The sequence below is a fragment of the Pseudomonas sp. FSL R10-2189 genome, from assembly GCF_009600325.1.
GTDB lineage: Bacteria > Pseudomonadota > Gammaproteobacteria > Pseudomonadales > Pseudomonadaceae > Aquipseudomonas > Aquipseudomonas helleri.
This window is the reverse complement of the sequence record NZ_WIVZ01000023.1, coordinates 1-97,615: the sequence shown is the minus strand read 5'-3', so window position 1 is coordinate 97,615 and position 97,615 is coordinate 1. Positions and strand designations below refer to the sequence as shown.

At 60.9% G+C, this 97,615-nt stretch carries 73 protein-coding genes and 1 riboswitch; of the genes, 22 read left to right on the top strand and 51 right to left on the bottom strand.

Translation table 11 applies throughout. From position 1 onward, the window contains the following. Positions 1 to 303: 303 nt before the first annotated feature. Positions 304 to 762, top strand: coding sequence for a GNAT family N-acetyltransferase (locus GHO32_RS17175; protein WP_218576891.1), 459 nt, complete (start codon positions 304 to 306; stop codon positions 760 to 762). A 77-nt stretch (positions 763 to 839) separates the two neighbouring features. On the opposite strand, the gene GHO32_RS17170 is transcribed toward GHO32_RS17175, so the two are convergent. The 11 genes from GHO32_RS17170 to GHO32_RS17120 all read right to left on the bottom strand — a co-directional run bounded on the left by GHO32_RS17170 (position 840) and on the right by GHO32_RS17120 (position 15,630). After that, the gene (locus GHO32_RS17170) at positions 840 to 1,673 is read right to left on the bottom strand and encodes an SDR family NAD(P)-dependent oxidoreductase (RefSeq protein ID WP_153332470.1); all 834 of its coding nucleotides are present in this window, start codon (positions 1,671 to 1,673) and stop codon (positions 840 to 842) included. Positions 1,674 to 1,684: 11 nt separating this feature from the next. Continuing rightward, positions 1,685 to 2,452: an SDR family oxidoreductase gene (locus tag GHO32_RS17165; RefSeq protein ID WP_153332472.1), complete on the bottom strand. Its 768-nt coding sequence runs from the start codon at positions 2,450 to 2,452 to the stop codon at positions 1,685 to 1,687. Between the two features lie 86 nt (positions 2,453 to 2,538). Further along, positions 2,539 to 3,774, bottom strand: a complete 1,236-nt coding sequence (locus GHO32_RS17160; protein ID WP_153332474.1) for a helix-turn-helix transcriptional regulator — start codon at positions 3,772 to 3,774, stop codon at positions 2,539 to 2,541. 181 nt (positions 3,775 to 3,955) lie between these two features. After that, positions 3,956 to 6,379 (bottom strand): RND family transporter, encoded by a 2,424-nt coding sequence (locus tag GHO32_RS17155; protein WP_153332476.1) that lies wholly within the window; start codon positions 6,377 to 6,379, stop codon positions 3,956 to 3,958. Then, entirely contained in the window at positions 6,376 to 7,380 is a 1,005-nt protein-coding gene (locus tag GHO32_RS17150; protein ID WP_153332478.1) for a YCF48-related protein, read from the bottom strand. Before GHO32_RS17150 ends, GHO32_RS17155 begins: the two co-directional genes overlap by 4 nt. Positions 7,381 to 7,622: 242 nt before the next feature. Beyond that, positions 7,623 to 8,573 carry an OB-fold domain-containing protein gene (locus tag GHO32_RS17145; protein WP_153332480.1) on the bottom strand — a complete coding sequence of 317 codons (951 nt, stop codon included), beginning with the start codon at positions 8,571 to 8,573 and terminating at the stop codon, positions 7,623 to 7,625. Between the two features lie 4 nt (positions 8,574 to 8,577). Next, a complete protein-coding gene (locus tag GHO32_RS17140) occupies positions 8,578 to 9,789 on the bottom strand; it encodes a thiolase family protein (RefSeq protein WP_123749202.1) in 1,212 nt (403 codons plus the stop codon). 92 nt (positions 9,790 to 9,881) lie between these two features. Beyond that, positions 9,882 to 11,549, bottom strand: a complete 1,668-nt coding sequence (locus tag GHO32_RS17135) for a DUF1302 domain-containing protein (RefSeq protein ID WP_368668351.1) — start codon at positions 11,547 to 11,549, stop codon at positions 9,882 to 9,884. 67 nt (positions 11,550 to 11,616) lie between these two features. Then, positions 11,617 to 12,702: an MBL fold metallo-hydrolase gene (locus tag GHO32_RS17130; protein WP_153332482.1), complete on the bottom strand. Its 1,086-nt coding sequence runs from the start codon at positions 12,700 to 12,702 to the stop codon at positions 11,617 to 11,619. Beyond that, positions 12,695 to 14,548, bottom strand: a complete 1,854-nt coding sequence (locus GHO32_RS17125) for a long-chain-acyl-CoA synthetase (RefSeq protein WP_153332484.1) — start codon at positions 14,546 to 14,548, stop codon at positions 12,695 to 12,697. Before GHO32_RS17125 ends, GHO32_RS17130 begins: the two co-directional genes overlap by 8 nt. Beyond that, on the bottom strand, positions 14,545 to 15,630 hold the full coding sequence (locus GHO32_RS17120; protein WP_153332486.1) for an alkene reductase: 1,086 nt from the start codon (positions 15,628 to 15,630) through the stop codon (positions 14,545 to 14,547). The genes GHO32_RS17125 and GHO32_RS17120 overlap by 4 nt, the downstream gene beginning before the upstream one ends. A gap of 277 nt (positions 15,631 to 15,907) precedes the next feature. Between GHO32_RS17120 and GHO32_RS17115 the strand changes: the two genes are divergently transcribed. Continuing rightward, positions 15,908 to 17,236 carry a spinster family MFS transporter gene (locus tag GHO32_RS17115; RefSeq protein ID WP_368668350.1) on the top strand — a complete coding sequence of 443 codons (1,329 nt, stop codon included), beginning with the start codon at positions 15,908 to 15,910 and terminating at the stop codon, positions 17,234 to 17,236. A 192-nt stretch (positions 17,237 to 17,428) separates the two neighbouring features. On the opposite strand, the gene GHO32_RS17110 is transcribed toward GHO32_RS17115, so the two are convergent. The 10 genes from GHO32_RS17110 to GHO32_RS17065 form a co-directional block, all read right to left on the bottom strand. Next, the gene (locus GHO32_RS17110; RefSeq protein WP_256665452.1) at positions 17,429 to 18,787 is read right to left on the bottom strand and encodes a DUF1329 domain-containing protein; all 1,359 of its coding nucleotides are present in this window, start codon (positions 18,785 to 18,787) and stop codon (positions 17,429 to 17,431) included. 116 nt (positions 18,788 to 18,903) lie between these two features. Continuing rightward, positions 18,904 to 20,586, bottom strand: coding sequence for a class I adenylate-forming enzyme family protein (locus tag GHO32_RS17105; protein ID WP_153332492.1), 1,683 nt, complete (start codon positions 20,584 to 20,586; stop codon positions 18,904 to 18,906). Between the two features lie 49 nt (positions 20,587 to 20,635). After that, positions 20,636 to 21,778 carry an acyl-CoA dehydrogenase family protein gene (locus tag GHO32_RS17100; RefSeq protein WP_153332495.1) on the bottom strand — a complete coding sequence of 381 codons (1,143 nt, stop codon included), beginning with the start codon at positions 21,776 to 21,778 and terminating at the stop codon, positions 20,636 to 20,638. Further along, a complete protein-coding gene (locus tag GHO32_RS17095; protein ID WP_153332497.1) occupies positions 21,775 to 22,995 on the bottom strand; it encodes an acyl-CoA dehydrogenase family protein in 1,221 nt (406 codons plus the stop codon). Before GHO32_RS17095 ends, GHO32_RS17100 begins: the two co-directional genes overlap by 4 nt. 66 nt (positions 22,996 to 23,061) lie before the next feature. Further along, the gene (locus GHO32_RS17090; RefSeq protein WP_153338001.1) at positions 23,062 to 24,231 is read right to left on the bottom strand and encodes an acyl-CoA dehydrogenase family protein; all 1,170 of its coding nucleotides are present in this window, start codon (positions 24,229 to 24,231) and stop codon (positions 23,062 to 23,064) included. Between the two features lie 10 nt (positions 24,232 to 24,241). After that, the gene (locus GHO32_RS17085) at positions 24,242 to 25,420 is read right to left on the bottom strand and encodes a lipid-transfer protein (protein WP_153332500.1); all 1,179 of its coding nucleotides are present in this window, start codon (positions 25,418 to 25,420) and stop codon (positions 24,242 to 24,244) included. A 17-nt stretch (positions 25,421 to 25,437) separates the two neighbouring features. Further along, on the bottom strand, positions 25,438 to 25,857 hold the full coding sequence (locus GHO32_RS17080; RefSeq protein WP_153332502.1) for a MaoC family dehydratase: 420 nt from the start codon (positions 25,855 to 25,857) through the stop codon (positions 25,438 to 25,440). After that, a complete protein-coding gene (locus GHO32_RS17075) occupies positions 25,829 to 26,962 on the bottom strand; it encodes an acyl-CoA dehydrogenase family protein (RefSeq protein ID WP_153332504.1) in 1,134 nt (377 codons plus the stop codon). Before GHO32_RS17075 ends, GHO32_RS17080 begins: the two co-directional genes overlap by 29 nt. Positions 26,963 to 26,970: 8 nt before the next feature. Then, positions 26,971 to 27,954 carry an OB-fold domain-containing protein gene (locus GHO32_RS17070; RefSeq protein WP_153442929.1) on the bottom strand — a complete coding sequence of 328 codons (984 nt, stop codon included), beginning with the start codon at positions 27,952 to 27,954 and terminating at the stop codon, positions 26,971 to 26,973. Between the two features lie 56 nt (positions 27,955 to 28,010). Next, a complete protein-coding gene (locus GHO32_RS17065; protein WP_153332508.1) occupies positions 28,011 to 28,796 on the bottom strand; it encodes an SDR family oxidoreductase in 786 nt (261 codons plus the stop codon). A 139-nt stretch (positions 28,797 to 28,935) separates the two neighbouring features. Between GHO32_RS17065 and GHO32_RS17060 the strand changes: the two genes are divergently transcribed. After that, positions 28,936 to 29,721: an enoyl-CoA hydratase gene (locus GHO32_RS17060; protein ID WP_153332510.1), complete on the top strand. Its 786-nt coding sequence runs from the start codon at positions 28,936 to 28,938 to the stop codon at positions 29,719 to 29,721. A 222-nt stretch (positions 29,722 to 29,943) separates the two neighbouring features. Here GHO32_RS17060 and GHO32_RS17055 read toward each other — a convergent pair whose 3' ends face one another. From GHO32_RS17055 to GHO32_RS17040, 4 genes are all read right to left on the bottom strand, one after another. Then, the gene (locus GHO32_RS17055; RefSeq protein WP_153332512.1) at positions 29,944 to 31,620 is read right to left on the bottom strand and encodes an FAD-binding protein; all 1,677 of its coding nucleotides are present in this window, start codon (positions 31,618 to 31,620) and stop codon (positions 29,944 to 29,946) included. A gap of 8 nt (positions 31,621 to 31,628) precedes the next feature. After that, the gene (locus GHO32_RS17050; protein WP_153332514.1) at positions 31,629 to 33,338 is read right to left on the bottom strand and encodes an FAD-binding protein; all 1,710 of its coding nucleotides are present in this window, start codon (positions 33,336 to 33,338) and stop codon (positions 31,629 to 31,631) included. A 155-nt stretch (positions 33,339 to 33,493) separates the two neighbouring features. Next, complete coding sequence (locus GHO32_RS17045) at positions 33,494 to 35,062, bottom strand: amidase (RefSeq protein WP_153332516.1); 1,569 nt, start codon at positions 35,060 to 35,062, stop codon at positions 33,494 to 33,496. A gap of 63 nt (positions 35,063 to 35,125) precedes the next feature. After that, complete coding sequence (locus GHO32_RS17040; RefSeq protein WP_368668362.1) at positions 35,126 to 36,589, bottom strand: coniferyl aldehyde dehydrogenase; 1,464 nt, start codon at positions 36,587 to 36,589, stop codon at positions 35,126 to 35,128. 170 nt (positions 36,590 to 36,759) lie between these two features. On the opposite strand from GHO32_RS17040, the gene GHO32_RS17035 reads away from it, so the two are divergent. Genes GHO32_RS17035 through GHO32_RS17025 form a run of 3 tightly spaced genes read left to right on the top strand, consistent with a single transcriptional unit; the run spans position 36,760 to position 39,911 of the window. Continuing rightward, positions 36,760 to 37,743 (top strand): flavin reductase family protein, encoded by a 984-nt coding sequence (locus GHO32_RS17035; protein WP_153332520.1) that lies wholly within the window; start codon positions 36,760 to 36,762, stop codon positions 37,741 to 37,743. Further along, complete coding sequence (locus tag GHO32_RS17030; protein ID WP_153332522.1) at positions 37,740 to 39,089, top strand: MFS transporter; 1,350 nt, start codon at positions 37,740 to 37,742, stop codon at positions 39,087 to 39,089. Before GHO32_RS17035 ends, GHO32_RS17030 begins: the two co-directional genes overlap by 4 nt. Before the next feature lie 60 nt (positions 39,090 to 39,149). Continuing rightward, positions 39,150 to 39,911: an enoyl-CoA hydratase-related protein gene (locus GHO32_RS17025; protein WP_153332524.1), complete on the top strand. Its 762-nt coding sequence runs from the start codon at positions 39,150 to 39,152 to the stop codon at positions 39,909 to 39,911. A gap of 26 nt (positions 39,912 to 39,937) precedes the next feature. Here GHO32_RS17025 and GHO32_RS17020 read toward each other — a convergent pair whose 3' ends face one another. Continuing rightward, positions 39,938 to 40,873 (bottom strand): LysR substrate-binding domain-containing protein, encoded by a 936-nt coding sequence (locus tag GHO32_RS17020; protein WP_153332526.1) that lies wholly within the window; start codon positions 40,871 to 40,873, stop codon positions 39,938 to 39,940. A 95-nt stretch (positions 40,874 to 40,968) separates the two neighbouring features. On the opposite strand from GHO32_RS17020, the gene GHO32_RS17015 reads away from it, so the two are divergent. Next, on the top strand, positions 40,969 to 41,925 hold the full coding sequence (locus GHO32_RS17015) for a DMT family transporter (RefSeq protein WP_323370470.1): 957 nt from the start codon (positions 40,969 to 40,971) through the stop codon (positions 41,923 to 41,925). 7 nt (positions 41,926 to 41,932) lie between these two features. Here GHO32_RS17015 and GHO32_RS17010 read toward each other — a convergent pair whose 3' ends face one another. Continuing rightward, positions 41,933 to 42,706, bottom strand: coding sequence for an ABC transporter ATP-binding protein (locus GHO32_RS17010; protein ID WP_153332530.1), 774 nt, complete (start codon positions 42,704 to 42,706; stop codon positions 41,933 to 41,935). Between the two features lie 208 nt (positions 42,707 to 42,914). On the opposite strand from GHO32_RS17010, the gene GHO32_RS17005 reads away from it, so the two are divergent. From GHO32_RS17005 to GHO32_RS16990, 4 genes are all read left to right on the top strand, one after another. Further along, positions 42,915 to 43,439, top strand: coding sequence for an RNA polymerase sigma factor (locus tag GHO32_RS17005; protein ID WP_153332531.1), 525 nt, complete (start codon positions 42,915 to 42,917; stop codon positions 43,437 to 43,439). Continuing rightward, positions 43,436 to 44,275, top strand: coding sequence for a FecR family protein (locus GHO32_RS17000; protein WP_153332533.1), 840 nt, complete (start codon positions 43,436 to 43,438; stop codon positions 44,273 to 44,275). Before GHO32_RS17005 ends, GHO32_RS17000 begins: the two co-directional genes overlap by 4 nt. 76 nt (positions 44,276 to 44,351) lie before the next feature. After that, positions 44,352 to 46,709 (top strand): TonB-dependent receptor, encoded by a 2,358-nt coding sequence (locus tag GHO32_RS16995; RefSeq protein ID WP_153332535.1) that lies wholly within the window; start codon positions 44,352 to 44,354, stop codon positions 46,707 to 46,709. A 313-nt stretch (positions 46,710 to 47,022) separates the two neighbouring features. Next, positions 47,023 to 47,892: an oxaloacetate decarboxylase gene (locus GHO32_RS16990; RefSeq protein WP_048372137.1), complete on the top strand. Its 870-nt coding sequence runs from the start codon at positions 47,023 to 47,025 to the stop codon at positions 47,890 to 47,892. An 85-nt stretch (positions 47,893 to 47,977) separates the two neighbouring features. On the opposite strand, the gene GHO32_RS16985 is transcribed toward GHO32_RS16990, so the two are convergent. From GHO32_RS16985 to GHO32_RS16920, 14 genes are all read right to left on the bottom strand, one after another. Continuing rightward, positions 47,978 to 48,772, bottom strand: a complete 795-nt coding sequence (locus GHO32_RS16985; protein ID WP_153332537.1) for an SDR family NAD(P)-dependent oxidoreductase — start codon at positions 48,770 to 48,772, stop codon at positions 47,978 to 47,980. 115 nt (positions 48,773 to 48,887) lie between these two features. Beyond that, positions 48,888 to 49,871, bottom strand: coding sequence for a LysR family transcriptional regulator (locus tag GHO32_RS16980; RefSeq protein ID WP_153332539.1), 984 nt, complete (start codon positions 49,869 to 49,871; stop codon positions 48,888 to 48,890). A gap of 102 nt (positions 49,872 to 49,973) precedes the next feature. Next, entirely contained in the window at positions 49,974 to 50,915 is a 942-nt protein-coding gene (locus GHO32_RS16975; RefSeq protein ID WP_262125950.1) for a peptidylprolyl isomerase, read from the bottom strand. Further along, positions 50,912 to 51,403: a YbjN domain-containing protein gene (locus GHO32_RS16970; protein WP_048372128.1), complete on the bottom strand. Its 492-nt coding sequence runs from the start codon at positions 51,401 to 51,403 to the stop codon at positions 50,912 to 50,914. The genes GHO32_RS16975 and GHO32_RS16970 overlap by 4 nt, the downstream gene beginning before the upstream one ends. Positions 51,404 to 51,421: 18 nt before the next feature. Continuing rightward, positions 51,422 to 52,057, bottom strand: a complete 636-nt coding sequence (locus tag GHO32_RS16965; RefSeq protein WP_153332541.1) for a DNA repair protein — start codon at positions 52,055 to 52,057, stop codon at positions 51,422 to 51,424. A gap of 18 nt (positions 52,058 to 52,075) precedes the next feature. Then, positions 52,076 to 53,776 (bottom strand): putative porin, encoded by a 1,701-nt coding sequence (locus tag GHO32_RS16960; RefSeq protein ID WP_153332543.1) that lies wholly within the window; start codon positions 53,774 to 53,776, stop codon positions 52,076 to 52,078. A gap of 39 nt (positions 53,777 to 53,815) precedes the next feature. Next, positions 53,816 to 54,496 carry an energy transducer TonB gene (locus tag GHO32_RS16955; protein WP_153442926.1) on the bottom strand — a complete coding sequence of 227 codons (681 nt, stop codon included), beginning with the start codon at positions 54,494 to 54,496 and terminating at the stop codon, positions 53,816 to 53,818. A gap of 6 nt (positions 54,497 to 54,502) precedes the next feature. Next, on the bottom strand, positions 54,503 to 54,928 hold the full coding sequence (locus GHO32_RS16950) for a biopolymer transporter ExbD (RefSeq protein ID WP_153332545.1): 426 nt from the start codon (positions 54,926 to 54,928) through the stop codon (positions 54,503 to 54,505). A gap of 11 nt (positions 54,929 to 54,939) precedes the next feature. Continuing rightward, positions 54,940 to 56,757 carry a DUF2341 domain-containing protein gene (locus GHO32_RS16945; protein ID WP_153332547.1) on the bottom strand — a complete coding sequence of 606 codons (1,818 nt, stop codon included), beginning with the start codon at positions 56,755 to 56,757 and terminating at the stop codon, positions 54,940 to 54,942. A gap of 25 nt (positions 56,758 to 56,782) precedes the next feature. Continuing rightward, on the bottom strand, positions 56,783 to 58,387 hold the full coding sequence (locus tag GHO32_RS16940; RefSeq protein ID WP_178109959.1) for a ShlB/FhaC/HecB family hemolysin secretion/activation protein: 1,605 nt from the start codon (positions 58,385 to 58,387) through the stop codon (positions 56,783 to 56,785). 270 nt (positions 58,388 to 58,657) lie between these two features. Then, positions 58,658 to 71,167: a filamentous hemagglutinin family protein gene (locus GHO32_RS16935; protein ID WP_153442924.1), complete on the bottom strand. Its 12,510-nt coding sequence runs from the start codon at positions 71,165 to 71,167 to the stop codon at positions 58,658 to 58,660. A gap of 237 nt (positions 71,168 to 71,404) precedes the next feature. Continuing rightward, on the bottom strand, positions 71,405 to 72,334 hold the full coding sequence (locus tag GHO32_RS16930; RefSeq protein ID WP_153332551.1) for a FecR domain-containing protein: 930 nt from the start codon (positions 72,332 to 72,334) through the stop codon (positions 71,405 to 71,407). A gap of 37 nt (positions 72,335 to 72,371) precedes the next feature. Beyond that, positions 72,372 to 72,917 carry an RNA polymerase sigma factor gene (locus GHO32_RS16925; protein WP_153332553.1) on the bottom strand — a complete coding sequence of 182 codons (546 nt, stop codon included), beginning with the start codon at positions 72,915 to 72,917 and terminating at the stop codon, positions 72,372 to 72,374. Continuing rightward, the gene (locus GHO32_RS16920) at positions 72,914 to 73,534 is read right to left on the bottom strand and encodes an STN domain-containing protein (RefSeq protein ID WP_153332555.1); all 621 of its coding nucleotides are present in this window, start codon (positions 73,532 to 73,534) and stop codon (positions 72,914 to 72,916) included. The genes GHO32_RS16925 and GHO32_RS16920 overlap by 4 nt, the downstream gene beginning before the upstream one ends. A gap of 250 nt (positions 73,535 to 73,784) precedes the next feature. Here GHO32_RS16920 and GHO32_RS16915 point away from each other — a divergent pair, with 250 nt between their 5' ends. Further along, positions 73,785 to 74,096 (top strand): hypothetical protein, encoded by a 312-nt coding sequence (locus GHO32_RS16915; protein ID WP_153332557.1) that lies wholly within the window; start codon positions 73,785 to 73,787, stop codon positions 74,094 to 74,096. A 12-nt stretch (positions 74,097 to 74,108) separates the two neighbouring features. On the opposite strand, the gene GHO32_RS16910 is transcribed toward GHO32_RS16915, so the two are convergent. Both GHO32_RS16910 and GHO32_RS16905 read right to left on the bottom strand, forming a co-directional pair. Beyond that, the gene (locus GHO32_RS16910) at positions 74,109 to 74,861 is read right to left on the bottom strand and encodes an alpha/beta fold hydrolase (RefSeq protein WP_153332829.1); all 753 of its coding nucleotides are present in this window, start codon (positions 74,859 to 74,861) and stop codon (positions 74,109 to 74,111) included. A 176-nt stretch (positions 74,862 to 75,037) separates the two neighbouring features. Next, the gene (locus GHO32_RS16905) at positions 75,038 to 75,931 is read right to left on the bottom strand and encodes a LysR family transcriptional regulator (RefSeq protein WP_153332559.1); all 894 of its coding nucleotides are present in this window, start codon (positions 75,929 to 75,931) and stop codon (positions 75,038 to 75,040) included. A 106-nt stretch (positions 75,932 to 76,037) separates the two neighbouring features. Here GHO32_RS16905 and GHO32_RS16900 point away from each other — a divergent pair, with 106 nt between their 5' ends. From GHO32_RS16900 to GHO32_RS16890, 3 genes are read left to right on the top strand one after another with little or no spacing between them, the layout of a single operon-like run. Then, positions 76,038 to 76,706: an RraA family protein gene (locus GHO32_RS16900; protein WP_153332561.1), complete on the top strand. Its 669-nt coding sequence runs from the start codon at positions 76,038 to 76,040 to the stop codon at positions 76,704 to 76,706. Then, positions 76,703 to 77,362, top strand: coding sequence for an RraA family protein (locus tag GHO32_RS16895; protein WP_153332563.1), 660 nt, complete (start codon positions 76,703 to 76,705; stop codon positions 77,360 to 77,362). Before GHO32_RS16900 ends, GHO32_RS16895 begins: the two co-directional genes overlap by 4 nt. A 2-nt stretch (positions 77,363 to 77,364) precedes the next feature. Then, complete coding sequence (locus tag GHO32_RS16890) at positions 77,365 to 78,576, top strand: pyridoxal phosphate-dependent aminotransferase (protein WP_368668468.1); 1,212 nt, start codon at positions 77,365 to 77,367, stop codon at positions 78,574 to 78,576. Positions 78,577 to 78,694: 118 nt separating this feature from the next. Here GHO32_RS16890 and peaD read toward each other — a convergent pair whose 3' ends face one another. The 4 genes from peaD to peaA all read right to left on the bottom strand — a co-directional run bounded on the left by peaD (position 78,695) and on the right by peaA (position 83,267). Further along, the gene (gene peaD, locus GHO32_RS16885; RefSeq protein ID WP_153332567.1) at positions 78,695 to 79,813 is read right to left on the bottom strand and encodes a quinohemoprotein amine dehydrogenase subunit beta; all 1,119 of its coding nucleotides are present in this window, start codon (positions 79,811 to 79,813) and stop codon (positions 78,695 to 78,697) included. Positions 79,814 to 79,846: 33 nt separating this feature from the next. Then, a complete protein-coding gene (gene qhpC, locus GHO32_RS16880; RefSeq protein ID WP_048372098.1) occupies positions 79,847 to 80,170 on the bottom strand; it encodes a quinohemoprotein amine dehydrogenase subunit gamma in 324 nt (107 codons plus the stop codon). 1 nt (position 80,171) lies between these two features. After that, positions 80,172 to 81,602: a quinohemoprotein amine dehydrogenase maturation protein gene (peaB, locus tag GHO32_RS16875; protein ID WP_048372096.1), complete on the bottom strand. Its 1,431-nt coding sequence runs from the start codon at positions 81,600 to 81,602 to the stop codon at positions 80,172 to 80,174. Between the two features lie 84 nt (positions 81,603 to 81,686). Next, positions 81,687 to 83,267: a quinohemoprotein amine dehydrogenase subunit alpha gene (peaA, locus tag GHO32_RS16870; protein ID WP_153332569.1), complete on the bottom strand. Its 1,581-nt coding sequence runs from the start codon at positions 83,265 to 83,267 to the stop codon at positions 81,687 to 81,689. Between the two features lie 371 nt (positions 83,268 to 83,638). Between peaA and GHO32_RS16865 the strand changes: the two genes are divergently transcribed. Further along, the gene (locus tag GHO32_RS16865) at positions 83,639 to 85,129 is read left to right on the top strand and encodes an aldehyde dehydrogenase (protein WP_153332573.1); all 1,491 of its coding nucleotides are present in this window, start codon (positions 83,639 to 83,641) and stop codon (positions 85,127 to 85,129) included. 14 nt (positions 85,130 to 85,143) lie between these two features. Here the strand turns inward: GHO32_RS16865 and GHO32_RS16860 are convergent, their stop codons facing one another. Genes GHO32_RS16860 through GHO32_RS16845 form a run of 4 tightly spaced genes read right to left on the bottom strand, consistent with a single transcriptional unit; the run spans position 85,144 to position 90,803 of the window. Continuing rightward, positions 85,144 to 86,517: an FAD-dependent monooxygenase gene (locus GHO32_RS16860; RefSeq protein ID WP_153332575.1), complete on the bottom strand. Its 1,374-nt coding sequence runs from the start codon at positions 86,515 to 86,517 to the stop codon at positions 85,144 to 85,146. Next, a complete protein-coding gene (locus GHO32_RS16855; protein WP_153332577.1) occupies positions 86,514 to 87,191 on the bottom strand; it encodes a S8 family serine peptidase in 678 nt (225 codons plus the stop codon). The genes GHO32_RS16860 and GHO32_RS16855 overlap by 4 nt, the downstream gene beginning before the upstream one ends. Next, positions 87,181 to 88,899 carry an ABC transporter ATP-binding protein gene (locus GHO32_RS16850; RefSeq protein WP_153332579.1) on the bottom strand — a complete coding sequence of 573 codons (1,719 nt, stop codon included), beginning with the start codon at positions 88,897 to 88,899 and terminating at the stop codon, positions 87,181 to 87,183. The genes GHO32_RS16855 and GHO32_RS16850 overlap by 11 nt, the downstream gene beginning before the upstream one ends. Beyond that, a complete protein-coding gene (locus GHO32_RS16845) occupies positions 88,899 to 90,803 on the bottom strand; it encodes a sigma-54-dependent Fis family transcriptional regulator (protein ID WP_153332581.1) in 1,905 nt (634 codons plus the stop codon). The genes GHO32_RS16850 and GHO32_RS16845 overlap by 1 nt, the downstream gene beginning before the upstream one ends. Before the next feature lie 120 nt (positions 90,804 to 90,923). Between GHO32_RS16845 and GHO32_RS16840 the strand changes: the two genes are divergently transcribed. The 6 genes from GHO32_RS16840 to GHO32_RS16815 all read left to right on the top strand — a co-directional run bounded on the left by GHO32_RS16840 (position 90,924) and on the right by GHO32_RS16815 (position 97,514). Beyond that, a complete protein-coding gene (locus GHO32_RS16840; RefSeq protein ID WP_153332583.1) occupies positions 90,924 to 91,421 on the top strand; it encodes a PaaI family thioesterase in 498 nt (165 codons plus the stop codon). 177 nt (positions 91,422 to 91,598) lie between these two features. Next, positions 91,599 to 91,802: riboswitch (cobalamin riboswitch) on the top strand. Positions 91,803 to 91,913: 111 nt separating this feature from the next. Next, positions 91,914 to 92,690, top strand: a complete 777-nt coding sequence (locus GHO32_RS16835; protein ID WP_153332585.1) for a class I SAM-dependent methyltransferase — start codon at positions 91,914 to 91,916, stop codon at positions 92,688 to 92,690. A 33-nt stretch (positions 92,691 to 92,723) separates the two neighbouring features. Next, positions 92,724 to 94,865, top strand: a complete 2,142-nt coding sequence (locus tag GHO32_RS16830) for a TonB-dependent receptor (RefSeq protein ID WP_153332587.1) — start codon at positions 92,724 to 92,726, stop codon at positions 94,863 to 94,865. A gap of 5 nt (positions 94,866 to 94,870) precedes the next feature. After that, positions 94,871 to 95,770 (top strand): ABC transporter substrate-binding protein, encoded by a 900-nt coding sequence (locus GHO32_RS16825; protein ID WP_178113902.1) that lies wholly within the window; start codon positions 94,871 to 94,873, stop codon positions 95,768 to 95,770. Next, on the top strand, positions 95,767 to 96,762 hold the full coding sequence (locus GHO32_RS16820; protein WP_153332588.1) for an iron ABC transporter permease: 996 nt from the start codon (positions 95,767 to 95,769) through the stop codon (positions 96,760 to 96,762). Before GHO32_RS16825 ends, GHO32_RS16820 begins: the two co-directional genes overlap by 4 nt. Next, on the top strand, positions 96,759 to 97,514 hold the full coding sequence (locus tag GHO32_RS16815; protein WP_153332590.1) for an ABC transporter ATP-binding protein: 756 nt from the start codon (positions 96,759 to 96,761) through the stop codon (positions 97,512 to 97,514). Before GHO32_RS16820 ends, GHO32_RS16815 begins: the two co-directional genes overlap by 4 nt. The last annotated feature ends 101 nt before the right edge of the window (positions 97,515 to 97,615 follow it).

The following is a 97,615-nucleotide window of genomic DNA, read 5'->3' as shown; positions in this document are numbered from 1 at the left end:
TGCGCAAAACCTGCGTTCGGCCAGCGTGGTTTAATGGGGCCTTTTAGATCAAGATCAAAAGATCGCGAGCAAGCTCGTTCCTACAAAGCCTTTAAAATCAATAGCTTATTTTATGTTTGATAAGAGCGAGCTTGTCTCGCGATCTGTTGATCTTGATCTGGCTCTTCATCCAGAACACTCCTTAAACCACGCTAACCCTAAGTGAGGTCAGCGTGGTTTAAGATGCCGCTGGAAAAGAAAGTCGCCAAATCCGAGGCAGCAATTCCAAGAAAGTGAAGGCCAGTAATCAGGAGAGGTATCACCTTGTCAGACGTATCTATGCGCCGCGCCACAGTTAACGACCTTCAAGCCATCATCTCGTTGCTCGCCAACGATCCCCTGGGTGCGGCCAGAGAAGATCCCGGCGTCCCCCTGCGAGTTACCTACCTCCAGGCTTTCGAGGCGATAGACGCAGACCCCAATCAATTTCTCGCTGTTGCCACACTCGATGACACCGTCGTAGGAACACTGCAACTGACGTTTATTCCCAACCTGTCGCGAATGGGGGCCTGGCGAGCTCAGATCGAAGCTGTTCGTGTGCACGAATGCATGCGAGATCAGGGATTGGGCCGTCGACTTTTTGAATGGGCCTTTGAACAGAGCCGGTTGCGTAGCTGTGTGTTGGTACAGTTGACCTGCGACCGCCAGCGGCCTGGTGCTCACAAGTTCTATGAAAGCTTGGGGCTCACCGCCACTCACACCGGGTTCAAAATGGAGCTCTGACGATTCATGGTGAGCCACCCATCCTCTCTGATCTAAAGCCTCCCTCACCACGCCTTTCCTGCAGCCCGGTGTTAGTTTTATCGCCAGTCAGCGACGATGTTGTGTTCCAGGGCGAAGGGTTGCGCCGCGATGGTTCGGCGCTGGAACGCCGGGGCTTGTTCGGCGGTGGCCAGCCATAACATGACCGCCGCCGGAACCTGCGGCGGTGCGCTGCCGGCGCGCAGGGCTATCAGGCCCTTGTCGCCGATGGTGACCTTGAGCGCTTCGGTGGTGACGACTCCCGGGTTGAGCGTGTAGGCACACACGCCGGCCGCGCCCAGTTCGGTGCTCAACACCCCGGACAACCGCGACACCGCCGCCTTGCCTGCACCGTAGGCGTACCCCCAGCCACCCTTGGCTGCCGCCACGGGCGGGTCGCTCTCTCCGGCACCGGAGGTGACATTGATCACCACCCCGCCCCCACGGGCCACCATGTGTTCGGTCACGGCTCGGGTCAACAGGAACGGCGTCAGAATATAACCCTGGAACATCCGCTCCAGGGTCTGCGCTTGCAGGTCCATGAAGCCGGCATTGAGGTCGCTGCCCTGGTAGATCGCGTTATTGATCAACACGTCGATACGCCCGTACTCCGCCATCACCGCGTCGCAGGCAGCGAGGGCCGAGTCACTGTCGAGCAGGTCCATCGGCACCACGAGGACCCGGCAGCCCATTTCACGCAGCGTGTGCGCAGTGCCGTTGAGGCTGCCTGTCAGCGGTGCCCCGTCGGCGTCGCGCAAAGCGTGTTCATGCCGTTCACCCTCGTTGAGCGTGCGGGCGCTGATTGCCACGTAAAACCCGGCGCGGGCAAATGCCAGCGCCGCCTCGCGGCCAATACCCCGGCTGGCGCCAGTGATGAATGCCACCTTATTCATGCTCAATCCTTTTAGAAGTGCGCAGGGCGAACCATGGCGTCCATGCCGCCATCAACAAACACCACGCTGCCATGAACAAACGATGCCTGGGGCGATTGCAGGAACGCCACCACGGCGGCGATTTCATCCGGGCGACCGGAACGGCCCAACGGCGCAACAAAATCACGGGTTGCCTGACCAAACCGGGCATCGTCCAGGGATGCCTGGTGTAACGGTGTTTCTACCGCGCCCGGTGCAACCACGTTAAGTCGCAACCCCTGCTTGCCCCAGCTCACCGCCAGGCTGCGGGCATGATGGCTGATGGCGTATTTGGAGGCGGCATAGGCTACGTGAGATTGCCCGCTGTCGTTGGCCAGCGCCAAGGCCCCGGCTTCATCGCCGCCGAGCATGGCATCAATCATCGGTTGGCCCGCCGGGCCTGAGTGAGTCGCCGCCACTGAGCCGATCACCAGCGCCGCACCCTGTTGCCCGCGGCTCAGTGCCCCTTGCAGGCCTTCGAGCAACTGGCTGACACCAAAATAGTTGACCGCGAGGATAAGGCCGCAGGTGGGCGCCGTAACCCCCACCCCGGCACAGCAGATCAGCCCGTCGAGGGTACCGCCGCTGAGTTCGAGCACCTGTGTGATGGCGGCGTCACGCCCCTGTGGCGTCGACAGATCGGCGTTCACATCCGCGTTGCTGCGATCGATACCAATTACCTGGTGCCCTGCAGCGCGCATGGCCGCGCTGACGGCGGCACCGATTCCCGAGGCGCTTCCTGTAATAGCAGTTATAGGCATGTGTATTCTCCGTAATGGTCCGGGCAGTATCGGCACGCGTATCCCGCCCCGGCATCGTCTGAGCAGACTAAAGAGCTGCGCCTGACTCAGGCGTGGTTGTAGAGCGGTGCAGACAGCCGGGGCGGTGGGACTTTGATTTTTTCCGCGACTTTCATGGTCGGCTTGGGTTTGCCCAGCGCGACCACACTGTTGAGCATGATGCGCACCAGTTCGGTCTGGCGCCGCACACCTGTCTTGGAGAAGATCGAGCGCAAATGCGCGCGTGCCGTGTTACGGCGAATATTCAAGGCTTCGGCAGCCTCCTCCAGTGACAACCCGTTGGCCAGTTCCATCGCCAGGGCGGTTTCTGCACGGGTGAGGTTGAACAACTGCTTAGTGACCACTTCGCTGGCCAGGGACTTGCTCGACGCATCGCGAATGTACACCAGCGCCGCCGGCTGGCCTTTTTCCTCGGCCCAATCCAGGGATGGAATCGATTCGACCACCACCCCAAGGTTGACCAGACCCGAAGGCCGGGTCACAGACATGGCTTCGGCGCTTTTTGGGGCATCCGGGTCAAACGCACTGCGAATCAGCTGTTGCAGCACCCGGTTGTCGCTTGGATAAGTGGCTTCGAGGCGGCCGCCCACCAGCTTCAGGCCATCAGAACGGGCGAGGATCTCGTCGGCCACCGGGTTGCTCTGCAACACGCTGCCACTCTCGTCCAGAACCAGCGTCGCGACCGACAAGCGGCTGATGGCCTGGGAGTACAGGTCGCTCAACGATTCGCTGCGATCAATAAGGTTGTGCAACTGCGACGCACGGCGCAGATGCGGCAGAAAACTGGCGCACAACGCCCGTTCATTGGCCGAGAAATTGGGTTTGTGCTTGGGCCGTGTCACCCGAAAACGCAGTTTGCCGCCATCCGGGGTGGAAATGTCGGCGCCCATCAGGTGGTACACGTCATGGGGCCCGCAGAACATCTTGAAGTAGACGTTTTGCTCCCACTCGGTGGACGACATGATGTCGTCCACGGTGAACACATGATCCAGCGGCTGGTTGGCGAACGGTGTGCTGGTTTGCGGGTAGGTCATGTAGCAGACATCACCGGCGCCCTCAATGTCACCCGCGAGAATCATCACCCCGGTATCGGTTTGTTCGGGCACACGCAGGATCAGGGTGGCGAAGTTGGCATCGTAGAGCTTGAGAAAGCTTTTAAGGGCGCGGGCCATCAGTTTTGGATCAAGTGCGCCTTCATAGATTTCACCCACGAGTTCGTTGTAACGCGCCAGTTCCAGACCAAGACTCACCAGACCTTCATGGGTCAAGACGCTACTTTGCATAGTCTTCTCCTCGCTCGGGTAAGGACACATTCCTTCCCTTATTATTTTTATAATTTCGGCTTGGGAGAGCTCTGGGCTCCCCCTTTGAACGCTGCTTGCAGCGTGGCCTCATGCGGCGCGACCGGGATCAGTGTCACGATCGCTTATTGACTCCACAATAGGTCTCGCATTTTTATTTTTGTTACTGAATATCACGCGAAGCCGGGCTGTTTTTCAGGCGAAACTGGCCCTGTGCCACGGCCGGTTGCCGGACTCGCTGACGCACCAGCGGGCGCCCGAGATTGAACCAGGCCGCCAGTGCTGGCAGGAGGAAAATCGCCCCCAACACGTTGACCAGGAACATGAACGACAACAGCACGCCCATGTCCGCCTGAAACTTCAGCGGGGCAAAGGCCCAGGTACAGACGCCAATCGACATGGTCAGGGCGGTAAACACTGCCGCCGTACCGCGTTGACACATGGCCTCGTAGAAAGCCTCGCGCAAATTCGCCCCCCGAAGCATTTCGTGCTGGATACGCTCGTACAGGTAAATCCCGTAGTCGACACCGACGCCCACACCCAGCGCCATTACGGGCAAGGTCGCGACTTTGAGGCCGATGCCGAGCATCGTCATCAGGGCATTGCAGAGGATCGCGACAATCGCCAGCGGCACCAGAATGCACAGCACTGCACGAATCGACAGGAAGGTCAGCCAGCAAAACAGCGCCACCGAGCCAAACAGTGCCCCGAGCATGATCACTTCAGCATGCTTGACCGCCTCGTTGGAGGCCGCCATGACACCGACGTTGCCACCGGCAAGGAGAAATTCGACCTGCGGCGAGCTGACCTCAGCAATGATGCGCTTGGCTTGATCGATGGCATGGCTGACGGTGCTGCCTTCATGGTTAGCCAAAAACACCAGGATCTGCATCTGCTGGCAGCCGTCTGTGACCAGCCCGTCATCCGGCATGTAGGCCCGTGCGCCCTGGCTCAAACCCCGTGCAGATCCCGGTATGGCCGCCCAGCGCGGGTTGCCTTCGTTGTTACCGGCAATCACCCGCTTGCCCATGTCCACTACGCTCTGGATCGACTGCACCCCTGGAACGGTACGCATGCGGAAATCAAATGCCTCCACCGCGCGCATCACGGTGGGTGACAGGCAACCTTCTTCGACCCCTTTGACCTGGACAAACACCGACATCACATCCAGCCCGATCGAATAGCTGCTGATGATCTTGCCGTTGTCCTGGTTGTAGCGAGAATCAGCGCGCAACTCCGGTGCACCGGCGCCAATGTCGCCCACGGCCAGATCGCGGGCTTTATAGGCACCGGCCAGCAACAGCAGCAGGCTGATGGCAAATACCCCGAGCGCCGGGCCAGGCTCGGCCAGCGCCGACAGTCGCCACCACAGGCGGTGTTTGCCCGCGGGCTGCGCTTGGGCCCGGCGCAACAAGGCGGGCTCAAGGCGCAGGTAAGAAATGATGATCGGCAACATCAATTTGTTGGTGATGATCATCAGCATCACACCGATACAGGCCGTCACCCCCAGCTCGTGAACGATGGGTATATCAATCAGCATGATCACTGCAAACCCCAAAGCGTTCATCAACAAGGCCAAAGAACCGGGGATGAATATCTTGCAGAACGCGGAGCGCGCTGCGTCTTTGGCAGAGTGGCCTGCCAGCACTTCCTGTTTCCAGGCGTTGGTCATCTGCACCGCATGGGACACGCCAATGGAGAAAATCAAAAACGGCACCAGAATCGACATCGGGTCGATGCCCAGGCCCAGCAACGGTAACAGGCCCAGCAACCAGACCACCGGGAGCAATGCCACCAGCAGCGCCACCACGGTCAGGCGCAGCGAGCGGGAATACACCCAGAGCAACAACCCGGTGATGACAAAGGCCACGATAAAGAAGCCGATCACTGTGTTCAGCCCCTCCACCACATCACCCACCAGCTTGGCGAATCCGACAATGTTGATTTCGATATCGGGGCTGTTGTACTTGTTGCGAATGTCCTCCAGGCGCTTGGCGATCTCCACATAAGACACCGGTTTGCCTGTCTTGGGGTCGATATCTTGCAAGTCTGCACGGACCATAGCTGATTTCAGGTCGTTGGCCACCAGCCGCCCGACCTGGCCTGAGGCCGCCGTGTTGCTGCGCACTTGCGCCAGGTCTTCGGGGGTGCCGCTGAAACGCGGTGGCACCACTACGTCACCGAAAAACCCTTCCTCAGTAATTTCGATATAGCGCACATTGGCGGTGAACAGCGATGTCACGCTGGGGCGGCTGACCCCAGAGATGAAAAACACGTCGTCAGTGACTTTACTCAGCGTCTCCAGGTACTCGGGGTTATAAATGTCGCCCTCGCCTTTCCAGCGCACACTGACCAGAAAGCGGTTGGCCCCCGTGAAGTAATTGCTGAACTTGAGGAAGTTGATCATGTACGGGTGGCTCACCGGGATCTGTTTGTTGAACCCCGGGTCCAGCTGCGTGTGGGTGGCGCTGTAGCCCAGGCCCAGTGTCACCAGCACAAACAGCGCCAACAGCTGTTTGCGCCAGGCCATCAGGTAGTCTGCGCACGTTTCGACGCAGCGCGTCACCCAGTGTTTACCTTGATTCATTGCATGACTCCCTTGGACTCACTGGCCTGCGGGGTCAACAGTGTTGCGACGCTGCCAGCAGAACCCTGCAATACCCCCCGCTCGCCACCCACCAGCAGGCGCGAGCCAATCAACGTTGCCGAAGTTAACGTGCCCAGCCCGGCCAGACGACCGACGCCGACCAGCTCACCCTGCTCATTCAGGCGCACCACGGAACTGCCCGCGCCGACAATCACCAGCCCGCTGTGATCGGGCAGCACGGTATGCCCGTACAGCGGTAGCGTGTTGCCGATGTTTATCTGCTTCCAGTTGTTGCCAAAGTCGTGAGTGACGAAGACATGCCCGCGCATGCCATAAGCCACCCAGTTATCGGCACTCAGGCGCACGATGCCGAACAATGAACCGTTGTAAAAAGGTGACAAGCTGCGCCAGTGCCGTCCCGCGTCATCGGTGCGCAAGACCAGCCCTTGCTCGCCCACCAACATGCGTCGGCCATCGCTGCCACCGGCCATGCTGTTCAAATGGGCCTTGTCGATGTCCAGCGCCTGTGGCGTCCATGTCTTGCCGGCATCAAGGGATTGATAGAACTTGCCGAAACTGCCAAACGTCATGACGCTGTCACCGCCAGCAGTCCAGACGCCCAGCAGCGGTTCACCCAGCTCGCTGTCGTAGCGCACTTCCTGCCAGGTGTTGCCCGCGTCGTCGGAGCGCAAGATCCAGCTGTCATGCCCGACCGCCAGCAACCGTTTAGCGTCCAGCGCGACGACAGCGGTCAAGGTGGCGTTGCGTTGAGTGCCGACACTGGCCGGCTGCCAACTGACGCCCTGATCATCGCTGAGCAGAATGCTGCCGCGCTCGCCCACTGCGACCACTCGCGAGCCCAGATTAAGCAAACCGTTGATCTGCACCCGATCCGGCCGCGTGGCCAAAGGTTCTGCTTGCGCAGGGGATTTGGGCGAGAAGGTGTAGCCAATGGTCAACGCGACCATCAGGCAAACCGCGTAACCAATCAGAGAACGCATACACAACGCTCCTGTTCCAGGCACACGTGCATAGGGCAAGTCATAGGGCCAATCCTCTTGTTCTTGTCAGGTGCGAGGGCAGCAGAAGCACGCCAGACCTGCGCGGCTTCTTAAGTGATACTCCGTGCAAGCCCTGGGCGTGACATCGTCCAAATGGCTTATGTCGCCGGGCTGCTGAGCCAGGCTGGCGGCGAAAAGTGTGTGAATTAATTTCGCCGCCAGGCCTGGGGCCTGCAGAGGGGTCAAGCGATGTAGAGAATGACCAGGTCATTGATGACGGATGGGCGGTCCTGGCCTACCACGTGGGTATTGAGCTCCAGGGTCAATTGTGTGCCACGGGGCAGCCGCTCGACTTTTTTCACCCGGGCCCGGGAGTGGATGCGTGAGCCTGCAGGTACGGGCGCCGGGAAGCGCAGACGGTCGGAGCCGTAGTTGATTTGGGTGCTGAAACCGCTGATCTCAAAACCCAGCGCCAGTTTCATTCGCGATTGTAAAACCTGCACCAGCGCACCATGGGCGATGGTGCCGCCGAACGGACTTTGCAGTCGCGCACGCTCAGGGTCGGTGTGGATCCAGTAATCGTCACCCGACAACTGGGCAAAGGCATCGATCAGTGCCTGGTCGACGACTACCATGTTGCTCCAGTCGCTGTAGTGCTCGCTGACCAACGCCTGCAAGGCCGGTTCGTCGTTCAGGTCGATCTGCCGGGCCAGTGGCTGTTCAGACGCCACAGGCTGCGGTTCGCGAGCCTGTTCTGGCAGCGATTCCAGTGGCGCGACGTCCTTGCCAACGCCGGTGAAGCGCAGCAGGCGATTACCTTTGCCATCCACTTCGGCAAAGACAGGCTGTAACGCCATGCCGATTTTTATTTCATTTTCATCAAGGCCGACCAGGTTGGTGTTGATGCGCACCCCTTGCGCCAATTCAACCACCGCCAGTTTTTGCGGCATTTCATCGATAAAGTCGGGCAAGGTGGCGATACGCGTCACGGTATAGCTGTACAGCGTTGCAGCGCCATCGACTTCATGCCAGGTCAGGTCATGCTCCAGACAGACCGGGCAATGCCGACGCGGGTAAAAGTTCCAGTGTGTGCACGCGTTGCATTGCTGGATCAGCAGGCGACGCGCCTTGAGCCCTTCCCAAAATGGCATGGATATCTGCGTGGGGACCGGCATGGGTTTGTTATTGGACATGTGCTTATGCTCCCTGAAGTATCAATGCGCCCTGCTCGCTCATCACGCCGCCGGTACCGGACACGTAAACGTTGTCGCAGCGCCCCAGTTGGCGTTCTCCGGCCGTGCCGGCGATTTGCGTAACCGCCTCGATCACCTGGCTCATGCCGCCGGCCGAAGCCGACTGGCCAAAGCTCAGTTGCCCGCCGTGGGTGTTCATCGGGAAGTCACCCCGCCAGGTCAGGTCATGTTCGCGGACAAACGCCATGCCCTCGCCCTTGCCGCAAAAACCGGCATCTTCCAGAGTCAGCAAGGTGGTGATGGTGTAGCAGTCATAGATTTGCGCGGCGTCGATGTCCGCAGGTTTGAGCCCGGCCATGCCAAAGGCGCGCCGAGAAGCCGGACCAATCGGCGTGTTGAGCATGTCTTCGGCATACGACGGCGACTTGAACGCCAGGTGCTCACCAAACCCGGTAATAAAGGCCGGGCGCTTGCGCGAGCGTGCTGCGACCTCCTTATTGGTGATGATCATGGCTGCGCCTCCGGCCACCGGCATCACAATCTCCAGGACGTGCAGCGGGTCAGCGACCATCTTGCTCGCCAGCACTTGTTCAATGGTCAAGGGTTGGCCATAAAACATTGCCTGCGGGTTGGCCAGGGCGTTGGTGCGCTGGTCGACGGCAATCTTGGCCATCGCGCGCTGGTCGTAGTCGTACTGCGCGGCATAACGCTGGGCGATCATCGCGTAACCGGTGTTCTGGCCCATGTGCCCGTAAGGCAGGTCGAACTCGGCTTCAGGTGCGCCAAATGCCGTGCTGTGCCCACCAAAGCGCATGGAGCGCGCCATCCAGGACGGGTCCTCATCAGGGCCAAATGGCGCCATGCGTGCAGGGATGACGCACAGCACCGCCTGGCAGAGGCCCAACTCGATTGCGGCGGCAGCGCGCCAGACCATACCCACCGACGTGCAACCGCCCAGGTCTACCACTTCAGCGAAGTTCAAGCGCAGGCCCAGGTATTCAGCGGCCATTGCCGGAACAAATACTGAGGCTTCGTGAAAGTGCGGGCCGTTGATCACCAGCCCGTCGAGGTCCGAGGCCTTGAGCCCGGCATCGCGTAACGCCTGGGCTGCGAGATCGGCAACCTGCTCAAGGTGAAACATCTTGGGCGCCGTCGCGTATTTTTCCGGTTTGTATTGTGCAGTGCCAACAATGGCTGCATGCCCTTTGAGCCCCATGACGCCTCCCTGCCGAAGCACAGGCTTCGGCCGTTTTAAAGTGATGGTGATTGCCCGGCGCCGTGGTTAAAGGCCCGGGCATTAGGTAGTGATCAGAAGGTGTATTTCATTGAGAACGTGGCGTAGTCGCGGTCGGCAAACGGGCGCTTGATCGGGTCCGGCTCGCCCAGGTAAGCGATGTATTTCAAACCGACTTCCAGGTTGCCCAGGTACTTGAACGTAGAGCCCGCACTCAAGCGCCGGTCGCCAGCGACACCGGAGATGCTCCCGGCCATGGGCGTAGAGCCACTGAACACGTTGGAAAAGCTCAAGGGAACGTCCAGGTCCCAGCCCTGGAAAACCCCCGGATAACTGAACGACGCGCCCACGGTGTAGGCACTGGAGGCTTTGGTACGCCAGCCAGCGCTGGTGTTGTAGGTGTAGTCATTGGACGGGCCGACCAGCGCACCCACTGAGGGCAAAAGATTCACCCCCAGCAGGTTCGGCGCTGCCGAGGCGGATTCGACGCTATCAACCTGCACACGAATGACCTCGGCGGTCAGCGTGGTCTGGCTGGCCCAGGGGCGATCGCCAAGAATGCGCATGGCCGACAACTGCATTTGCTGGCCTTTGCCTTTGGCCGGTACTGCGCCCAGGGCGGTATTGACCATGACTGGCGCACCATCACGGTACGACCATTCAGCCCCGACCTGGGTTTCGCCGATCTTGGTCGAGGCGCTGATACCGGTCAGCTTGATGTCTTCGAAATACTTGACCCGGTAGCCGTTGATTGTGAACGCGTTGAGGCCTCCACCCACAGGCAGGGCGTCATAGCCGAGCAAAGCAGTGGCCGGGTTCTTGTCGTGGTAGTTGACGTGAAACAGCGACAGTTCGACTGCCTGCACTGGCCGGTAACGCACTTGCACACCCCATTGGCCGCCATCACGCGGCTCGTCGGTGCCCCGGTAAGCGACTTTTTGGCCGTTGGCGTAAATGAACTCGCGGCCTGGCCCGATCACATCGCTGCTCGACAGGTAGCTCCCCACAGGCGGCAGTTCGGTGCCCTTCCACTCGTACTGCACATAGGCGCCAAAGGTCACTTGCGGGTTGAGGCGAAATGAACCGGAGACCTGGCCCACCGGCAGCAGTACTTCCTTGACTTCAACCCCCGGCTGGGCGGCCTTAACTGCGTCGGAGGGGTTTTGCACGCCGTTGACGCCGGGGTAGTACAAACTTTCGCCCCAGGACTCGATGTGTCGCCCGGCCTTGACGTCGAGCATGGTGTCATTGTCAAAACGCCACCCGCCAAACACATAGGCATCCAGCAGGCGTGTGCGACCGCCGCTGTAATAACGGGTGTCACTGGTGAACTCATCGTTGCTGCCGTACTTGTTTACAGTATCGGGTGAGTTGTTATCGTTGCCACGGTGGTAAACGTCGTCATAAAACGTGCTGCCGCGCACCACCGCACCGTAGTTGTCCTTGCGCAGTATCAGTTCGCCCAGCGCGCCCACGCGGTTTGTGGTCAGGCTGCCCCGATCAAAGTTACGGTTGGCATCGTCGGCGTTGATGGTCATCAGGCGGCTGCTTTGCTTGCCGGTCCTCACCCCGATGCCATAGCTGGTGGTCACCGACCAGTCCATGGTCATGCCGTTATCGAACTCGATCGTGTCACCGGCCCAGGCGGGCGTTGACGCCAGGGCCAGCGCCGCTGTCAAACCGCTGACCTGCAACGCGCCTGAAGCCATGACCGTAGAGTTATTTTTATTTTTCTTGATCACACTGACTCTCCTGAAGGGCAACCGGTTGGTCGCCTGGAATGTTCAACACTGCTGGCGTGCCGTTCGCTCAAAACACCTTGAGTGAAGTTGCCGGGCACGCGCTCTTTACCGCGCACCGGTAGCGATAGCGCCCCCGGTCCTCATCCCGTTCCAGCGATCCATTGGCCACCAGGTAATTGGCATGGGCCAAGGTCTCGCCAAGCGCCATCAGTTCGTCGAAACGCCCCGACAGCCTGGGAAACAACGCAGACATCAATTCGAGCGCGGTGCGCGGCTCGTCACAGTTGGCCAGCATCAAAGCCAGTTGCCCTTGGTGATGGGCGTCGAGTTGATCCAGGCGGTGATGCAAATTGAAAAACGGCCGCTCGTGGGCAGGCAGTACCAGCACCGTGTCCGGCAGACTGCGCAGATGGGTGATCGAGTCGAGCCAGTCAAGCAGCGGGTTGGCCAGCGGTTCGGTGGCATGCACGCCGACCGTCGAGGTGATGCGCGGCAGCACCTGGTCACCGGAAATCAGCAAGCCGTCATCAGCGGCATACAGGCAGGCGTGCTCTGGCGAGTGGCCTTTGCCTGTTACGACCTGCCAGGTGCGACCGCCTATCTCCAGGCGGCTGCCTTCGCGCAGGCGCCGAAAATGGTTCAACGGCACGGGCAGAAAGTGCGCGTTGCTCATCACCGTAAACAACTCGGCGCTGTGCTCGTCGCTCACACCGGCCTTGCGGTAGAAATCGAGAAAGTCCCACCCTGGCGGTTGATCCGCCGGGAATCTGACGTGCAACGCCTGGAACTCGCTGGCCGTCATGTACACCGGGCACTGGAAACGCTCGCTGAGCCATGCGCCAACCCCGGCATGGTCGGAGTGAAAGTGAGTGCAAACCACTGCAAGCACCGGCAGGCCCGCGCACACCTCCTCCAGCACCCGGTCCCAGACCTCGCGGGTTTGTTCGGTGTTCATGCCGGTGTCGACCACGACCCAACCGTGGGTATGGCGCAGCAGATACAGGTTGATGTGATCGAGGCGAAACGGCAGAGGCATGCGCAGCCACAAGACCCCCGTCGCTACTTCGCGAACCTGCCCGGACTCGGGTGCCTGCGGCCAGGGATAACGCAGCCCGGCGCGCAGTTCATGACCGTTGTGATCCAGATCAGCCATGGTCGGCCACCGTGAATGCCGCAAGCCCTGCCCGTTCCAGGGCGTGCAGCGAATACGGCACATACGTGCCAGCCGATTCGTCGCGGATATACAGCGGGTCGTTGCAACGTGCCGGGCAATACCCCTGACGTTGCAGGTCAACCTTGCGCAGCTTGAAACTCGCAGTCAAATCGGCTGACCGGGTGACACGGACAAACACCGGGGCCGCATAACGGGGTAAACGGGCCTCGGTCAGGTGATACAGCGCTTGCGGGTCAAAGTCGCAACCTGGCTGCATCAGCACCGCCACCATCCCTGCCCGGCCCTCGTGGCCCGGCACCTGCACGCCGTAAACATTAATCAGCTCAAGGCCGGCAAGGTCGCCCAGGGCGTCGGACACTTCGGCGGTTGACACGTTCTCGCTTTTCCAGCGATAGGTGTCGCCAATGCGGTCGACGAAGTAGCAGTAGCCGTCAGCGTCCTGGCGCAACAAATCACCGGAACTCCAGTAAGCGTCCCCTTCGCGGAACACATTGCGGCGGATTTTGCTCTCGGTCGCCTCAGCCGAAGTATAGCCCTCGAAGCGCCCGCCACCGATCTCGGGGTGATCGACGATAAAGCCCATGGCTTCACCGGCTTCACCTACCTCACAGACCTGGTAAAAGCCGTTTTCGTCGCGCGGGTGGCAGTCGTTTTCAATGTCGTAACGCACCAGCCGCACATTGGTTTTGTTCCAGTCCGGCACACGGCCGCAGGACCCAAAATAGTTATCAACGTTGATGATCGCGGCGTTGGCTTCAGTGGCTCCCCAGCCTTCGAACACCTGGATCGGGCCAAATCGCTCCAGCCAGCGCTGCCAGGAATCGGGCGACAGCCCGGCGCCGAGCATGCAGCGCAAACTGTGCTGGCGTTCGCCTTCGCGCACAGGCTGGTTAAGCAGGTAACGGCAGATTTCCCCGATGTATTGAAAGATGCTGATGTGATGGTTCGCTACATCGCTCCAGAACTCACGCACGCTGAACTTGCGCCGGATCACAATGGCAGCACCGGCGCGCAGCGCGGTTGACGTCACCGAAGTGGCGGCAGCACCGTGGTACAGCGGCAAACAGCAATAAAACACGTCGTCACGGGTTGCCTGCAGGGTGACTTCCATCACGTCACCCGATGACAACCAGCGCATATGGCTGTAGCGCGCCGCCTTGGGCAAACCGGTGGTGCCCGAGGTGAAAATCAACAGGGTCGGCGTCTGCGCATCGATGTGCGCGCGAATATCGCGCGGGAACAGTGTGCGCGGGGCGTTCTCGATGCGCGCATCAAAATGCCCGTCTATTCCTTTGAGCAGCGGTCCGGACCAAGGGGTTTCAGGGTCGTGGATCAACCAGCAGGGCATGTCCGGCAAACCCTCGGTGGCCTGCACATTGGCCAGGCATTCTTCGCCAACCACCAGAGCCTTGGCCTCGGTGGTCTGCAGCGCATGCAGCAGCGGTTTGCCGCTGACCTGGGTGTTGACAAAGGCCACCACCACACCGAGTTTGACCAGGCCAAACCAGGTGCAGAAAAACGCCGGGCGATTCTCCATGATCAACGCGCACACGTCGCCAGCGCGCAGACCATTGGCGTAGAACGTATGGGCCATCTGATTGGCCCGTGCGTCGACTTCGCGATAACTCAGGCGCTGCTCGCGGTAGATCAGGAACGGTCGCTCGCCCTGCGCTTGCGCCTGCTCTTCAAGGCGGTCGGCCAGAGTGTAAAGGTCACAGGGCTTGATCAACCCGGCAGCGGCAGAACGCATATCCAGCAGCGCCTGAGTCTGCTCCCGTGGTACCGGGCGAGCGGGCAACACACCGGACAGGGTATTCAGGCTCATTGCGCCACCTCCTGCGCAACCGCATGCCAGGTGGGGTAATCCGAATAGCCCGCCTTGCCTGGTGTATACAGCGTCTTGCGATCAAAACGACTCAGCGCCCGGCCGTGCCGGAGGCGTTCAACAAGGTCCGGGTTGGCAATAAAGTGACGGCCAAACGACACGGCAGCCCCCTCGCCCGACGCGAGAGCGGCATTGGCCGAGGGGCCGTCGAAACTGTCATTGAGAATCAGTGCATGAGGGCTGTGCTGACGCGCCAGTTCAAAGGCATCCAGCCCTTGCAGCGGCGAACGCATGATATGCAGGTAAGCCAGCGGCAGCGGCGCGACCGCAGCACACAAGGCCGCAGCGGTGTGTGCAGGCTCCAGATCGTCAATGTCGTTGTACGGGTTGCCGGGGCACAGGCGAAAACCGACACGGCCCGCTCCAATGGCCCCGGCCATGGCCTCGATCACTTCCTTTGCAAATCGCACACGGCCCGCAGCGTCCCCGCCGTAGGCATCGTTGCGCAGGTTACTGCCGGAGGCCATGAACTGCATCGGCAGATAACCGCTGGTGCAGTGCAGCTCAACACCGTCAAAGCCAGCCTGACGCGCATTCAAGGCGGCCTGGCGGTAGTGCTCGATGACCTCTTGAATGCCCTGAGCGGTCAGCGCTTGAGGCATGTCGGTGTCTACCAACCCGTGGCTGTCGCTGAACACCTGAGTGTTTGCGCGCAGTGCCGAAGGCGCCACCGTAGGTGCGCCTGCCGGTTTATTGTGCTGGCTGGCCGCGCGGCCTACGTGCATCAGTTGCAGCACAATGCGTCCGCCTTCGGCATGCACGGCCTCGGTGACCCGCTGCCAACCGGCCATCTGTTCGGCACTGTAGATCGCGGGCGTCCGGCAATAGCCCAGGCCGCTGGCAGAAGGTGCAGTGCCTTCGGCGATGATCAACCCGGCACCGGCGCGCTGACGGTAATACTCGACCATCTCGCTGCCAGGGATCGCATCTGCCAGGGCTCGACTGCGTGTCATCGGCGCCATGACAATTCGGTTGGCCAGCTTCAGCTCGCCCAGGGTGACCGGCTCGAACAAGACGCTCATTTCAATTCCTCAGCTTCTTATTGTTTTCAGGCTGCCCGCAGGCTTGCCACCGCGTGGGCAAGCGCTGACCTGCCAGCGACTATGAGCTGAATGATTAATCGTCAACGCCAGACAAACATCGTCCGACAAGACTAGGTGGGAGATCTGTGCGGTCTGACCGACCAAACGGGACTGCACTCGACCAAAGATGGCAAGAACATGGTCTGAACAGACGATGAGAAAATCCCGTGACAGACTGAGCATCACGCACACCCTAATAAAACCGGGAGCACCCGCAGTGAACCATTCCCCCCCCGTGACCTGGCGAACGCACTACGCACTGTTTGTGCTCGCCACAATTTATGTCTTCAACTACATCGACCGCCAACTGATGGCGATTCTGATTGAGCCGGTGAAGCTCGAATTCGGCATTTCGGATACCCAGATCGGCCTGTTGTCAGGGGTGACCTTCGCGGTGTTTTACACCGTGTTCGGTTTCCCCTTGGGGCGCCTCTCCGACCGTGTCGGGCGCAAGCCGGTGATCGCCTTCAGCTGCATGGCCTGGAGCTTGATGACCATGCTTTGCGGCATGGCCGGCAACTTCCTGACGTTGGTGCTCGCACGCATTGGCGTGGCGGTGGGTGAAGCCGGCGGTACAGCGCCCTCAGTGGCCATGGTGTCGGATTTATACCCGCCCGAGCGTCGCTCCACGGCGCTGGCCTGCCTGATGCTGGGTTCAAGCCTGGGCGCCATTGTCGGTCTGGGCCTGGGCGGCTGGGTCGCCCAGCACCACGGCTGGCGGTACGCCTTTATCTTGATTGGCGCGCCCGGAATCTTGCTCGGCCTGGTGCTGCTGTTGACGGTGCGTACCCCCAAGCGAGTTGTGCCGTCAAGCAGTACGGCGCTGCAAACGGAAGGCTGGATGCAGACCCTCGTCGAGCTGTTTCGCATGCCGTCGTTCCTCTGGCTGGTCCTTACCGGCGGCGCAGCGGCCATTGCCGGTTATGCCGTCGGTACCTGGAGCCCGAGTTTTCTGATCCGCTCCCACGGCCTCAACATGCAACAGGCCGGGTTTCTGGTGGGCGTAGTCGGCGGTGGCGGCGCAACCATTGGCACACTGGTCTGCGGCGTGCTCACCGATCGCCTGGCGCGGCGTGATGCGGGCTGGCAAATAGGCGTACCGCTGCTGGGTACGCTGATCAGCATTCCCTTCGTCCTCGCCTACTTTCTGTGGCCGCAAGGCACAGCGTTTTACGTTGGTAGTACGGCAGTGCCACAGGCCTTTTTGTTCTACAGTGTCTTCGCGTTTTTTGGCGTGTGGTGGGCGACTCCCTGCCTGAGCGCCATCACCCATTTGTTCCCGGCAACCCGACTGGCGCAGGCGACTGCGATTTTTGTGATGGCCATGACCCTGCTTGGCGTCGGCGTCGGGCCCTTGTTTGTCGGCATGCTCAGTGACTTTTTTGTGCCGAGCCTGGGCAATGAATCCTTGCGTTATGCGCTGGCCTGCTCAGTGTCGATGCTGGTGTTGGCCAGCGTCTTCCTGGTCCTGGCATTGCCGCGCTACCGTCAACACATGCAACACTCTGCCCGCCTGGCCAAACCCCTGCGGGCTGTCACTGCCTGATCCGCTTCGCGCCCCACCAAGCCGCTGCAACCTCACAGGTTGCAGCGGCTTTTTCATGCCAGCACCTCAGGTGACGTTGCCCCCTTCCCTTGTGAGCTCTGACTTACCTGCACCATGAAGGCAGCGCGAACCCATTGGCCGGACCAAAAAAAGCCCCGGCGGTTGCCGGGGCTTTTGCTTCAGGACCTGGTTTTAGCGACCGGAAGCGCGTGCCGCATCGGCGGTGTACTGGTCAGGGGTGTATTTACCTTCATTGAGAATCGGACCTTTTTTCGATTCGTTGGTCATGCCGTAGCCGGTGTACTGACCGGAGTTAAGGTCCATGAAAAACTGCGAACCGGCCTGCCAGCCACTCATGTCAGGGTGGTAGTAGTAATTGACCATGGCGTGTTTCCACAGCTGCCCACGGGCATCGTAGTTGTCGGCCAGAACCGAGTTCCAGGTGTCTTCGTCAATAAACAGCACGCGCTTGCCATACACGTGACGAAAACCTTCTTTCAAGTCAGCTTGCAGGACCCAGACGCGCCGCAGTTCATAACGCATGACGTCAGGATTTGGGTGGTTGGGCGTGAGGATGTCGGCATATTTAAGGGTGCCGGCGTTGGCTTTGAAGGCGTTGGCCGGGGTGTAGATTTCACGTTTGCCGATGAGTTTCCACGTGTAGCGTTCCGGGGAACCGTTGTACAAGCGATCTTCGTCGACGGTCATGGTGCCGTTGGTGCCAATCATCGGCTGGTCGTAGCCGTAACCCGGCAATTGCCTCACGCGTCGGGTCGAGGGGCTGTAGGTCCAGGCCTGACGCGCGTCGGTGGCAAAGTTGTAGGGCTCGTGGGCAATGTTCAGGGTGCCGTTGTCACGCGCAGGTTTGAGGGTCATGTTGTTACTGAGCGACTGGATTTTGCCGTCTGTGCTGGGGTCGACCACTGGCGAGTTTGCAGGTGCCAGGTTACGCGCCAGAGCACGGCCCCAGCCGATGCTGCCGTTGGGCAGGACTGAGGCCAGATCGCTGGTTTTTTCTTCAGTCCAGGCCCGTGCTGGCAGTTGGTGGTTCCACAGCAGTTCCATGCCGTTCTTGGGAATCGGGAACGGCACCTGGCCCAACCCGGTGAAGCCTGCGCCGTCATTGACCAGCTTGGCGTGCAAGGCGTTGTCCATCGCGCGTCGGCACACGTAATCGGGGTAACGGAAATCCCGATGGCCGGGGTAAATGTTCATTTTGTAAGTGGTGGGGTACTTCTTCAGCAGCGCCTTTTGACCTTCGGTCAAATGCGCTTCGTACTGGCTCATGTTCTGCGCGGTGATGACCGCAATCGGTTTTTCGGCGGCATAAGGGTCAACCGGATGGTCGCCCGAGAATTTCACATGCTGCCAGCCCGGCACCTCTCCCAGGTACTTGCCGGTGTACGGCGGGATGGTGCCTTCGGCGTTACCGGCCTGTTCGGCGCCGACGCAGGTCAGTTCCTTGCCCAGTTTGGCGGCTTCCTGGGCTGAGACCTCGGCGCTGGCATACGTCGACAACCCGCACTGGGCTGTGACTGCGACCGCAAGCATGAGACCTGTTCTTGTTATTGTCATGTAGTGCCTCCTTCGCTGATAAGGCTTTTGGGTATGGCCCCATTGTTAGTGTTCTGCCGGCCGCAACATCGTCCGGAAAGACTAAACACGGGTTATGCATCGAGGTTTTCTTGCATGTGCGCCTTGAGCACCTTGCCGGTGGCATTGCGCGGCAACGGCTCAAGCAGGCGATACACCCGGGCTGGCACCTTGTAAGCCGCCAGGCGCTCGGCGATGAACGCGCACACCTGCGGCCCCTGGGGCAGAGACGAGGCCTGACCATGCACGGCCAGCCCCACCACTTCGCCCAGCAGCGGGTCGGCAATGGCAAACGCCGCCGCCTCAAGAACGCCGGGCATATCGAGGATGCAGGTTTCGATTTCCGCCGCTGAGATCTTCTCGCCGCCACGGTTGATCAATTCCTTGACCCGGCCGGTGATAGTCAAAAAACCTTCATCGTCGAGATAGCCGATATCCCCGGTGTCGAGCCAACCGTCGCGCAGGCAGTGGGAGGTCGCCTCGGGCAGGTTCCAGTAAGCGCTCATCAGCGTCGGTGAGCGCAGCCAGATCAGCCCGCGTGCGCCCGCCGATTGCGGTTGGTGCGGGTCGTCGCCAATACGAATGTCCACGATGGGCAAGGCCCAACCGGCCGATGCGGGCTTGTACACAAACGGATCACCGCCAATCGCCGCGCCGATACCGTTGCTTTCGGTCAGGCCATAACCGGCGCCGCCGATAACCTCGGGCTTGAGCCTGAGCATGTTGTCCAGCACCCCGGCGGACGAAGCCCCGCCGCCCAGGCCCAGCCCGAACAGGCTGGCAGTGTGTTCACTGGCAAAGCGCGGAGACGCCAACAACTGCTGCATCATCACCGGCGCTCCGTTGAACTGCGTACAGCGCTCGTCGCGAATCAAGTCCAGCGCGTGTTCCACATCCCATTTGTACATCAGCAGGAGCCTGCGTCCGCCGCGCAACGCCGAGAGAAACTGCGCATGCAGGCCGCTGACGTGAAACATCGGCACCGCAGCGAGAATCGTCGGCAAGTAACCGCTGTTGATCACCACACCGATGCGTTCAGGCGAACTCATGGCGCAGAACGCGCCCTGGAAATCCAGGGCAAAAAGTGCCTGGCATATGGCCCGATGGCTGGACTCCACACCCTTGGCCCGGCTGGTGGTGCCGGAGGTGTAAAGAATCAGGGCCGCTTGCTCAGGCTCGATGGATCGGGCCGGAAATGGCGCAGCCGGGGCGCTGATCAAGTCTTCGAAGCGCAGACAGTATTCCGGCAATACGCCCTCACGGGCGCCGACGACGATGGTCGCCCGTTGTTCACGGCGCAGGTCTCCAGCCAAGGTCTTGAAGCGCGCTTCGTCACACAGCAGCACACGTGAACCGCTATCCTGTAACCCATGTTGCAACTCGTCGCGCAGGCCCCAACTGTTGAGCGGCACACACACACCGCCGCACTGCTGGATTGCGGCAAAGGCCACCAGCCAGGCGGGCTGGTTGCGCATGGCGATTGCCACGCGTTCACCGGGTTGCAGGTCAAACTGCGCCACCATTTGTTCTGCCAGGCGATCAACCTGGGCAAAGAATTGGTTGAACGTCAGGCGTTGTGTTTGCCAGATCAGGAATTCACGGTCGCCATGGACCCGCCCGGCGTCGATCACCTGCAACAGAGTGCGCGGTGCATGGCGAAAATAGCGTGGCGCGCCGTCATCCGGGGTCACTACTTCAAACGGCGCACCGGGGGCGATCAATTGCCGCCACGCGGTTTGCCAGCGTTCTATGCTCATCGATGTATTCTCCAAAACGTATGTCCCACTGCGGTGGCCCCGTTCGCGGCTAGGTGTTGCTTGCGTAGCGTTGGCAATGGAAGTCACGATCACCGAGACAGCTTTGGGCGACGCGGACGCGCTTGAGGTACAGGCCGACGTCCAGCTCATCGGTGACGCCAATGCCGCCGTGCATCTGCACGGCTTCGTTGGCAACCTTGATGGCGGTGTCACCGGCCTTCCATTTCGCCAGGCTCACCAACCGGGCGCGGGTGCGCGCATCCAGGCTGTCGTCATCCAGGCTCGCCAGCGCGGCCATCAAGGCGCTGCGGCTCAGTGCCAGGTCGATGTACATCTGGGCGGCGCGGTGTTGCAGGACTTGAAAAGTGCCAATCCGGGTGTCGAATTGCACACGGGTCTTAAGGTATTCCAGGGTGGTGTCGAACAATTGCCCGGCCATTCCCAGCAATTCTGCGGCCAGGCACACGCGACCACGATCGAGTGCGCTGTCAAGGGCGTGCCAGCCCTCGCCCACCTTCCCCAACAGCGCCCCATGGCTGACCTGTACCTGGTCCATTTGCAGGCGTGCGCTATTGCGTGAATCGATCATCGGCAAGGCACTGACGGTCAGCCCCGGCGCATCGGCCGGCACCAGAAACAGGCTGATGCCCGAGCAATCGCCCGGCTGCCCGGCGGTACGCGCAGCCACCACATAGGCGTCTGCCTCCAAGCCATCCACCACCCAGAACTTCTCGCCGTGCAAGCAATAACCCTGCTCGTTTGGCAACGCTTGCAGGGCGATACGCTGCGGTTCGTGGCGCGAGTGTTCCTCCAGCGCCAGGGCCAGGCGCTGTTCGCCGCCAATCAGCGCGTGTAACCAGCGTGTTTGTTGCGCCGTGTTACCGGCCAGATGCACCAGCGAACCGGCCAGTACCACGCTGGACAACAGCGGCATGGCTGACAGGTTGCGGCCCATGGCTTCGAAGAGTGGGCCCAGCCCCTTGCAACCAAACTCAAGGCCGCCAAACGCTTCGGGGAATGGCACCGCGCTCCAGCCCAATGCCACCGCGTCGCTCCACAGCTGAGCTGAAAAGCCCTGGGGCGCCGCTTCATCGCGCAGACGCCGCTGGGCGCTGACGGGGCTGCAGTCAGCCAGAAAATCCCGGGCACTGTCGGCCAGCAACCGCTGTTCATCGCTGTAACGCAGGCTCATTGCGTGGCTCCTTGTCTGGCGTCGGGTTTTTTAGCGTCGGGCAAGCCCAGCACGCGTTTGGCAATGACATTCAACTGGATCTCCGAAGCGCCGCCGGAGATGGTCAAGGCGTAGCTGTTCAACCACGAACGGGTGACCGCCAGTTGCTGTTCGCTATAACAGCTGTTTTCCCATCCAAGGGCATGCCCGCCCATGGCGTCGAGCAGCACTTCAAACTTGTCGCGCTCCTGCTCGGTGTGGACGAGCTTCATAATCGACATCAGGCCACTAATGTCTTCGCCCGCCCGCGCCTCCTCGCCCATACGCTGCACGGTCAGGTTGTAGGCGTGCTCGTTCATCGCACAGGCGCTGGCCCGTGCGTGCAAGGCATGCTCGCTCTGGCTGTGCGGCGCCGGTACGTACTCGCGCAGCAAGGCCAGCAGGTCGACGTGGGATGGCAGGCTGAATTCGCCGAATTTCGACATCGCCTTGCGCTCGTGCTGCAACAGGTATTTGGCCAGGCTCCAGCCACCGTTCAACGGCCCGATCAACTGACTCTTGGGCACTTTCACGGCATCGAAGAACACTTGGCAGAACGCCGATTTGCCGCTGATCAAATCGATCGGTTGCGGCTTGACGCCAGGGCTGCGCATGTCCAGCACAATCAGGCTGATGCCTTCATGCTTGGGCGCACTGAAATCAGTGCGCACCAAGGCATACATCCAGTCGGATTTGTCACCGTAGGAGGTCCAGATTTTGCTGCCGTCGACGACAAAATGATCACCGGCATCACGCGCGGCCATTTTCAGGTTGGCCAGGTCAGAACCGGCGTTCGGCTCGGAAAAGCCCTGACACCAGCGCACTTCTCCACGGGCAATGGGCGGCAGCAGGTCACGTTTCTGTTGCTCACTGCCGTAGGCCAACAACACCGGGCCGAGCATCCAGATGCCCAGGTTGATCTGCGGCGGCCGGCATTTGAGTCGGCGCATCTCGCTTTCGAGCACGGCCACTTGCTCATCACTTAACCCGGCACCGCCATATTCCTCGGGCCACTCGGGGCAGAACCAGCGCTTGTCGCGCATGCGTTCGAACCACAAGCGTGCGTCTTCACAGGGAAACTGCGGGTGCTGGCTGCCCCACACCACATCGCCTTCTGCCATGCCTGTACGCATCGACGGCGGGCAGTTGGCTTCCAGCCAGGCACGGGTCTGCGCCCGAAATTGCTCGATAGTGCTCATGAATGTCCCCTTCGACCCGCCCCGGTAAGGGGCGGGTACGGTTTTTTTGTTTTGAATGGACGAACGTCAGCGTTGGGTGCGCGGCATGCCGAGGCCAAACTGGGCGATCAGCTCGCGCTGGATCTCATTGGTGCCGCCCCCAAAGGTCAGGGTCACCGAACCCCGCAGCTCGAATTCCAGCTCACCGTGGAGCATCGTCGCCGCCGAGCCGCTGCGCATCGAGCCATTCGCGCCAACGATGGCCGCCAGCTTGCGCAAGATGTCGATGGCGGACTCCGAGCCAAATACCTTGGTGGTCGAACTCAGCGCCACGTCCATGCGGTCGCGCTCCAGGTCTGCGGCGATGCGCATATTGATCAGGCGCATGGCTTCCAGGCGCGCATAACATTCGGCCAGTGAACTGCGCACCCAGGCTTTATCCATCGCCCGATGTCCCTGTTCATCACGCGCTCGCGCCCACAAGTAAACCCTGCGAAACAGCGCCACGACTTTGTCCGACCAGGTACCCAGGCCCAGACGCTCGTGGTTCAGTTGCGAGGTGATCAGCTTCCAGCCACCGTGCAACTCACCCACCAGCATGTCGTTGGGCACCCGGACGTTGTCGTAGTAGGTCGCGGTGGTGGGAATGCTGGTGGTGGGAATCAGCGTGTGCGAGAACCCCGGCGTCGTGGTGTCGACAATCAACAGCGAAATGCCTTTGTGCCGGGCCTGCGTCGGGTCGGTACGCGCCGCCAGCCAGACAAAATCAGCGGACTCGGCGCCCGAGGTCCAGAGTTTGTTGCCATTGACCACAAACCCTTCGGCGTCCTGGCGGGCGCTAGTTTTGAGCACGGCCAGGTCGCTGCCAGCCTCGGGTTCGGAATAGCCGATGGCGAACATGATCTCGCCAGCGGCGATACCCGGCAGAAAACGTTCTTTTTGCCATTCGCTGCCGTGCGTCATCAAGGCCGGGCCCACGGTGCTGATCGTCACAAAAGGCAACGGTGCCCCAGCGATATTCGCCTCTTCGAAGAAGATCAACTGCTCGGTTGCGGCGTAACCCTGGCCACCGTGGGCCTTGGGCCAGCCGACCGCGAGCCAGCCGTCGCGGCCCATTTGGCGAATGGTCTGGCGGTACAACTCACCGCCTTCCTTGCCGCGCAGCTGGTCACGCATGTGCGGGGTCATCAGGGCCTGGAAATAGTCCCGCACCTTGTGGCGCAGGGCGTGTTGTTCGGGTGTGAGGTCAACAAACATGGGCTGCTCCTTAGGCTGCGCCGAGAATCAGGCCGCTGGTAGGCACGCCGGTACCGGCGGTGACCAGCACGTTCTGCACATCCGCCACCTGGTTGGCAGCCGTGCCGCGCACCTGGCGCACGGCTTCAGCAATACCGTTCATGCCGTGGATATAGGCCTCGCCCAATTGTCCGCCATGGGTGTTGATCGGCAGTTTGCCGCCACGGGCATGGTGCCCGGCGCGGATGAACTCCTTGGCTTCACCGCGTTTGGCAAAACCGAACTCTTCCAGTTGTGGCAAAACAAACGGTGTGAAGTGGTCGTAGATCACGGCGGTCTGAAATGACTCCGGGCCAAGGCCCGACTGGCGATACAGTTCGCGGGCAACCACGCCCATTTCCGGCAGCCCGGTAATGTCCTCGCGATAAAACGAGGTCATGCTCTGCTGGCCCTGGCTGATGCCCTGGGCGCCGGCCTTGATGCTCACCGGCTTCTGACGCAGGTCACGGGCACGCTCAGCCGAGGTGATGACCATTGCCACCGCGCCATCGGACTCCTGGCAGCAATCGAGCAAGTGCAGCGGCTCACAGATCCAGCGCGAAGCCTGGTGCTCTTCTAGAGTGATCGGCTTGCCATGGAAAAACGCCTGGGGGTTGCTCGCGGCAAAATCCCGCGCAGCCACAGCAATTCGCCCGAAGTCTTCACTGGTCGCGCCGTAGGTGTGCATGTAGCGCTGGGCAAACATCCCGACCCAGGCGGCCGGGGTGTGGAACCCGTGGGGCATGTACCAGCCGTAGTTGACGTTGTCGAAAGTCGGCGCCGCGGCGAAGCCATAGTTGCCCGTGCCGAAGCGATACCACGAGCGCTCGTTCATGGCCCGATACACCACCACAACCTTGGCCATGCCAGTGGCCACGGCCATCGCCGCGTGCATCACCGGCCCGCAGGCTGCGCCACCGCCGTGGGGCACCTGGGAGAAGAACTTGACGTCTTTGCAGCCCAGCAGCCGGGCAATTTCATATTCCGGTACTTTGTCTACCGAGTAGGAGCTAAACCCTTCAACCTCGCCAGGATCGATCCCGGCATCCTTGAGCGCGCTCAAGGTGGCTTCCAGGGCCAGGCGCAACTCGGTGCGTCCGGAGTTTTTGGAAAATTCGGTCGCGCCGAGGCCGACGATGGCAGCGCGCCCGGAAATCGATGAATCAATCATCTGCGTTTCTCCGGCTGTCAGGGCAAAACCAGCGAGACCGTGCCGGTCACGTGGTTACCCATGGAATTTTTGCCGCTCAAGGTGACTTCCACCGAACGGGTCTGGGCATCAACAGCGCTGACGCTGCCGCTGAAGGTCATGCAGTCGCCGGGGTAGTTCGGCGCGCCGAGCTTGATTTTCAGCGCGGTGAACTGCGCCAGTGGCCCGGCCCACTGCTCGATGAATCGCTGCACCAGGCCGTTGGTGGTGAGGATATTCATAAATACATGGGGCGAGCCCAGGGTCCGGGCCGCCTCCGCATCGTGGTGACCGGGGAAATAGTCACGGGTGGCAATTGCCCCGCCGTTGATCAGGGTCACCGTGATCGGCACGGCCAGCTCCGGCAGCGCTTCGCCGGGGCGCACGTCGTCAAAGCGCTTGGTGTTCTTCGAGGTCATATTTCCATCCCAGCTTGTCGTTATCGTTGAGCCAGTCACCCAGGCGTTCCAGGTTGGCCGCCGAGCCGCCAAAGGCCAGGCAGAGGCCGCGGCTCCAATAGAGAAAACGGTGGATCGGGTACGTCAGGTCGACACCGATGCCGCCATGCACGTGTTGCGCGACATGGCCGATACGGTGCCCGGCTTCACAGGCCAGCCAGGCCGTAGCCAGTGCTTCAGAAGGGGCCGGCAACCCGGCATCGATGCGGTACACCAGTTGCCACAGTGCCGTGCGCAAGGCTTCAACGGCGATGTGTGTGTCGGCCATGCTCATTTGCACCGCCTGAAAGCTGCCGATGCTGCGCTCGAACTGCCGACGCTCGCTGACATAGGCCACGGTACGGCGGATCTGCTCTTCGCTGACCCCCAGTTGCAGTGCCGCCAGGGCAGCCACGCTGCGCAGTTCCAACCAGGCCACGGCCTCGGCAGGCAACAGGGCACCGGCCTCGACCGTCAAGCCGTGGATATGCAAGTCGGCGACCGACTCACCGTGGGTCAGTACCGCCGGGACTTTCTGGATTTCAGCAGCCGACAGGTCGAGCAACAACAGGCGCGGCTGCTTTTCGACCTCGACCAGCACCAGGGCCGCGTCGGCCTGAGCCCCGAGGGACAAGGCGGCAACCCGGCCATTGATTGACCAGCCTGCGGAAGTGGCTTGCCCGTGCAACTCGATCCCCAGCGCGTGGTTCAAGCCATCTATCGACAGGCTCAGCAGCGCCTCACCGCTGGCCGCCTTGTCGACCCAAGCCCCGCACTGGCTGGCGGCGAACTGCGCAAGCGTCGCGGCGGCCAGTTGATGCCGCCATAAAGGCACCTGAGCCAGCGCCTTGCCCTGGGCCTGCAGCACCACCATCAACTCGGTCATGCCCAAGCCGCTGCCACCGTGCTCTTCAGGGATGGCCAGTGCGTGCAGCCCGGTTTCGATGCTCAGCGCCCATAACGGCGCCATTATCGGTTCCCCGCTGTTGTCCCACTGGCGCATATAGTCGTCATGGCAATGGTCGACAAACAGGCTGTCGGCCATTTGCGCAATCGCGCGCTGCTCTTCGCTCAATTCGAAATCCATGCTGGCTCCTATGCCTCTACCGGCCGGAACAACGGCAGGGTCAGTTGCTCATCAAACGTCTGGAACTCAACCTGCAAGTGCTGGCCGATTTTCAGTTGTTCGCGTTCAATCCCGACCAGGCCGGCGATCAGGCGCACGCCCTCCGCCAGCTCGATCAGACCGATGGGGTTGGGGTAATCGAACGGCGGCACTTCGGGGTAGTGCATCACCACAAACGAATACAGGGTGGCGCGACCGCTGGCCTGCACGCTGTCCCAGTCGAAGCTGTGGCACTCGATGCACACCGGCGCAGGGGGATGGCGCAAGGTCTGGCAGGCAGTGCAGCGCTGGATCAGCAACTGGCCTTTTTCGCAGCCTTCCCAAAAGAACCGCGTATCGTCGCTGATGCCGGGTAGCGGGCGCTTGATTGCGGGCGGTGCAACCTCGGCCTTGGCCGGTGCCTGGACATTGGCCGGGCGGAACTTGAAGACCCGAAACAACAGCTCGCCCACGGCTTCATCGCCGCCGCTATGTTTTGCCCCCGGCCCTTCAACGAAATGGCTCATGACCAGAGTGACAAAAAAATCGACACCCAATGCGGTGGTTTTTTCGTCGCTGATCGAATCCAGCCGGGTGGTGTAGTAAAGCTTTTCACCCAGGCGAACCGGCCGTCGAAAGCTCAATTCGGAGTTAACCGCCACGGTCGAGGCATACCCGTAGGCTTCCATTTCCTTGAGCACTTCGTAAGGGTTTTCATCCGTGGAGCCCGGCGGGTAGTTGTTAGCGTGCAGGCCTTCCATGGTCCACACCTGCAACATCGCAGGCGGTGCAATCAACCCTTCATGTTGAGTGCCCAGAGCAAAACCCGCGTCGGTATAGAGCGGGTTGTCAACGCCCATGACTTCGCACCACTGGCGAATCATCGGCGCATTCACCTCATCCCAGGCATACACGCGGCCGTACTGGCGCCCCACCAGGGCACGCACATTGGATAGCAATTGTGGATCAGCCAAAGTCGTCTCCTTCACAGTGAAGGCGGCGACCAGACGCGGCCACCGCCATGGATCGATCAGATCGGCAGTGCCTGCGCGGCCCCTAAAAATGCCGGGCGCTCACCGCCACCGTGCAACAGCAGGTTGCAACCACTGGCGTAACTGGCCAGCGGGGACGCGAGGTACAGGCAGGCGTTGGCGATGTCGTCGGGCACGCCCATACGGGCTGCCGGGATACCGGCCGCGACCGCCGCAATACCCGCATCGGAGCCGTAATGCAGGTGCGCTTGTTCGGTCAGCACCAGCCCGGGGCTGACCGTCACGACGCGCACTTTAGGCCCCCACTCCACCGCCAGCGATTGCACCAGGGCCAAGACTCCGGCCTTGGCAGCGCCATAGGCAGCGGTACCTGGAGAGGCACGCAAGGCGCTGATGCTGCCAATAAAGACAATGCAACCGCCCTGTGTTTGCGCCTGCATCAAGCGATTGGCGTGCTGGGCGACATTGAGGGGGGCGATCAGGTTGAGGCCAATGATGCTGTCGTGAAAGCGCGGTGATGCCGTCGCGGCCTCGGCGGCAGGGCTGCCTCCGGCATTGTTGATGACCACGTCGAGGCGGCCGAAGTCGCGCTCGATGGCAGAAAACAGGCGTTGCAGGGAATCAGGGTCACGCACATCGGCGGCGATGAAAGTGGCCTGCCGCGCGCCGAATGCCGGCATCTGTTCTGGCTCACGCCGGGCGCACACAATCACCCGCGCGTTGGCTGCCAAAAATCCCGAGACAATACCCGCGCCGATGCCTTTGGTACCCCCGGTGACCAGTACCACCTTGCCGCTGTAATCAAGACCCGAATGCAGCTCCATCATGTGCTCCTTCTCTGCTGACAAGGTTCACTCTAGGGCCGAACATCTGGCCAAACTACGTCTGAACGGACGATGAAAATCTGGCCTCGTGAACAGGACACTGGCACTCATTTACGTTGTCTGGTTTTCGAGGATGCGCATGTCCGACTTGCCCGCTGCACCGGTTTTACTTGAACGCCCGCTGCCCGGCGTGGCCCTGCTGCGGCTTAATCGCCCCCATGCGACTAATGCCTTAAGCCTGGAATTGCAGGCGCTGTTGTCGCGCTACTTCACTGAGTTGGCACTCGATCCCGAGGTGCGCTGCATCGTGCTGACCGGCGGTGACAAGGTGTTCGCCGCCGGGGGCGACATCAACAGCATGGCCGGGGTCGGTGCCATCGATATCTATAAACGTCACACCGAGAGAGTCTGGGGGCCGATCCAGCACTGCCCTAAACCTGTGATTGCAGCCGTCTGCGGTTATGCCTATGGCGGCGGTTGTGAGCTGGCGATGCACGCCGATTTAATCGTCGCCGGGCGCAGTGCGCGGTTTTGCCAGCCGGAGATCCGCATCGGCATCATGCCCGGCATTGGCGGGACCCAGCGCCTGGTGCGTGCGGTGGGCAAGGTCAAGGCCATGCGCATGGCGCTGACCGGGCAACCCATCAGTGCCGAGGATGCCTGGGTTGCCGGGCTGGTCAGTGATCTGGTGGAGGATGATCAGGTGCAGGCGCACGCGCTGGAACTGGCACGGGTGATTGCCAGCATGCCGGCATTGGCTGCTGAACAGATCAAGGAGGTCATCCTTGCCGGCATGGACGCACCACTGGAAGCCGGCCTGGCCCTGGAACGCAAAGCCAACGCCCTGCTCTTCGCCTCACGGGACCAGAAAGAAGGCATGCAAGCCTTTATCGAAAAACGCCCGGCACAGTTTGAAGGTCATTGACTGATACGACGCCGCGCTGTCGCGCAGCAAACAGGCCACTGTAGTCGCTGACGAGGTACGAAGGCTGCGATCGGCAATCCCTGGCCGTGTCGCGGCTAACCTGGCGTCCTGCCGGGCGCACTACTGCGCAAAACCTGCGTTCGGCCAGCGTGGTTTAACGGAGCCTCTTAGATCAAGATCAAAAGATCGCGAGGCAAGCTCGCTCCTACAGGGCCCCAAGAATCAATCACTTATTTTATGTTTGGGGGCTGCACTGGCAGCGGCTCCCGCACGGCGGCCGGAAAACACGCAGTCGGCCAGTGACAAACCGCTGATGTACAAGTGCGAAGGGATGCCCAAGGCACTGCGGCCGGCGGCGTACAGACCTTCGATTACCCGGCCCTGCCCGTCCAGCACCGCGCCGCTGCGTTCATCAACCCGCAAGCCACCCAGGGTCAGGGCTCCCAGCGGAAAGAGCGGGTTATTCACCGAGATATCGCACGCATAAAAAGGCCCTTGTTCGAGCACTTGTCGCCCGCCCGCGGACTTGCCGAACGGTTCCGGGGCCACGCCACGGGCGGCGGCATTGGCGGCCAGCACCGAAGCGCTCAGTGCAGCAGGGTCCATGCCGGTGCTGGCGGCCAGTTCGCTCAGGCTTTTGCCCTTGCGCACCTTCAACAGCATCAGTGCCAACGCCGGAAAGCTCTGAAACCACCAGTAACCGCCGAACAACGCTTCGCGAATGGCCTTTTTGCGCAACGGTGCATCCAGCACCAGCCATGCCTTGCCGCCCTGTTCTTCCATCAACGGCTGGCCCAGCGTGGCTCCATAAACTTCTTCATTACAAAAGCGCTGCCCCGTGCGATTGACCACAATGCCTTTGTGCCAACTGTACGGCGGGTTAAGGAAGCGCCACGCCGATACCCGTTCCAGCCGATCGCCCTGGCCGCCGCAGCTTTGGCCCAGACGCAAGCCACTGCCATCACAGCCGGTGGCGCCGACTTTGAAATTACGCACAAACTTGGGTGCGTGCTGGTCAAGCAACTGCCGGTTGAAGATGAACCCGCCCGTGCTGAGGATGACGCCCTTTCGCGCCTGCACCCGTCGTGGCTGGGCGAAGTCACGTTCCAGTTGGCGGACTTTTTGCCGCAGCTTGTTGCAATAACCTGGCGCGAAGTTCTGCAAACGTTCAGCCCTGGCCGCCAGGCGCGCATGCAACTGCGCGGGCTTGCTGCCTGCGGGCAAACAATGGAACTCAACCCCCAGTACCCGACCCTGAGGGTCGGTTACCAGCCGCCGCGCTGCGGCTTGCAACAATGGCCGGGCCCCGGCTCGCAGGCAGGCAGATTTGAGGTGGGCATACAGCACCGCGCCGCCCTGCCCCTTGCCCACCGTGCGATGCCCCCGTGGCGCGGGTGGCAGGGCACCGCCATACGCAGGCACCAGCTCGTTGCCGGAGTAATACAGATAGTAGCCGTCAGACGGGTACGAAGTTTTGCCGCCGGGTGGCATCTGGTGGGAGTAAGGCGCGCCGTGGCCCTCCAGCCAGGCAAGATTGCCCACGCTGTCAGCACAGAAGCGGCGCAAGGTGTCATCACTGATCACATTGTGCGTTTCGTGCTTGAGGTAATCGAACATGGCCTCGGGGCTGTCATTGAAACCCGCGGCCAACTGGTGCCGCGTCCCCCCACCGGCATAGACCACTCCGCCGCTTTTGGCGCTGGCACCGCCCCCCGTGAACCGATCGGCGATCATTACATCGGCGCCCTGGGTGCGAGCTTCCAGCGCGGCGCAAGCTCCTGCCGCGCCCCAGCCGACAACCAGCACATCACACTGCTCATCCCAATCGAGGCTGTTGCCATCCGCCACCTGCAAGGGCGGCAGCACCGGGCTGCCGGAACTGCTCTCGCGTGTTGACATGTCGCCTCCTAGCGCTGGCTGGCCAAGTGATTGGCGGCGATATAAGCAAAGGTCATCGCCGGTCCCAACGTGCCGCCAGCGCCGGGGTAACGGGTCCCCATCACCGATGCCGAGCAGTTACCAATGGCGTACAGACCGGCAATGCTCGTGCCGTCCTCACGCACCACTTGCGCGTGTTTGTTGGTCAACAGGCCGCCTTTGGTGCCGATGTCGCCCGCGTCGAGGCGCATGGCGTAAAACGGGCCTTTGCGCATCGGCGCCAGACAGGGGTTGGGCTTGATGTTGCAATCACCGTAGTAACGGTCAAACACATTGGCGCCGCGCCCGAAATCCAGGTCGACACCTGTCACGGCATAGTCGTTGACCTTGCCGACAGTGGCTTGCAGCCCGCTGGCGTCGACGCCAATCTGCCGGGCCAGGTCGTCCAGGGTATCGGCCTTCCAGTACAGTGAGTTCAACCATTCCTTGCGCAAGCGGCTGTCCGGCATGACCTGCCCGGGCATCAACGGCCCCATGGCGTAGTTGAACCGAAAATGCGCGTCGAAGATCACCCAGGCCGGCACCGACTTGCCGTTGGTTTTTGCGTTGTCCTGGTACATCGCATCGACAAACTCCAGGTACGGCGCCGCTTCGTTGACAAAGCGCTGACCTTCGCCGTTGACCACGATGGCCCCAGGGAAAGCTCGTTCGGCAAACACCGCACGGGGCTTGTCTTCACCCACCACGGCAATCGTCGGAGCCCACCAGGCCCAGTCCAGCAAGGCGGTGGCAGCGCCTTGCTCCATACCGGCAATCAGTGCTGCGCCGGTGTTGTTACCCGGCGGTGTCGCGCACCAGGCCTGGCGGCTCGGGCTTGGCAGATAGCGATCGCGCAGGGCCTGATTTTGCTCGAAACCACCCGAGGCGAGGATGACGCCGTAACGCGCATACAGCTCTCGCTCGGCGCCATCCTGCTGCACGGTGATACCGGTGATGCGCTGGTTATCGTTGATCAGCCCGCTAAAGTCGGTGTTAAGCCACAACGGCACGTTGCGGTCCATCAGCGAGCGGCGCAGCGAAGCCACCAGCGAACTGCCCAGAGAAGCCCTGCGGTCCATTTTGCTTTTGCGCCGCCATTTAAAATCCAGCTTGTAGCGCAGCATCAGTTTCATGATCAGCAGGCGCCAGCCAAAACTGCGCGCCATGGCTTTGTGCGCATCCCGCGCGGTCCAGGCGATTCGGCCCATCAACAGGGTTGAAGGCGACGGTTTACGCAGGTTGGCCAGTTCGTCACCGAGCAGGCTGGTGTCGAACAGCTCCGGGTCCAGGGTCCGGCCCCCGGCCAGGGCTCCCGGCAAATGCGGATAGTAATCCGGGTATTTGTCTGCGACCGCATAACGCACCCGGCTGCTGCGGGTCAGTTGCTCGATCATCTTCGGCGCATTGTCCAGATAGGCCCGCAGGCGTTCCTCATCGACTGTCTCGCCTACCGCTGCCTTGAGGTAGGTGAGCGCCTTGGCATAGCTGTCGTTATCGCTCAAGCGGGCGAAATAGTGATTGTTGGGGATCCAGATACCGCCCCCGGAAATGGCCGAGGTGCCGCCGTACTGATTGCTTTTTTCCACGATCAGGACCTTAAAACCCTGGTCGGCCAGGAACACCGCCGAGGTCATCGCACCTGCACCCGAACCGACGACAATCACATCGTAGTGGGTCTGAGACTGAACTTGAGCCGTCATTATTGTTATGCCATTAGCTGAGGTCAGAAAAAACCGCCAACGACGCAGCACCTGCGCTGGCGGAGTGCAACCCATGATCAGCGCTGCACAGGTTCGGCTCATCGTCAAAGCAGACTAGAAGACCGACCTGCGGCACCGCGCAAGGGCGCGCCGGGTCAGACCGGCGCGCGCCTGTCGGCCCAGGGGCTGGTTTGCTCCAGTTGGCTGGCCAGCCGCAGCAGCACGTCTTCGCCGCCCAGGCGGCCGGTGAACATCATGCCCACAGGCAAGCCGTTGTCACTCATGCCCAGAGGCAGCGAAATCGCCGGTTGCCCACTGACATTGGCCAGCACGGTAAAACCGGCACTGCCCATGGCGTGGCCGACGTAGCTGTCCCAAGGTTGATCAAGGGACAACACGCCGAGCGTCGGTGTCAGGCTGCCGGTGACCGGCGACAGGATCACGTCGTAGCGCTCGAATTGCTGCTCCATGGTTGCGCCGATGCTCTCAAAGGTTTGCCGCGCACGATAAAGGTCTTCACCGCGGGTGCCCTGTGAACGCTCCAGGTTGACCCGCGTGATTTGCTCCAGGTCCTGCGCGGTTGCGGCCCGCCCGAGCACTTGCTCGCGGTCCTGAATCTGCGCCCGTACGGCGGTCCCTATGACTGTGCCGTGGGCACCGAACAATTGGCGCGGGTCGATGTTGAGGGTCAACTCGTCAAGCTCGTGCCCCAGCGCCGACAACTGCTTGATGGTCTGTTCCAGCGTGGCGGCAATTGCCGGGTCCAGAGGCGCTCCGGTCAGCGACCGGCGCACAACAGCTACCCGCAATTTGCCCGGATCACGCTGTAATTCGTCGACATAGGGACGCTCCGGCGGAGCGCACCAATACGCACTTCCAGCTTCATGACCTTGACCGGCATCGAGAAACAACGCGCTGTCGCGCACGGTGCGCGTCACCACATTGGCCACGCTGGCACCAAACAAACCTTCGAAATGCTGCGGCCCGCTGGGGGTGCGATAGCGGCTGGGCTTGAGCCCGATCACGCCACAATACGACGCCGGTATGCGGATCGAACCGCCGCCATCGGTGGCGTGGGCCACAGGCACGATGCCCGCTGCCACTGCAGCGGCCGAGCCACCCGAAGAACCGCCTGCGCTCATGGCCAGGTTCCACGGGTTATGGGTCTGGCCCCAGGCCAGGGATTCAGTGGTGGTGGTCAAGCCAAATTCAGGTGCCGCTGTCTTGCCGAACGGCACCGCCCCGGCCTGCTGGTAACGGGCTATTAGCGTGCTGGTGCGCTCGGCAGGCGGAGAGTCCTTGAACAGCCGGCTACCGTTGCTGGTGATCGTGCCTTGCAGCGTGGTGTTGAGGTCTTTGAACAGCAAGGGCACACCGGCCAGAGCGCCCTGGCTACTGGTGCCCGCGACACGACGTTGGGCAAGCAAATTGCGCGCGTAGGTGTCGTGCAGCATGTTCACGGCCTGGATTTTCGGGTTGACCGCGTTAAAGCGAGCCAGTGCAGCCGTCAGCAGGTCTTCGGGGCTTAGTTCGCCACTGCGTATCGCCTGGCTCATGGCCCAGGCATCCATATGCTGGTAATCGCTGGCAGAAAGCCCTTGCGCACGCGCATCGGCAAAGCGCCCCAGCAAGCCAACGCCGACAGCCACTGCACCGGCCTTGAGCACACTGCGCCGAGGCCAGTCAGTGGCGGTGTTGTGCGGTGTGTTTTTAGGGTTGTCCATTGTCGTTATCACGCCCTGATTAATCATTTATTGGCAGTGGCCTGAAGGCCACTTGTGCGTCCATCAGTCGGCGGTGACCCCGGCCAGCATGGTGGCGAGGTAATGCTCGCCATAGGGTGGCAACAACCCCCATTCACGGCGCGGATCATGGGCCGACGCCTTGAACACCGTGCGCATGTGGCTGAATTCAAGAAACCCTTCACGGCCACGGTAATGGCCCATTCCTGAAGCCCCTACGCCACCAAAAGGGGCGTCGTGCAACGCGGCGTGCATCATCACGTCGTTGATCGTGACCCCGCCGGACACGGTGTGTTCGAGCACCTGGCGCTGCTCCTGCAAGTCATCGCCGAAGTAGTACAACGCCAGTGGGCGGGGCCTGGCGTTGATATCGGCGATAACCTCAGCCACTTCGTCATAACTCAACACGACCATGGCCGGGCCGAAAATTTCCTCTTGCAGGATCTGGCTGTCCGCAGGCGGATTGACCACTACCCGCAGCGGTCGGCGGCGGTCGTCGACATCAACGGCCAATGGCTCGGGCAAACATTCGACCCGCGCACCGCGTGATTCGGCGTCTTGCACCAGACCTTCAACCCGCTCCAAGTGGCGCTGGTTGACCACTGCCACCACATCCGGGTTGCCCGCCACACTGGGGTTGAGTTCGCGATATGCACTGCGCAGCGCATCCAGCAACCCTTCGAGTTGCTCCCGAGGCACGTAGACCACGTCCGGGTTGATGCAGATCTGCCCGCCATTGCTGGACTTGCCCGCAGCAAGGCTGAAGGCGGTCTTGTTCAGGTCCGCCGTGCGAGAAATGATCACCGGCGACTTGCCGCCGAGCTCCAGGGTCACCGGCACCAGGTTTTTCGCCGCATTGCTCATCACCCGTCGACCAATCGCCGTGCTGCCCGTGAACACCAAATGATCAAAGGGTTGGCTGCTGAAGGCTTCGCCCAGTTCCGGCCCGCCGTTGAACATCGCTACGACCAGTGGGTCCAGGTGATCGGTGCAGAGCCGGGTCAGCAGTTCAGCAGTACGCGGCAGCACTTCTGAAGGCTTGAGAATCGCCCGATTGCCGGCTGCCAGGGCCGAGGCCAGCGGGCTGAACAGGGTATACAGCGGAGCATTCCAGGTGCCGAGTATGCCCACTGTGCCTTTTGCCTGGTACATCACCCACGCCCGGGCACCGAGTTGGTCGTAAGGCGAAAACACCTCGCGGGGCTCGTCTTGCATCCAGCCCAGCAAGTGGTCGCGGGCATATTTCAGTGAAGCCAGTGCACCCAGTACGTCGTTCATCAGGGAGAACCCGACAGGCCGGCCGCCAAAGTCCAGGTCGATGGCACGGGTCAATGCCTCGTGGTGATTGACCAGCAAATCGATCACGTGCTGAAGACGCTGGCGACGGGTGTCTGCATTGACGCTGCCAGCACGCGCAAAGGCGCTTTTTTGTTGCGCCAGCAGGCTGACGAGATCCGGGACAGAAGCCGTGGCTGAACTCATTGTTATCCCCTTGCAGGTTGGCTCGATGGCCGGTGAGCGCCCTATGCGCCTGGCGCCACCCTAACCGCGCAAGCCGTTGCCGCGCCTCGTCCAATCGAACTAGGACCCTTCATTAGTGTTAGTCCGTTGAGACGATGCTCGAGGTGGGTAAACCCTCAATACTGGCCATACGAAAACTCCACTCCATGAGGCCAGTCATGGCAATGCAAAACATCAGCTTCGACCCCCAGGCGTTTCGTGCCGCGCTTGGCACATTCACCACCGGGGTCACGATCATCACCACTCAGACCGAAGAAGGCGCGCCGGTAGGCATTACCGCCAACAGCTTTAACTCGGTGTCGCTCAACCCGCCCCTGGTACTCTGGAGCTTGTCCAAGCAAGCCCGCAGCCTGCCGGTCTTCAGCAGTGGCAAACACTGGAACGTGCATGTGTTGTCCACTGAGCAAGAGACGCTTTCAGGGCGCTTTGCCACCCAGGGCGAAGACAAGTTTGCCGAGATAGAACTCGATAATGGCGTCAGTGCGGCCCCGCTGCTGCAGAATTGCACCGCACGTTTCCAGTGCCGCACGGCCTTTCAGTACGAAGGCGGCGATCACGTTATTTTTGTTGGTGAAGTTCTTGCCTTCGATCACAGCGACCGCGCCCCGCTGGCGTTCCAGAGCGGTCAATATGCGCTGGCTACGCGTAAGCCGCGCAGCGAGTTACGACTGGCGACCACCCCGCCGCCACCAGAATGCAGCTACACCGAAGACTTGCTCGGTTACCTGTTGGGCCGCGCCCACTACCAGGTGCTCAACACCCTTCGGCAGTTGCTCAACAGCAAACAACTGGACGAACAGACATTTTTCATCCTGTCGATCCTGTGCATTCGCGACAACCTCACCCTCGAAGAAATCAACACCTTCGTGAGCTACACCGGGCGTGAAGTGACGCTGGCCAGCATGCGTTTTCTTGAGCGTCAGCGTCTGGTGGCTTTCGAGGGGGCAACAGAAGCATTACGCTTTGTGCTCACCGCTAAAGGCCGCGAAATGTCCCTGCATCAACTGGCGCTGGCCAAGGCCGTGGAAGAGGACTTGTCGAGCACGCTGGGGGCCGCTGATGCGCAAGCCCTGAAAGTCTTGCTCAAGCGTTTGATCGTAGTCAGTGACCCGGGCTTGCCCGATTTGTGGGCCCCGCGATGACTGCTCGCGCAGGTGTACTGCCCCCCGCCACGCTTGGCTGGGGCAGTCATGGCTTGCTGATGCTGTTGGCCCTGGTGTTTGCCGATAACTTTGTCGGCCGACAAATTCTTGCGGTGATGGTCGAACCGATCAAAGCCGAGTTTGGCGTCAGCGACACCGCCATCGGGGTAATTTCGGGCCTGGCGTTTGCCGGGGTCTATGCCCTCACCGGTTTGCCTGCCGGGCGTCTGGTAGACCGCATGCCGCGTATCCGCCTGCTGGCCATGTCATGCCTGTTGTGGGCGTTGGCGACCATGGCCTGCGGGTTGGCGGGCAGTTTCCTGGCGCTGGCTGTTGCCCGCATGCTGGTCGCTGTCAGTGAGTCACCCACGACCTCAGCATCGCTGTCGCTGATCGCAGACCTGTACCCGCCCCAACGGCGTTCGTTTGCGATCAGTTGTTTTACCGCAGCCCCGACCTTCTCTTCGATCATCGGCTTGAGCATCGGTGCCTGGGTAGTCGAGGTGTATGGCTGGCGCAGCGGCTTTATTGCACTCGGTATCCCGGCCTTGGTGTTTTGCGCGATCCTGGCCTTTTTTGTGCGTGAACCGCAGCGTGGCCGCTGGGACGTTGTGGCTCCCACGCACACAGCGCCTGCATTGCTCGGCATGGGCGCCGAAGCGCGCAAGCTATGGGCCATACCCGCCTATCGCTGCCTGGTGCTCGCCGGTGGCCTGACCACGCTCAGCTCTTACGCAATCGGCATGTGGAACACCAGCTTTCTGGTGCGCTCCCATGGTTTGTCGCTGCAACATGCCGGCTTGCTGGCCGGGGTTATTTGCGGGTCTTCGGCCGGATTTGGCGGCCTGTTCAGTGGCTGGTTGAGTGATCGCCTGTGTCGCCGCCAGGCGCATTGGCAACTGACCATTCCGATCCTCGGCCACTTGATCGCCCTCTGCGCCCTGATCCCCTACCTGCTGTGGTCCGACAGCCTGCTAGTGCAGGTCGGCACTGTACCAATCCCGACCGCGATGCTCTGGTGTGCACTGTATTCGTTCTTTGCCGTGTGGTGGGTTGCCCCCTCCTACAACCTCGTAACCCAACTGGTGCCGACAGGTCGTCGCGGCACCGCCATGGCGCTGCAAACCATCATCAGCACCTTGTTTGGCGTCGGTATCGGCCCATTGATCACTGGCTTGTTCAGCGATTTATTGCACCCGGTATTCGGGTACGAGTCGCTGCGCTACGCCTTGCTGCTGGTGAGCTTGCCAGTAATTTGGGCCGTGTTGCTCCTGATGCGCGCCATGCGTCATGCCTCCAGGACAGGTTATCGCTATGTCGAGACACCTCTCGGCGCAGAGAGGTGAATAACTTGCCCTGCTGCAGGCATGGCCTGCGCTCTAACTCCGTCATCAAAAGGCAGCTTTATGAACGACCTGATCCATAGCCACCAGCAAGGCGCGCTGCTCACCCTGAGCATCAACCGCCCAGACAAACTCAATGCCCTCACCAATGCCATGTACACCCGCCTGGCCGACCTGCTGTATGCAGCAGGCGAAGACCCGAGGATAACCGCTGTCATCATCACCGGGGGCGAGCACTGCTTTACCAGTGGCAACGACCTGCGGGATTTTCTCGAATCGCCGCCCACCCACTTGAACAGCCCGGCGTTCCGCTTTATGGACGCGGTTATCCAACTGGACAAACCTTTGATCGCCGCCGTCTGCGGTGCGGCCATTGGCATCGGGACCACTTTGTTGCTGCATTGCGATCAGGTGCTTGTCACCCACCATGCAAAACTGCGCATGCCCTTCGTCAACCTCGGCCTGTGCCCGGAGTTCGGCGCTAGCCTGCTGCTCCCCCGCCTGCTCGGCCATGCCAGAGCCGCCCGGCTGTTGCTGTGGGGGGACGGCCTGGACGGGACGCAAGCGGTCGCCCTGGGATTGGCCAACGAAGCTTTTGAAGACGGCGAGCAATGCCTGGCCGCAGCACAAAAAATGGCACAGCGCTTACTCACCCTGCCCCGTGAATCCGTGTTGCACACCAAGCGTCTGTTGAAACAGCCGCTGCTGGAAGCACTGAAAGACACCCTTCGCCGGGAGAATCTGCTGTTTATGGAGCGCCTGAAAAGCGTCGAGGCCAAGGCTGTGCTGGAAGGCATGTTGCAGCGCAGTGCCGAGAAAGGCTAAAGCCGATTTCGTTGCTGCTTACGTCATTAAATCTCGCCTTGCGCCAACCCCAACACCCACTCCCGAAATACCACCGCACAGGGCGACAACGGCCGATGCTTGACCGACACCAGGTACTCGGCGCGCCCTGTCACGCATTCAAACCCGGTGACGCGCTGCAGCTCGCCTTTGGCGAAGGCTTCGTCGCCCATGAAGGTCCACGCCAGGCCAATGCCCATGCCTTGTTGCACCGCGCGAAAAGCCAAGGTCAGTTGGTTGAACACCGGGGCTTTTTCCGGGGCGAGGTAGTCGATGCCGAAATGCTCAAACCACTGCTCCCAGTCCAGGCAATGCCAGGCCGAGGTATCGATCTGCACCAGGTTGGCGCTGGCCAGTTGTTCCAGGGTTTGTATACCCGTGACGTCCAGGGCTGCATGGGCAACCGGAAAGACGATTTCAGGAATCAGAAAGTCGCAATTTAAAGCACCCCACTCGCCTTGGCCGTAGAGGATGCCCAGGTCGTAATCCTTGAGGCTGGCTTCATCGAATTCATTCATTGCGTGCACGTGCACGGCGATGTCGGGATAGGCCTTGTTGAATTCGATCAGCTTGGGGAACAGCCAAAACTGCGCCAGGGCATGGGTCGCCAAAATTGAGACGGTGTTGGGTTGATGCACATTGCGGATCCGCGTCACGCTTTGGTGCAGTGTGGTCAGGAGTGTATTGACCGTTATCAGCAGTTCCTGCGCGGCAGGCGTGAGCATGACGCCGCGCGGTTTTCTTTCGAACAGCGGCACGCCGATGCAGTCTTCCAGCTGACGCATTTGTTTGCTCACGGCGCTTTGGGTCAGGAACAACTCTCTGGAAGCGCCGGTAAAGCTTGAGTGGCGGCCGACTGCTTCAAAGGTGATCAGGGTTTCCAAAGGCGGCAAGGCACGCAGGTAACGGTTGATGATGCAGCTCCTTGTGGCGATAAACAGCAAGATATTCCGCAGCGGAATGGATGACTGATTTTTTATCGCAGGTGGCGTTCAATTGCTACCGATAGAATCTCGCCAAAGTCATTAGTTGAGTAGGCGTGATGAAAAGCGGGATTGTGTTTGCGTTGCTGGCCGGAGCCATTTGGGGCGGAGTCATTCTTGGGCCCTCCTTGCTGCCGGAATTTAATGCGGTACTGATCAGCAGCGTCCGCTTTGCGATGTATGGCCTGATTTCCCTGGCCGTTGCACTGCCCATGACAGCACGCCTGCTGGCTAAAATCAGCCGCGCCGATGTCGGCATGCTGCTGCGTCTGTCACTCACCGGTAACGTGCTGAACTATGCGCTGCTGGGGGCCTCTGTGCAGCTCAGCGGGGTTACGGCGGCCTCGTTGATCAACGGCATCATGCCGGTGGCCATCACGTTTTTAGGCCGCGCCGATGCGGGCTCGTTGCCGATCAGCAAACTCAAGCTGCCTTTATTGATGGTATTCCTCGGAATCGTATCGATCAGCCTGGAACATACCGGTGCCCATTCATCAGGCACTGAGTTGACCACGCAACTGCTGGGCATCGCTTGCGGGTTCTGCGGTGTGATCAGTTGGTCGTGGTACGCCACCCACAATGCCCGTTACCTCAAGCACAGCGCATTCAACAGCAGCGAATGGTCTACCCTGCTGGGCATCGCTACCGGGACCGTCGCCGTGGTGTTTGGCCTGGTGGCCTGGTGGCTGTTCCCCAACCTCATGCCTGCCAACATCGACAGCAGCCGCTGGATGAACTTTGTGTGGGTGTGCCTGTTCCTGGCGTTCTGCGGTTCGTGGATTGCCAATGGGCTATGGAATGCCTGCTCACGGCGTATGGCAGCGTCGCTCAGCGCGCAATTGATTGTCTTTGAAACGCTGTTCGCCTGTATTTATGGCTTCTTTTACGCCCAACGCCTGCCCAGCCTCATCGAGTTGGTGTCGATTGCTTTGTTGGTGGGCGGCGTGGTCTGGGCGGCGAGGCGTCATCGGTTGCCGGGCGTTAAGCTGCCAAGCCCGGCCTGTCAGGGCTAAAGCGCTGTTACGCGTGCCAGCAGCGATACCAGCCGTTGTTTTCCGAAACTTGCAGTTCAGTTTGATACAGCGCCGAAAGCTTCTCGCTGGTGAGGATCTCGCGCTTGGGCCCGTCAGCAATCAGCTTGCCCTGGCTGATAAGGATCACCCGGTCGATTTCCGGAATGATCTCGTCGATGTGGTGAGTCGTGATGATCATGGCGCGATCTTGGCCACAGAAATTACGCATCAGCGACAACAACCCAAGGCTGGCGCCCATGTCCAGGCCGCTGGTGGGTTCGTCGAGGATCAGCGCTTGCGGGTGGTGAACCAGGGCGCGGGCCAGCAGCAAGCGGCGCTTTTGCCCGGTGGACAGACGCTGGAACATACGCTGTTCTTCAATATCGCTGCCCAATTGCTGCATCAGGTTGCGGGCCAAGGTGATGTGTTCTTCATTGGGCTGCAAGTGAGCGTGGGCGCCCATGGCGCCAAAGAAGCCGGACACCACCACATCCAGCGCCGAGGTATACGGGGTGTAATCTTCTTGCATGTCCTGAGACACGAAGCCGATCTTGCTGCGCAGGGCCCACAGGTTAACGGTTTCATCGCCGAACAGCTTCAGGTAGCTGCCTTCACGCTCAACCGGGTAGATCTCGCGGTTGATGAGCTTTAACAGAGTGCTTTTGCCAGCGCCGTTAGGGCCAAGGATGGCCACGCGTTCGTTGTAGCCAATGTGCAGCGAGACGCGGTCGAAGACCTGTGTTTGCTGTTGAAAAGCGCTGACCTGGTTCAAATCGATCATGGTTATGCCTTGGTTGACCGTGGGTGCGTGCCGTAGCGACTAGCGTTTTGCCGCGCGAGACTGTACGACGCATTCTTGGGTTTTGAAACCCTTTTGCGGCCGGTAAATCCTCCACCCATGAGCGCAAGCACGCTGTGGCAATCTTCACTATGAATGGAAACATTTCTCATTTATATTTGCTGCCGCTCTGCACCCGCTCAGGCCGATCATGCCCTTCGACCCCGTCAAACCCTCACTGCTCAGTACACTGGTACGTCACTACGACGAGCTGGTTGATCATGTGCGTCGGCGTTTTGGCGATCGTGGCTTTGCCCGCGAAGTGGTCCATGACGTCTGCGTGCAATTGCTTGAAAAACGCGAAAAGGATAACGTCCACACGCCGTTGGCGTTGTTGCGCAAGATCTCCCACGATCAAGCCGTCAACCGTTATCGCAGTGAACGACGCAGCCAGACCTGGCTCATTGAGATGCCCAAACCGCTGGATGCTGTCTGCCCGGCGCCGTCACCATCACGCCAGTATGAGGCGGCACGGGAGCTGGAATTGCTCACCCAGGCCATCAGCCAATTGCCGGAGCGCTGCCAGATGGTCTTTGTCATGCACAAGATTCACGAATTGCCCCAGGCTGAAGTGGCTGCACGTATGGGCATTTCACTTAAAACCGTCGAAAAACACCTGCGCCTGGGCATTGCTGCCTGCCGCGCACACCTGGATCGTCCGCCCGGCCCTTTATGAACACGCCCTCCTCACCCGAGCAACCGCTGTCTGCCGAAGACGAAACCCTGGCTCGCCATCGCGAAGAGCTGCGCAAGCGCTTTCCGATGCCCACTCCCAAGCCGCGCAAACCGCGCACGCCGCTGGTGGTTGGGGCCCTGGTGGCGCTGGTGGGTGCAGGCCTGTTCTGGACAGACCCCAGCTATCGCATCGAGCAGTACAGCAGTGCACTGGGTGAGCGGCGCGTGCTCGATCTGGCAGACGGCAGCCGGGTGGTGCTCGACAGCGGCACCCAGGTTGAAGTCAGTTGGCACTTGCGTTCGCGTCGCGTGGCACTCAACAACGGGCAGGCCTTGTTCGATGTCAGCAAGACGCTGTGGCGCCCGTTCCAGGTGGATGCCGGTGCTGCCCGCGTAACCGTGTTGGGCACCCTGTTCAATGTGGCCCGCGAAGAGAATGCCGTGCACGTGGCATTGGTACGCGGCAGCGTCAACGTGCAGTCAATCACTCATCCGGCTCAGCAACAGCGGCTGAGTCCGGGGCAGCAGTTGGCGGTCCTTGACGGCCAGTTGCAGCCAACCCGTAACGCCGACCTGCCCGGCGTGCTGGCCTGGCAAGAACGCAAGCTGGTGTTCTCCCGCACCCCGCTGGCTCAGGCCATCGCGCAGATCCAGCGTTATCGTCAGGCGCCGATCCGCCTCGAAGATCCAGCCCTGGCGCAATTGCCCATCAGCGGCGTCTTCAAAACCGACAACGTTGAAGACCTGCTCGACCTGTTCCCGCATATCTTGCCCCTGACGACGGCACGGGATGCGGACGGTACGTTGCACATCACCCACAAGCCTGCAAAAAAATAATTCGGTGACGAGGTAGGGTTTTGCCGTGCGGATGACGGCAATAGAACTAACCCTAACGTTCTCAGGAGCCCCGTCCATGAAACAACGCTTGCCGGCGCGTCAGTATCTGTCGCTGTCTGTACTCGCCACCAGCCTTCTGTTCGCCCTCTCGGCCAATGCCCAGGACAAAGATACGTTCGACGTCGACTTGCCGAGCAGCAACCTGGAGCAAGCGCTGAATACGCTGGCCCAACAGTCCCGCGTGCAAATCATTTTCGCCAGCGACGTGGTCGGCAACAGCACCACCCCGGCGCTCAAAGGTCGCTATACCGCTGAAGAAGCCCTGCACCGACTGCTCGATAAACATGGCCTTAACGTGCAAAAGCGCGACGACCAGACGTTTTTTATCGTCGCGCAAGACACCCAGGCCAATACCCTCACCCCGCCACCGCCTGCTGAGCCGGTAGCCTTGGGCACCATGGTGATCAAAGGCGATGTGCTGGGCAGCGCCACCGACCCGGAAGTTCGCACCTACGCGGGCAGCCGTACGGTGATTGGCAACGAGCAACTGCAAAAAGCCAGCGTGCGCGGGGTCGATGAAGCCTTACAACGTGTACCGGGGGTCAAGGTGTTTGACGAAACCGGTACCGGCGCACTGCCACAAATCGCCGTGCGCGGCCTCTATGAAAGCCGCAGCGGCCGGGTCCAGGCTTTGTCTGACGGGATTCCGCTGGCATTGGCGCCCTATGGCCAGACCGGGCTTTCATTGTTCCCGGTGACCATGGCGACAGTGGATCGCATCGACGTGGTACGCGGCGGTGCAGCGGTGCAATACGGCCCGAACAACGTCGGCGGGGTGATCAACTTCATCAGCAAACCGATTCCCCGCGAGTGGCAAAACACGGTTCAAGAGCGCACCACCTTCAACCCCGGTGGCCGCCAGTTGTGGGACACCTATGTGGGCACCGGCGGTTACCTGACCGACAATTTCGGCCTGCAACTGGACCTCAACAGCATCAACGGTGAAACCGGTCGTGAACACTCCGACACGGATATCCAGAACTACCGCCTGCGCGGGCAATGGGACATCGACGATGACCGTGACCTGAGCTTCGGCATTCAGCACTACCGCGCCGACATGGACCTGCCGGGCGCCCTCAGCGTGCGCGACTACAAAGACAACCCGCGCCAGTCGACCCGCCCGCTGGACAACTTCGAAGGCAATACCGACCGCGTCTGGGGCACCTACACCCAACAATTGGGCGCTATTGGCCCGTTCGATTCGGTGCAGTTCAGTTGGACCAACTTCGCCCACAAGAGCTACCGCAACTTTGTCGTGGGCCTGCCTTTCACCCCGGATGGCACCGCCGTTACCAAGCAGGATGGCCCGCGAGACTTCAAGGTCTGGGGCAGCGAGCCGCGCCTGAGCATGAACATCGACGGCGACCAGGTCAGCCAGACCTGGTTGCTGGGCGCCCGCTACGTCAAGGAAGACATCGACTACAAGGTCGATCGGCAAAGCGTTGCCACGGGCAAAACCACGCCGTTCCGTGACTGGCAGTTCAATGACTCGGCCAAGGCGTTCTACATCAGCAACGCCATCGGCCTGTTCGACAACCGCCTGACCATCACCCCCGGTGCGCGCTATGAAAATGCGCGCATGGATTACGACGACGGCATCACCGGTTTTACCAACGAGAACACCTCCCGGGAGTGGTTGCCGGGCCTGACCGTCGGCTTCCAGGCCAGTGACGACTGGTACGTGTACGCCAACGCACAAAAATCCCTGCGGCCGCCGCAAGTTACGCAGATCGTCAAGGAAGGCCAGGTTGGGGCTGAACTGGCGTGGAACTACGAAACGGGCGTGCGCTATACACCCTGGGACGGCCTGCGCGTCGATATGGGCCTGTACCGCATCGATTTTGAGGATCAGATCGTCTACAACGGCACCACCGACAGGTTCGTCAACCTGGGCAGCACCCGTCACCAGGGCATCGAAAGTGAAATCTTCTGGACCCCGCAAGCCCTGCCCGCCCTTGACTTGCACGCCAGTTATGCCTACCTCGATGCCAAGCAGCGTAACGGTATCTACAAAGGCAATGACGTGCCCTTCGCCTCGCGCAACCAGTTCAGCGTCGACGGTCATTACCGTTTCGCCGAACACTGGAGCTACAGCCTTGATGGCCTGTACGTGAGCAGCGCCTACACCGACGCCGCCAACAGCGTCGACGAAGATGCCATTGCCTCAGTCGGCCGGCTGCCCGCCTACTGGTTGTGGAATACCGCCATCGAGCGCCAGTTCAAGTTGCAAGACCACAGAGTACTGACCGCCTCTGCGGGCATCAGCAACCTGTTCAACCGCGAATATTACTTCCGCGGCATCGACACCAGCCCGTGGGGCCGCCAACCTGCACCACAACGCTCGTTGACGTTGGGGCTGAACTATCAGTTCTGATTAACGGCTACCCTCTCCTTCGGGAGAGGGCACTTTTGATTTGCCCGCCCCCAAATCCCGTAGCAGTTGTCGAGCTTTGCGAGGCTACGTCCGGACGCACAGCAACAGCGAGTGGCAGAAACGCTTCAGCCTCAATGGACCATCCGATCGATGAAACTTTCTTCATAAAGGCATCTCGCCACACTTAAGGTATGCAGTTGCGGCATAGCCCATTCTGAAACGTCATAAACCTGTGTTTTGCTGCGTGGTAGTCTCGCTGAACCATGAACAGGCATAGATCGTAATTCGATGATGGCCAGAAACAGGAAAGATCATGCCCAAAAAGTCCCACACCGCCCTGCGCAATAACTTCCGCCAATTGCTTGCCACCCCTGCGTGTTTCGAAACGGCTTCGGTTTTTGACCCGATGTCCGCACGTATCGCCGCTGATCTGGGTTTTGAGGTCGGTATCCTCGGTGGCTCGGTGGCGTCGCTGCAAGTTCTGGCAGCCCCTGATTTTGCCCTCATCACCTTGAGTGAATTCGTCGAGCAGGCCACCCGTATCGGCCGCGTCGCTCAATTGCCTTTCATTGCCGATGCTGACCACGGCTATGGCAATGCCCTCAACGTGATGCGCACCGTCGAAGAACTTGAGCGTGCCGGTGTTGCCGCACTGACCATTGAAGACACCTTGCTGCCCGCACAATTTGGCCGCAAATCCACCGACCTGATTTCTATCGATGAAGGCATCGGCAAAATCAAGGCCGCCCTGGAAGCCCGTGTAGACCCGGCGCTCTCGATCATCGCGCGGACCAACGCTGGCGTGTTGTCTACCGAAGACGTGATCAAACGCACCCAGGCTTATGAAAAAGCCGGTGCAGACGGCATTTGCATCGTGGGGATCGACGACTTTGCCCAGCTTGAGCAAATTTCCGAGAAGCTCACAGTGCCGTTGATGCTGGTGACATATGGCAACCCGAAACTCAATGACAGCCAGCGTCTGGCCAGCTTGGGTGTACGCATTGTCGTCGCCGGTCACGCCGCCTACTTTGCGTCGATCAAGGCCACCTACGACAGCCTGCGTGCCCAACGTCACCTGACCAACAGCACCAATAACCTCAGCGCTACCGAACTGACCCACACCTACACCCAGCCGGAAGACTACGTGGCTTGGGCCAAAGAGTTCATGGACGTAAAAGAGTGATTCACCCCCGGTTGGATAACACGGCCGTTATCTCACCACCTTGATAGACCTGTGGTTAGACAACGACCGCATGGAGAGCGTTACGTCAGACGATGTCATCTACCACACCGCCGTCTACCCGCAGTGCCGCCCCTGTCGTCGCCGACGCCTGAGGTGAACACACGTAGACGACCATGTTGGCGACTTCTTCAACCGTTGCTGCGCGCTGAATGATCGAGCTGGGCCGATTGTGTAAAACAAATGCAGTCGCCACTGACTCCAGGGTTTTACCCGTACGCTCAACCTCGTCTTTCAGCATGTTTGCAACCCCTTCGGACAAGGTCGGCCCCGGCAATACGCTGTTAACGGTCACGCCGCTACCTGCAACCCGCTTGGCCAACCCTCGCGCCAACGCCAATAGAGCTGTCTTGGACACGCCGTAATGAATCATGTCAGCCGGAATATTGCGTGCCGACTCCGACGACATAAACACCACTCGCCCCCAACCTTTATTGACCATGGCCGGCAGCAACGCCCGGCTCAAACGAACCCCGGACATCACATTGGTTTGCCAATAGCTGTCCCAGACCTCGTCATCGGTTTCGTAAAAGTCCTGAGGCCCATAGATACCGGCATTGTTCACCAGAATATCGACCTCACCCGCATCGCGAACCAACGCCGCAACACCCTCGGCGGTGCTCAAGTCAGCAGCAATACCCTGCACCGACGTGCCCGGCACCGCTTTCGTCAACCTGGCGACGGCTTCAGCCACAGACTCCGTACTGCGACCATTGAGAACGATCTGCGCGCCCGCCTCTGCCAGGCCCTGGGCGATGGCAAAACCGATACCCCCGGTGGAAGCCGTTACCAGTGCGCGTTTGTCATTGAATTGGATGTTCATCCCTTCTCCTTGTCATGCGTGATCGTGCGGATGTGTGATGGGCACACTCAGTACGACCTTCAGCAAAGCGAATTGACTCCCCGACCGTTCAAAAACCCCTTGGCACCCACGAGTGTCAAGCAAACCACTCTTTACGCCCTTCAAAGGTGCTGACGATCAGGTCCACCAGACTCTGAGCTTCTTGCGGGAACGGTGCGGCGGCATTGACGGCCAGCCAGGCCTGCCGCTCCAGGCTGGCGGGCATCAGCCCGGGGATGGCGGTGAGGCCGCGATCAAAGTGGCTCATGTAGCGCGGCAGCAAACCGATGCAGGCGCCGCAGCGGATCATTTCCAGCATCAATGAGTAATCGTGTACGTGCACCACGGCCGCCTGACGCTGTTCCACCAGCGTATTCCATGGCTGCAGCACCTGTACCTGTTGGTCCGGGTGCCACTGCACCAGCATGTAGTCAGCCAGGTCGTCGAGGGTTTCTGGGCGGGTCATTAGCCGCGAGTAACGTTTGGCGATGTGCGGCAGGTAGTGCAGGCGCGCCAGCGGCCTGACGGACTCAACGGCGAAACTCGGGCCCGACGGGGTTGGGTCCATATCTGAGAGCCACAGCACCACGTCAGCCTCGACCGTTTGCAAGGCGTGGTGGTTTTTCAGCGAGATGATGTCCAGGCGGATGCTGGCATTTCGGCGTAACAAGGCAATCAGGTCACGCCCCAGGATGTCGTGCAGGATTGTTTCGGCGACGGCCAGGCGAATGCGCGGTTGCTCGCCCATGGCCACCGATAATTGCTCTGCGTCCGCCAGGGCAATCAGTTGGGCCTGCAATCGTTGGCCTTCAGGGCTGAGTACCAGCGACCTGCCCTGATAGTTGAATAATGTACAGTTGAGGCGATCTTCCAGTTGGGTCAGTTGCCTGCGTAATAGCGTGGCCTTGATGTTCAGGCTGCGTGCTGCCTGGGTAAAGCAGCCACAGCGGGCGCTCACCAGAAAAAATCGCGCTACATCGCTACTCAGGGTGTTCGCCAGAAGCATCCTTGGTTCTGGCAATTCACAGGATTTGCGGTAGCCGGTGTTGCTTTGGGGTGCAGCCGATTCTTGAAATGCCATGTAGGGTGACTCCCTGTCTTGGTGCCGGCGCGGGGCAAGCTGCGATCTGTTGATTTTGTTGGTAATCGCAGCCTGTTGCAGTGTCGCGTCCTTGCGCGGGGTTTACTCAAGTACTTTGTTTAACTGCGCACCATCGATGCTCAGGGTTGCCGTGTTGAGCATGCCTTCCAGATACGACTTGGCGATTTGCTCCTGACGCTGGGCGCGCAAGGCCTGAGTCAGGCGCTCGCGCATGTCGTCGAGGGTGGCGGTACGTGCAGGCTGTTGGGCCGTGAGCTTGAGCACATGAAAACCCGCCGAGCTTTGCACCACATCCGACACTGAACCGACCTTGAGCCGCGAGACCACGCCACGTACCTCTGGCAGCAGCTGTTCCAGCGGCTGCATCCCGATGTCCCCGCCATGCCCGGCGCTGTTGGGCTCTTGCGAGTACTGGGTCGCCAGTTCTGCAAACTCACCCGGCGCCTCTTGAGCCTTGCGGCTCAGCTCCAACGCCTGGCGGCGCACCCCTTCTGCGCGTTGCCCCGGGCCCACTGCGAGGAAGATCTGGCTGACTTGATACTGTGCCGGCGTCCCCCATTGAGCCTTGCCGCTGTCATAGGCCGCTTGCAGTTCGGCGGCGCTCGGGTAGTTGGCCGGCACTTCGCTGACCGACAACATGTAATCGCGGAATACGATCTGCTCGGCGGCAGCGCGAGTCTGTTGCTCAACCTCGGGGCGCTGACGCCAGCCCTGGGCATCGGCTTGTTCCAGAACGGCCTTTTGTGCCAATCGGGAACGCAGCCAGGTCTCCAGAGCACTGCGGTTGCTGCGCAGTTGCTCGCGGGCCTCGGGCGGTAAAGTCGCCATCACCGACTTGAGTTCCTGGACATCTATTTGCTGACTGCCCAGGCGGGCGACCGCAGGGCCGCTTTGCTGCAGATCAAGGACCGGCGCCGGTTGCTGAGCGGCAACCGGGTCGCTACCCGGACGCAGGCTCAATACCACCGCTACCACCAGCAAGGTCAACGCGCCCGCGCCGACCACCAGGGTTGGTTTCTTCACAGGGCAGTTGCCTCTTCGCGGTTGTCGACAGACTCGGTCTGTTCTTGTTTCTCGGCCTGGGCTGCCAACTGCGCCGCTTGCTGGCTGTATTCACGCAGGTACACGATGAACTCTTGCAGCAAGCGGTCCCATAGCTCCAGCTGGCTGCGCAGGTGGACTTCACCGACTCCGGCCACGACCACGTCCATTTCCATCAGCAAGAACTCGCCCTGCAGCGACAGGCGAGCAAAGCGCCGCGAAGCGTTCCACACTTCGGTCAGGCCTTGTGGCAGTTGGCCTTGAACGCGCAATGCACAGCTGTAGGTAAAGTCAACGTAGCTGCCCTGCTCCACTGCCGGGTTACCGAAACGCACGGCAAAACCGATGCCTTGGCTGGCGCTGAGCAGTTGCACGATGCCGTTCTGTTCGGTTTCGTTGACGCGGTAGCCTGCCGCTTGCAGCAGCTCAGTCAGGGTCTGGACGGTAACGCTAGTGATCAAATCGCTCATGGTGTGCTTCCTTGTCTATCAATGATTGAGGGCTGCTTGAGGTGCATCAAACCGGGTCTTGTACAAATCGTCGCCAAAGCCCTGGGCCAGTTCTTCGAACTTGACCCGTGCGCCGCTGGCGAATGGCTGGCGAATACTCATCACCTCAGCCACATCGATTTTTTCGTAAGCCGCGAGCAGTTGCTGGGCCACGCCGTACATCTGTTGATTCTTGGCAACACATTGCTGCAGGTGTGTGTCACGTTCGGTCAATTGCGTCTGCAAGCGTGCACGTTCGGCTTCTTTGCCCCGCGCCAGTTGCAAAAGGTCTTCATAGGCCTTTTTAAACTTGCCGGTCTGTTCGTTGCTCGCCGCTACCTGGGCTTGCGCCTGGTTGTGCAGGTTCTGTTGCTGACCCACCAACTGCTCGGCCACGCCTCGGGTTTTCTCAAGCTCGGCGGTCAATTGCTTGATCTGTGCCTGCGCCTGTTTGGCCTGGTTTTCGGCAGCGATGCGCGCGGCGCTGGCCTGGGCCTGCTCGCTTTGCAGCGCCTGTAATTGCGCAGTGGTGCTGCGCAATTGCGTGCGCAGGCGCTCCTCCATGCCTTCGGCTGATGCACCGGTCGCGGCCAGGCTGCCCAGGGCCAGTACCAGGCCGCAAATTCGGGTGTTCATGTGGTTTCTCCCGGCGCATCAAAAGCGCGTGTTGAGTTCCAGTTGCATCACGTCGACCTCAAACGGCGCGCCATACACTTCGGAGGCGCTCAACCAACGAGCACTGGCGTAGATGTTTTTGTCGATGCCGTAGCTGCCGCCGACGAAATAGCCCTTGGCATTGGTGCCGCCCAGGTGAAAGGACGAGTCGTTGAAGCCGTCCGGCAAGGCGTCAGGCTGGATGTATTTGTAGCCCGCGAGCACGTTCCAGTCGCCACGCTTGCGCATTTCCAGCGCGTTACCGAGGGTGAATTGCAGCATCATTGCGTTGCCGCCACTCTCAAACTCGCCGCTGCTGTTGAGGTTGTTGACAATCTCGCCTTCCGAGCGCTTGAGCATCTTGCCTTTGTTGTATGACAGGTTGCGGATGTAGTTGCCCTGGGTGCGCAGCATCAGGTTTTCCGGCAGTTGGGTGTCCCATGCCAGATTCAGGTCAAGCACATCGAATTTGGACGCCAGGCCGACAAACTGAGGCTGTGGCGTGAGGCCCGGGGTATCCGGGTTCGGTACGATGTCGCGCAGCAAGAACACCGTGTTGCCCTTTTGCATAAAGGTCAGGCGGGAACCGTCGGTGTCGCAGCCCGGCTGGCCTTGCCACGGCTTGCAAGGAGCAGAACGTTTGCCTTCAAGGTCTTCAAAGCGATAGTAAGCCAGCGCGCCCTTCAGGCTGTTGTCGCTGTTGAGCTTCCAGTCAGCGCCGATCTGGCCGCCAAACATCCACTTGTTTTTGCTGTCTTCCTTGTCCAGCCCGTTGCTGCTCGCGGTGTCCGAACTGTACTCAACCGGGAACGCGCCCAACGTAGCGAACACACCCCAATCCTTGTTGAGCGTGTGGTTGAAGTTGGCTGCAATCCCGTCAAAGTTCAGGTCTTTGGAGTACATCATGTCCGTTGAGTAGAACGGGGTGGCAAAGCGGCCGCCGGTCAAGGTCAGGCCCGGCATGGCTTTCCAGCTCAAGTAACCCTGGTCAAGCCACAGGTCTTTCTTGCCAAAACCGCCGCCCAGGGTCTGGTTGGCCGATACCGGGCTGTTGTCATTGCCGGTGCCGACCCGGATACCCGCCGTCCATTCCGGCGAGATGATCGCTTTCATGCCCAGACGCGCACGCAGGCGCAGCAGGTTTTCGCGGTCTTCGCGGGTGTTCAGCAACGGCGGCATCTTGGTGTTGCTGTCTTTGTTAACGTCGTAAGGGCCGTTTTCGTTCAACTTGGCGTAGTCGACGATTTCATTGCTGTTGTGGCCCGAGAAGTAACGTGATTCGTCGCGCAGGCGGATGTCGCCGTCAAAGCTGATGCGTGACGCCCACTCCGGGAAGGTGTTGGGCTGAGCCCAGTTTTCCTGCTTGGCGGTGGCCATCACTTCAGCCTTGACCTGATCACGAATCTGGTCACGCACGGCGGTCGGCACGTATTGCACCCGCACATCACCAGGCGCTGCCACAGGGCCAGCGGCAACCACCGGGGCTGCGCTGGCTTGACGGGCTTGTTGAGCTTCACGTTCGGCCTGGGCAATCAGCCCGTCAGCGGCCGCTTGCTTGAGCACGCCTTGCTCGACCAGCAGGCGGATCAGGTTGATCGTAGCGTTTTCCGAGGGCGCGGCAGTCGCTGCCGATGCGGGGCCAACCAGGGTCGCGATGACCATGCCGACCGCCAGGGTCAGTCGATTCACGGGGGAAATCATGTGCTCACAACTCCTGTAAAAAACTGCAAAAAAGTTCAATCACTCCGGACGACGGCCCTTCAGGGACAGTCGTACCGGCAAGGTCAGCGAAGCCGGTGTGCGCTGCGTGGCATGCGGCGCACGCAAGGCAGCCAGCACCTGAGCATCGGTTTGGGCGTCACCGCTGGACTGCACCAGCACCACACGGGTGACCTGGCCATCCGCGCTCAGCCACAGGTCGGCCTGCACCTGGTAAGCCTTCTTGCGCAGTTCCGGGTCTTCGCGCAGCAGGCGCTGAAAGACCCCCGCCAGGTATTGCTTGTACGTCCCGGTACCCAGGCCGCCACCGCCAGAACCGGCCATGCCGCTGCCCTTGCCCGCGCCGACGTTGAACCCGTCGTTACCGGCCTGGGCGTCGCCATCGATTTGCATCGGGTTGGCCAGGTCATCTGCCGGTGACGGCGGCGCTTCTTCCTCGGGCTTGACGTCTTCGGGCTCCGGTGACGGCTCGGACTCAACCACCTTTTCTTCCACCTGCGGCTCAGGCTCCTTGGGTTTTTCCGGCGGCGGTGGCGGTGGTGGCGGCAACGGGATAATCGTTGGCACCTTCGGCGCCTCCCGGCGTACGCCACTCATGTCATTGGCCCACTGCCAGATAAACCAGGCAGCAACACCGCCCAGCAGCAGGCCTGCGCCCCATTTCAGCGGGCGCAAGAGCGTGTTTGGAGTCTGTGCGCTCATGTCGTATCAGCCCTGACTCGGTTTGCCGGTGACCAGGCCGACCTGGGACAACTCCAGGCGGCGCAGCAGGTCCAGCACTTCAATGACTTTCTGGTACTGGACCAAGGCGTCACCGCGCACGATGACCGGGAAATCCGGGCTTTGTGCCTTCTCGATACGCAGGCGTTCTTCCAGTTCGCTCAAGGTGACCGGGTAGGCATCGAGGAACACTTGCCCGGCATCGTTCACCGAAATCGCCTTGGTCTTGGCTTCGGATAACGACACCGAAGCACTGGCTTTAGGCAGGTGGATCTGGATGCCCGACACTTGTGCGGTGGCGGTGAGGATGAACATCACCAACACCACCATCAGCACGTCTACCAGGGGCGTGATATTGATGCTGTCGACGGCGGCATCATCGTCATCGTCGTGGGCGGCGTTTACAGAAGCCATGACGTTTCTCCTCAGGCCGGCAACGCGGCGTTGGCGTGATGGCCGCGCTGATGCGCTGCTTCACTGAATTGGCTCTCGCCGTGCATTTCCGCCAGGCGGGTAATGAACTCATCGACGAACACCCGCATGTCAGCGCTGACTTCCTTGTTGCGGGTAATCAGGCGGTTGTAGCCAAACAGTGCCGGGATCGCGACGAACAGGCCCATGGCAGTGGCCAGCAAGGCGGCCGCCATTCCCGGTGCAATGGCGTTGATGTTCACGTCACCGGCCATCGCGGTGCCTAGGAACACCACCATGATCCCCATGACCGTACCGAGCAGGCCGATGTAAGGGCCGCCAGCGATGGCGTTAGAGAGGGTCGAGAGCTTTGAGCTCAGTTGCTGGTTTTCACGGGTGCGCACACCGTCCATGGAGCAACGGATGGCTTCGATGGTGGCGGCAGACACCGACGAGGTATCAGCGCCCTGGGCACGGCGGGTACGGATTTCCTTGACCGCCACCAGGTACAGGCGCCACAGCGGCGAATGGGTCAGACGCTCGGCCAGGGCCTTGTCATCGGCAAACATTTCCAGACGCGTACCAACTTGGGCGAACTGCTCGCGGAACACTTCGTTGGCCTTGCTGACGCGAGTGACCATGCGGTTTTTGCGGATCATGATGATCCACGACTGAATCATCATGCCCACCAGCACCAAAATGATGATCCAGGCATCCATCGGCACGGCATTGAACAGGAAACCCAGGCTGCCGAAGCCGAAGCCCGACTGTTCTTCATCAACGCCATAGGCAACCAGTTTGGACTCGGAACCCTGCGCGGTGGCATCTGCCAGCAGCAGGCTGGCCGGGCGTGCGACCTTGGACAGGCGCAACTCGTCAATGGCCCCATTCAACGGTTGGTAGTGGCTTGGCTCAGCCTCAGCGGCCTGCGGCACATCAGCACCAATGGCCATCGGCGAATTGAAGGCAGGCATGGCCACTGCCAGGCTGGCGGCTTCACGGCCGTTGACAAACAACGAGGTTTTTTCGCTTTCGCCAGTCAGTGCCAGGTGTTGCCATTGGCCCGGGTTCAGTGGCTGGTTCGAGACGGCGCGGTGGCCGTCGATTTCAACAAAAGGCACGCCCTGATCGGCACCGACCAACAGGCTGTGACCGGCTTCACGGCGGGCCAGCAACAGTTGCTCACCGGCCGGCTGGTCCAGACGCAACCAGGTGCTGAAGGTGAAGGCAGCACCCGCGTTGTGTTGCAGCGACGGGCTGGCTGGCAGCAACACCGGTTGGCCGCCAAGCTGCAAGGCACGCCCGATAACTCCGTCAATGCTGGTGCCGGTGGCGTTTTGTGCAGTGTTGCCGTACGCCGTGGTGTCACGTGCCGGTGTGCCGTTGGCGCCTTCAAAATGGTAAAGCGCGGTGTAGTTTGGATCGAACGTCAACTGACCGTTCGAAGTGGCCGCGGCTTTCTGATTGCCGTAGTACATCCACAGGTCTTGACGCTGGCCGCCTTCGACCTTCGGTACATCGACCCAGATCAGCGCCATGCCCATCAGCGGGTCAAAACTTTCGATCTGGTGATTGAACACCGTCTTGTCGTCAGCACTGACAAAGCGCAGGTCTGAACCGTCTTCCTTGACCCCGTCAAAGGTGAAGTTGCCGGTGTGCAAACGAACCAGCAACGCAGTGCGGCCCAGCGGGTCATTAATGGCCGCGCCTTGTGGCGTGGTGTCCACCGAAATCTGTTTGCGGTAGTGCCAGTCATCCTGCCACCAGGCATGGGCGGTGGCCGGGAGCGCGAAGCCCAGGCAAATCAACAGACTCATTAATATGCGTTGCATGTGAACGGATCTCCGTGAAAGCGAATCAGAAAGTCGCCTGCACACTGAAGTGCAGTCGAGAGTCATGTTTTTGGGTGTTCGGGCCATCGACCAGCGGGTAGCCCCAGTCCAGGCTGCCGGACAGCCACTTGCTCAAACTGGCGCGGGTGCCTAGGCCGACACTGGCCAGGCGGTAGTCGTCTTCTTGCTCTTCCAGCGCGTCGCGCAGGTACAGCTGTGCCGCGTCGGCAAAGGCGTAAAAGCGCCATTCCTGCACGTAACTGCCGAGGTATTTGGCCAGCGACGGGGTGCGTACTTCTTGCGAGAGCAGGTAGCCTTCGTCACCGGTGCGCTCGGCGGCGAGGTAACCGCGCACCGAGGTGGCGCCGCCGGCGGAATACTGTTCGTTGGACACCAGCGGGCCAGAGGCCAACTGGAAGCCGACCTTGGACGCCAATTGCCAGTCGTTCTTGAACGTAGAAGTCAGGTTGGCGTCGCCCTTGAGCACGGCGAAGCTCGGGCTGGCATCCCAGCGCTTGTCGCGAAATTCCTGGGAGTCGCTGCCGTAACCGAAAAAAGCCCGGGTGCCGATCACCAGGTTCAGGCCGAGCCCCAGCTGTGTTTGTTCGGTGTAGTTGTAACCGTTGTAGCCAAAGGTCAGCGGCGCGTACTTGAGCGGCACCTTGTCGTTGCTTTCGCCAAAGCGCAGTTGCTCATCGAAGTCTTTGAAATCAACCCCGGCCGACAGCGAGTTGGCCCATGTGCCGCTCGACGGCAGGCTGTAGATGGCCGACACACCGTAAGAATGACCTTTACCCAACACGTTGCTGCCGCCGATGGTGGCGATGTTGCTGTCCGACTGATAACCCGAGAACTGCAGGCTCCAGCGTTCGCTCAAAGGCGCGGTATAAGAACCGGACCAGACTTTGGCGTTATCCATGTCTTGCGGGGCGGTGAAGAACGTCAGGGAAACGCTGTGGCCCAACTGCCAGAGGTTGTCGTAACCCACGGTGGCGACGCTGCGCAGCCTTTTGGTGTCGGCGCTGTAGTCGTTGTTCAGGCCCAGGCTGGCATGCCAGGGGCTTTGGTCTTCGACTTGCAGGTCAATGTCCATGGTGCCGGGGCGCTGCCCTTCGTGGACGAGTGGCGTGACCTGGCGCCCGGCGTTGCGGTTGATGCCTGCGAGCTGGGTTTGCACGCTGGTGAAATCCGGCACGGTGCCTTCCTTGAGGCCCGGCACTTCTTCCCGGATTTCTACAGGCGAATAGTGCTTGGCGCCCACCACCCGTACCCGCCCGACTTTGGTTTCGCTGACTTGCAGGTACACGATACCGTCGTCGACTTTCTGCTCGGGCAGTTCGATAAACACCGATTGATAGCCGCGGTCCTGGTAAGTCTTCTGCAGGGCATCGCGGGCGCCCTCGATATCACTCAAGGTTTTTTGTGGCCCCAGGAAGGGATACACCGCTTCTTCGATGGCCTGCGCGTCGAGCACGGTATTGCCGCGTACGAAGTACTCGTTGACGTCTACCCGCCGCTCTGCACCTTGCGCCTGCGCGCCTTGCTCTTGCGCCAGTACCGGCTGCGCCAGCGCCAGCCAGCACAGCGCTGCGCCGCCGACCGGCCTGATTGACTTGAACAAATGCTCCACACCGCCCCCTAAATTGCCGTAATAAAACCCGTTGCCTAGCGCGTTACACAGGTAAGACCGGCGTGGTCGGGGGCTACCGAACTGATGTCATAAAAGCTTCATTCATCTTTTTAAACAGGACCCAAAGTCCCTGTAGGAGCGAGCTCGTCTCGCGATCTTTTGATCGTTAAAAGATCGCGAGACGAGCTCGCTCCTACAGCGAAATGAGGTGCCAAAAAAAAGGGGTGATCAATGATCACCCCAAGGTCGAACTACAAAAATGTGCTGCGGTTACAGGCTGATCTGACCCCGCTCCTCGTCGGTCAAGCTCGCACGTGCCTGTTCACTCAATGGCCCGGCGCCCAGCACCTGCACTGGGCTGTTGGGGTTGTAACCGGGCTGCGCCCGGGTTTGTTCCGGCCCGTGTTGCACCGACTCACTGCCAAAGCTCAACACTTCAACGGTGACGATTGATGCACGTTGCTGCCGCGCCGCCGCCTGCTGGTTGCGCGCGGCGTTGTCGGCTGCCTGGGACGCTGCCGCGCCCGCCGAGCTGGCAGAAGACAAGGCTCCAGTGTTGACGGTTGCCGACACCGGCACCCCGGACGATTTGCCCTGGGTCTGGATGTTCGCCGCGTTGACGACACGCAAGGCGGCGATGTTGATGTTGCCCGACACGCGAATCCCCGCCTCGCCCGCGTCAATGGTGCCCAAGGGTGCAATCAGGTCGATGTCGCCTGCCGGCACTTCCGGGATCGGGTTGAGCGTGGCAATACCCGCACCGGTACTTGGCACCGAAGGCGACAGGGCGACGTTGCCCCAGTTGTCATAGGTGCGTTTCGGCGGTGTGTAGACCACAGTGGTTTTCGAGCCCCGGCCGGCGTTGATGTCACCTTCGGCGGACCAGCCCATGATCGCCCCCCCGAAGGTGGTCATGATCCGGCTTTGGCCCAGCAGGATGCTGCCCTGTGAGTACAGCTGGATATTGCCCGCGCCCTGGGTGATGACGCCCGCCGAAGCTGGCGGTGCGACACCCTCGATGCCAAACGTCTGGCTGCCGCCCGGGGTGAGCATCTGGATGCTGCCACCGAAGTCGGTGTGAACCCCGGAGCCGCCAAACATGCGGATGTCACCCTGATAAGCGATTGGGTTACCCGCCACGTCCTTCTCCGGGAACAGCGCCGCAATCGCAGCCCGGCCACGGGCATAGCTGCCTTCACGCACGCCACCGGCCTGGTTGTACTCGCGACCGCCTGCCTGCAGCTCGGCAAAATACACCTCGCGGGCAAACACGCGCTGCTGCTCGCCTGGCAATTGATTGAAGTAAGCCACTGCCTGCTCGCTGTCACCGGCAAAACCAAAGCGTTCAGCCAACCATGCCACCAGCTCTTTCTCGTAGGTCTTGGCCACTTTACCGCCCGACACTGACAACGGTTCACCCGCAGCCAATTGGTTAGCCGGATTGAGGTAAGCCTCGACAAAACGCTGGTAGTCCACACCGTTGGCGCCCGTACCGGCTTGCAGGGCAATGCTCGCACCTTGACGCAAATCACCAGCAATGATCGGCCCGATGCTGGTCACGCTGACCTTGTCGTCCATGACGATGCTGCGCCCGGCGGTGATCTCCAGCCCACCCGGGCCGGCAATGTTGAAGCTGCTGTAAATGATGTCGCGCCCGGCCGAGACGATGGAGATGTCGGTCGCGTTGTTATGAACGAACAGGTTACCCGTGGTGATCACACCCGGATAAATCTCGCCATTGTCACCCGGGTTGGCACCGCTGCTGACAATATCGCGCCCGGCCATCATCCACACCGGGCGACTGCCTTCGTACCAGGTCTCGCCGACATGGGCCACGTTGGCGTTTTGGTACGCAATGATCCGGCCGCTGTTGACGCCCACAAGGTCACCCTTCACTGCATAGAAGCGCGCAGGATCAGCGCTATTACTCAACGCTTCAGAGGCTGTACCCGGACCAAACGTAAACAGTGACAGCCCGCCATTGCCGTAAGTGCCGTAGTTACCGGTTTGTGACAGGTTGCTGTAGTTCTGCCGCCCGAGTGTGGCAAAAAAGGCCGGATTCCACGGGGTGGCGATGCTGCTGAGCGCTGTACTGGATTGGGTCACGCTAAAGCCACCGGCGTAAATCGAGTCCTGCGCAAGGAACTGCAGTTGCCCGTTTTTGCCCGGTGCCAGGAGCAGCGGGTAGGTGTAGCTCGCGTAATCACGGGTGGTGCCGGCCTTGCCGTAGTAAAAACTGCCACTGGCGGCGGTCGCCCTGAGGATCGATGGATACACCACTGCCATGTCGGTGTTCGAGCCCACCATGAACGGCGTCAGGTTGCCCCCTTCGGCATACAGGTCGACGGCCGTATCAGGCGTCCACAAGGTAAACCAGCTGCTGGAGCCGCCAATGAGACCATCACGGCTGAAGGCCGATCGGTTGTACTGCGTCACACGCCCTGCATCCTCAACCGTTTGCACCACCAGGTCGCCCAAGGTGTGCAGGCTGAACGTGGCATCGCCTGCCACCAGGGTTATCCCGCCTTGCGGTTTGCTGCGGCTGGCGCGCAACGGTTCGGCTGCACGCACATCACCCGGCACCTGGGCCGAAGTGCCGTAGACGGTGTCGATGCGCCCGATACTGCCGGCTTGCACCTGTACATTGCCGCGTGTGTTGATCAACACACCGTCACGATTGCCGAGCGTTTCGATGAGAGCCTGAGGGTTGAGCGCACCGCTGACCTGCAGACGCAGGTCGCCGCCACCGGTGAGTTGCAGGCTGCCATCGCTGCTCACCCGACCCGTACTGCCAACGGCCAGCACCAGGCCCTGGGTGCGTTTGTTGTTGCCATCGGGCGTGGGTGTCGGTGCTTTCAAGGAGCCTGCGTCGCCCCCTACGGTCACGTCCAGGTCACCGCCACCCAAGGTACCGAAGCCGGTGAAGCCAATCAGGTTGTCAGAAATGATGTTGGTGTACGTACCAAAGTTGATCCACCAGGCCGTCGGCTGCGCCTGCCCGCCCGTGGCCACGTCGCCGCTGCCCTGACGCCAGAGCCAGTTACCGACATCCGCCCGGTTGTTGCCGTAGTCATCGGGGTTGGGTCTGAACTGGCTATAGCGCCCGCCGTTGTCGAGGTTGCCGGTGAGGTTGCCATTGACGTTCAGCGTCAGGTTACCGCCCGCCTCGGGGTACCAGGCGCGGTACAGGCTTTCGCTGCCACCGTTGACGAACTGCTCGAAGTAGCTGGGGTTTTCCTTGAGCACAGTGCTGCCGCCCAGCAACGCCCGTGGCTGGTTGAAAGGATCGCCCGCGTAAGTACCGGTAGACGAAGTACCCGCCGTGTAAACGCCGTAAGACGAGTCCACGCTCAGGTTGCCACCGCTGAGCAATTGCAGGTCGCCGGTGCCGGTACGCACGACGCTGAAGCTCGAACTGGTAGGCAGCGGTGCATATTCCTTGGGGCTCTTGGACAAGCAATAGTCCGGTGAATCCACACAGAACTTAGACGCGCCGCCTTCAACCCCCAGGTCCGCCAGGAACTGGTCATCGATCACGCCGCCCACCTCAACGATGATACCGATGCTCTCAAGGTCAGCCGCGGCGTACTCGGTCCACACATAGGTGGTTTTGGCCTGGCAATACTCCGCAAAGTTGCTGCAGAACTCGGCAATCGTGCCCAGACCAAACTCATCCAGAACCGATTGATCAATCGGATCACCTTCCTTGACCACAACTCCCGCATCACCAAGATCATTGACCGCGTAGGCGGTCCAGACCAGCACGCCTTTAGGTGGCAACTCTTTGGCAAACATGCCGTAGTGGCTGTCAGCCAGGCGCAATGTACCGGTACTCGGGTGCGGCTGAAGCAGGCGGCTGTCGGCTGCCTCCGTGTCCGCCCCGGCAACCAGACGCAACGACCACGACTGCGAGCCCTCGGCCAGCATCGGTGCAATGGCCCAGACTTTACCCTGACGCCCGGCCACTTCAGGGCGCAACTGAATCGAATCCACGTCGCCCACCAACTTGACGTTGGTGCCCACCGGAATCAGCGCACCGCGCGCCAAGGTAATGTCACCATCCAGGGTGACGGTATTTTCAATCGTATTCAGGGGCCGTGCCATGCCAGGCAATGGCACGCCTTTTGGCCAGACCATGGCGCGCAGCGAGGCGGACTGACCCAACAAGGTCCCGGCTTCCAGTTGAGTACCGGCTTGCAAGGTGTACGGCTGGTTCAGCAAGGTGCCTGCTGCCAGCAGCGTGTTACCCGAAGCGTCGAGTACCGCAGCCGCCAACACTGTGCCGGCAGGCAAGGTCAGCGCTTGTGCCAATGTTGCCCGCGCAGGCAAGCGCGTCCCGGCCTCCACGGTCATGCCTTTGATCGGCAAATCGTAATTCAGTACCGAGCCGGCCATGTAGGTGGTGCCATCTGCCAGAACCACACCATTGCCCGGCACGATGGTGTCGCCGCTGGTAAAGTCTCGACCTTTCAACAACACCCAGCCGTTGTCATCCATTGTTTCCGGCGGCGGCGCGAAGCCATCGTTGATGCTGCCGTAGATGCTCAGGTCGCCCCCGGCGCGCAGGGTCAGGCTGCCGGACTCGCCCGAGCCGTACACCGAGGTTTTCTGGCTGTTGCGGTTGAGGCTGGCGTAGCGATAGCCGGACAGGTCGACATCGCCCTGCACCACCAGATCGCCATTCGCGGTGTTGCTGATGATTTCCACGCCCGGACGCAGGTGGAAAGCGTCAGCGTAGGTGGCGTTGTTCAACCCGGCCAGCTTGTTGTTCAGCAGGTTGCTGTTTTGCAACGCGGCATTGATAAACGCCGTGCTCAAGGCGTGCTTGCCATCCAGATACGCCTGATCAATCACCTGATACGGCTTGCCGCTGGCGGTCGGATCGGTCATCACGGGCGCATCATCGTAAGTCGCCATGCCGTTAAGGGTGATTGCCCGCGCACCTTTAATATCCAGACGGCCGCTGGCATGAATGGCGATGTCGTTGTTATTCAGGCGTGGCGCGTTCATTTCCAGGGTGCCGCGGTTGCGCCCGTCATTGCCCTGCGTGCCGGCAGTGCCGTGACGCAGGTCGATGCGCACGCCGTCTGCCAAGGTCAGTTGTCCGGTGCCGGAACCCAGCACCACCATCGCCCGGTTCGGTGAATCGATGATTTTGCCGTAGCTGTCGACACGCACCTGGCTGCCGTGGGCATCGAGCACCGCGCTGCCGTCCAGGGTCAGGCCTTTTTTACCCGCCAGGTTGATGCTGCCCACGCGTTCACCGCTGGCGTCCACCAGGCCTGTGACACGCAGCGTGCCGTTGTCGACCGAGACGTTGATGGTATTGGCCTTGAGGCCGTTACCGATGGTCAAGTCACCCTGCTTGAGCTGGAAGCTGCGGGCGCCGAAGACTTCGCCGTCATTGAGGCGCTGGTTGAGCGCTGCAAACTGCTGATCCAGCGAGCCTGTGGCACCCAGGCGCTGGGCCTGGACTTCGACGCTGCTGCCCTGATACGGCACAAGGGTGCCACCGGCATTGTAATAACCGCTGTTGCCGCCCAGGATCTTGCCTTGCAGATCCACCATACCGCCCGCCGCGTCCAGCGCCACGGCGCGCAGTTTGCCACCCTGGTTGTGTTTGGCTGACAGGTCGGTGGTCGAGCCCGCCGCCTGGCGGATATTACCGTGACGGCTGTCGAGCAATACATTGCCGCCCGCACCGTATTTAGTGATGTCGTTGAACACCACGGCACGACCGGCCACGTCGATCAACGATTCATCGGTCAACACCACATCGCCTGTGGCGTCCAGCGTGACTTTGCCGCTCGGCAGCACCACTGCCGAGGCCAGGCGAAGGGTGTCGCCCTTGAAGGAAAGCTCGCCACCGTAGCCGTTGACCGCGCCACGAGGGCCGCCAGATGAAGAGATATCAATCGCACCGCCCGCGGTAATGCGGTTCAGCGAACCCCCTTCACCGGTCATTAATGGCGTCACGATGTTGAGATTGCCGCCGCTATAAGCAAAGCCTGTGACCGGGTCATACGCGCCCTGGCGTTGGTACACAGACAGGCTGCCTTTGTAGTTGGCGGTGATGCGATCGCTGGCATTCAGGTTGACGTTGGCAAAACCCAGCACCAGACGGTCAAACACGGTGTTGCTGCTGGGCTGGGCGAACGGACCATAACCAAACTCGATGCGCTCGGCGTTGATATCCAGACGGCCGCTGCCGGTCCCGGCGCCGTCAGTGATAACCGCGCCCGGTGCGCCCGTGGCACCTTGCCAGATCAGATTGGCGGTGTGGATGGTCGCGACATCTTCGGCATTGCCCAAGCCGTAGATCGCCGGGGTCGACAGCACCAGATTGTTCAGCAACGACTTGCCGGTCTGGGCGTCGTAGGTGTCCAGCAGCGTGCTGCCATAGAAGTTGAACGCCTGACCCGCTGACAGTTGCAGGGTTTCCAGCGCCGGGGCACCGGTGCTGGAGTCACCGCGCAGCAAACGTTCGAGCACTTGCTGGTTAAGGGTCAAGCCCGCTGGCAACACCTTGCGCGCGGCTGCATCCGCCAGCCCGGCCGTGCTGCCGACGTTAATGTTGCTCAAGGCCAGCGTCAGGTGACGGGTGCCATAACGCACGGCATCGTCCAGTTGCAGGGATTTATCGGTGGCGGCAACGATACTGCCCTCGGAATAGATCGTGGTCTGGCCCGAACAGTAGCCGCTCGGGCACACACCGATCTGGATATCGCCCGTCGGGTCGCCGGTGCGGTTGACATAAGGCAGCACATTGATCAGGCCATTGGACACGGCCAGCATGCTCGGCACACCCTCGTAAACAAACCCGTCGCGAGCGTCATAGGCAGCTGCACCGCGACCCAGGGTGGTAATCGAAGCCCCCTGCTCGATCACGATGCTGCCGGGGCCTGCCACGATCATCACTTCAGGTGCCGAGAGGGTCGCACCGCTGCGCAGAAACACCGAGTTGCCCGGAGTGTTCACGCCATAAGGGAACTTGACGATATTGCCGTTACGGCCATATTCCACTTGGGGCAAGCCGCCAATAAGGATGCGCTTGGCATTCAGATTGTTAAGGCTTTGCGCCGTCAGCGTCAGCCCTTCGAAAGCCTCCAGCGGGCTGTTGGCATCGACAATTTGGGTATAGCGGTTCTCGAGGGTCGCGCCGCCCAGGTTGATAACGCCCACGGTGCCGCCGTAACCGCCTTTGGCCGCTTCAAACTGGCCAATGCCGTCGAAGGTGAAGGTGTCTTTGCCGCCACCGCCGGTAAACGCCAGCTTGAGGGTTTTGGCGTCCACTTCCAGCATGGGCCGTGGCACACCGAGCCTGGCGGCATCGGCCATGGCGAATTGGGCGTAGCTGGTTTCGTTGTACTGCGAATAACGGCGCAAGGTGTCGGCCGAGGTCAGGATCACCTGGCTGTTAATGCTGTTGTGAATGCCCGTATTGATAATCGACAGTTGCCCGGCCGTTGACCAAGACCCGTTGCGCATCAGTGTGGTGGCGCCATCACTGCCCTGCCCGGCCAGGCCGTTGATCTCTACCCGCAAAGCCCCCGGTTTCAAGGCATACGTTGACGGCATCAAGGTGTAGGTGCCTGCGGGCAAGCCCGGCACGCCTGCGCCGATAGTGATTTGCTGGCCCACCAGCGGCGTGCTCGCGCCGGCTTCGCCCGTGGCCGGTGCATAGCCGGCTTGAACGCCCGGCACAATGGCGTAGACCGGGTTGGTCGCGAGGCCCGGCAAGGTAAAGCCGCCGTTGGCACCAAACTGCACCAGCGGGTTGAAACGTGCATCGGTCGAACCGCCTCGCCCTGAAATAAAGCCTGCGCCCAACAACTCCCCGCCGCCGGACAAATCCAGGGTGGCACCGGGCATTACCGTCGCCTTGGCACCGCCCAAAATGACCCCGACCGTTAGCTCGCCGCTGCCGGTCAGTCCCAGGCCACCCTGGCCGACGAAGACCACGTCTTTACCCTTATAGCGATAAACCTGATCATCCACGGTGCCGCCATACGGCAATACCAGGCCTTTGGCGCTGACCGACGTCAGGCTGCCCGGCAACAGTTCAACCCGGGAGTCGCCCACGTTACCGAGTTCAATCATCCCCAACGGCGCACGCAATACGCCGCCCTGCTTGATGGTGTAAGCCCCCAGTTGCAGACGCCCGAACACCGAGTCCGGGGCCACGCCGTGATCATCGCCGACCTTTTCGATGGTCAGGGTACGGGTCGGATCGAAAACCAACCGATTGTTAATGATGTTGACGTCGCCCACCAACACTTGGGCGTTGATGTCAGAGCCCGGGTAGATTCGCGCGGCACGCAGGGTCAAGTCCCCCGCTGTACGTAATTGGGTACTGAAGCCACTGGAGGTATCGCCGCCATCGCGCCCGGCGAGAAAGCGTAGGTCGCCGCTGCTGTTGAGCTGGACGTTATCGAAGCTCAGCGTGTCGCCGAAACCAACGCGATCGCGAATGTCCAGCAGATCACTGTCAACGACTAACGTGCCCTGGCTGCGGAACCCTGGCGTCGTGTCAGCGATGTAAGGCCGCGTCCAGGCTTCCATGCCGGATTTATCCGGTTCGAGCAGGCCACTGAGGACCACATGCGGGGCACTGAAGTTAACGTGAGAAGTCGGGTTAGCGTTGCGTGTCAGGCTGACGCCGCCGGTATACAGGTGCAGGCTTTGCCCCAGGTTCAGCGAAATATCACCGTCAACGCTGAACACACCCCGAACCAGCAACGTCAGATTGTCAAAACCACCTGCCTTGACCTGATCCACACCCAGTGCGCCATGGCCGTAGACCAACGAATCTGCCGCTGTTTCGGCACTGTCAGCCAAGGCAATGGTTTTATGCTGCTGGCTCAAGACCAGTTCACGCACCGGCAAGACCCGGTTGGTGACGTGCTCCTTCAGGTAATACGGAGCTTCCAGGGCCAACGACAGACGCCCGCCAGCCGCACCTGCACCACCGGCATTGGCGTTGAAGTTGCCGTCCAGGTACAGGCCATTATTGGAAGCGAAGGCAATGTTGCCTCCATTGCTGGCCACGTTGACGCGGCCCTGCCCCGGTATGTCCAATAGGGCTTGAGTACCGGATGCATCCAGGCGTGCGCCTTCGCGCACCACCACAAACAGATCGCTGGCCTTGGCGATGCCGGTGTCCGGATTGACATCGCCGCCGACGATGATCTGCCCGCCATTGCGCACCTGACCATAAACACGGCCAAGGCTGTCAACGCCAGTCACGGCACGCGAGGCTACGTCAATGACCGCCTGCTCACCGATCCAGATCGAACGGCCATGGCCGATGGCGTCGATTTTATTCGACTCGCTGTTGGCCAACCCCGCGAGGCTGACAGTGCCGCCCCAGGCGTTGAGCGTGCCATCGACCGTCAGTTGGCCGATGCTGCGCAGGTTAATCGCTTGACCAGGATCAACCGTGACCACCGCGCCTTTACCCACCGTCAGGGCAGTGGTCGCAGCCAATGCACCCGAGGCGATGGTGGTACCCGCGTTCAAGTTGAGGCTGGCGCCACGGCGCTGGGTCAACACACCCTTGAGGGCGTTTTCCTGGTACAGCGCCGGGGTCCAGCGCTCCAGCGCGGTGGTCGGGTCGCTGCCCGTTGGCGTGGTCGCAGCCTGTTCACCCTGATGGTAGACCGGCATCGAAACATCAACGTGTGTGCCGTCGGTGACCAGCAGGCCTTCGTTACCGGTGATGTCGTAGGCCGAGAAGCCTTTTTTGAAGAAATCACCGGACACATGCAAGGTGTCGGCGTCGGGTGCCGTGGTAGTGTCGCCGATCTGCACCTTGCGCGCCTGTACCGCCAGAGTACCGCCGCCGGTGACCCCGTATGCGCGCAGCTCACTGCCCAACTCAAGCGTCTGCATGGCCGCCAGGGTTGCACTGCCGCCCTTGCCGCCGATGAGCTTGCCGTCCAGGCCAATGGTGGCCCCGGAAGACACATCGATCACACTGCCTTGCGCCAGTTCCAGGTCGCCGGTGGTGCGCAGTGACACCTTGCCGCCATTGACCCAGGCCGCGCCAGGGTTGTTCGCAGCGTCCTGCGCCAGGTTGTTCCAGCGCCCGGTTGCGTCGAGTTTGACCCTGTCAGCCACCTTGACCCACGCCGGTGTGCCGTTGCTTGGCCGCAGGTAGACATCACCCACCGTCATGTCGCGCTCCCTGTCGGGCTGCAGGAAAATGTTGCCGGCGTTGATGCTGCCTGCGTGGGCGGTCAGGTTGGCATTGATGGCTGCCCGTGGGGTCAGCAGCGTGATATCGCCGCCATCGGCCACTTTTAGCGCGCTGTTGACCGTGATTTGCTGCTTGGCAGAACCTTTGATTGCGCTCAGTTCAAAGCCATTGAGCTGATCACTGTCGAGAATGATTTTGCCTTGACGCTCAGTCGGCAACGCAGCCAAAAGGTCCAGGCCGTTGGCGATTTTTTCGACGCCCGTGTCAAACACGATCTCGCCGGTGACCGGGTTCAAGCTGTAGCGCAAGGTCCCGGTGCTCTTGTTGAACACCGGCGTGTAGCTGCCGATGATCAGTTGCGCCCGCTGCGCCGCAGCTTTCTGCGACTGCTGATAAGCGTCGATGTTGATGATCGGGGTTTTGATCTGGCGATCGCCCTGGAACACATCACTGATCAACTGGCCTTCAAGCACGGCGCTGGTAGTGCCGATAACCAGCTTGCCGGCGTCACTGCCCACGGTATAACCGGCCTCGTAGCGGCGCTGCGAAGCAATCAACGGGTTGTAGTAATAGTCTGTGCGGCCCCAGCGCTGGCTGGTGTCTTCAAAACCTTTGTAAAAGCCGGAATACAAAATGTCGCCCGGCGCCTTAGACAATTCGTACAGGCGGCCGTCCGGGCCTTTGAGCCAGCTCTGTTGAATGTAACCGCCCTGCACATCTACGGTGCCGCCCGACAGGTTGAACTGCGCGTTTTTCTCCGTGACCACTTCATTGCCGGTAAAGGTCAGCGTGCCGCCTTGAGCCATCCACTCGCCCACGGTATGCCCTTGGGTACCGAGGTAGCCGCCCACTTCCAGCAAGCCACCGGCGGTGTACCAGCGATCCGTCGCGTAACCGTTGGTGCCTGCCGGGACAAACACCAGTTCGCGCAGATCAACCCACACATCGTTGTTGATCAGTTTGCCGCCGTCACGGTTGACCGGCGCGTCGCGCTGCTCGTTACCCTGCACGTTGATCTTGATATTGTTGGATTCCATCGACACCTTGACGCCCACGGCGCCTGACACGTCGATCATCGCGCCGTCGCGGACAAGGCTGCGCTGAGCCGCGGTGACTGCGACCTGGCCGCCGGTTGCCAAGGTGATAGAACCGTCCTTGAACTCCACCGTAGCGCCGCTGACGATCTCGACCCGGGACTGATCGATACGGTCACTGATGGTGCTGAGGTGGTTGAACTGCCCGGTGGGCATATTGACCGCGTTCGGGCGGCCATCAAGGTTGATCAGGCCACTGTCACGCTGACTGTTAAGCGCGGTATTGCCCGTGGCATCCAGCAGGATCGCGGTGGTACTGCCCTGCCCCAGGGTCACGCTGCCGGTTTTATCGGTGACCGCGTTCAGCAGGTGGATCGTGCCGCGCGTGTCCACCGAAGTACTGGCCAACGCCACGCCGTTTTGCTCGACCTTGTGCCCGGTCAGCGTCACGTCACCCGTCGACGCCATGATCAGGCCATTGTTGACGACCGTACCCGCCGTGCTGCCCGCCTTGAGGCTGGTCGCGACTTCGTTGCCGCGGGTGGTGGAGTTCTGGTTACCTGAGGTCCCTACGCCACGGCGAATATAAAAACTGTCGCCTGCGGCCAGGGTGGTCTGCCCCTTGGCGGTGATGATGGTGCCGGCGTTTTCAACCTCTGAACCGAGCAGCAAGGCATAACCACCGGACTCGGTGGAGAGCGTGGCGGCGTGGGTCTGAATCATCGCGCCGCGCTGTACTTCAACCTTGCCTGCGGCGTCGGTAAACGTCGGTTTTGAGCCGTCGACATCGACATAAATACCGCGTTGGGTGAACTGGTCATCGGTGATGTTCGCGGCACCGGCCACCAGATTGCGCACGTTGACCTGGCTGGTACCGCTGAACACCACGCCGTTACGGTTCATGATCATGACCGTACCGGCGCCCTTGATCTGGCCCTGAATTTCGCTGGGCTTGGCGTTCGGATCGTTGACCCGGTTCAGCGCGGCCCAGTTTGACTGCTGCTGGAAATCGACCGTGGTATTGCGCCCGACGTTAAACGTTTCCCAGTTGAGGATCGCCTTGTCAGCGGTCTGTTCGATGGTCACGGTGGTTTTACCACCGGCCTGGGTTTGCGTCGGGCCTTTGGCGTTGGTCCAGCCTTGGGTCAGGCTGTTATCGACCAGCAACCCCCCTTTGCCCAGCCCGTCCGGGATGTTCGACACCTGCCCCAACGCCGCTTGCCGTCCGGCAGCCTGCGCGGCTTGCTGCGCAGCAATCGCCGCCACACTGGTATTCAGGGTGGTCAAAGACCGTTGCAACTGCTGATTGGCCTTGGCCTGTTGATTCAGCGTCGGAATCTTCGGCATTTGAGCATTGTTGCGCGCAGCGGTTGCAGCCTGAGACGCGCCCTTATCGGCAAACCAGCCGGAGCTGAACGCCGGGGCACCGTGGGCAGTACCCGCCACCATCAGCAAGGCAATGGCATGGGCCAATGGCTTGAGGCGCACGGTGAGTTGGCCGCCAGGGCCTTGGGCTTTCGGGTTAACCGGTGGTTTGCAACGGACCATCTGGACTCATCCTCATTGGTTCTCGCTTGAAAGCGAGCTTCACGTTTAGGAGATAGGCAGTTGGCAGAGGGCGGGACTGAACCATTGTCATTGAAAGTTCATAAACAACGCTGTTGCTGCGGCGTCGATACGGTGCTCAGGTTTACGCCAAGCGTGGCGCAAGACCCTTGCTCGCGATCATTTGATCTTGCTGCGCCCTCTCCCAAGGAGAAGGCATTGGTCAGGCGTTCGCTTTCACTAACTCAACAACACCACGCCACCCGGCAGTTCGGTGCATTTGGCGCCGTAGGCATCGCGGATCATTACGGCTACACCTGGCAGTTGTTGCAGGCTGAAGCGTGCCTGCACGCGCCGTTTGCCCAGTTCAGTGTTGAGCAACACCAGCATGCCGGGGCGGTAGCGGTTGATCTCGTTGACCATGTGCGCCAACGTCGCGTTGTTGAACACCAATACCTGTTCGCGCCAGGCAGTCACCGCTTGGGTATCAACCGCCACAGGCTCGTCAACTTGGGTCGCGGTGTAGGTCAGTTGGCGGCCACTGTCCAGACGCAGGTTGTGCCCGTTAACCTGCACTGCAACGGAGCCGTCCAGGCACGTCACGCAGACGCTGTGGTCAGTGTTGCGTACGTTAAAACGCGCCTGCGCAGCACTCAGCCAGCCTTTGCCCGCCTGTATCTTGAGCGGTTGTGCAGCGTTGGCCAGCACCTCCACTTCGCCTTCCAGCAATTCGATGCCCTGGTCGCGCTGACTGACGCGGGTCTGAGTGTTGAGCTCAAGACGAACACCTTCACTCAGATCCACCCCGCGCTGCTCTCCGACCGCCGTGCGGTAGTCAGCGGTGAGCCCGTCAAAACCACCCGGCACACCGACCCGCACCATGACCACCGCCGCCGAAGCAGCAATGGCCGCGCCCAGAAATGCACGGCGGCCAAAATGCCGTGGCGGCTGCTGGACTTGGGCGGCGGCAGGCGCCATCTGTTGCCACAGCACCTTCGCCTGTTCAAATGCCTGGGCGTGCTCGGGGCTCTGTGCGCACCAGTTTTTCAGGGCCTTGGCATCAGCAACCGTGGCCTTGCCGGAGGTCAGCAGGATCAGCCAGTCCCGGGCTTCTGTCTGAAGCTGGCTGTTTGACCGATCCCGGGAAGCGGGGAAGCTAAAAATGTTCAAGCGCGTCAATTCTCACGGATTATCAGGGACTCATTACTTAAGACGGTTTTCCGGCCCCGGGACCGAACCGCTGAATGACTTTTCTTTCGAGGCGCTGCGCACAAAAGCCTAAAGCCGCCTTGATTTCCTTTTCAACCATGCGCGTTGAGATACCGTAGCGCTTGGCAATTTCCAGGTGCGGGGCTTCTTCGACACGTGCCGCGAGGAGGATTTTGCGCTGGCGCGGTGGCAGCGCATAGAGGGCTTTGACCAGGCTCTGGATTTCTTTTTGGCCGCCGACCACCCGTGAAGGGTCAAGGGCTTCATCGCTGGGTTGCAACAGGTCTTCGATTTCACTGCCGGTCAGCAGGCGCGCATCGGCCTGACGGCGATCAGCCGCAATATTGAGGGCCATGCGGTACAGGTAGGCGTTGGGTTGCAACAGGTTGGGCGGCACCTCCATGCGGTCTACCCGCAAATAGGTCTCGTGCAGCACATCGCTGGCCAGGTCTTCAGAACCCAGGCGCTTGCGCAAACGCACCTTGAAGTCCTCGTAAGACGCCAGAAACAAGCTGACCATCGTACTCTGCCCGGAATTTTTCATGACCCCGAGGCTCCTTTCCCTGCTGTACATTCCATGCGTGTTCCTGCGGTTTCAGGCATCAAAAGTAAAGTCACCGGTGAGCGCAGTGAGCTGGGAGCCGGTCGATTGACACGGGTGGCGCCCAGGCTACGAACCAATGCTTCATCGCGTTGTACATCACCGGTGGTGCTGACCAGCCGGCTGTGTTCGATCAAACCTTCACGATTGACCCATACCTGCACCAGCGCACGAAAGGTGCCGGGACGGGTCAGGGGTGAAGCGCACAAGCTGCGCTCAATGGCCGTTTGCAACGCTGCGGCGTAGCTGTTGTTGATCCGCGCCGCAGCCGCCCTGCCCTTGGCGCCGTGCGGCTCAACCTGGCGACTGACTTCAGGCACTTGCAAGGTAAACGCGTCGCTGCTGGCGTATCGAGCCATCAGACCACTCCCTGTCAGTAACACACCCAATGCCTGCTGGGCGGTGTAACGGCCATGCACGCCGATTGAACGCCGCCCGCGGGTCAGTTCCCGGTCCACCAGCACGGCCATGCCGGTGGCCTGGCTGAACGCTTGCAACGCTTGCTCAAGGTTTTGCGCGGGCAGGTCCATGTCCAGCAGCGGCGTGGCCTCTGCCGTCATTGCGGGCGGTGCCCACAGCAACACCCACAGCAATGCCAGGCAACTTGCTGCGTGAGTCCAAGCCCTGCGCTCGCCCTTTGCTCCGCTTCGCTGCACTGCTTGCGCGCCCTAGAAAACCGTCATCCTGAAGCGCGTTTATGAAACTGACGTTACAGTGATGGCAAAAAAACATCGCACGACTGTCACACAGCCTGCTCTAGACTTCGCCCTGATAGCGGCCCTCATTCCTCGGGCCCGCATGGAGACCCCGATGAAACTGCTCCCCGCCCTCGCCGGTGTTTTTTTGTGTGCGGCGTTGCCTCTGGTAGCCCACGCTGAAGACGCGACCAAAGGCTGCACTGAAGTGAAAGTGGATGGTTACCGCTCGCCGGACTACGACTGTTTGAGCCAGCAGTTGGGCACGGGCCAAAACGCCGACAAAGCCGCACAGAAAAACGCCGAAGCCCAACAGGTGCCGGTGGACAAGCGCCAGCCGAATCAGATCGGGCTGTCGACCCCTGCAGCCACCAGCGTACGCATGGGCAATACCTTTGGTACGTCGGTAAAGCCGCAGCGGCCTTGAGGGGTTAAGCGCTTACGAATGTTGCGCGTAGAACCCGGCGATCCGTCGCCACATTTCGGTCGGATTGGAGTAAATGGGGAAGTGTCCGCAGGCCGGTATCTGCGCCAATTGCACGCCCGCACGTTGAATGGATGACAGGTACGACAGCGAGGCGTTCTGTTCGCCATACATAAACAGGCGCGGGCAACTCAGGCCAAGGAATTTGCCCATCAGGTCGGCGTTATCAGACAAATCGACCATGGACTCGAGGATCCCGCGCACCGCCTCGGCTCGTACCTTGTGGCGCAAGCTTGCTGAATACAGCGCGCTGGCAAACGCCGGTACCTGGCGGGTGCGTTCGATAAAGGCATTGAAAAACGCCTGCGGGTCCTGGGCCGGGTAATCCACGATCTGGCGGCTGAGAAAACAGTCTTCGGGGGCAATATTGCCTTCAATATTGACAAAGCTCAGCACCCGCTCAGGGTACTGGTGGGCCAGTAACAGCGCATTCAGCCCGCCCATGGAATGGCCGACCACGTGAAAGCGCTCAATACCGAAATGTTCCATTACCTGAAGGGCGGTTTGTAACTGGAATGGAATGCTGACCCGCGACAGGTCATCGCAGCGGGTTTCACCACACCCCGGTGCATCGAAGGCCAGGAATGGATGCCCGGCGAATGCTGGCTGCAGGGCAATGTCTGCGTAGTCTTCTTTGGTCGAGCCAAAACCATGCAGGAACACAATCGGGGCCAAATCGCCTTCGCGGTGGATGGCGGCGACATTCATCGGCACGCCCTCGACACTGAGCGGCAACTGGTGGTGGGTAAAGCTGGTAAGGGTTGGCACGTAAAACCTCTGGTACAAAAAACAAAGCGCCAATGTCGGGGCAATTGCTGCCGGTGTACATTCCTTATTCCGTTAGGTTTTGATAGGCCAAACCTATAAAAACCACAGACCCGGACTCACACCTTGTCGCGGAATCTGGCAATGATTTCATCGATCAGCGGGTTGGCACGCTCGGCATTCCAGGCCACGGCGGTGGTTACCACATTGAGCTTCTGGCTCAACGAGCGAAACACCACGTTGGCCGGGGCCAGCTTCTTCAAGGACGCCGGAACCAGCGCAATACCCTGCCCATAACTGACAAAGGCAATCTGTGACGCCACCGAGCGTACTTCGTGCAGCACCCGTGGCGAAAAACCGCTGGCCTTGCAGGTGGCGATCAGGTTGTCGAAATACACCGGGCTGACTTTGCGCGAGAACATCACCAACGGCTCATTGGCCAGGCTGGACAGGTTTATCCGGCTGCGCGAAGCCAGGGGGTGATCCGCGGCCATCGCCACCACCAGACGGTCTTCGAGCAATGGCAACGACTTGATCGATGCGCCCAAGTCACCGTCCAGGCGGGCAAACGCCAGATCAATGTCTGACGATTCAAGGGCCGGTACGGCTTCAACACTGTCGATTTCACGCACCGAGACGGTCAGGTGCGGATAGTCGTTTTTCAATTGTTCGATCAAGCCCGGCAGCACATCGAACATCGCCGTAGAAATTGCCCCAATGGTCAAAACCCCCGACTGGCCGGCCACGGCTTCTTCAACGGCCAGTTCCAGACGCTCCAGTTGCTCGGCGAATTTACGTACCGCCGGCAGAATCGCCGCGCCCACCGGGGTCAATTTGGCACCGCGCCGGGAGCGATCAAACAACTTGACCTTGAGCGCTTGCTCAAGCACCTGAATCTGCTCGCTTAAGGGCGGTTGCGACATGCCCAGGCGCTTGGCGGCGCGGCCGAAGTTTTGCTCTTCAGCCACGGCCAGGAACAACCAGAGGTGACGGATCAGACGGAAATTGATCATGGTTTATCCATAGGTTTGGCGTATCTAACGCTTATTTGATTCGTAATATACCTATCAAACACACTCCTCGACACTGGGCGCCTTCGTCACCACCGAGGTTCCCCCCATGAAGCCCCTCTGCTTGCTTGACCGTTTGGCCGCGCTGGACACCAACACGGTGTCTGATGCCCTCGATTTCCTTGGCCTCAAAGGCGCCACCGCTGGCCTACGGCCCTTGTGGAACTGCCCCAAAATCGTCGGCCGCGCCAGCACCGTGCTGCTCGGCCCCAAAGGCGACAACCTGCCCACCGTGCATTTGATTACCCCGGTGGTTGAACGTATCGACAGCGATGATCGGGTGTTGGTGATCGCCGGAGGCCTTGAGGGCATCTCGTGCTGGGGCGACACCCTGGCCAATGCCGCTGTCAGCAAACGTGTGCGCGGCACGGTGATTGACGGCTTCAGCCGTGACATCGACGGCAACGCGTCCATTGGTTACCCGGTGTTTGGCCGTGGCGTAACCATGATCAGCGCACGCAACCGGGTGGTGCAGATCGACTCGGCGGTGACGATCACGGTCGCAGGCGTCGAGGTCAGTGAAGACGACTACGTGATCGCCGACAACTGCGGCACGGTGTTTGTGCCTCAAGCCGCCATTGAGCAGGTTGTGACGATCGGCGAGCGCATCACCCGCCGCCAAAACGCCATGGTCGACGCCGTGCGCGCGGGCCGCTCAGTGGCCGAGGTCATGCACGACAGCCAGTTCGATGCCATCAATACGGAGCACGCACAATGAATGATCAGCAGTTGGTCGCCCTGTTTGAAGGGCTGGACACTCCAGGCGTCTCTGATGCCCTGGATAAACTCGGCTTGCCCGGCCAGTGCCTGGGCATCGCCCCCCTGGCCAACTACACCCAAGTGGTTGTGGGGCCTGCATTCACCGTGCAATACGTTTCGGCCAGTGTTCCGCCGGGAACAGTGGGCGACTTTATTGATGACGTAGCCCCCGGCGACGTGGTGGTGATCGATAACGGCGGGCGCACCGACTGCACGGTCTGGGGCGACATCATGACCCAGTACGCAGGAAGCCGGGCCATCGCCGCCACGGTCATCGACGGGGTTTGCCGGGATGTCAGCAAAGCCTTGCATGACGGCTACCCGGTGTTCAGCAAAGGGCGTTTTATGCGCACCGGCAAAGACCGCGTGCAAGTGCAGTCGGTGAATCAGCCCGTGTCCATCGGCAGCGCCCGTGTGTGCGCCCGCGACATTGTCGTGGCCGACGCCAACGGCGTGGTCATCGTGCCGCGAGCCCGCGCAGCTGAAGTTGCCGCGTGCGCCCGTCAGATCGAGTCGGTAGAAGCCGAAATCCGCCAGCAGATCGCTCAGGGCAACTCCTTGAAAGACGCCCGCGCGGCGCTCGGCTATCACCACTTGCAGAGTAAGCACCGATGAGTATCAGTACTGACATCCAGCGCCTGAACCAGCGACTGGCCAGCGCCCAACCTTCGGCCACTTACCGGATCATGGACCGCGTGGCAGAACGTCGGGCGCAAGGGGCGACGATCATCTCGTTGTGCGCAGGCGAGCCGGATTTCGACACCCCGGCGCATGTGCGCGCCGCTGCCATCCAGGCCATCGAGGCGGGCCATACCCGTTACACCCAGGTGGCGGGCGTGCGTTCATTGCGCGAAGCCGTTGCGGCCAAGTTCCGTCGTGAAAACGGCCTGCAAGTGACCTGGGCCGACACCCTGGTGTGCAGCGGCGGCAAACAAGTGATCTACAACGCCCTGGCGGCCACTTTAAACGAAGGTGATGAGGTCATCGTACCGGCGCCCTACTGGGTCAGCTACCCGGAGATGGTTCAGTTGTGCGGCGGCCAAACCCGTATTGTCACCTGTGATGCCGAGTTCAAATTGACCCCGGCCTTGCTCGCCGCGGCAATCACGCCGCACACCCGCTGGTTGATCCTCAACTCGCCGTCCAACCCGACCGGCGCGGTGTACAGCCGGGCCGAACTGCAAGCGCTGGCCGAAGTGCTGCTGGCCAACCCGCATGTGCTGATCCTGGCCGATGACATCTACGAGCATCTGATATTCGATGACCAGGCGTTCTTCACCCTGGCTCAGGTTGAACCGCGTCTGGCCGCCAGAACCTTGACCATGAATGGCGTTTCCAAGGCCTACGCCATGACCGGCTGGCGCATTGGCTTTGCCACCGGGCCACGCTGGTTGCTGGAGGCCATGGAAAAACTGCAAGGTCAGCAGACCTCCGGAGCGTGCTCTGTGTCGCAACAGGCGGCGCTGGCAGCATTGGAGGGGCCCAAGGATTTCATCGGGCAGAGCCGAACAGCGTTCCAGGGCCGACGGGATTTGCTGGTCGAACAGTTGAACGCGACACCCGGGCTGGAATGCGCCACACCGGCGGGTGCGTTTTACGTGTTTGCCAACTGTGCGGGGCTGCTTGGCAGAACGTCTGCCGGTGGGCGCGTGCTGCACACCGATGAAGACGTCGCCCATGCCCTGCTCGACGAAGCCAATGTGGCGGTGGTCCCGGGCAGCGCGTTTGGCCTGGCGCCTTACATCCGCATTGCCTATGCACTGGATGAGGCGTCGTTGCTGGCCGCCTGCAAAGCGATTCGCGGATTTTGCGAAGCTGTCAGTGACTAGATGACCCTTCTCGTGGGAGCGGGCTTGCTCGCGATACGGGCAACACGATGTAACTGTTACACCGCGTCGGTCCAATCGCGAGCAAGCCCGCTCCCACATAAGTGTTTTGGGGCTGGAGTTAACGCACAAACAGTTGTGAGGTGGTGATGGCCATGTCGCCACCTGGCAATTTGATGCTGCCCACTTGTTTCATGCTGTCGGCATCAAACACTGCCACATCGTTGTAGGTCCCGGCGAGGTAGATTTTGCTGCCGTCCTTGTTGAACGCGATGCAGTAGTACGAATGGTCCAGCGGTGCCGACTGCAAGAGTTTTTGTTGCTTGATGTCGTACTTGGACAGGCGGTTGAGCAAGCCAAACATCAGGTTCGGGTCTTTCGGTGAACGCATGCCCGTGAAGTAAATTTCGGTCAGCGGGCCAAAATCGGTGGTTGTCGCCTTACCGGTTTTAAGGTCAACGCTGAGCTGGCCATACACGTAGTCAGCGGTAGTCAGATCCTGTTTGTCGTCCTTGAATTTGGCCGCGGTGTAGAGCAGCGAGAAATCGTGCAGGTAGCTCTGATGGTTCCAGAAATACAGCACGTCCGGTGAGCTGTAGCCTGGGCGGTTCCAGTGGCGGGTGGGGAGCAGCACATCGAACTTGCCGGTCTGCGGGTTGACTTTATAAAGGTCTGGCCCGGCCACGTACAAGCTGCCGTCGTCACCCGCCTGCATGATGCTTAACTGCCGTGGCGCCGGAAAACTGCGGATCGGCTTGGCATCCAGACCCGCATCGGTGGCGTACACATCCAGCCGCGGTTGCTGCACCTCGTAATGGTCGTTGAGCATCAACGTCGGGTTGGCGATGGTGTACAGCTCCTTGCCGTCCGGGCTGAGGGTGAAGCTGAACATGGCGCGGGCCTTTTCCCCTGGTTTTTGCGTGATGCTGGCATGGAACACCTGCTTGCAGGTGTCCAGCTCGACGCCGTACACATCGGCGTAGTGATTATTGAGCACGTACGCAGTTTTGTGGTCCGGCGATATTTGCACCGAGCCCGGCCCGAATGCATCCGGCATCTTGCAGGTTTTAAACAGCGTGTCGGTGGCCGCATCCACCACGTGCAGGTTGTTAGGGTAGTTGGTGAGCACCATGTACTCATGGCCGGTTTGCAAGGCGCGATTGTCATCGGCCAACACGGTCAGCGAAAAGGCGCTGAGAACGGCAAGCGCGGCCTGGCCGCAGGTTTTGATGCTTGGCATGCTGGAATCCTTATTCTTGTGTACCCAGGCAAGTCATTTGTCTTTTGGAAAGACAGTCCCAAGGTTGCGCCAGTTTTCGTTGGACGCCTGAGCGTCCTTGTTCCAGTCCGGGTAGGTGCTCATCATGTCGGGCACCTGGGCTGGCCACCAGCATGGGTCGGAGCAGCCGTACAGGTCAGACTCCATGGGCTGGCACAACGACGAGACGCCGCCAAATGCATCAATCTCCCAACCCGGGTCGGTGGTCGAGGTGCACCCCGCCACCGAGTTCATCGCCACCACTTCCTCGATCCGGTTTTCGGCCGCAGCCTCATCGAGTTTCAACGCTTTGTTATTGATTGCCTTGAGATGTTTCATATCAGTGAGCCTTGCGCGGAGTGATGTAACTGCTGATGAACGCAGGGTTTTGGGCCATGATCCGGGTGTACACCTCGATGCCGAAGTCGACCCAGTCACGCATCAGTTCGCAGTAGTGATAAGTCGGGTGCGTTGCATCGCCATAGCGGGCGTAACTCTCGTGGTAGCAGCCACCGGAGCACAGATTACGGATCTGGCAGTCATCGCAGCCCGTGTTGCTGCGGTCCAGGCGTTGCGACAAAAAGTCATTGAGTTCCACTTGTTTTACCGCGCTGTGCACGTTGCCAAACGTCGGCAGGGTCGAGCCGGTAAAGCGGTGGCACAGGTTGAGTTCGCCCTTGTAGTCGACGGCCAGCATTTTCAGGCCTGCGCCGCATGGCAGGGCTTTTTTGTGGCCCTCATGGATGTCGGTAATCAACTGGTGCAAGTTGGAAAAACCAATGTTGCGGTGCTCCAGTGCCGCCTCCAGATAACGGCGGCCCAGGCGCTTCATGCTGGCAAAGACTTCCACCAGTTCGTCATTGCTGAGGTTGAAGCTGCTGATGTCGCCGGAGGTCACCGGGGCAAAACCGACTTCGGCAAACCTCAGCTCGTTGAACAGGTGGTCCCAGATGGTTTCGACATCGGTGACGCCGGTGGTCAGGGTCACCCTGGCACCGACCGGGCGGCTGTTGTAGCGCGACAAGAGCATTTCGGCCTTGCGCCGCACCACGTCATAGGTGCCCTGCCCGCCCACCGTGATGCGGTTGCGGTCGTGCACGGTTTTTGGCCCGTCAATGCTCACTGACAACCCGAAACGGTGGGCGTTGAGGTAGTCCACCGTGTCTTCATTCAGCAGCGTGGCGTTGGTGGTCATCACGAACTCCACCGACTTGCCCGCCTCGGCAAAGCGCTTCTCGCAGTAATCGACCATATGCTCGATCAGCTTGCGGTTGCTCAACGGCTCGCCGCCAAAGAACACCACGGTAAAGCGCTCTTCGTCCGGGGACTCGCGCAAGAGCATTTCAACCGACGCCACGGCGGTGTCGATGTCCATTTTCTTGCCCTCGGAGGGCTTGTCCAGGTCTTCCTTGTAGCAGTAGGTGCAGCTCAGGTTGCAGCCGGTGTTGACGTTGAGCACCACTGTGTTGATAGCCGTGCGCTCAACACGCTTGGCGGCTATGTCCGGGGTCAGTGGCGAACCGTCGCTGACCAGCTCCAGGGACATCAGTTCACGCAGGGTTTCGGTGATTTCTTCACCGTTAAAGCGTGAAGCCAAGCGCTGGATCAAGTCATCCGATGAGCAGCCGGGGCCGCGCAACGTATCGATGATGGTGCCGGTCAGTTCATCGCTGGCAAACAGCGATGAGCTGGGTATGTGAAACAGCATGCGGTCAGCATCCACGTGCACTTCGTGCAGGTTGCGTTCCACCAGATTCAAGATTGCGCCCATGCCAAACCTCCAGTGCGAGCCCCGTCGGCGGGGCTTGCGGTCATTCCGAAAAGTGTCTGTCGCCAGTGCTTGCAAAGGCCTTGCTTAGGGAATGGGCGGATTGTTCCAGCGTTGTACGGTGACGATCATGTGGCCCTCGCCGGTCAGCGCGTTGCCTGCATCATCAACCGCAGCGATCACCTTGAGGTTGCCGGCATTGTTGGTAGACATTTTGCGCGCCGGGTTCGGCCCGGCATCGCCCGGGGTGAAGATGCCGGTTTCAGCCTGCATGACACCCGCGAATTTGACGTCTTCGTCTTCCTTGGCTTGTTCGTTGAACGCCTCTACATGCCATTTTGCCGGCACTACACCGATACGGTAAGGCTTGCCATCGGCCCCTTTGCCCCACGCTTCAGCGTCAAAGCGGCCTTGAACCTTGGGCGTCGAACCGCCGCCACCGCCAATTCGTGCTACCGAGAACTCGGGCACCACCTTGACCTCGGCGATCTGGTTGTACACCGCCAGGGCTGGCCCCTTGAGCGCGCCCACGCTGACCTCACGCAAGCCCGGCTGCGCATCGGCGCCAGCCTTGACCTTCAGCTTGATGCGCGACGGGCTCTGCTCCAGCACTTCAAGCACCTCTACGCCCTGTCCCAGGTTCGGGGTGCCGCTGAGGCCGCTGCCTACCAGGGTGATTTCGCTTTCACTGCCGGCTTTTACGTAGCCCGGTTGCACCGCAAGCACACGGTTGCTGCCCTCTTTGGCGGCGATAAAGTCCAGCCCGCGCTCGTCGTGATCGGCTTCAAACATGCGCCCTTGCAGGGTGTTGTCCTTGGCGGCGAACACTTGATGCATGTTGACCCCGTCGACCTTCACATTGCCGCGCCATTCGTAGCCGCTGTAGAGCAAGGCGCTGCCTTCGCCGTTGAACGGCGCACCATCAGCGTATTGGCCGGAGATCTTGACCTTGAAGGTATCCTCGCCATCTGGCGCAACAGTCATCACCCCGGCCACTTCCCCTTTGCCCGGCAAGTGCCCGCTAAAGCTCCAGTTGCCTGTCAGGGTTTGGCTTTTAGGCGCAGTGTTCAGCCATTGCTGCCAGGCCGGGTTGTCCAGCGGATAACGCTCGGCCAGCATCGGCACCATTTGGGTACGGGCCAGATCAAACCAGTCACGGTCGCGGGACAAGGCCTGGTATTCCAGCGACGGCCATTGCCCGAGGTGGAAGTTCACCAGCCGCTCCCATTCCTGAGCCGGACGCCGTTGCAGGGCAATACGTGCGCCGGAGTGGCAACGGGCGCACATTTGCGTGGTTTGCTCGTCGAAATGTTCGACCGTGTTCAAGCGTCGCTCAAGGGCATAGCGCACGCCGTCCGTTTCGCTCGGCGCCAGGCCTTGAGTGTCGGCCAGGTATTTGACCAAGGTGCGGCGATCCTCATCGCTGATCTGCAAGCCGTGCATGGTCTGCATCCGGGCGATGCTCATCAGCCAACCTTCCGGGGTTTTGCGCTGGTGGCTGATACGGCTCAGGCCGTTGTTGGCTTCGGGGATATGACAGCCCATACAGTTTTGCTGGAGGATGCTCTGGGCATCGCGGGCAGCCTGGCTGTCCGGTGCATGCAAGCCTGCGCAAACGGCCAGGGCCAGCAGGCTGGCGCTCAAGCCTGATCGGAGTTTTATCTTCATCAACGTCGGACCTCGCACGGTGCTTTCTTATTGTTGTGGCTTATCGTTTTGAAACGTCTGAACGGAGTAATACACGGAGCGTGCCAGCTTACGAAAAGCCCGGTAAATCAGCGAGATGGGCGGCGATACGAGTTTTGCCCCCCGTGTTTACAGGCATTGGGGCGTTTTATATCGAGACAGCTGTTGCACTCTGAGACGCGGCCGATGGGCGACCTCGTTGTGAAAACCGTCTCAAACCTGTCGCAGATTGCGACAACTTGCCAAGCCGGGCAGACGCTGTATGGCCTCAAAACCCTGCAAATACGGGATTACAGCAAACTGGCACAACCGTTGCGAATGCCCTCGGCACACTAACAAGACGAGGATTCATCATGTCGCTTGCTGCTCTGCTTCCTGCCACTACGGCTTTTATTAATCGCGCCCCGCGCATGCTGGTTGGCGGCGCCTGGGTCGAGGCCGCAGACGGCCAGACCATGCCCCTGCATAACCCGGCCACCGGCGAAGTACTATGCGTCGTGCCCAAGGCCACGCCTGAGGACGTTGACCGCGCCGTCCTGGCTGCCCGCTACGCCTTCGATGATTCCGCGTGGACCCGCACGCGCCCACGGGAGCGGCAAAACCTGCTGTGGAAACTGGCCGACCTGATGGAGCGTGATGCGCAGTTACTGGCGCAACTGGAATGCCTGAACAACGGTAAAAGTGCTGCCGTGGCCCAAGTCATGGACGTACAGTTGTCCATCGATTTTCTGCGTTATATGGCCGGTTGGGCGACCAAGATCGAGGGTTCCAGCGTCGAGGTGTCATTGCCGCTGATGCCTAACGATCAGTTCCACAGCTTTATTCGCCGTGAAGCGGTGGGCGTGGTCGGCGCTATCGTGGCCTGGAACTTCCCGCTGCTGCTGGCCTGCTGGAAACTCGGCCCGGCGTTGGCAACCGGCTGCACCGTGGTGCTGAAGCCTGCCGATGAAACCCCGCTGAGCGCGCTTAAACTGGCCGAACTGGTGCAAGAAGCCGGTTACCCCGAAGGCGTGTTTAACGTGGTGACCGGCACCGGAATCACCGCAGGCTCGGCGCTGACCCACAACCCGCTGGTGGACAAACTGACCTTCACTGGCTCCACCGCCGTGGGTAAGCAGATCGGCAAGATCGCCATGGACTCCATGACCCGCGTGACCCTGGAACTGGGCGGCAAGTCCCCGACCATCGTCATGGCCGACGCCGACCTGAAAAGCGCCGCTGCCGGGGCGGCCAGTGCCATCTTCTTCAACCAGGGCCAGGTCTGCTGCGCCGGGTCGCGGCTGTATGTTCAGCGCAAGCATTTCGACAATGTGGTGGCCGATATTGCCGACATTGCCAACGCGATGAAGCTGGGCAACGGCCTGGATTCCAGCGTAGACATGGGCCCGCTGATTTCCGCCCGCCAGCAGGAACGTGTCGCGCACTACATTGAGATGGGCCGCGAAAGTGGCGCCACCATAGCCTGTGGCGGCGAGCAATACGGGCCCGGTTTTTTTGTTAAACCGACTGTGATTGTTGACGTTGATCAACAGCACTCACTGGTGCAAGAAGAAATCTTCGGCCCGGTGCTGGTGGCGATCCCGTTTGACGACGAAGCTGACGCACTGCGCATGGCCAATGACAGCCCGTACGGGCTGGGTGCGAGCATCTGGTCAAACGACCTTGGCGCGGTGCACCGGATGATCCCGCGCATCAAGTCCGGTTCGGTGTGGGTCAACTGCCACAGCGCCCTCGACCCGGCGCTGCCGTTTGGCGGCTACAAAATGTCCGGCGTGGGCCGTGAAATGGGTTATGCGGCGATTGAGCATTACACCGAGCTGAAATCGGTGTTGATCAAGCTGTAAGGTCAAAAAAACCCTCACCCCAACCCTCTCCCGGAGGGAGAAGGAGCTGATGTGCGGTGTTCTTGAGTCCGCGTGCGCTCAGTTCCCTCTCCTTCCGGTTGGTAGCCCTGGCTTACCAACCAGCTTTTGAGCGCGCGGGTTTGCTCTTGCGTGAACCCCACCAACACGTTTTGTGCAGGTTCAGCCTGCAAACGCCGCAGCACAGGCGCGACTTCAACCCCTTGCACATGCCAGATCCCCAGCGGCCGGTCCGGGCAGATGACCACCTCGGCTTCATCCACGAAACCATCGCGCAACACTGGCGCCCGCTCTATTCGCAGCGCGGCAAAATCTGCCTCGGCATGGGCTATCTGGCTGTCCGGCCAATGGCGCCGTGCAGTCCAAAACGGTTGTTGCGCCCAGCGCTGTTCTTCGGCGTAGAAATCCCGGCCAATGCGTGCAAAGCGCATAAACAGTTGCTCGACCCGCTGCTGGTGAAAGCGCTGGGCCAGGGCCGCCCGTCCAGGTTTACGCAGGAGCGTGTTGATCACCGCCGGTGCCTGCAACGCCGATGACAGGGACTGGAAAATCCCGTTGCCCGACAGCGGGTCAACCGCCATCGCCGCATCCCCGACCCGAATCCAGTTTTCGCCACACACCTGCGGGCTCAAGATTGCCGTGCTGCTGCGGGCATGCAGTTGCACGTCGTGTTGCCCCGAGTCGGCAAAAAATGCTCGAGCCAGCGGCGAGGCCATTCGCTGCTGCTGGCAGTGCTCCAGCAATTGCGCCTTGCCCGGCAGTTCGGCACTGGCCACGTCTACGGTCCATTGCCAATAACACTGGCCGTCCGCCCGGCGTGCCATCCATACCCAGCCCTGCGCCAGGCTTTCAACGGCACTGGCGGTGTGGCCCGGCGTCGCTTGCCAGCGATTGAGCAAACTCACCGTCTCCGGGCCGCGCAGGCCTTTGCCGACGGCAGGTGCCTGACGCCCTCGGGCTTCCACCAGAAAATCTGCCTGCAGCGGCTCGCGCCCTTCGAGGCTGATGCTGTGGCCGGTGGTTGATGACGCCACTGCCAGCACACGGGCCTCGATCACGTTGACCCCGGCCAGACGCAGGTCTTCACGCAGCCCACGATCAAAACACGGTCGATCCAGCAACCACTCGATGTTTTGTGCGTGCTGCTGGCCGTTCCACGCCACTTGCCGCTGTGAAGGCAGTACCGCGTCGGCTACCGCCCGCTGCAAACCCGCTGCACGCAAGGCTTCCAGCACTCGCTGGGAAATACCTTCCAGCGCGGCAAACCGGCGCCACTCGCTGACCAGCGTCACCGGGTAGCCCAATCGCCGCAAGCCCATGGCCACCGCCGCACCCGCAGGTCCTGCGCCCAACACCACAATCGCAGTCATGAGCCCACCCGCCGCTCAGGCCCGAGATAGTGGGCATTGGTTTTCAGCCACTCCAGCAATTGCGGGTTAGTTGCCTGCGGCTGTGCAAGCAGATGGCTGGCAAGATGACCGCTCAAGGCCGCGCAACCGAGGCTCGCCCCCGATTGCCCGGCAGTGTTTGAACGTACGCAGGCGGCAAAATCCGCCTGTTCGGTATTCAGCCACGACCATTGGTCTTGCGTGCAACGTGCATCGCCAGTCACTCGTAGCACCTGCGGGTAATTGGCCGGGTACACGCCATCGCCTTGCGCCGGGCTTGAGGCACACAGCAACACCCCGCGTGCCACCGCCAATTCACACGCCTCGCGCAACAGGCTGCGATCCTGGCGCAAGCCAAGGCTCAAGTTGATCAGCCGCACGTTTTGCGTCAACAGCCAGTCAATCGCCGCCGCAATCTGCAAGGTGCTGGTGACCCCGCGCTCATCGAACACTTGCGCCACGCAAAACACGGCCTCTGGTGCCCGCTGGGCGATGGCCTGAATGACCGCAGTGCCGTGCCCCAAGGGATCGTCCTGTAACTCGCTGTGCAACAGTTGCCCATCGAGCAGGGCAAACCTGCGGCCTACCACCACCTGCGGCTGTTGTGCGGGGGCATGGCCGCTGTCGACCACGCCAATTCTGAGTTCAGGCTTCATGCAGCACCTTGTTTGCTGTCAATTGGCCGGCCTGCAAATGCAAACACAGGTCGGCGTTGGCCAGGGTTGAAGGCCGGTGGCTAATCAGTATTCGCGTACGCCGCGCAAACAGGCGGTCGATGGCCTCAATCACTTCGCGCTCAGTGGCCTCATCGACAGCCGAGGTGGCTTCGTCCAGCACCAGAATCAACGGATCTTGCAACAACGCCCGGGCAATCGCGATCCGTTGCTTTTGCCCGCCCGACAACTGCTGGCCACGCTCGCCCAACGGGCTGTCGAGGCCTTCGGGCAACTCGGCAATCAAGCCGTCGAGTTGCGCCAGCCTGGCAACTGCGGCGACCGCTTCACGGCTGGCCCCCGACACCGCGTAAGCCAGGTTATCGGCCAGACTGCCGCGAAACAGCACGATGTCCTGGTTGACCACAGCAATCCGGCGGCGCAGTTCCAGCAAGTCCAGTTCGCGCAGGTCAACACCGCCCAACAACACCCGACCGGACTGTGGGTCGTGGTGGCGTTGCAGCAGGTCAACCAGGGTCGACTTACCGACTCCGGAGCCGCCGCTGAGGGCGACTTTGCTTCCGTACGGTATATGCGCACTAATGCCGTTCAGGGTGCTGGGGCGGCCCGGATGGCTAAAGTGCACGGCCTCGAAACGCAGGTCGCCCTCGTCTGGAAGCGGTTTGGGGTTCGAAGGGCTCACAACGGCGGGCTGTTCGCCGCGTAATTCCATGACCCGGCCGAGGCTGACGGTCATCCGTTGAATCGCCACGTACAGCCCGAGCAGGCTTTGCACCGGCCCTATGGCCATGCCCAGATACGTTGAAAACGCGATCAGCGCACCGAGTTGCCAGGTGCCCTGCACGACCCAATAGCCGCCGATCAAAAACACGCAGGCCCGTGACAGCGAGGTCAAGGTGCTCGGCACCGCCTGGGTAAAAAACTCGGTGACTTGCAGGCGCAGCAACTGGCTCATATAGCCTTGGCCCAGGGTTTCCAGGCGCTTGGCTTCACGCTGCTGCTGACCGGCCGACTGGATAAACTTCATCACCGGCAGCGTCTCGACCATAAACGATGAGACATCAGCCGAGCGCTCGCGCAATTGCCGAACATCACGCTCCACTTTGCGCCGCATCCAGCGCAGCCAGAGCACATCAAGCGGGATCAGGATCAAGGCCAGCAGCGACAACTGCCATGACAAAGCCAATAACATGCCCAAGGCCACCAGCAAGCCAATGATGCTGGACACGGCCGAAAACAGTGAATCCACGGCAAAGCGCTGAATTTCGGCGACATCGCCGTCGATCCTCGACATCAGGTCACCAATACGTCGCTGGCCGTAGAACCCCGGCGACAGGGTTTGCAGGTGCTGGTACAGGTCATCACGCAGGGCAAACAGAATCCGCCCGGACAGCCGGGTGTGCAGGTAACGATTCACGCCGGAGAGCGCCGTGCCCAATAGCCCGGCAACGATCATCAGCCCGGCCACCGTCGCCAGCACCGGGAAATTGCGCGCCAGCAAGCCGTCATCAATCAGTTGTTTGGTCAGCCACGGCTGCACCAGCACCAGCAACGAGGCGCACACCGACAAGCCCAGCAGCCCGGCAATCGCCAAGCGGTGCGGGCGCACAAAGCCGTACAGCCAGTGCAATGCCTGATGCAACGCTTGCGGGTTGGGGCTGTCGATCAGCCTGACGATCAGACGCCGCATCACACGCGCAACTGTTTGAGTTTGCGGTACAGCGTGGCCCGGCTGATGCCCAGCGCTTCAGCGGCCGCAGACACATTGCCCTGGTGGTTGTCCAGGGATTGGCGAATCAGCTCGAGTTCGTTTTCGCGAATACTGCCCGCCGGTGGGCGCTCGCTGGCGCTCAGGTCATCGAGCAGACTGTCAGGCAGATGCTCAAGGGTCAGCTCGGACTCGTCAGGCTCGCGCATGGCCAGCAGCGTGCGCAGGACCATTTCCAGTTGGCGGATGTTGCCCGGCCAGTGATAACCGTCGAGCAAGGCTTGCAAGTCGGGGTGCAGAGTCACGTGCGGGGCCTGCAACTTGCCCAGCAAGCGGGCGATCAAGGCGCCGAAATCTTCGCGCTCGCGCAGGGCCGGGAGCATCACGCTGATGCCATTGACCCGGTAGAACAGGTCTTCGCGAAAGTGCTGTTCGTGGACCAGGTGTTTGAGGTCACGGTGGGTGGCGCAGATCAGCGCGACGTCGATGTCTTGTTCTTCGCCGGCGCCCAAAGGAGCGACCTTGCGGTCTTGCAGCACCCGTAACAGGCGTGCTTGCAGGGCCAACGGCATGTCGCCGATTTCATCCAGAAACAGGGTGCCGCCGTGGGCCTGTTGCAGGCGGCCGATCATGCCGCCACGGCGCGAGCCGGTGAAGGCCCCTTCGCGATAGCCAAACAGTTCGGACTCAATCAGGCCTTCAGGGATTGCCGCGCAATTGACCGCGACAAACGGCTTGGCGCTGCGGCTGCCGGCCATGTGCAAGGCGCGGGCGACTACCTCTTTACCAGTACCGGTTTCCCCCAGCAGCAACACCGGCAGCTCATTGGCCAGGCCCTGGCGCGCCATGCGCAAGGCACGGGCGTAACGGGCGTTGTTACCGGCCAGCGCCTCCAGATCAGGCGCGGACGGTGTGGCTTTAGGCGCCGTGCGTGGCGCCGTCAGTACATTCGGCGAACGTTGTGGCGCACGCAGGGTTTTGTAGAAGAATTCGCCTTGGGCGGTTTGCAGGCTGCCCAGGGCGCCTTGTTGCAGACGAGCCAACAGTTGCAGGCCATCGAGCCCGAGGAACGCTTCGCAACGGTGCCCTACCAGCGCCGAGCGTTCAGCGCGCAACAATTGGCAGGCCTGGCCACTGGCCGCGAGGATTTGCCCGCTCAGGCTGACCGCCAACAAGCCTTGCCACGGGGACTCCAGGTACTGGCGACGGCTGTGGAAGGCCAGCACGATGTGCTCCGAATAGCTGGTGTTGAACACCCGGCTTTCAATCTGGCTGACGGCCATGCCCAGTAACGCCGTGCTGTCGTGCACGCGACCAAGCGGGCCTTCGCGGGTCAGGTCGAGCACGCCGAGGATGTCGCCTTGCGGGCAATGAATCGGCACTGAGGTGCAGGAGAAACGGCTCAGCCGATCCAGATAGTGCTCGCCACAATCGATCAACATGGGCCGGCCTTCGACCAGCGTGGTGCCCAGCGCGTTGGTGCCGCGTGCGGCTTCGCTCCAGCAGGCGCCGAGGGTAATGTCCGGCACCCCGCTGCCTTTGAGGCGGTCGGCGCGGCCCTCCACGGCCAGAATAGTGGCGTCGGCGTTGGCCAGAATGATCAAGCCGTCCTTGCCCTGACGCTGGTTCAAGTAATCAATGGCCGGCATGGCCGCCTCGATCAGTAACTGGTTGTTGGCCAATAACAGGTCAAGGCTCGCAGTGGTTTGCAGGCTCAGTTCATGCTGGCCACTCATTGGCACACCGTGGTTGAGGCTGCGGCGCCATGAGGCGTCGATTTCGGCACGCAACACGCCACTGGGCACCAGACCTTCGAGGTGCAGTTTTTCCCTGGCCAGTCGAACTTCGCGAAGGGGCTTGGGCTGAAGTGTTTTTGTAAGAGTCATCAGGCGCTCCACAGCAGTGAGCTTTGCGATTTTTATTTTAGATCTGCGCACTGTTACCAATCTTTACGTTAACGTAAGGGGAATGGCAAGATTTGAAATCCAGTAAAGGACGATCACGGTATGCACCACATCTCCCCTTCCTTGCAAGACACCGCTGCGCCTGAAGGCGTTTGCTATGGCTGTGGCAGCAACAATCCCCATGGCCTGCACATCAAGAGCTACTGGCATGAAGACGGTGTTCACGTTGTCGCAGAGCATTTGCCGGATGCGCGTTATTGCGGCTGGCCTGACCTGGTGTACGGCGGGTTGATTGCGATGCTGGTGGATTGCCATTCGAACTGGACGGTGATGGCGTATCACTACCGCGTGGAAGATCGCCAGCCAGAGAGCTTGCCGAGGATCAACTGCGTGACCGGCAACCTGGGCATCAAGTTCATCAAACCCACCCCGATGGGCGTCCCGCTAACGCTGCGTGCCTGGGTTGAGGGGGATGTCGGACGCAAGAGCCGGGTGATCTGCGAGGTGTATGCCGGGGACGTGCTGACGGCGGTCGGGGACTCAGTGTTTGTGCGGGTCGATGCCGGGAAGTTGGCGGATAAGGCTCACGATCGCAGTTAACTTTGCACTGTAGGTTTACCGTCTATCTATCTGATTTATATAAAACTTTGTAGGAGCTAGCTTGCCTCGCGATCTTTTAAAAGATCAAAAGATCGCGAGACAAGCTCGCTCCTACAGATCGTATGTTCATGAATAATTATTCATGTTCATGGTTGACGCATCGGGTGACCAATGGTCAGATGCGCGCCTGTTTCAGGTGTCCTTGGCCATCGCGCCCAGGGTGAAACGGGAAGCCGGTACGCCTTTTCAGGTCAATCCGGCGCTGCCCCCGCAACGGTATGCGAGCGAAACATTCAAGTAGCCACTGTGCTTTGGCATGGGAAGGCGAATGTTTCATGACCCTCGTGAGCCCGGAGACCGGCCTGATCCAACATATGGCACTCCGCGGTGGGCGGATGCAGGCCTTGGCGCGCGCAAAGTCCCTCCCTGCCCGTCATTATTCTGCGTGAGCTCCCCTGAGTGTCCGTTTTGGTTCAACCCGACGGCGCCTCCATGACCTCTGCAACCCGACTGCCCGCTGCTACCCCTTTTGTCTGGCCCGACCGTGAGGCTGCGTTTTATGCCGAGCATCTGGCCGCCTCCAATTATGTGGAGCGCGTGGGCGGACGCTTGCTCGAACTGCTCGGCCCGCAACAGCAATTGCTCGATATTGGCGCCGGTTCGGGGATTCTCGGTCGCCATTTGCTGATGCCTTGTGGGCAGTGGACGGTGGTTGAACCCAACGCCTTCATGCGTAGCAGCATTGAGCAACTGGCAGCCCAGGCACCCAGTGTTGAACTGAGTCTGCACAACGGCCTTTGGCAGGACTTGCCGAGTTTGCCGATCACCCCGACCGCAACCGTGTTGTGCGCGAATATCCCGGTGGCAGACGGCCAAGCACTGGCGTTTGTTCAGCAGGTTCGGCCGCTGGCCACGCGCACGCTGGTGTGGAACCTGCCCGCGCAGGAAGGCCCGCGCACGTACTGCCTGTCCGGTTTCTTGCCGCCGCAACTGCACCGCAGTGACATGACCCCCGGCTACCAACTGACACTGGCTGAGTTGCCGGATCGCTGGCAACCCGACCAGATCCACTTCACCGACTGGGCCTTCAGCACGCTGTTTGCCTCACCGGATGCGGCCTTGATGCACTTTATGGAAAAACTCGGCGCCCTGGATGGCGCGGCGCAGGGGCTGCTTGAACGCCACCTGCAAGACCACCTGCAAAAAGTGCCTGGGGGTTGGCTTGCCAGTGCCCCGAAACGGGCGGCCAGCTTGATCTGGCACGCGTAAATAACTCCTATAAAAATGCCTTCGGACGTCTCCATGCTCAACCTGTGCAACGCCCCTCTGCGCCATTCGTTCAGCGCAGCCGTGCCGCTTTGGCTCGGTGTCAGCCTTGCGGCCTTTGCCGCAGAAAATCCCTCGGTCCTGCACATGGACTCAACCCTGGTCAGCGCACCGCGCGCCGGTGAGTCGCTCAAGGATGTCACCAGCACTGTGCAGGTGATCGACAGTGATCAGATCGAGCGTTCCTCGGCTCGCAACCTCACCGATTTGCTGGCTGAGAACGCCGTGGGCTTTTTCAGTGAATGGACGCCGGGCCAGACCTCGATCAACATCCGTGGCGGCAACACTGATGGCCAGGGCCGCGATTACCGCAGCCAGGTCACGGTACTGGTCAACGGCCGCCGCGCAGGTACGGCGAATATTTCCAAGCTGTCCCCGGCGCAAGTGGCGCGCATTGAAGTGATTCGCGGCCCGGCCTCGGTTATTTATGGCAGCCAGGCGATTGGCGGGGTGATCAATATCATCACCCGCAATGGCCGCAACACCCAAGGCGGGGGCGCAACCTTGCAGGGCGGTTCGTGGGGGCTGGCTCAGGGCAGCGTGTACCAAAGCGGCAGTTCGGGTCCGCTGGATTACTACCTGGGCCTGGACAACGGCCGACGCAATGACTACCACAGCGCCGACGGCACCCAGAAAAACACCTCCTGGAAACGCCGCGGCGGCCTGCTGGCATTGGGGTACGAGCTGTCAGAAGACCAGCGCCTCGACCTGACCGTGCGTTCAGACGGCATCTATGACGCGGGCTTTCGCGGTTCGCAGTGGAACTACGGCAACTACGACAATCGCTACAACCAGTCGGTAGAGCTCGACTGGGTCGCCAAACCCACCGAGTGGCTGAACTGGTCTTCGCAGGCTTATGCCTTCCGTGACATTGACGATCTGCACTGGGGTTCGCCGGTGCTGGGCAATGGCAGCCCGGGGTTCAGCAAAGACCACATCGAGCGTCGCCTTGAGGCTTACGGTATCAAGCTGACGCCGCAGTTTTTACTGACGCCAAGCACTGATCTGTTGGTGGGCCTGGACCTGGAAAAGAGCAAGCTGCGCAACGATCGCTTCCGTATTGCCGTCAACGGTTCTACCAGCAGTCAGGTGGCGCCTTACGACATCAACTCCGATGACCTGAGCACGGCGCTGTACGCCGAAGTCGTGCAGCGGATGATGGATGACCGTCTGACCCTGCGCGCAGGTGCGCGCTACAGCTATGGGCAGTCGAGCACGGTCAAGACCGACTACATGCCGCTGCTGGACGAGAAAACCCGAGACTTCGACAAAGTCACCTACAGCCTCGGCGCCGCCTACGAGGCCATGCCGGGGGTCAAGCTGCGGGCTGGCGTATCGACCGGTTTCCGTGCGCCGCTGGCAGGCGAGCTGGCAGCAGACTTCACCACCATCAGCGGCACGCAGACGCTGGGCAACGCCAACCTCAAGCCCGAAACCAGTCTGCAATTCGAAACCGGTGTGACCCTGACCAATGCCAATCAGTTCTTTGACCTGGCGTTGTTCCAGAACCGCATTCAGGACCGCATCACCACGCAGCCGGTGACCAAGAGCATCAGCCAGTACGTCAATGGCGACGGAGATGCGGTGATCCGTGGCCTAGAAGCGCAATGGCAATATGATCTGGCCAGCGCTCTGGCCCTCGGTGACGAACGCATCCTGCGGCTCAACACCAATGCGGTGTGGAACTTCGACATGGACGACAAAGGCGCAGCGTCCACCTTGACCGGCCCGTACCGCGACAATATCCAGCGCATGTATCAATACCAGGCCAGCCTGGCGCTGACCTATGGCCGCGAACGTGACTGGGACGTCGGGGTCAATGGCATTTTGCGCGGCCCGGTGTTCTACCGTACCGAAGAAAAACTGCTCAACCCGGACACCAACTACGTGTACCGCAAGGCACCATTCTGGGTCTTCAACCTGCGTGGCAATTACCACCTGAGCGAGCAATTGAGCCTGTTTGGCGGGGTCAACAACCTGTTCGATATCGAGCGCAGCACGCTGTTTATCGCCACCGGCAACGATTCGCCTTTGGCCGACCCACGGGCCTCCAACGGCGGTTTGGGCAACAGCAATCCGGGGCGTGAGCTGTACCTCGGCGCGCATTACCGGTTCTAAGCCGTATGCGCTGGCTTGTGCTGCTGTGTCTGCTAGCGAGCCTTGTATCCAGGGCCGATGACGGCTTCCCGCGGACGGTGGTCGATGCCCTGGGCCGCGAGGTCATACTGACGCACCCGCCCAAACGGATCGTCGCCATCTTCGCCAGTAACGTCGAGATGCTGGCGGCCATCGGCGCCGGCGATGCCATTGTCGGCGTCGAGGCGTTTACCCGGTACCCCGCCGACATTGCCGAACGGGCCAAGGTTGGCGGGCGTCTGGGGTTTTCCGTGGAGGCCATCGCCCGCCTGCAAGCTGATCTGGTGGTCATGACCCCGGCCCGGCAGGCGGCAACCCTGGTGGAGCCGCTGCAACGCATCGGCATACCGGCGCTGGTGCTCAACCACCGCGATCTGGAGGCCGTGCTGGCCAATATCCGCCTGCTGGGCCAGGCCACCGGCCATGAGCTGGGCGCCGAGCAACTGATTGAACGCCTGCAGGCGCGACTGGATACCGTTCAAGCGCGCTTGGCCGGACAGCCTGCGGTGCCGGTGTACCTGGAGACCGGCAGCAATGATCGCGGCCAGTACCTGACCTTGCGCGGGCACAATTACACCAGTGATATTTTGCGCCTGGCGGGTGGCACTAACCCGTTTGTTGACAGCCGCCTGAGCCAGGTGGGCGGCGAGTCGGTGTTTCAGGCCAACCCAACGCGTATTATCGTCGCGGGCAGCCCGCAACAGGCGGCCAGCCTGGCTCAACGGCCGGGATGGCAAAGCATTCCGGCCGTCGCAGCAGGCCGTGTCGACAGCATTCCCAGTGCCTTGTTGTTGATACCCGGCCCGCGAGTGGTCGAAGGTATCGAGCAATTGGCCGCGCTGCTGCACCCTGAACTGTTCCCGCCCCTTGCCGAGACCCCGCCATGAGCGCCGCCAACAGACGCTATCGCCTGCTGTGCCTGACCCCCTTGCCAGCGATTTTTATCGGCCTGTGGCTTGGCGCCGAACTGGCGCACTGGAGTGACTGGTGGGCGCTGTGGCGAGGCGATGAAACCCCGTTCGCGCAACTGCTGATGACCTGGCGCCTGCCCAGGGTACTGGCGGCCTTTTGCGTGGGCGCTTGCCTGGGCTTGGCCGGGGTGATCTTTCAGGGGGTGTTCCGTAATCCGCTGGCCGAGCCGTACTTGCTGGGCAGCGCGCCGGGTGCGGCGGTCGGCGCAGCCATCGCGTTACTGGTGCCCTTGCCCTTGGCGATGTCGTTGAGTTTGCCGCTGCTGGCCTTCGCCGGTGCCTGGGGCGCGACGTTATTGGTGCTGCTGATCACTCGCCTGACCCGCATCAACGACACCAGCGGCTTGCTGCTGGCCGGGATTGCCGTGGCGGCGCTGCTCGGGGCTTTGCGCAGCCTGCTGTTGCTCGCTTTGTCCGATGAAACGGTGAATTTGCAGGTGGTGTTGAGCTGGACGCTGGGCGGGATTCACACCCCGGACTTCCCCGCACTGGGTTTGCTGGCCTTGCTGACCGGGCTGGCCTTGATTTGCGCACAACGCCTGGCCCACGGCCTGGACCTGCTGGGCCTGGGCGATCATGTGGCCTACAGCATGGGCTTGCGCCCGCAGCGTTTTATCAATCTGTCGCTGTTATTGGCCGCAGCCATTACCGCATTGGCGGTGTCTTGGGGCGGGCTGGTGGGTTTTGTCGGGCTGGTGGCACCCCATGCGGTGCGCTGGCTGATTGGCCCTACCCACAAACGCTTGATAGTCGCCAGCGCGCTCACTAGCGGCGCCTTGCTGGCGTTGCTCGACGGCTTGGCGCGCAGTGTCTTGCCGCCTGCCGAAATCCCCTTGGGCTTGCTGACCGCCTTGTTGGGGGCACCGTTTTTTCTGCTGCTGTTAACCCGTGCGAGGCCCGCAGCATGAAGGTGAACCCGGTTTTACAGGCACACGGTTTGAGCGTGCACCACGCTGGCAAAGCCGTGCTGCACGATTTTGATCTCGACCTGATGCCCGGCGAACTGCTGGTCCTGGTGGGGCCCAATGGTTCGGGCAAAAGCAGCGCCTTGCGGGCGCTGGCCGGCGTGCAGGCGCTGAGTGCCGGGCACGTGCAGTTGCAGCAGCGGGCGTTTCAGCACTGGCCCGCGCCACAGCGTGCGCAAACGTTGGCGTATCTGCCGCAAGATTTTCGCAGCCAGTGGGATTTACAGGTCCAGGAACTGCTTGAGTTGGGCGCCCGGCGCAATGCCGCCCGTGTCGGGCAGCCGCTGTCGGCGCAATTGATTGAGTCGCTGGATATCGGCCATTTGCTGCAACGGCGACTGTCGCAGTTATCGGGCGGCGAGCGTGCCAGGGCTGGCATAGGCTGGGCATTGGCGGCGGATTCACCGATTTTGCTCGCCGATGAACCGACCGCGGCGCTGGACATAACCCATCAACTCAACCTGCTGAGCTACCTGCGCAGCCGCTTGGCGTACTGCGCGCAATTGCTGGTGCTGCACGATCTGGGTTTGGCCATGCGCTTTGCCGACCGTATTGCGGTGCTGGCCGATGGGCGTTTACTGGGGCACGGCAGCCCGCAGGTGGTGCGAGAAGCCGGCTGGCTGGAGCAGGCCTTCGGCCTGGAGTTCGCCTGGCATGACAGCGCTCATGGGTTGTACCCGATTCCGCTGGGGTGAGCCTTCCTGTGCGGCAGTTCAATCTGAACTGCCCCCAAAAAGTTGGACACCCATCCAACTTTTTGGGTTTTCAACATGAACAAGTACACAGAGCAATTTAA

What these genes read in the sequence shown, in the direction of transcription:
- GHO32_RS17170 (WP_153332470.1), bottom strand. Translation starts at nt 1,673, where the DNA reads ATGAATAAGGTGGCATTCATCACTGGCGCCAGCCGGGGTATTGGCCGC.
- GHO32_RS17165 (WP_153332472.1), bottom strand. Translation starts at nt 2,452, where the DNA reads ATGCCTATAACTGCTATTACAGGAAGCGCCTCGGGAATCGGTGCCGCC.
- GHO32_RS17160 (WP_153332474.1), bottom strand. Translation starts at nt 3,774, where the DNA reads ATGCAAAGTAGCGTCTTGACCCATGAAGGTCTGGTGAGTCTTGGTCTG.
- GHO32_RS17155 (WP_153332476.1), bottom strand. Translation starts at nt 6,379, where the DNA reads ATGAATCAAGGTAAACACTGGGTGACGCGCTGCGTCGAAACGTGCGCA.
- GHO32_RS17150 (WP_153332478.1), bottom strand. Translation starts at nt 7,380, where the DNA reads ATGCGTTCTCTGATTGGTTACGCGGTTTGCCTGATGGTCGCGTTGACC.
- GHO32_RS17145 (WP_153332480.1), bottom strand. Translation starts at nt 8,573, where the DNA reads ATGTCCAATAACAAACCCATGCCGGTCCCCACGCAGATATCCATGCCA.
- GHO32_RS17140 (WP_123749202.1), bottom strand. Translation starts at nt 9,789, where the DNA reads ATGGGGCTCAAAGGGCATGCAGCCATTGTTGGCACTGCACAATACAAA.
- GHO32_RS17130 (WP_153332482.1), bottom strand. Translation starts at nt 12,702, where the DNA reads ATGGCTGATCTGGATCACAACGGTCATGAACTGCGCGCCGGGCTGCGT.
- GHO32_RS17125 (WP_153332484.1), bottom strand. Translation starts at nt 14,548, where the DNA reads ATGAGCCTGAATACCCTGTCCGGTGTGTTGCCCGCTCGCCCGGTACCA.
- GHO32_RS17120 (WP_153332486.1), bottom strand. Translation starts at nt 15,630, where the DNA reads ATGAGCGTCTTGTTCGAGCCGGTCACCCTGGGCGAGCTGAAGCTGGCC.
- GHO32_RS17110 (WP_256665452.1), bottom strand. Translation starts at nt 18,787, where the DNA reads ATGCTTGCGGTCGCAGTCACAGCCCAGTGCGGGTTGTCGACGTATGCC.
- GHO32_RS17105 (WP_153332492.1), bottom strand. Translation starts at nt 20,586, where the DNA reads ATGAGCATAGAACGCTGGCAAACCGCGTGGCGGCAATTGATCGCCCCC.
- GHO32_RS17100 (WP_153332495.1), bottom strand. Translation starts at nt 21,778, where the DNA reads ATGAGCCTGCGTTACAGCGATGAACAGCGGTTGCTGGCCGACAGTGCC.
- GHO32_RS17095 (WP_153332497.1), bottom strand. Translation starts at nt 22,995, where the DNA reads ATGAGCACTATCGAGCAATTTCGGGCGCAGACCCGTGCCTGGCTGGAA.
- GHO32_RS17090 (WP_153338001.1), bottom strand. Translation starts at nt 24,231, where the DNA reads ATGTTTGTTGACCTCACACCCGAACAACACGCCCTGCGCCACAAGGTG.
- GHO32_RS17085 (WP_153332500.1), bottom strand. Translation starts at nt 25,420, where the DNA reads ATGATTGATTCATCGATTTCCGGGCGCGCTGCCATCGTCGGCCTCGGC.
- GHO32_RS17080 (WP_153332502.1), bottom strand. Translation starts at nt 25,857, where the DNA reads ATGACCTCGAAGAACACCAAGCGCTTTGACGACGTGCGCCCCGGCGAA.
- GHO32_RS17075 (WP_153332504.1), bottom strand. Translation starts at nt 26,962, where the DNA reads ATGGATTTCGAATTGAGCGAAGAGCAGCGCGCGATTGCGCAAATGGCC.
- GHO32_RS17065 (WP_153332508.1), bottom strand. Translation starts at nt 28,796, where the DNA reads ATGGAGCTGCATTCGGGTCTTGATTACAGCGGCAAGGTGGTACTGGTC.
- GHO32_RS17060 (WP_153332510.1), top strand. Translation starts at nt 28,936, where the DNA reads ATGTCCGACTTGCCCGCTGCACCGGTTTTACTTGAACGCCCGCTGCCC.
- GHO32_RS17055 (WP_153332512.1), bottom strand. Translation starts at nt 31,620, where the DNA reads ATGTCAACACGCGAGAGCAGTTCCGGCAGCCCGGTGCTGCCGCCCTTG.
- GHO32_RS17050 (WP_153332514.1), bottom strand. Translation starts at nt 33,338, where the DNA reads ATGACGGCTCAAGTTCAGTCTCAGACCCACTACGATGTGATTGTCGTC.
- GHO32_RS17045 (WP_153332516.1), bottom strand. Translation starts at nt 35,062, where the DNA reads ATGGACAACCCTAAAAACACACCGCACAACACCGCCACTGACTGGCCT.
- GHO32_RS17035 (WP_153332520.1), top strand. Translation starts at nt 36,760, where the DNA reads ATGGCAATGCAAAACATCAGCTTCGACCCCCAGGCGTTTCGTGCCGCG.
- GHO32_RS17030 (WP_153332522.1), top strand. Translation starts at nt 37,740, where the DNA reads ATGACTGCTCGCGCAGGTGTACTGCCCCCCGCCACGCTTGGCTGGGGC.
- GHO32_RS17025 (WP_153332524.1), top strand. Translation starts at nt 39,150, where the DNA reads ATGAACGACCTGATCCATAGCCACCAGCAAGGCGCGCTGCTCACCCTG.
- GHO32_RS17010 (WP_153332530.1), bottom strand. Translation starts at nt 42,706, where the DNA reads ATGATCGATTTGAACCAGGTCAGCGCTTTTCAACAGCAAACACAGGTC.
- GHO32_RS17005 (WP_153332531.1), top strand. Translation starts at nt 42,915, where the DNA reads ATGCCCTTCGACCCCGTCAAACCCTCACTGCTCAGTACACTGGTACGT.
- GHO32_RS17000 (WP_153332533.1), top strand. Translation starts at nt 43,436, where the DNA reads ATGAACACGCCCTCCTCACCCGAGCAACCGCTGTCTGCCGAAGACGAA.
- GHO32_RS16995 (WP_153332535.1), top strand. Translation starts at nt 44,352, where the DNA reads ATGAAACAACGCTTGCCGGCGCGTCAGTATCTGTCGCTGTCTGTACTC.
- GHO32_RS16990 (WP_048372137.1), top strand. Translation starts at nt 47,023, where the DNA reads ATGCCCAAAAAGTCCCACACCGCCCTGCGCAATAACTTCCGCCAATTG.
- GHO32_RS16985 (WP_153332537.1), bottom strand. Translation starts at nt 48,772, where the DNA reads ATGAACATCCAATTCAATGACAAACGCGCACTGGTAACGGCTTCCACC.
- GHO32_RS16980 (WP_153332539.1), bottom strand. Translation starts at nt 49,871, where the DNA reads ATGGCATTTCAAGAATCGGCTGCACCCCAAAGCAACACCGGCTACCGC.
- GHO32_RS16970 (WP_048372128.1), bottom strand. Translation starts at nt 51,403, where the DNA reads ATGAGCGATTTGATCACTAGCGTTACCGTCCAGACCCTGACTGAGCTG.
- GHO32_RS16965 (WP_153332541.1), bottom strand. Translation starts at nt 52,057, where the DNA reads ATGAACACCCGAATTTGCGGCCTGGTACTGGCCCTGGGCAGCCTGGCC.
- GHO32_RS16960 (WP_153332543.1), bottom strand. Translation starts at nt 53,776, where the DNA reads ATGATTTCCCCCGTGAATCGACTGACCCTGGCGGTCGGCATGGTCATC.
- GHO32_RS16955 (WP_153442926.1), bottom strand. Translation starts at nt 54,496, where the DNA reads ATGAGCGCACAGACTCCAAACACGCTCTTGCGCCCGCTGAAATGGGGC.
- GHO32_RS16950 (WP_153332545.1), bottom strand. Translation starts at nt 54,928, where the DNA reads ATGGCTTCTGTAAACGCCGCCCACGACGATGACGATGATGCCGCCGTC.
- GHO32_RS16945 (WP_153332547.1), bottom strand. Translation starts at nt 56,757, where the DNA reads ATGCAACGCATATTAATGAGTCTGTTGATTTGCCTGGGCTTCGCGCTC.
- GHO32_RS16935 (WP_153442924.1), bottom strand. Translation starts at nt 71,167, where the DNA reads ATGGTCCGTTGCAAACCACCGGTTAACCCGAAAGCCCAAGGCCCTGGC.
- GHO32_RS16925 (WP_153332553.1), bottom strand. Translation starts at nt 72,917, where the DNA reads ATGAAAAATTCCGGGCAGAGTACGATGGTCAGCTTGTTTCTGGCGTCT.
- GHO32_RS16920 (WP_153332555.1), bottom strand. Translation starts at nt 73,534, where the DNA reads ATGACGGCAGAGGCCACGCCGCTGCTGGACATGGACCTGCCCGCGCAA.
- GHO32_RS16915 (WP_153332557.1), top strand. Translation starts at nt 73,785, where the DNA reads ATGAAACTGCTCCCCGCCCTCGCCGGTGTTTTTTTGTGTGCGGCGTTG.
- GHO32_RS16910 (WP_153332829.1), bottom strand. Translation starts at nt 74,861, where the DNA reads ATGAATGTCGCCGCCATCCACCGCGAAGGCGATTTGGCCCCGATTGTG.
- GHO32_RS16905 (WP_153332559.1), bottom strand. Translation starts at nt 75,931, where the DNA reads ATGATCAATTTCCGTCTGATCCGTCACCTCTGGTTGTTCCTGGCCGTG.
- GHO32_RS16900 (WP_153332561.1), top strand. Translation starts at nt 76,038, where the DNA reads ATGAAGCCCCTCTGCTTGCTTGACCGTTTGGCCGCGCTGGACACCAAC.
- GHO32_RS16895 (WP_153332563.1), top strand. Translation starts at nt 76,703, where the DNA reads ATGAATGATCAGCAGTTGGTCGCCCTGTTTGAAGGGCTGGACACTCCA.
- peaD (WP_153332567.1), bottom strand. Translation starts at nt 79,813, where the DNA reads ATGCCAAGCATCAAAACCTGCGGCCAGGCCGCGCTTGCCGTTCTCAGC.
- qhpC (WP_048372098.1), bottom strand. Translation starts at nt 80,170, where the DNA reads ATGAAACATCTCAAGGCAATCAATAACAAAGCGTTGAAACTCGATGAG.
- peaB (WP_048372096.1), bottom strand. Translation starts at nt 81,602, where the DNA reads ATGGGCGCAATCTTGAATCTGGTGGAACGCAACCTGCACGAAGTGCAC.
- peaA (WP_153332569.1), bottom strand. Translation starts at nt 83,267, where the DNA reads ATGAAGATAAAACTCCGATCAGGCTTGAGCGCCAGCCTGCTGGCCCTG.
- GHO32_RS16865 (WP_153332573.1), top strand. Translation starts at nt 83,639, where the DNA reads ATGTCGCTTGCTGCTCTGCTTCCTGCCACTACGGCTTTTATTAATCGC.
- GHO32_RS16860 (WP_153332575.1), bottom strand. Translation starts at nt 86,517, where the DNA reads ATGACTGCGATTGTGGTGTTGGGCGCAGGACCTGCGGGTGCGGCGGTG.
- GHO32_RS16855 (WP_153332577.1), bottom strand. Translation starts at nt 87,191, where the DNA reads ATGAAGCCTGAACTCAGAATTGGCGTGGTCGACAGCGGCCATGCCCCC.
- GHO32_RS16850 (WP_153332579.1), bottom strand. Translation starts at nt 88,899, where the DNA reads ATGCGGCGTCTGATCGTCAGGCTGATCGACAGCCCCAACCCGCAAGCG.
- GHO32_RS16845 (WP_153332581.1), bottom strand. Translation starts at nt 90,803, where the DNA reads ATGACTCTTACAAAAACACTTCAGCCCAAGCCCCTTCGCGAAGTTCGA.
- GHO32_RS16840 (WP_153332583.1), top strand. Translation starts at nt 90,924, where the DNA reads ATGCACCACATCTCCCCTTCCTTGCAAGACACCGCTGCGCCTGAAGGC.
- GHO32_RS16835 (WP_153332585.1), top strand. Translation starts at nt 91,914, where the DNA reads ATGACCTCTGCAACCCGACTGCCCGCTGCTACCCCTTTTGTCTGGCCC.
- GHO32_RS16830 (WP_153332587.1), top strand. Translation starts at nt 92,724, where the DNA reads ATGCTCAACCTGTGCAACGCCCCTCTGCGCCATTCGTTCAGCGCAGCC.
- GHO32_RS16825 (WP_178113902.1), top strand. Translation starts at nt 94,871, where the DNA reads ATGCGCTGGCTTGTGCTGCTGTGTCTGCTAGCGAGCCTTGTATCCAGG.
- GHO32_RS16820 (WP_153332588.1), top strand. Translation starts at nt 95,767, where the DNA reads ATGAGCGCCGCCAACAGACGCTATCGCCTGCTGTGCCTGACCCCCTTG.
- GHO32_RS16815 (WP_153332590.1), top strand. Translation starts at nt 96,759, where the DNA reads ATGAAGGTGAACCCGGTTTTACAGGCACACGGTTTGAGCGTGCACCAC.